Source organism: Chitinophaga eiseniae (genome assembly GCF_900167135.1).
Lineage (GTDB): Bacteria > Bacteroidota > Bacteroidia > Chitinophagales > Chitinophagaceae > Chitinophaga > Chitinophaga eiseniae.
Genome location: NZ_FUWZ01000002.1, coordinates 1,276,708 through 1,392,050 on the forward strand (window position 1 = coordinate 1,276,708; position 115,343 = coordinate 1,392,050).

Annotated in this window: 104 protein-coding genes, 1 tRNA gene, 2 pseudogenes and 1 riboswitch (2 of these 108 only partly in view); of the genes and pseudogenes, 67 read left to right on the top strand and 40 right to left on the bottom strand. The window is 50.7% G+C overall.

The genetic code is table 11. The features are described 5' to 3' along the window. From B5D63_RS14815 to B5D63_RS14830, 4 genes are all read right to left on the bottom strand, one after another. Positions 1-828 carry the 5' portion of a TolC family protein gene (locus B5D63_RS14815; RefSeq protein WP_078669556.1) on the bottom strand. Its footprint begins 537 nt before the window's first position, so 828 of the gene's 1,365 nt are visible here — the first part of the coding sequence; it begins with the start codon at positions 826-828; its stop codon lies off the left edge, out of view. A gap of 10 nt (positions 829-838) precedes the next feature. Next, complete coding sequence (locus B5D63_RS14820) at positions 839-1,453, bottom strand: TetR/AcrR family transcriptional regulator (protein ID WP_078669557.1); 615 nt, start codon at positions 1,451-1,453, stop codon at positions 839-841. Positions 1,454-1,465: 12 nt separating this feature from the next. Then, entirely contained in the window at positions 1,466-2,071 is a 606-nt protein-coding gene (locus B5D63_RS14825; RefSeq protein ID WP_159456030.1) for a TetR/AcrR family transcriptional regulator, read from the bottom strand. Between the two features lie 556 nt (positions 2,072-2,627). After that, the gene (locus B5D63_RS14830) at positions 2,628-3,887 is read right to left on the bottom strand and encodes a pyridoxal phosphate-dependent aminotransferase (protein WP_078669559.1); all 1,260 of its coding nucleotides are present in this window, start codon (positions 3,885-3,887) and stop codon (positions 2,628-2,630) included. Positions 3,888-4,274: 387 nt separating this feature from the next. Here B5D63_RS14830 and dnaN point away from each other — a divergent pair, with 387 nt between their 5' ends. The 3 genes from dnaN to B5D63_RS14845 all read left to right on the top strand — a co-directional run bounded on the left by dnaN (position 4,275) and on the right by B5D63_RS14845 (position 6,847). Next, on the top strand, positions 4,275-5,393 hold the full coding sequence (gene dnaN / locus B5D63_RS14835) for a DNA polymerase III subunit beta (protein WP_078669560.1): 1,119 nt from the start codon (positions 4,275-4,277) through the stop codon (positions 5,391-5,393). 321 nt (positions 5,394-5,714) lie between these two features. After that, the gene (locus B5D63_RS14840; protein ID WP_078670329.1) at positions 5,715-6,557 is read left to right on the top strand and encodes a sterol desaturase family protein; all 843 of its coding nucleotides are present in this window, start codon (positions 5,715-5,717) and stop codon (positions 6,555-6,557) included. A gap of 38 nt (positions 6,558-6,595) precedes the next feature. Next, positions 6,596-6,847 (top strand): hypothetical protein, encoded by a 252-nt coding sequence (locus tag B5D63_RS14845; RefSeq protein WP_143312915.1) that lies wholly within the window; start codon positions 6,596-6,598, stop codon positions 6,845-6,847. A gap of 8 nt (positions 6,848-6,855) precedes the next feature. Here the strand turns inward: B5D63_RS14845 and B5D63_RS14850 are convergent, their stop codons facing one another. Further along, on the bottom strand, positions 6,856-7,335 hold the full coding sequence (locus B5D63_RS14850; protein WP_200817007.1) for a lipocalin-like domain-containing protein: 480 nt from the start codon (positions 7,333-7,335) through the stop codon (positions 6,856-6,858). Positions 7,336-7,482: 147 nt separating this feature from the next. Next, positions 7,483-7,586: riboswitch (TPP riboswitch) on the top strand. A 52-nt stretch (positions 7,587-7,638) separates the two neighbouring features. On the opposite strand from B5D63_RS14850, the gene thiS reads away from it, so the two are divergent. The 7 genes from thiS to thiH all read left to right on the top strand — a co-directional run bounded on the left by thiS (position 7,639) and on the right by thiH (position 13,638). Further along, complete coding sequence (gene thiS, locus B5D63_RS14855; protein ID WP_078669563.1) at positions 7,639-7,842, top strand: sulfur carrier protein ThiS; 204 nt, start codon at positions 7,639-7,641, stop codon at positions 7,840-7,842. Positions 7,843-7,927: 85 nt separating this feature from the next. Next, positions 7,928-9,784: a phosphomethylpyrimidine synthase ThiC gene (thiC, locus tag B5D63_RS14860; RefSeq protein ID WP_143312916.1), complete on the top strand. Its 1,857-nt coding sequence runs from the start codon at positions 7,928-7,930 to the stop codon at positions 9,782-9,784. Positions 9,785-9,796: 12 nt separating this feature from the next. Next, positions 9,797-10,387, top strand: a complete 591-nt coding sequence (locus tag B5D63_RS14865) for a thiamine phosphate synthase (protein ID WP_078669565.1) — start codon at positions 9,797-9,799, stop codon at positions 10,385-10,387. After that, complete coding sequence (locus B5D63_RS14870; protein WP_078669566.1) at positions 10,363-11,115, top strand: hydroxymethylpyrimidine/phosphomethylpyrimidine kinase; 753 nt, start codon at positions 10,363-10,365, stop codon at positions 11,113-11,115. Before B5D63_RS14865 ends, B5D63_RS14870 begins: the two co-directional genes overlap by 25 nt. Further along, complete coding sequence (locus B5D63_RS14875; protein ID WP_078669567.1) at positions 11,112-11,741, top strand: thiamine phosphate synthase; 630 nt, start codon at positions 11,112-11,114, stop codon at positions 11,739-11,741. The genes B5D63_RS14870 and B5D63_RS14875 overlap by 4 nt, the downstream gene beginning before the upstream one ends. Then, on the top strand, positions 11,741-12,517 hold the full coding sequence (locus B5D63_RS14880; RefSeq protein ID WP_078669568.1) for a thiazole synthase: 777 nt from the start codon (positions 11,741-11,743) through the stop codon (positions 12,515-12,517). Before B5D63_RS14875 ends, B5D63_RS14880 begins: the two co-directional genes overlap by 1 nt. 14 nt (positions 12,518-12,531) lie before the next feature. Further along, positions 12,532-13,638, top strand: coding sequence for a 2-iminoacetate synthase ThiH (gene thiH / locus B5D63_RS14885; RefSeq protein ID WP_078669569.1), 1,107 nt, complete (start codon positions 12,532-12,534; stop codon positions 13,636-13,638). 428 nt (positions 13,639-14,066) lie between these two features. On the opposite strand, the gene B5D63_RS14895 is transcribed toward thiH, so the two are convergent. After that, on the bottom strand, positions 14,067-14,528 hold the full coding sequence (locus tag B5D63_RS14895; RefSeq protein ID WP_078670330.1) for a ferritin-like domain-containing protein: 462 nt from the start codon (positions 14,526-14,528) through the stop codon (positions 14,067-14,069). Between the two features lie 254 nt (positions 14,529-14,782). Between B5D63_RS14895 and B5D63_RS34660 the strand changes: the two genes are divergently transcribed. The 8 genes and pseudogenes from B5D63_RS34660 to B5D63_RS14925 all read left to right on the top strand — a co-directional run bounded on the left by B5D63_RS34660 (position 14,783) and on the right by B5D63_RS14925 (position 25,853). Beyond that, entirely contained in the window at positions 14,783-14,935 is a 153-nt protein-coding gene (locus B5D63_RS34660) for a lmo0937 family membrane protein (RefSeq protein WP_143312917.1), read from the top strand. A gap of 77 nt (positions 14,936-15,012) precedes the next feature. Next, a complete protein-coding gene (locus B5D63_RS14900) occupies positions 15,013-16,182 on the top strand; it encodes an esterase-like activity of phytase family protein (RefSeq protein ID WP_078669571.1) in 1,170 nt (389 codons plus the stop codon). Between the two features lie 41 nt (positions 16,183-16,223). Next, positions 16,224-16,673 carry a copper resistance protein NlpE gene (locus B5D63_RS14905; protein ID WP_078669572.1) on the top strand — a complete coding sequence of 150 codons (450 nt, stop codon included), beginning with the start codon at positions 16,224-16,226 and terminating at the stop codon, positions 16,671-16,673. Between the two features lie 63 nt (positions 16,674-16,736). Next, on the top strand, positions 16,737-18,338 hold the full coding sequence (locus B5D63_RS14910) for a DUF6377 domain-containing protein (RefSeq protein ID WP_078669573.1): 1,602 nt from the start codon (positions 16,737-16,739) through the stop codon (positions 18,336-18,338). A gap of 382 nt (positions 18,339-18,720) precedes the next feature. Next, entirely contained in the window at positions 18,721-21,675 is a 2,955-nt protein-coding gene (locus B5D63_RS14915) for a SusC/RagA family TonB-linked outer membrane protein (protein ID WP_235021544.1), read from the top strand. 24 nt (positions 21,676-21,699) lie between these two features. Then, positions 21,700-22,326, top strand: a pseudogene (locus B5D63_RS35765) (RagB/SusD family nutrient uptake outer membrane protein); the annotation flags it as partial. 273 nt (positions 22,327-22,599) lie between these two features. Next, a pseudogene (locus tag B5D63_RS35770) lies at positions 22,600-23,250 on the top strand (RagB/SusD family nutrient uptake outer membrane protein); the annotation flags it as partial. Positions 23,251-23,393: 143 nt separating this feature from the next. Then, on the top strand, positions 23,394-25,853 hold the full coding sequence (locus B5D63_RS14925; protein ID WP_078669575.1) for a glycoside hydrolase family 31 protein: 2,460 nt from the start codon (positions 23,394-23,396) through the stop codon (positions 25,851-25,853). A 235-nt stretch (positions 25,854-26,088) separates the two neighbouring features. Here B5D63_RS14925 and B5D63_RS14930 read toward each other — a convergent pair whose 3' ends face one another. After that, entirely contained in the window at positions 26,089-29,961 is a 3,873-nt protein-coding gene (locus tag B5D63_RS14930; protein ID WP_078669576.1) for a glycosyl hydrolase family 18 protein, read from the bottom strand. 512 nt (positions 29,962-30,473) lie between these two features. Between B5D63_RS14930 and B5D63_RS14935 the strand changes: the two genes are divergently transcribed. The 4 genes from B5D63_RS14935 (at position 30,474) to B5D63_RS14950 (ending at position 32,429) form a co-directional block, all read left to right on the top strand. Continuing rightward, entirely contained in the window at positions 30,474-30,710 is a 237-nt protein-coding gene (locus B5D63_RS14935) for a hypothetical protein (RefSeq protein WP_078669577.1), read from the top strand. A gap of 92 nt (positions 30,711-30,802) precedes the next feature. Then, the gene (locus B5D63_RS14940; protein WP_078669578.1) at positions 30,803-31,639 is read left to right on the top strand and encodes an AraC family transcriptional regulator; all 837 of its coding nucleotides are present in this window, start codon (positions 30,803-30,805) and stop codon (positions 31,637-31,639) included. A 74-nt stretch (positions 31,640-31,713) separates the two neighbouring features. Then, the gene (locus B5D63_RS14945; protein WP_159456031.1) at positions 31,714-32,121 is read left to right on the top strand and encodes a DinB family protein; all 408 of its coding nucleotides are present in this window, start codon (positions 31,714-31,716) and stop codon (positions 32,119-32,121) included. Positions 32,122-32,132: 11 nt separating this feature from the next. Next, complete coding sequence (locus tag B5D63_RS14950) at positions 32,133-32,429, top strand: DUF1330 domain-containing protein (RefSeq protein WP_159456032.1); 297 nt, start codon at positions 32,133-32,135, stop codon at positions 32,427-32,429. 59 nt (positions 32,430-32,488) lie between these two features. Here B5D63_RS14950 and B5D63_RS14955 read toward each other — a convergent pair whose 3' ends face one another. The 5 genes from B5D63_RS14955 to B5D63_RS14975 all read right to left on the bottom strand — a co-directional run bounded on the left by B5D63_RS14955 (position 32,489) and on the right by B5D63_RS14975 (position 41,095). Continuing rightward, positions 32,489-33,625, bottom strand: a complete 1,137-nt coding sequence (locus B5D63_RS14955; protein ID WP_078669581.1) for a family 20 glycosylhydrolase — start codon at positions 33,623-33,625, stop codon at positions 32,489-32,491. Further along, complete coding sequence (locus tag B5D63_RS14960; RefSeq protein WP_078670332.1) at positions 33,625-34,902, bottom strand: IPT/TIG domain-containing protein; 1,278 nt, start codon at positions 34,900-34,902, stop codon at positions 33,625-33,627. Before B5D63_RS14960 ends, B5D63_RS14955 begins: the two co-directional genes overlap by 1 nt. Before the next feature lie 30 nt (positions 34,903-34,932). Continuing rightward, on the bottom strand, positions 34,933-36,579 hold the full coding sequence (locus tag B5D63_RS14965; RefSeq protein WP_078669582.1) for a RagB/SusD family nutrient uptake outer membrane protein: 1,647 nt from the start codon (positions 36,577-36,579) through the stop codon (positions 34,933-34,935). Positions 36,580-36,588: 9 nt separating this feature from the next. Further along, complete coding sequence (locus B5D63_RS14970; RefSeq protein WP_235021545.1) at positions 36,589-39,924, bottom strand: SusC/RagA family TonB-linked outer membrane protein; 3,336 nt, start codon at positions 39,922-39,924, stop codon at positions 36,589-36,591. Positions 39,925-40,114: 190 nt separating this feature from the next. Then, positions 40,115-41,095, bottom strand: coding sequence for a FecR family protein (locus tag B5D63_RS14975; protein ID WP_078669584.1), 981 nt, complete (start codon positions 41,093-41,095; stop codon positions 40,115-40,117). Between the two features lie 104 nt (positions 41,096-41,199). On the opposite strand from B5D63_RS14975, the gene B5D63_RS14980 reads away from it, so the two are divergent. Beyond that, a complete protein-coding gene (locus B5D63_RS14980; RefSeq protein ID WP_078669585.1) occupies positions 41,200-41,787 on the top strand; it encodes a sigma-70 family RNA polymerase sigma factor in 588 nt (195 codons plus the stop codon). 109 nt (positions 41,788-41,896) lie between these two features. Here the strand turns inward: B5D63_RS14980 and B5D63_RS14985 are convergent, their stop codons facing one another. From B5D63_RS14985 to B5D63_RS14995, 3 genes are all read right to left on the bottom strand, one after another. Next, positions 41,897-43,198: a DUF3108 domain-containing protein gene (locus tag B5D63_RS14985; protein ID WP_143312918.1), complete on the bottom strand. Its 1,302-nt coding sequence runs from the start codon at positions 43,196-43,198 to the stop codon at positions 41,897-41,899. 74 nt (positions 43,199-43,272) lie between these two features. After that, the gene (locus tag B5D63_RS14990) at positions 43,273-43,512 is read right to left on the bottom strand and encodes a hypothetical protein (RefSeq protein WP_143312919.1); all 240 of its coding nucleotides are present in this window, start codon (positions 43,510-43,512) and stop codon (positions 43,273-43,275) included. A gap of 156 nt (positions 43,513-43,668) precedes the next feature. Continuing rightward, entirely contained in the window at positions 43,669-44,574 is a 906-nt protein-coding gene (locus B5D63_RS14995) for a DUF3108 domain-containing protein (RefSeq protein WP_078669588.1), read from the bottom strand. Between the two features lie 356 nt (positions 44,575-44,930). Between B5D63_RS14995 and B5D63_RS15000 the strand changes: the two genes are divergently transcribed. Next, positions 44,931-45,887 carry a hypothetical protein gene (locus tag B5D63_RS15000; protein WP_078669589.1) on the top strand — a complete coding sequence of 319 codons (957 nt, stop codon included), beginning with the start codon at positions 44,931-44,933 and terminating at the stop codon, positions 45,885-45,887. A gap of 54 nt (positions 45,888-45,941) precedes the next feature. Next, a complete protein-coding gene (locus B5D63_RS15005) occupies positions 45,942-46,883 on the top strand; it encodes a FimB/Mfa2 family fimbrial subunit (RefSeq protein ID WP_143312920.1) in 942 nt (313 codons plus the stop codon). 223 nt (positions 46,884-47,106) lie between these two features. Here B5D63_RS15005 and B5D63_RS15010 read toward each other — a convergent pair. Beyond that, positions 47,107-47,180: transfer RNA gene (locus B5D63_RS15010), tRNA-Ile, on the bottom strand. A gap of 132 nt (positions 47,181-47,312) precedes the next feature. On the opposite strand from B5D63_RS15010, the gene B5D63_RS15015 reads away from it, so the two are divergent. After that, a complete protein-coding gene (locus tag B5D63_RS15015) occupies positions 47,313-47,939 on the top strand; it encodes an HAD family hydrolase (RefSeq protein ID WP_078669591.1) in 627 nt (208 codons plus the stop codon). A gap of 45 nt (positions 47,940-47,984) precedes the next feature. On the opposite strand, the gene B5D63_RS15020 is transcribed toward B5D63_RS15015, so the two are convergent. From B5D63_RS15020 to B5D63_RS15030, 3 genes are all read right to left on the bottom strand, one after another. Further along, positions 47,985-48,218 carry a hypothetical protein gene (locus B5D63_RS15020; protein WP_078669592.1) on the bottom strand — a complete coding sequence of 78 codons (234 nt, stop codon included), beginning with the start codon at positions 48,216-48,218 and terminating at the stop codon, positions 47,985-47,987. A 97-nt stretch (positions 48,219-48,315) separates the two neighbouring features. After that, positions 48,316-48,666 carry a TM2 domain-containing protein gene (locus tag B5D63_RS15025; RefSeq protein WP_078669593.1) on the bottom strand — a complete coding sequence of 117 codons (351 nt, stop codon included), beginning with the start codon at positions 48,664-48,666 and terminating at the stop codon, positions 48,316-48,318. Positions 48,667-48,675: 9 nt separating this feature from the next. Continuing rightward, entirely contained in the window at positions 48,676-48,969 is a 294-nt protein-coding gene (locus B5D63_RS15030; protein WP_078669594.1) for a DUF2752 domain-containing protein, read from the bottom strand. Between the two features lie 159 nt (positions 48,970-49,128). Here B5D63_RS15030 and B5D63_RS15035 point away from each other — a divergent pair, with 159 nt between their 5' ends. The 6 genes from B5D63_RS15035 (at position 49,129) to B5D63_RS15060 (ending at position 58,917) form a co-directional block, all read left to right on the top strand. After that, positions 49,129-49,593 (top strand): ribosome maturation factor RimP, encoded by a 465-nt coding sequence (locus B5D63_RS15035; protein WP_235021546.1) that lies wholly within the window; start codon positions 49,129-49,131, stop codon positions 49,591-49,593. A gap of 16 nt (positions 49,594-49,609) precedes the next feature. Next, a complete protein-coding gene (nusA, locus tag B5D63_RS15040; protein ID WP_078669596.1) occupies positions 49,610-50,857 on the top strand; it encodes a transcription termination factor NusA in 1,248 nt (415 codons plus the stop codon). 91 nt (positions 50,858-50,948) lie between these two features. Continuing rightward, positions 50,949-54,554, top strand: a complete 3,606-nt coding sequence (gene infB / locus B5D63_RS15045) for a translation initiation factor IF-2 (protein ID WP_235021547.1) — start codon at positions 50,949-50,951, stop codon at positions 54,552-54,554. Between the two features lie 215 nt (positions 54,555-54,769). Next, the gene (locus B5D63_RS15050) at positions 54,770-56,149 is read left to right on the top strand and encodes a peptidylprolyl isomerase (protein ID WP_143312921.1); all 1,380 of its coding nucleotides are present in this window, start codon (positions 54,770-54,772) and stop codon (positions 56,147-56,149) included. Between the two features lie 362 nt (positions 56,150-56,511). Beyond that, the gene (locus tag B5D63_RS15055) at positions 56,512-58,239 is read left to right on the top strand and encodes an amidophosphoribosyltransferase (protein WP_235021548.1); all 1,728 of its coding nucleotides are present in this window, start codon (positions 56,512-56,514) and stop codon (positions 58,237-58,239) included. A gap of 183 nt (positions 58,240-58,422) precedes the next feature. Further along, entirely contained in the window at positions 58,423-58,917 is a 495-nt protein-coding gene (locus B5D63_RS15060; protein ID WP_078669599.1) for a SixA phosphatase family protein, read from the top strand. On the opposite strand, the gene proC is transcribed toward B5D63_RS15060, so the two are convergent. Further along, the gene (gene proC / locus B5D63_RS15065; RefSeq protein WP_078669600.1) at positions 58,914-59,711 is read right to left on the bottom strand and encodes a pyrroline-5-carboxylate reductase; all 798 of its coding nucleotides are present in this window, start codon (positions 59,709-59,711) and stop codon (positions 58,914-58,916) included. The two genes, B5D63_RS15060 and proC, sit on opposite strands and share 4 nt — an antisense overlap. 87 nt (positions 59,712-59,798) lie before the next feature. On the opposite strand from proC, the gene B5D63_RS15070 reads away from it, so the two are divergent. Beyond that, positions 59,799-63,089: a DEAD/DEAH box helicase gene (locus B5D63_RS15070; protein WP_159456034.1), complete on the top strand. Its 3,291-nt coding sequence runs from the start codon at positions 59,799-59,801 to the stop codon at positions 63,087-63,089. 100 nt (positions 63,090-63,189) lie between these two features. On the opposite strand, the gene B5D63_RS15075 is transcribed toward B5D63_RS15070, so the two are convergent. Beyond that, positions 63,190-63,759, bottom strand: a complete 570-nt coding sequence (locus B5D63_RS15075; RefSeq protein WP_078669602.1) for an NUMOD4 domain-containing protein — start codon at positions 63,757-63,759, stop codon at positions 63,190-63,192. A 43-nt stretch (positions 63,760-63,802) separates the two neighbouring features. Continuing rightward, positions 63,803-64,870, bottom strand: a complete 1,068-nt coding sequence (dusB, locus tag B5D63_RS15080) for a tRNA dihydrouridine synthase DusB (RefSeq protein ID WP_078669603.1) — start codon at positions 64,868-64,870, stop codon at positions 63,803-63,805. Between the two features lie 197 nt (positions 64,871-65,067). On the opposite strand from dusB, the gene B5D63_RS15085 reads away from it, so the two are divergent. The 5 genes from B5D63_RS15085 (at position 65,068) to B5D63_RS15105 (ending at position 68,290) form a co-directional block, all read left to right on the top strand. Beyond that, positions 65,068-66,018, top strand: coding sequence for a CPBP family intramembrane glutamic endopeptidase (locus B5D63_RS15085; protein ID WP_078669604.1), 951 nt, complete (start codon positions 65,068-65,070; stop codon positions 66,016-66,018). A gap of 27 nt (positions 66,019-66,045) precedes the next feature. Further along, positions 66,046-66,291 (top strand): putative signal transducing protein, encoded by a 246-nt coding sequence (locus B5D63_RS15090; RefSeq protein ID WP_078669605.1) that lies wholly within the window; start codon positions 66,046-66,048, stop codon positions 66,289-66,291. A gap of 66 nt (positions 66,292-66,357) precedes the next feature. Next, entirely contained in the window at positions 66,358-67,242 is an 885-nt protein-coding gene (locus B5D63_RS15095; RefSeq protein WP_078669606.1) for a phosphatidate cytidylyltransferase, read from the top strand. Positions 67,243-67,369: 127 nt separating this feature from the next. After that, positions 67,370-68,023, top strand: a complete 654-nt coding sequence (locus B5D63_RS15100) for a phosphatidylserine decarboxylase family protein (RefSeq protein WP_078669607.1) — start codon at positions 67,370-67,372, stop codon at positions 68,021-68,023. 27 nt (positions 68,024-68,050) lie between these two features. Next, a complete protein-coding gene (locus B5D63_RS15105; protein WP_143312922.1) occupies positions 68,051-68,290 on the top strand; it encodes a hypothetical protein in 240 nt (79 codons plus the stop codon). 146 nt (positions 68,291-68,436) lie between these two features. Here B5D63_RS15105 and B5D63_RS15110 read toward each other — a convergent pair whose 3' ends face one another. Further along, positions 68,437-69,132: a YjjG family noncanonical pyrimidine nucleotidase gene (locus B5D63_RS15110; RefSeq protein WP_078669609.1), complete on the bottom strand. Its 696-nt coding sequence runs from the start codon at positions 69,130-69,132 to the stop codon at positions 68,437-68,439. A gap of 98 nt (positions 69,133-69,230) precedes the next feature. On the opposite strand from B5D63_RS15110, the gene B5D63_RS15115 reads away from it, so the two are divergent. The 3 genes from B5D63_RS15115 (at position 69,231) to B5D63_RS15125 (ending at position 72,825) form a co-directional block, all read left to right on the top strand. Continuing rightward, entirely contained in the window at positions 69,231-69,932 is a 702-nt protein-coding gene (locus tag B5D63_RS15115) for an SDR family oxidoreductase (RefSeq protein ID WP_078669610.1), read from the top strand. A 157-nt stretch (positions 69,933-70,089) separates the two neighbouring features. Then, positions 70,090-72,030: a BatD family protein gene (locus tag B5D63_RS15120; RefSeq protein WP_078669611.1), complete on the top strand. Its 1,941-nt coding sequence runs from the start codon at positions 70,090-70,092 to the stop codon at positions 72,028-72,030. A gap of 3 nt (positions 72,031-72,033) precedes the next feature. Next, positions 72,034-72,825, top strand: a complete 792-nt coding sequence (locus tag B5D63_RS15125; protein ID WP_078669612.1) for a tetratricopeptide repeat protein — start codon at positions 72,034-72,036, stop codon at positions 72,823-72,825. Between the two features lies 1 nt (position 72,826). Here the strand turns inward: B5D63_RS15125 and B5D63_RS15130 are convergent, their stop codons facing one another. Then, on the bottom strand, positions 72,827-73,639 hold the full coding sequence (locus B5D63_RS15130) for a sensor histidine kinase (RefSeq protein WP_078669613.1): 813 nt from the start codon (positions 73,637-73,639) through the stop codon (positions 72,827-72,829). Here B5D63_RS15130 and B5D63_RS34665 point away from each other — a divergent pair. Next, positions 73,560-73,814 (top strand): hypothetical protein, encoded by a 255-nt coding sequence (locus tag B5D63_RS34665; RefSeq protein ID WP_143312924.1) that lies wholly within the window; start codon positions 73,560-73,562, stop codon positions 73,812-73,814. The two genes, B5D63_RS15130 and B5D63_RS34665, sit on opposite strands and share 80 nt — an antisense overlap. Before the next feature lie 48 nt (positions 73,815-73,862). On the opposite strand, the gene B5D63_RS15135 is transcribed toward B5D63_RS34665, so the two are convergent. The 5 genes from B5D63_RS15135 to B5D63_RS15155 form a co-directional block, all read right to left on the bottom strand. Further along, on the bottom strand, positions 73,863-74,573 hold the full coding sequence (locus B5D63_RS15135; protein WP_078669614.1) for a response regulator transcription factor: 711 nt from the start codon (positions 74,571-74,573) through the stop codon (positions 73,863-73,865). Between the two features lie 62 nt (positions 74,574-74,635). Further along, entirely contained in the window at positions 74,636-75,655 is a 1,020-nt protein-coding gene (locus B5D63_RS15140) for a sensor histidine kinase (protein WP_078669615.1), read from the bottom strand. Next, positions 75,652-76,140 (bottom strand): gliding motility lipoprotein GldH, encoded by a 489-nt coding sequence (locus B5D63_RS15145; RefSeq protein ID WP_078669616.1) that lies wholly within the window; start codon positions 76,138-76,140, stop codon positions 75,652-75,654. Before B5D63_RS15145 ends, B5D63_RS15140 begins: the two co-directional genes overlap by 4 nt. A gap of 15 nt (positions 76,141-76,155) precedes the next feature. Next, on the bottom strand, positions 76,156-77,031 hold the full coding sequence (locus tag B5D63_RS15150) for a YicC/YloC family endoribonuclease (RefSeq protein ID WP_078669617.1): 876 nt from the start codon (positions 77,029-77,031) through the stop codon (positions 76,156-76,158). 137 nt (positions 77,032-77,168) lie between these two features. Continuing rightward, a complete protein-coding gene (locus B5D63_RS15155; protein WP_078669618.1) occupies positions 77,169-77,765 on the bottom strand; it encodes a pseudouridine synthase in 597 nt (198 codons plus the stop codon). 170 nt (positions 77,766-77,935) lie between these two features. Here B5D63_RS15155 and B5D63_RS15160 point away from each other — a divergent pair, with 170 nt between their 5' ends. The 14 genes from B5D63_RS15160 (at position 77,936) to B5D63_RS15225 (ending at position 91,891) form a co-directional block, all read left to right on the top strand. Continuing rightward, positions 77,936-78,529 (top strand): Crp/Fnr family transcriptional regulator, encoded by a 594-nt coding sequence (locus tag B5D63_RS15160; RefSeq protein WP_235021550.1) that lies wholly within the window; start codon positions 77,936-77,938, stop codon positions 78,527-78,529. A gap of 109 nt (positions 78,530-78,638) precedes the next feature. After that, entirely contained in the window at positions 78,639-79,193 is a 555-nt protein-coding gene (locus B5D63_RS15165) for a hypothetical protein (RefSeq protein WP_078669620.1), read from the top strand. A gap of 2 nt (positions 79,194-79,195) precedes the next feature. Beyond that, positions 79,196-81,628, top strand: coding sequence for a heavy metal translocating P-type ATPase (locus B5D63_RS15170; RefSeq protein ID WP_078669621.1), 2,433 nt, complete (start codon positions 79,196-79,198; stop codon positions 81,626-81,628). 187 nt (positions 81,629-81,815) lie between these two features. After that, positions 81,816-82,112, top strand: a complete 297-nt coding sequence (locus B5D63_RS15175; RefSeq protein WP_078669622.1) for a cupin domain-containing protein — start codon at positions 81,816-81,818, stop codon at positions 82,110-82,112. 7 nt (positions 82,113-82,119) lie between these two features. Continuing rightward, positions 82,120-82,278, top strand: a complete 159-nt coding sequence (gene ccoS, locus B5D63_RS15180; protein ID WP_078669623.1) for a cbb3-type cytochrome oxidase assembly protein CcoS — start codon at positions 82,120-82,122, stop codon at positions 82,276-82,278. A 40-nt stretch (positions 82,279-82,318) separates the two neighbouring features. Continuing rightward, the gene (ccoN, locus tag B5D63_RS15185; RefSeq protein WP_078669624.1) at positions 82,319-84,487 is read left to right on the top strand and encodes a cytochrome-c oxidase, cbb3-type subunit I; all 2,169 of its coding nucleotides are present in this window, start codon (positions 82,319-82,321) and stop codon (positions 84,485-84,487) included. A 21-nt stretch (positions 84,488-84,508) separates the two neighbouring features. Beyond that, entirely contained in the window at positions 84,509-84,688 is a 180-nt protein-coding gene (locus tag B5D63_RS15190) for a cytochrome C oxidase Cbb3 (RefSeq protein ID WP_078669625.1), read from the top strand. A gap of 9 nt (positions 84,689-84,697) precedes the next feature. After that, positions 84,698-85,774, top strand: a complete 1,077-nt coding sequence (locus tag B5D63_RS15195; RefSeq protein ID WP_078669626.1) for a cbb3-type cytochrome c oxidase N-terminal domain-containing protein — start codon at positions 84,698-84,700, stop codon at positions 85,772-85,774. A gap of 4 nt (positions 85,775-85,778) precedes the next feature. Continuing rightward, positions 85,779-87,167 (top strand): cytochrome c oxidase accessory protein CcoG, encoded by a 1,389-nt coding sequence (gene ccoG / locus B5D63_RS15200; RefSeq protein ID WP_078669627.1) that lies wholly within the window; start codon positions 85,779-85,781, stop codon positions 87,165-87,167. Between the two features lie 27 nt (positions 87,168-87,194). Beyond that, positions 87,195-87,632: a FixH family protein gene (locus tag B5D63_RS15205; protein ID WP_078669628.1), complete on the top strand. Its 438-nt coding sequence runs from the start codon at positions 87,195-87,197 to the stop codon at positions 87,630-87,632. 6 nt (positions 87,633-87,638) lie between these two features. Further along, on the top strand, positions 87,639-88,349 hold the full coding sequence (locus tag B5D63_RS15210; protein WP_078669629.1) for a sulfite exporter TauE/SafE family protein: 711 nt from the start codon (positions 87,639-87,641) through the stop codon (positions 88,347-88,349). A 2-nt stretch (positions 88,350-88,351) separates the two neighbouring features. Further along, a complete protein-coding gene (hemN, locus tag B5D63_RS15215; RefSeq protein ID WP_078670334.1) occupies positions 88,352-89,710 on the top strand; it encodes an oxygen-independent coproporphyrinogen III oxidase in 1,359 nt (452 codons plus the stop codon). Positions 89,711-90,171: 461 nt separating this feature from the next. Then, the gene (locus B5D63_RS15220) at positions 90,172-91,116 is read left to right on the top strand and encodes a UDP-3-O-(3-hydroxymyristoyl)glucosamine N-acyltransferase (protein WP_078669630.1); all 945 of its coding nucleotides are present in this window, start codon (positions 90,172-90,174) and stop codon (positions 91,114-91,116) included. Between the two features lie 91 nt (positions 91,117-91,207). Further along, the gene (locus B5D63_RS15225; protein WP_078669631.1) at positions 91,208-91,891 is read left to right on the top strand and encodes a hypothetical protein; all 684 of its coding nucleotides are present in this window, start codon (positions 91,208-91,210) and stop codon (positions 91,889-91,891) included. 4 nt (positions 91,892-91,895) lie between these two features. Here the strand turns inward: B5D63_RS15225 and B5D63_RS15230 are convergent, their stop codons facing one another. The 5 genes from B5D63_RS15230 to B5D63_RS15250 form a co-directional block, all read right to left on the bottom strand. Continuing rightward, complete coding sequence (locus tag B5D63_RS15230; RefSeq protein WP_078669632.1) at positions 91,896-92,873, bottom strand: NAD-dependent epimerase/dehydratase family protein; 978 nt, start codon at positions 92,871-92,873, stop codon at positions 91,896-91,898. 90 nt (positions 92,874-92,963) lie between these two features. Beyond that, the gene (locus B5D63_RS15235) at positions 92,964-93,812 is read right to left on the bottom strand and encodes a 3-hydroxyacyl-CoA dehydrogenase family protein (RefSeq protein WP_078669633.1); all 849 of its coding nucleotides are present in this window, start codon (positions 93,810-93,812) and stop codon (positions 92,964-92,966) included. Between the two features lie 172 nt (positions 93,813-93,984). Beyond that, positions 93,985-95,013: a phenylalanine--tRNA ligase subunit alpha gene (pheS, locus tag B5D63_RS15240; RefSeq protein WP_078669634.1), complete on the bottom strand. Its 1,029-nt coding sequence runs from the start codon at positions 95,011-95,013 to the stop codon at positions 93,985-93,987. 24 nt (positions 95,014-95,037) lie between these two features. After that, entirely contained in the window at positions 95,038-95,724 is a 687-nt protein-coding gene (locus B5D63_RS15245) for a response regulator transcription factor (protein WP_078670335.1), read from the bottom strand. A gap of 146 nt (positions 95,725-95,870) precedes the next feature. Next, on the bottom strand, positions 95,871-97,298 hold the full coding sequence (locus B5D63_RS15250) for a sensor histidine kinase (protein ID WP_078669635.1): 1,428 nt from the start codon (positions 97,296-97,298) through the stop codon (positions 95,871-95,873). Between the two features lie 190 nt (positions 97,299-97,488). On the opposite strand from B5D63_RS15250, the gene B5D63_RS15255 reads away from it, so the two are divergent. Both B5D63_RS15255 and B5D63_RS15260 read left to right on the top strand, forming a co-directional pair. Next, positions 97,489-98,295 carry a GLPGLI family protein gene (locus B5D63_RS15255; RefSeq protein ID WP_078669636.1) on the top strand — a complete coding sequence of 269 codons (807 nt, stop codon included), beginning with the start codon at positions 97,489-97,491 and terminating at the stop codon, positions 98,293-98,295. 39 nt (positions 98,296-98,334) lie between these two features. Next, positions 98,335-101,202, top strand: coding sequence for an outer membrane beta-barrel protein (locus B5D63_RS15260; protein WP_078669637.1), 2,868 nt, complete (start codon positions 98,335-98,337; stop codon positions 101,200-101,202). 88 nt (positions 101,203-101,290) lie between these two features. On the opposite strand, the gene B5D63_RS15265 is transcribed toward B5D63_RS15260, so the two are convergent. Next, positions 101,291-101,575, bottom strand: coding sequence for a hypothetical protein (locus B5D63_RS15265; RefSeq protein ID WP_078669638.1), 285 nt, complete (start codon positions 101,573-101,575; stop codon positions 101,291-101,293). 200 nt (positions 101,576-101,775) lie between these two features. On the opposite strand from B5D63_RS15265, the gene B5D63_RS15270 reads away from it, so the two are divergent. Together B5D63_RS15270 and B5D63_RS15275 are read left to right on the top strand one after the other, a co-directional pair. Beyond that, positions 101,776-102,672, top strand: a complete 897-nt coding sequence (locus B5D63_RS15270; protein WP_078669639.1) for a hydroxypyruvate isomerase family protein — start codon at positions 101,776-101,778, stop codon at positions 102,670-102,672. Between the two features lie 258 nt (positions 102,673-102,930). Then, a complete protein-coding gene (locus B5D63_RS15275) occupies positions 102,931-104,391 on the top strand; it encodes an amino acid permease (RefSeq protein ID WP_078669640.1) in 1,461 nt (486 codons plus the stop codon). Here B5D63_RS15275 and B5D63_RS15280 read toward each other — a convergent pair. The 3 genes from B5D63_RS15280 to mqnC form a co-directional block, all read right to left on the bottom strand. Then, the gene (locus tag B5D63_RS15280; RefSeq protein ID WP_159456035.1) at positions 104,385-104,930 is read right to left on the bottom strand and encodes a GNAT family N-acetyltransferase; all 546 of its coding nucleotides are present in this window, start codon (positions 104,928-104,930) and stop codon (positions 104,385-104,387) included. The genes B5D63_RS15275 and B5D63_RS15280 overlap by 7 nt on opposite strands. Before the next feature lie 148 nt (positions 104,931-105,078). Further along, positions 105,079-105,705, bottom strand: coding sequence for a DUF4136 domain-containing protein (locus tag B5D63_RS15285; RefSeq protein ID WP_143312925.1), 627 nt, complete (start codon positions 105,703-105,705; stop codon positions 105,079-105,081). 300 nt (positions 105,706-106,005) lie between these two features. After that, a complete protein-coding gene (mqnC, locus tag B5D63_RS15290) occupies positions 106,006-107,130 on the bottom strand; it encodes a cyclic dehypoxanthinyl futalosine synthase (protein WP_078669643.1) in 1,125 nt (374 codons plus the stop codon). Between the two features lie 131 nt (positions 107,131-107,261). Between mqnC and B5D63_RS15295 the strand changes: the two genes are divergently transcribed. From B5D63_RS15295 to B5D63_RS15325, 7 genes are all read left to right on the top strand, one after another. Then, on the top strand, positions 107,262-108,494 hold the full coding sequence (locus B5D63_RS15295) for an aspartyl protease family protein (protein WP_078669644.1): 1,233 nt from the start codon (positions 107,262-107,264) through the stop codon (positions 108,492-108,494). Positions 108,495-108,636: 142 nt separating this feature from the next. Then, positions 108,637-109,422 (top strand): aspartyl protease family protein, encoded by a 786-nt coding sequence (locus tag B5D63_RS15300; RefSeq protein ID WP_159456036.1) that lies wholly within the window; start codon positions 108,637-108,639, stop codon positions 109,420-109,422. 136 nt (positions 109,423-109,558) lie between these two features. After that, positions 109,559-110,803: a M16 family metallopeptidase gene (locus B5D63_RS15305; RefSeq protein WP_078669646.1), complete on the top strand. Its 1,245-nt coding sequence runs from the start codon at positions 109,559-109,561 to the stop codon at positions 110,801-110,803. A 36-nt stretch (positions 110,804-110,839) separates the two neighbouring features. Beyond that, positions 110,840-112,120, top strand: a complete 1,281-nt coding sequence (locus B5D63_RS15310) for a M16 family metallopeptidase (RefSeq protein ID WP_078669647.1) — start codon at positions 110,840-110,842, stop codon at positions 112,118-112,120. Positions 112,121-112,130: 10 nt separating this feature from the next. Beyond that, positions 112,131-112,940 carry a class I SAM-dependent methyltransferase gene (locus tag B5D63_RS15315; RefSeq protein WP_078669648.1) on the top strand — a complete coding sequence of 270 codons (810 nt, stop codon included), beginning with the start codon at positions 112,131-112,133 and terminating at the stop codon, positions 112,938-112,940. Between the two features lie 3 nt (positions 112,941-112,943). Beyond that, entirely contained in the window at positions 112,944-113,339 is a 396-nt protein-coding gene (locus B5D63_RS15320; RefSeq protein WP_078669649.1) for a lysozyme inhibitor LprI family protein, read from the top strand. A 64-nt stretch (positions 113,340-113,403) separates the two neighbouring features. Continuing rightward, positions 113,404-113,811, top strand: coding sequence for a lysozyme inhibitor LprI family protein (locus B5D63_RS15325; RefSeq protein ID WP_078669650.1), 408 nt, complete (start codon positions 113,404-113,406; stop codon positions 113,809-113,811). Between the two features lie 116 nt (positions 113,812-113,927). Here B5D63_RS15325 and B5D63_RS15330 read toward each other — a convergent pair whose 3' ends face one another. Beyond that, positions 113,928-115,067 (bottom strand): formimidoylglutamase, encoded by a 1,140-nt coding sequence (locus B5D63_RS15330; protein ID WP_078669651.1) that lies wholly within the window; start codon positions 115,065-115,067, stop codon positions 113,928-113,930. Between the two features lie 116 nt (positions 115,068-115,183). After that, a protein-coding gene (locus B5D63_RS15335) for a hypothetical protein (RefSeq protein WP_078669652.1) crosses the window boundary here: on the bottom strand, positions 115,184-115,343 show its 3' portion. 89 nt of this gene lie beyond the right edge of the window; 160 of the gene's 249 nt are visible here — the last part of the coding sequence; the start codon falls outside the window, past its right edge — the gene reads right to left on this strand; it ends in the stop codon at positions 115,184-115,186.

Consider the following 115,343-nt stretch of genomic DNA (forward strand, 5'->3'; position numbering starts at 1 on the left):
CTCCTGCAGCTGTTCCTGTTTTTTGATGAGTTTGAATTCTGTTCTGTCTTCCAGGTTCATATCGTCGTATTGCAATACGCCGGCGGCTTTTGTTTCGATCTCTTTGAGCGAGGCGCGCGGGATGGTAAAGCTGGACTGCATCGGCATACCCAACTGGCGTTTCAGGTTGTTGGCCTGGGTAGCTGCGTTGTTGAGCAACTGGGTGCGTTGGGTTTTGTAGTTGGTCAGGTTCACCTTGATACGGTCCAGGTCAATTTTTTTGGCGAGGCCGTTCTCATATTGTGACTGTGTGGCGTTCACCAGCTGGGTCAGCTTTTCAATGTTGCTGTTCACCGTCACGATTTTTTCCTGTAATACCAGTAGCTGGTAGTAAAGACCGGAAACGTTGTAGATCACGTCTTCCGTGGATTTCTGCGTTTGCAGGGTATAATATTCTTCGCCGGCTTTAGCAGCTTTCAGGCCGGTGAACACTGCCTGGTTAAAGATTTGCTGGTTCAGTTCCGCACCTACACTGGCGGTATACTGGGTACCGAAGGTGATGGTCACAGAGCTGTCCGGTTTACCGATCACGGTTCCCGGAAGGAGGGACTGCGCCAGTTTAAGGTTATCTGTGTAGTTAGCGTTACCATTGATTTGGGGAAGGGCTTGTGAGCGTACTTCCTGTGTTTTGAACTTACCCATTTCCTCTTCCATTTTTGTTCTGGAGAGTTGCTGGTTGTTATTCAGTGCAAACTTCAGCGCTTCCTGAAGTGTCAGTGGCGCCTGAGCGTAGGCATGCAATCCCCCTATCCCCAGTAAGAGGATAAGCGTTAACTTTAATCGCTTCATACGTTAATAGTTATTCTTCTTCTTTGATTTGCAGGTACTGGTTTACCAGCTTATGTCCTTTGATAGTGGCAATACCCAGTATAAAATGTGCGGTGACTTGTTCCATCACAGCTGGCATATCGAATGTGTCCGGTGGGTACTGAAGTTGATCGAAGGCCGCGTCCAGCTGCAGCTGCCGCATGCGTGCTATCACATTCAGATCGAGATTGTGCCGGTACAGACCTTCCGTCATTCCTCTTTTCAGGTTTTCCGTAATGCCGTACAGGATACAGTCCCGCTGGAAATTCTCAATATTTTTCCAGGTGTCCGGATGATATTTTTGCAGTTCAAACAACATGACCGGGTTAAGCGATCTGGCCATATTGATCGTGTATTTCATGTTGCGGACCAGTTCATCGATGGCATTTTCCGCGGTGGTGTGTGTTTCCTTAAAAAAGGCGCTGTGCCCGTCCAGCAGCTGTTGCATGCCTTCGTCGATCAGCGATTGTTTATCGGAAAAGTGTTCATACACCGTTTTTTTTGACATACCGCAATCGCGGGCGATGTCAAACATGGTTACTCCTTTCACTCCGTATACACGGAACAGCTTTAACGCTACTTCTTTGATTCTTTCCCTCGCAGCCATGATCTTTTCTCTTTATCCCTTCATCCCTTTAATGAAAAAGTCTACCAACAATTTCTGTTTCTCTATCACCAGTTCAAATGTTTCTTCATCCAGTTCCTCATCGTTGGAAAAGTGGTCCGGTACGGAAAACCGGAGGCCAACAAGTGATTGTACCAGCAAATCCGCCGTTTGTGCCGGGTTATCCACCTTAAATTCACCGGAAGCAACGCCCGCTTTGATCACTTCTGTTGTCAGCCCTATTTCGATCTGTTTGGCCCGTTTCACCCCTTCCTGGAAAACGGAAGGACCATCTTTCTGTATTTTAAAGATCTCCAGCCGGCAGAATTTACTGATGAATCCTTTTTTAACATCGATGATGTTATGCAAAGCTGCTGCGGCAGAGGTAATGTTGGTGGTGACCTTCTCCATTTCTGCGAAATAGGCCTCCGCTATTTTCTCCAGCACTGCTAAGTGCATGGCTTTTTTATCCGGAAAATAATAATACAGGGACGCCTTGGAACAATGAAGATCATCAGCGATCTCATTCATCGTGGTCTTACCTGCGCCATAATGAGTAAAACGCTTCAGAGCCGCCTCAAGGATCTTATCCCTCATTTCGTCTTTGTTCTCTGTATGCATTAACTTTTTGACTTTTTTAGTTTCAAGGTCAAAATTAGGAAGTTTTTTCAATATAGTAGTGGCTGTTGACGTTTTAACAGGCATTTAACTTTTTGATGACAAAAGTCAAAAAGTCAACTTTGGCGGACAGGATTTTAACTGATGCACCTGATTCGGAGAGATGCGAGCGGAGAGAGGAGCTGTTTGCCAGCAGGCATCTGAAGGGATTTGAGGGCGTTTTAAAAAAGTCAAACTTATCATGTTTCAATGAATAGCCCCCGGCGATGACCGCCTGTTACCAGGCACTTATTCACAAGCTGTTTTTTTGCCCTTCGGGCGATGATCAGGTTTTGCCCCGACTATTACCGTACATGAAAACCCTGCGGTCTATTTAAGTTTTCCAGGCCAACACCTGTTATAATCAATCTTATTGCTGAAAAACAGGCTGAAACACACGGCAGTCCGGGGCTTTAGCCCCGAAAAAAAAGGGGGCCGGCCATTCCGGCCAGCCCCTTTAAGCTTATAAACAAAATAATTAAATGATAAAATAATCAAATAACCAAATAACCAAATGCTACTATTTCAGTTTTTCCAGTGCTGCTTTCAGTTTTTCAAACATCTCAGGGATTTCCTGTTTCACGCAGGTACCTACGCTGAGGCGGTACCATGGTGAGTTTTTAGCGGCGCCGAAGGCGTAGAAAGGCACCAGTGCCAGTTTCGCTTCGTTGAGGATGTAAGAGGTAACAGCTGCCTGGTCTTGCAGCACGGTGCCGTCGGCTGCCGTTTTGCCAGCGAGGTCCAGTTTAACGGTGAGGTAGATGGCCGCCTGCGGGGCGATGGCTTCTACCGGGTGACCGGCTTTTTTCAGGGCGTCGAAGCCTTCGTAGATTTTCACCAGTCGCTCTTCGATCTCTCCTTTGAAATGCTGGAGGTATTTATCCACATTCTCTTTCTGTACGAGGTAGCGGGCAGCTGCCTTTTGCTCTGCCATCGGGCTCCAGGCGCCAACGTGGGAGAGGATGGCTTTCATTTTGCCGATCACGTGGGCAGGACCAAGGGCCCAGCCAACTCTCACACCGGTAGCTGCAAAAGCCTTACTCATACCGTCGATGAAGATGGTGTATTCTTTCAGTTCAGGACGCAGCTGAACAGGGTTGTAGTGATGTGTTTCGCCGAAGGTAAGCACCCAGTACATCTGGTCAAACATGATATAGAGCGGCTTTTCGTTGGCACCCCTGCTTTTGTTTTCGGCGATTACCAGGTCGCAGATCTCTTCCAGCTGTTGCTTATGAAAGGCGGTACCGGTAGGGTTCTGCGGAGAGCACAGCGCCAGGAGGGTAGCCCCTTTCAGCAGCGGCTTCAGTTCAGCAGCAGTCGGCATAAAGTCGTTTTCCGCCTTGGTTTCCAGTACCACGTGTTCCGCTTCGAGGAAGTGGGTATAGTGGTTGTTGTTCCAGGAAGGAGTAGCATAGACTATTTTCTCGCCCCGGTCAACGATCGTGCGGAAAGTAGCATAGATAATGGGGCGGCCGCCGCAGGAGATCACGATTTCTTTGGCCGGATCGTAAGTCAGTCCCTCACGCTCTGCTATAAAATCACCTACCGCTTTTCTCAGCTCAGCGATACCGTCAGCCGGCGGATAGTTGGTCAGGTGTTCCTTATAGGCAGTTATGATTTCCTGTTCAAATTCAACCGGGATAGGGAACACCTTCGGGTCAAAATCGCCGATGGTGAAGTTGTAGATCTTCTCGCCCTTGGCCTGTTTCTCCTTGACTTCAGCTGCTAACTTGATGATTTCTGATCCAATCAATGTTTCGGCTAAATGAGACAGTTTCATAACCTGCTATTTTTTGTTGGTTTTAGAATATTTTTTCAGCGCGGCAAAAGTAACCGATTTGAAGACAATTTAAAAGAAAAGCAGTATTCTTTTTACAATCGTTAATAATAGTGCCAAATTATTATTTTCTGTCTAAGCAAACTGCCGTAATCCTGCTTTTTGTATAGTATTATGTTATTTTTAAATGTGATTTTCTTTCGCTTCAGCCTGTGTAAAACCGCTTATATTTAGTGTATAAGATGTGATCAATTTAAGGGGAATAACAAAACTTTCTATCTTTGTTTACAGTACATTTACACCTTTTATCAGGGATGTGCCATGTAAACGGACAGACAGGAGGGCATCACTCCCCGGCAACTAAGAATGACAAGCAAACTAATATAGACCATGAAATTTATTGTTTCTTCCTCTACTTTATTAAAACAATTACAACAGATCAGCGGTGTTATCAATTCCAATACAGTATTACCGATACTGGAGGATTTCCTGTTCCTGATTGATAAAAATGAGCTGACCGTAGTTGCAACTGATCTCGAAACCGTTATGCGGGTGAAGCTGGAGGTGGAAGCCAAAGAAAACGGACGGATCTGTATCCCGGCTAAAATTCTGATGGACTCCCTGAAAAATTTGCCCGACCAACCGCTGACTTTCCACATTGACCTGAACTCCTACGCGGTAGAAATCACTTCGGACAATGGTAAGTACAAGGTGATGGGAGAAAATCCGGAAAACTTCCCCAAAGAACCCGCTGCTGACGACACTACGTCCTTCACCATGAGCTCTACGGCGCTGGTGACAGCCATCAACAAAACGCTCTTTGCCGTTAGCAACGACGATCTCCGCCCGGCCATGACCGGCGTGTTCTTCGAACTCGGCACGGAAAGCCTCACCTTTGTGGCTACAGATGCCCACCGGCTGGTGAAGTATGTAAGAACAGACGCGAAATGTCCGCAGGCTGATACGTTCATCGTGCCTAAAAAACCGCTGAACCTGCTGAAATCCGCCCTGCCGGACAACGAGTCTGAAATCAAAGTGTCCTACAGCCAAAACCACTTTTTCGTGCAGCATGAAGGCGCCCAGATGATCTGCCGCCTCATCGATGCCCGTTTCCCTGACTATAAGGTGGTAATCCCTAAGGACAACCCTTACCGTCTCACGGTGGTAAAAAGCGATTTCCAGAACGCCCTGAAACGTGTAGGCGTATTCGCCAACAAAAGCACCAACCAGGTAGCACTCAATATCACCGGCAGCGAACTGCAGCTCTCCGCACAGGACGTTGATTTCTCCTTTGAAGGCAACGAACGTATGAGCTGCCAGTATACCGGCGACGATATGCAGATCGCGTTTAACGCTAAATTCCTCATCGAAATGCTGAACGCCGCCGAAGGGGATGAAGTCACCATCGAACTGGCCACCGCCACCAAAGCCGGTATCCTCAAACCTTCCGAAAAAGAGGAAAATGAAGACCTGCTCATGCTGGTGATGCCACTCATGCTGAACAACTAATACCCGCTAAAGCGAACGGCTATATTAAATTACACGCCGATGCTTATAGCTAAAAGTTTATATATAAAGCAATCTCTACCAAAGAGGTTGCTTTTTTCTTTGCCTGTGGCGGAAAAGAGCGCTTATTTATTCCCCAAAAAGTCGTAATTTTTGGCCGGAGTAACTGGAAAAAACAGCTTATAGGACAGTAGAAATCGTTTTCCGATTTAAATTGATTACTCCCCGATATCCACCCGTTTGACATTGTTGGCCTGGCCGGAAAACCTCGACATTTCAGAAAGCAGAGATCATACATTCCCGGATATATCTTATTGCCAGCCTATGGTAACATTTTTTGAAAATATTCCGTCATATTACCGCACCGCTATCCTGGTAGGCGGCCTGTTATTGCTGTGGATCATCGAAGGTTTCTTCCCCCGCTTCACCTTCCGTGGCAACAAATACCGGCACGCCGGCACCAACCTGTTTTTCACCCTCACCACCGTGATCGTGAACACCGGTTTCGCCTTCCTGATCGTGAAAGCTTCGCAATGGACCAGCAATACCCGTTTCGGGCTCCTGTACTGGCTGCATGTCCCGCTTTGGCTACATACCCTGCTGGCCATCCTGATGCTGGACCTGATCGGCGCTTACCTCATCCACCTGGTGCAACACAAAACCGCCTGGATGTGGCACTTCCATAAAATACACCACATCGATACGCAGATCGACGCCACCACCGCGCTACGCCACCATCCGGTGGAAAGCCTGTTCCGCGTAGGAGCGCTTCTGATCGCCATCCTTACCATGGGCGTTCCTTTCTGGATGGTGATGTTCTACCAGTCGCTCTCTGCGCTCATGTCGCAGTTTAATCATGCCAACATCCGGTTGCCTAAATGGCTTGACAACAGCCTTAGCTGGATCATCGTTTCGCCCGACATGCACAAGGTGCACCACAGCCATTACCAGCCGGAAACGGATTCCAATTATGCCAACATTTTCTCTATCTGGGACCGGATTTTCGGCACATTTACCTTTATCCCTGATACCACCTCCATCCGGTACGGGCTGGACGAATACCAGGACAACCGCTACCAGGAAGTAGGCCCTTTATTGAAAGTACCATGGGAACAAACCGCTGCAGCAAAAAATGATAAGATCAGTGGAGTGGGCAGTAACCTGTAGACTGTATTGATTTACCTGTTTCTTTAAATCCGAAATATATGCAACACTCAACAACACTCACAAAAACGGCCTGCATCGCAGCATTGGTAATCGGCGTTCTCTCAGCAGCACTGGCTTTTGCCACCAAAACACCGGCCTATGCTGTTACCGCAGGCGCTGTCGCAGGCCTGATCGGCCTCGTATCCCTGTATATCGGCAGAAAAAACATTGATGATATGCAACTTGCAGCAGCCGGCATCTTCATGGCTGTAGTAGCCTGCCTGGTAGGACTGTGGCAGATGTATAACTAAGGAGATGATTAGTGGCTCCGGCGATACCGGTCTGTATACCCTTCCGCTGCCTTCAATGGAAACAGTACCAGTGATGTGTCGGACAGCTCCCTGATAATGGTGGTGTCCACGACAGCGGAGGTATCTTTTACACCCTCCGAATGGCTCCATAAAAACAGCGTGTCATTGTTCAACGTCCATTTTTCATATACCAGCGTATACATGTTAATAGACCGTGCCGTTCCGTTCTTCCGCAGCTGAAACCCCTGCATCTCCTTATCCAGTCCCGCTACGGGCTGTATCCATTTCCCTATGAGCTTAGCTGTGTCCACCCGCAGCGTATCAGTTACAGCAGCGATGCTGTCGGTAACGCCGGCATTGCTGCTGTCTGTAACCGCCAGCAGACTACTGTCATGCTGCGCCGCTTCCTCCTGCACAGGCGCCTTCTTCGGCTTACACGCTGCCAATAACAATAATACGCACAGCAATAATGACGATAACTGTTTCATTAACATGAACCTAAATTACGAATTACCAGTATATGCGCCGGATATTTTTTGCCGCATACAGCTGCAACAGCCCCTTCCCCAGGCAAACAGCATTCAACTGCCCATAAAATTATCACGATGCAATTATTATTTTTTTCCTACTTTTACCCCTCACTTTAGGGGTGTTTATCCCGTACACGGGATAAGCTGAGATGATACCCTCAGTACCTGAAGCAGCTCATACTGCCGTAGGGAAAAGTAACTGAACTTTCTCATCTTCCACACATCCTTAAAGTTTATTGTTTCACTTAAATTCCAACACGCATGGAAGTGCTTGTAAACAATAAACTTTATGCGGTGCAGCAAGGAACGACTATTGCTGCGCTCTTACAGTTTATTCAACTCTCCGCCCAAAAAGGGATTGCCGTCGCGGTCAACAACCAGGTCGTTCCCAGGAACAGCTGGAATGACCAATCCCTGCAACCCTCAGACAACATAACGATTATCCGCGCCACACAGGGAGGATAATTCACCCGCATTGTCTATTCGTTTAGCCTTTATCGTTATATAGCTATAACGAAACGGTATTCTCATGTCCACAAAATCCTTTCTCATGCAAAAACAACCAGTGGCCATCAGCCGCACACCCTTTCCCGCCTCAGAAAAAATATATGTCAGCGGGACGCTTCATCCTGTAAAAGTCGCCATGCGTAAAATAACGCTCACGGATACACGTATTCATGGCCGCAAAGGCGATGCCGTTCCGAATGAACCGGTCGTTGTATACGACACCAGCGGCCCGTACACCGACCCGTCTGTTGACATCGACGTTACCCGCGGCCTGCCCAGACTGCGCGAAAGCTGGATCACCGGCAGGGGAGACGTAGAACAGCTGTCACAATACACCAGCCCCTACGTTCGCCAGCTCCAGCAGAAAGGCGATAACATGCCCGGCATGAGCATCACCGCCCGGCCACTGCGCGCGCTGCCCGGCAAAAATGTTACCCAGCTGTATTACGCGCAGCAAGGCATCATTACCCCGGAAATGGAATACATCGCCATCCGCGAAAATCAATACGCCGAAAAATATTACCAGGAAAACAGCCCCCTCTGGCATCAGCATCCCGGCAACAGTATGGGCGCCAATATCCCGAAAAAACATATCACCCCGGAATTCGTCAGACAGGAAATAGCCGCCGGACGCGCAATCATCCCCGCCAATATCAATCACCCGGAAAGCGAACCCATGATCATTGGCCGCAACTTCCTCGTAAAAATCAATGCCAACATCGGTAACTCCGCCATTACCTCCAGCATCGAAGAAGAAGTGGAAAAAGCCGTATGGTCCTGCCGCTGGGGCGCAGACACCATCATGGACCTCAGCACCGGCAAAAATATCCACGAAACAAGAGAATGGATCATCCGTAACGCACCCGTGCCCATCGGTACCGTGCCCATCTACCAGGCACTCGAAAAAGTAAACGGCAAAGCGGAAGACCTCACCTGGGAAATATTCCGGGACACCCTGATCGAACAGGCAGAACAAGGTGTAGACTACTTCACCATCCACGCAGGCGTACTGTTGCGCTATATACCGCTCACGGCTAAACGTACCACCGGCATCGTATCCCGCGGCGGCTCCATCATGGCCAAATGGTGCCTCGCTCACCACAAGGAAAACTTCCTCTACACCCATTTCGAAGATATCTGCGAGATCATGAAGGCCTACGACGTGTCCTTCTCCCTCGGCGACGGTCTCCGCCCCGGCAGCATCGCCGACGCCAACGACGCCGCACAGTTCGCAGAACTGGAAACACTGGGCGAACTCACCAAAATAGCCTGGAAACATCATATACAGGTGATGATAGAAGGCCCCGGCCACGTACCCATGCACCTCATCAAAGAAAACATGGACAAACAGCTGGAACACTGCCACGAAGCACCTTTCTACACCCTCGGCCCCCTCACTACCGACATCGCGCCAGGTTACGATCACATCACCTCCGGCATCGGTGCGGCGATGATCGGCTGGTTCGGCACCGCCATGCTCTGCTACGTTACACCGAAAGAACACCTCGGCCTGCCCAACAAAGAAGATGTACGCCAGGGCGTTATCACCTATAAAATCGCAGCACATGCCGCCGACCTGGCCAAAGGCCATCCGGGCGCACAACACCGCGACAACGCCCTCAGCAAGGCCCGCTTTGAATTCCGCTGGGAAGACCAGTTCAATCTCTCCCTCGATCCGGAAACGGCACGCTCCTATCACGACGAAACACTGCCGGCGGAAGGCGCTAAAATCGCCCACTTCTGCTCCATGTGCGGACCCAATTTCTGCTCCATGAAAATCACGCAGGAGGTACGCGACTTCGCCGCCCGGGAAGGACTGGACGAAGCCGCCGTGCTGGAAGCAGGCATGCAGGACAAAGCCCGTTCCTTCGCTGAACAGGGAGGCGAAATCTACCAATAAAAACAACTGCCGATGCTCTGGATCGTCACCTCACCTGAACGTATACACGAAGAAGCGAAGATAGTCACCGACCTGCTGCAGGCAGGCGCCAGCCATATCCTGCTGCGCAAACCCTCCTGGCAAACGGCCGACTATCTCGCCTTCCTCGACAATACAGACCCTGAATGGCTTCCGCGTTTCATCGTCCGCGACCAACCGGCAATAAACAGCCGGTTTCCGGTAGGAGGACTGCATCTTAGCGCCAACGCCCGCTGCAGTATCGACAACCGTGACCTGCAACACTTTCCGCTCTGCAGCACCGGCATACATGATACGGCGGCCATCGCCACGATACCGCCGCAATTCTCAGTACTGCTGCTCAGCCCCGTTTTCAACAGCATCTCCAAAGCCGGCTATCAGGGCCGCTTTGCACAACCGCTGCCCGGCAAACAAGGAAAACAGGTACTGGCGCTGGGAGGCGTGAACGCATCCAACATCCACCGGCTGAAAGCCTGGCATTTCGATGGCGCCGCCTTGTTAGGCGCCATCTGGCAACAACCAGACAAAGCAGTAACCACTTATCAGCGCATACAACAACGATGGAACAGCAACGACCAGTCGTGATGAGCTTCGCAGGCCTCGACCCCAGCGGGGGAGCAGGCCTGCTGGCAGACATCAAAACGTTTGAACAACACCGCGTATATGGCCTCGGCGTATGCACTGCCCTCACCATACAAACAGCCAGCGACTTCATCTCGGTGGACTGGCTGTCGTTGCCGCGCATCCTGGCGCAGGCCCAACCACTGCTGGCCACCGAAACAGTGCGCTACTGCAAAATAGGCATCATGGCAGATGTACAGTCCCTGCTGGAACTGGTACGTACTATCAAATGCCTGTCACCCGGTATCCGCATCATCCTTGACCCGGTGCTGAAAGCCTCCGCAGGACATGCTTTTCACAACAGCATCCCCCGGCAGGCATGGCAGGAGCTGCTGCCCGAGCTGTACCTCATTACGCCTAACTATCAAGAAGCCACGCTGCTGGCAGGCACCGACGATGGCGATGTGGCGGCCGAGCAACTCTCCGCACACTGCGCTGTATTGCTCAAAGGCGGCCACCATCAGGCCCGCCCTGGCGAAGACACCCTGTATACCGCCAACGGTACACAACGGTTTCCTCCCGGACAAAAACAGGTCTATCCCAAACATGGGTCAGGCTGCGTGCTGTCTGCCGCCATTACGGCCAATCTTGCCCTTAACCGCTCGCTGCCCGATGCCTGTGCCAACGCAAAAGCATATACGGAAAACCTGTTGGCCAGTCACCATTCATTAACCGGATATCATCACATATGATCAACAAACTGCATTATATCTCCCAGCAAACAGCACAGCGCAGCCACCTCGATAATATCCAGGCGGCCTGCGAAGCCGGCTGCCAGCTGATACAGCTGCGTATTAAAAACGAAATGCACGAAAATATACTACCCGTAGCTACCGCCGCCAAAGCCCTCTGCGACCGCTACAACGCGTTGCTGATCATCAACGATTATCCGCATATCGCGGCAGCCGTTGACGCCGCAGGCGTGCACGTAGGCCTGCAGGACATGACCGTGGCCGAAGCCAGGGCCATCGTGGGGCGACAGAAAATAGTCGGCGGCACCGCCAACACCCTCGCCGATATACTGACGCACGTTCGAAACGGCGCCAGCTACGTAGGGCTCGGACCATTCCGCTTCACCACCACCAAACAAAACCTGAGCCCTGTCCTGGGCCTCGAAGGGTACAGGACGATCATGACAGCGCTGCGCGAACAGCAGGTCCATACACCGGTAGTAGCCATCGGCGGCATCCTGGAAACAGATATTCCCGCCATTATCCAGACGGGTATTCACGGTATCGCTGTAAGCGGACTGATTACACAGTCCGCCGGACAGCAGCCGCTGGTACAACATATTTATGAACTCTTAAACAAGCAGTGATGACACAACCATTAACCATCGCGGGCCGGACATTCAGTTCCCGCCTGTTTACCGGCACCGGTAAATTCGCCTCCGCCGCACTGATGGAGGAAGCGCTGCTCGCCTCCGGCAGTGAACTGGTGACCGTGGCTTTGAAAAGGGTAGACCTGCAACATCAGGCCGACGACCTGCTGCGGCATCTCCACCACCCGCATATACAACTGCTGCCCAACACCTCCGGCGTACGTACCGCCAAAGAAGCCGTTTACGCCGCCCAGCTGGCACGGGAAGCACTCGACACCAACTGGATCAAACTGGAAATACATCCCGATCCCCGCTACCTCATGCCCGATCCGGTAGAAACGCTGCTGGCGGCCACCGAACTGGTGAAGCTGGGATTTGTAGTACTACCTTATATACATGCAGACCCGGTATTGTGCAAACGCCTGGAAGACGCCGGCGTAGCAGCCGTGATGCCCCTCGGCTCGCCCATCGGCAGCAATAAAGGCCTCCGCACCGCCGACTTCCTCGACATTATCATCGCACAAAGCAATGTGCCCGTAGTGGTAGACGCAGGCATCGGCGCCCCCTCCCACGCAGCACAAGCCATGGAAATGGGAGCCGACGCCGTCCTCGTCAATACCGCGCTGGCTGTCGCCAAAGACCCGGTGACAATGGCCGCCGCCTTCAAAGCCGGCGTAGCAGCCGGCCGCATGGCCTATGAAGCAGGACTGGCGCCCACCAGCGCACAGGCCATCGCCTCCAGCCCACTGGTGGCATTTTTGGACGAAGCTTAATCAAAACAGCGATCATGTTTAAAGAAATTTTTGAGCAATATCAATGGGATGATGTAAAAGCAAACATCTACTCCAAAACAGCGGCAGACGTGGAACAGGCACTGCATAACCAGCGCCGTACCCTCGACGATTTTGCCGCACTCATCTCTCCCGCCGCGGCGCCTTACTTACAGCCCATGGCGGAAATGAGCCACCAAAGGACACTGCAGCGTTTCGGCAACACCATGCAGTTATACATTCCCCTGTATCTCTCCAATGAATGCCAGAATATCTGCACCTACTGCGGGTTCAGCCTTGATAATAAAATCCGGCGCAAAACACTCAGCGCCGCAGAGATACTCCAGGAGACCGCCGTTATCAAAGAAATGGGCTACGACAACGTGCTGCTCGTTACCGGTGAAGCCCATCAACTGGTAGGACTGGAGTATTTCAAAAAAACACTGCAACTGCTGCGACCACATTTTTCCCATATCTCCATGGAAGTGCAACCGATGGACGAGGCGGATTACGCCACCCTTATTCCCCTGGGACTACACGCTGTACTCGTATATCAGGAAACCTACCATCAGGAAGATTACAAAAAACATCATCCCAAAGGAAGAAAGTCATCCTTCCAATACCGGCTGGAAACGCCCGACAGGCTGGGCCGCGCAGGAATTCATAAAATGGGGCTCGGGGTATTGATAGGCCTGGAAGACTGGCGGACAGACAGTTTTTTTACCGCACTTCACCTACAGTATCTCGAAAAAAAATACTGGCAAACGCGGTACAGCATCTCTTTTCCACGCCTGCGGCCATTCTCCGGCGGACTCCAGCCTAAAGTAGAGATGAATGACCGGGAGCTGGTACAGCTGATCTGTGCCTACCGTCTCTTCAACCAGGAAGTAGAGCTAAGTATTTCTACACGGGAACAGGAATCGTTCAGAGATCATATCATCCGGCTGGGCATCACCAGCATGAGCGCCGGATCGCGTACCAACCCCGGCGGTTACGCCGCCGACCAGCAATCGCTGGAACAGTTCGAAATATCCGACGAACGCAGCGCTGCCGCTATTGCTGACATGCTGAAAAAAAGCGGATACGAACCGGTATGGAAAGACTGGGACCAGGTGCTGGGCTAAATAAAAGAAGGTGGCGCTAACGGCCACCTTTGTTGTTTTTCATAGCTGGTTAAAAAGCAATATTACAAGGGGTAATAAACTTCTCTCAATCAGTTTTAAAGATAACATGCACACTGGTATAAAAAAGCAGTGAACTAAAAATGAACAAAATGAACAGATTCCGGGAATGGTGAACAAAATCACCGGCTTTGGACCCGTATAACCATGTACCTTATCCTAAAAACCTGTACACCTACAGGCATAAAAAAAGGCTGCTTCTTTGGAGAAGCAGCCTTGTACCGAAAAATCCCGTAGTTGCCATATTACTTATAAAAATAAGTATGATTGGAATACCGCTATCCAAAAATAAAAAGCTATTCCTGAACAACCGTATTTAGCTTTAGTTTGAACAAAATGAACAATGATCGTTTTCCTGCACGGAGAAAAGTCTAATACACGATCCGTTGTACGTCTCTGTACGTCTTGATGATGTCATGATCATTCCGTAGCGCCTTTTGCTGATTAGCGATCAGTTCCCTGATGCGGTATGACATAGGCGTATCTGATCGGAGAGCGGAGCTGTAAGCACGTTGCGCCGCGTCTTCCCCGTATTCACAAAAAGAAAGAATAGCGTGCCGGTCATGTCCGGTAAAAACAGTCTTTATGTCCATCCAGGTACGATATAGTTTGCCGGCCGCCGTTGTGCCGAAATGCCGCTGCTCACCCAGTGCTACTAATTCGTCGTACAACTGGGAAGCATACCGGCGGCCGTCATCGATCATACGTTGAAACAGTGCCTTCAGATCCACATCATCCGTCGCTTCTATTGACTGCTCGTATCCCTCCACTCTGTCGTTATTGATCCTGACGAGGTCGCTGAGTACGTCGGCGAGTAATTCCTGTTGTTGCATATTCCGGTAAATTTTAGGATTAAAGAATAGTATCTGTAAACAGAGAACCAAAAATGCGACCATTTCGCACAGCCTTTATTACCAGCCAGTTCAGCTACAGGTCATTATTGCATCCGTCCTTTTTTTTCTTCGTATGGTGGAAGCGATTCCACACCTTTCCGGCCTTCTTTTTTCCCGCTATATATTGTATATAAAGGGCTTATCAGCATTGGCATATATTTTTTAGGAGTATAGGGGAACCAAATCCTTAAAACATGAATAACCTGTTATATCTCATCGCCGTCATACTGATCATTGGATGGGTTCTTGGATTTTTTGTGTATTCTGCCGGCGCATTGATTCACGCCTTACTGGTACTTGCCATTATTGCCATCTTAATCAACATTATTAGAGGCAGAGCTGTCTAGTGCAATTAAACAATTACGAATTACGGGCGAAGTATTTACACTTCGTCCTTAATTAGTAATTGTCTTAAATTGCCGCCATGAAAATATCCCGGTTTTTGCCTGTCTTCATGATCATGGCGTTTTTCGCCGGCTGCATCAGCACGCGTCCCGCCACTCATTCCGTTACCGCACACTTCGGAAAGCTCCGCTTTATCGGAGTGCAAACCATCCCGCACAATATGCCTTTCGTGGGCGCCGTCACAGGCGGCCTTTCCGGTATAGACTACGATGCCTCGCGGCAACAGTATTATATGATCTGTGACGACCGCTCTGAACTGGCGCCAGCCCGCTTCTATACCGCTAAACTTTATTTTTCCGGTCAATCGTTCGATAGCGTTCGCTTCACCGGGATGACCACACTGTTGCAACAAAACGGCCATCCATATCCCGGCGCAAAAGCAAACGCTGCCCTCACACCCGATCCGGAAGCGCTGCGCTACAACGCTAAAAAAGACCGTTTCGTATGGAGCAGCGAAGGAGAGCGGATCGTAAACAGCAAAGACACCATCCTCACCCATCCCGGCGTATATGAAATTTCGCGCGACGGCCGTTATCTTGATTCTTTCTCCTTGCCGGCGCAGTTCCGTATGCAGGCCACAGACAATGGTCCCCGCCGCAACGGCGCTTTCGAAGGCCTGGGCTTCACCCCTGGCTACCGCTACACTTTCGTGAGCCTGGAAGAACCCCGCTATGAAGACGGTCCCCGCGCAGATGTAGGGGATACCACCGCCCTTACCCGGTTGATTAAATTTGATAACAAAACAATGCAGCCTGTTGCCCAATATGCCTACCGCCTGGAACCGGTGGCCCATCCGACCGTTCCCGCCAATGCCTTTAAAGTAAATGGCATCTCTGATATCCTGGTATTGTCTGATGACCGGCTGCTGTCGATAGAACGTTCCTTCTCCTCCGGCGTAAAAGACTGTACCATCAAAGTGTTCCTGACAGACCTCCGCGGCGCCACCGATATCAGCAGGGTGAATTCTCTGAAGACGGCCACCGGTGTGAAGACCGTTACCAAATCTTTACTTTTTGATTTTGCTTCCCTGGGGCAATACATTGATAACATTGAAGGGGTAACTTTCGGGCCCGTATTACCCAATGGCCATCAAAGCCTGGTGTTTGTGGCAGATAACAATTTCTCCGCTGCAGAGGAAAGCCAGTTCTTTGTCTTTGAGGTGGTTCCCTCTCCTGCAGGCATTAACTAAATGCCGGGCCTGGTTGTTATACGGGAAAACCATTCATCGTTATGAAATACCTCCTGTTATTACCTGCTATTGCCTTTTTTGCCTGTCAACATTCGCGTTCCGGCCAGCAAGCCGGCCATTCAGACAGCACAGCGGTTATCCCCGCCCGGATCACCTATACCGGCACGCTGCCCTGTGCAGATTGCAGCGGCATCCTGACCACCCTGGTACTGGAAGACAACGGGGCCGGCGGAGAGCCTACCTTCAAACTAAAGGAAACCTATCAGGGAGTAGGCGGGAAAGACCAGACTTTTAACAGCGAAGGCACGTATACCGTGCTGCATGGAGACAAAGAGGACAAAGACGCCGAAATTATTCAACTCAATCCCGATAAAGACCGGAATCTTCAGCGTTTTTACCGGAGGGCAGGAGATGTACTCCGTCAGCTGGACAAAGACAGGCAATCTATCCCCGGCTCCCTTAACTATAGCCTCAAACGCGTTGAGGAATGACCAATATATCAAAAAAGTCGCTTAAATTTAGCCCGGACCAGTGACTTTATCATTCCAAAATTTATGACGCGTATCTTAGGCTGCCTGATGGCTTTGCTGATGTTGCAGGTGTATGTGTTTGGAAAATCTCCACAGGATAGCTTGCTGAAGGAGTTAAACCGCAGCATCGAAAATGCACCTGTCTACGACGCCTTAAAAATAAAAGGCATTGACAGCATCCGGCGTACCCTTGCCACTACCGGCGCCGATCCGGGCGCCCGCTATCATATATACCAGCTCCTGTATGAACAATACAAGGTTTTCAATTTTGATTCCGCCTTTGTATATGCCCGGCTGATGGAAAAGCTCGCGGACGAGATGCAGGACCCGCTGCGGCTTACGTATGCCCGTACCAGGATAGGTTTTATCCTGTTGTCTTCCGGCATGTTCACAGAGACTTCCGCTTTTCTCAATAGCCTCGATGTAACCGGTATGCCCGACAGCATCCGTTCCCAATACTACCTGATGAAAAGCCGGTTCTACTACGACCTGGCCGATTACAACCAGGACCGGTATTATTCCCCGTCGTACATTCATCAGGGCAGCCTATATATGGACTCCGCCCTCCACCTGATGTCTCCCGCTTCCTTTGAATATCAGTACAACAAAGGACTACAATATTATAAGATGGGCAATCTTGCCGCCGCCCGTGGCAATTACCCCAACCTGAACCAGCCGGGCCTCAATTACCGGCAGCTGGCCGTTGCCGCCTGCACGCTGGGATATATCTACCTGCATGCCCATCAGTCAGATACCGCTATAGAACTGATGTACCGCTCCGCTATCGCGGATATCAAATCGTCAACCAAGGAGACCATGGCCATGTATACCCTGGCCACCTTGTTGTTTGAAAAGGGCGATATCAAAAATGCCTCCCATTTCATTGAAAAGGCCATTGCGGAAGCAGTGTTCTATGGCGCCAGGCAACGCAAGGTACAGGTTAGTAGTATTTTACCTATCATCGAGCAGGAAAGAATCAATACCGCCGAAGAAAGAACCAGGTCACTACTCATTTATGCCTCCATCGTTACATTATTGCTGGTAGCCGTAGTGATACTGGCTGTCACTGTTACCCGGCAGGTGCGCAAACTGAAGGTAGCACAGGAAATTATCACCGCCGCCCATCTCAAACAACAGGAAATCAATAACCAGTTGCTCGAAGCCAACAAAATAAAAGAAGAATATGTGGGTTACTGTTTTAACATCTATGCTTCTTATATCAGCAAGATTGAAAAACTAAAACATGCCCTTGAGCAAAAATTAACCGACAATAAACCCAACGAGGTAAAATATCTTGTAAATAATATCAATATACGGCAGGAGCGGGAAGACCTTTTCACCAATTTTGACAAGGTGTTTCTGAAGATATTCCCACATTTTGTAGAAGAATTTAATGCCCTGTTTGAACCCGCCAACCGGGTAGCCCTCCGGGAAGATGAATTATTAAATACCGATCTCCGGATTTTTGCCCTGATTCGTATAGGCATCACTGATAATGAAAAAATTGCCCGGATATTGGAGTACTCCGTTAACACGATTTACGCTTATAAAACCAAAATCAAAAAACGCTCTTTAGTGCCCAACGAGGAGTTTGAAAACCGGATTATGGCCATAAAAGCCCTTTGAAAAACAGGATAAAAGGGGTTAATACCGTCAATATATATAAAATTTATATTTGTTCACAACTTGTTGTTTTTCAAAATAATAGCATCAATATACTGTCAAAATAGCCTTTTATTTTCTATATTTATATTGTATTAGTTGTTCACCTGAACATTGCTTTCTTACTTTGGCTAAAAGGAAGCATAAACCAAAATTCTGAAACTTTTAAAAGCCAATAAACGAATCTAAGTCAAGGCATCATTGCCACCCACGTAAACCAGTTAATTTATTAAATCCACGTTGTTCAGCATGTCGAGCAGGTCTCCACATTCAGCAACCAATTTGAATCTAAGTTTTTAAATCCACGGTAAACAGATCAGTCATTCACTGCTCAAAAATCCACATTATGATGAAAACACGACTTTTCAGGCATCTTTTCCTGTGCACATGTTTCATGTTGTTACAGGGTCTGCTCATGGCCCAGAACAGGACCGTGACAGGTAAGGTTACAGATGACAAAGGCGCCCCTATCCCAGGTGCTTCCGTGCAGATCAAGGGCACTAAAAGCGGGACCACCACCGATCCTGATGGTAATTTCAAGGTATCCGTTGGCCCTGGCGCCAACACCCTGGTGATCTCCTTTATCGGTCAAACCGCACAGGAAGTCAGTATCGCCAACAAAACCCATGTAGACGTAAAACTGGTGGCCGAAAACACCACTCTCACCGACGTTGTGGTGGTGGGTTACGGTACCTCCCGTAAAAAAGATATCACCGGCGCCATCTCCCAGGTGAAAGCCGCAGACTTTAACCGGGGTATCACCTCCGCCCCCGATCAGCTGATCCAGGGTAAGGTGTCCGGCCTGATGGTGCTCAACAACAGCGGCGCTCCCGGCGCCTCTGCCACCGTGCGCATCAGGGGCGTATCGTCCGTAAGGTCCGGCAACCAGCCCCTGTATGTTATCGACGGGGTACCCCTCGACGGACGTGTAGCCCGGCCCGCCATCAATGTCAGCGGCCTTGGCCAGACACCGGACGCCAACCCGCTCAACTTCATCAACTCCAGCGATATCGCCTCCATGGATGTGCTGAAAGACGCCTCCGCCACCGCTATCTACGGCTCCCGCGGCGCCAACGGCGTCATCATCATCAGCACCAAAAAAGGCACGCCCGGCCCCACCCGTCTCGATGTAGCCTATTCTGTCGGCGCCAGCAATATCATGAAACAACTGGACGTACTTGATGCAGACGAATACCGCTCCGCCCTGAAAACTTACAACCTGTCAGGCGGCGACTACGGCAGCAGTTCCAACGGCATGAAATCCATTCTCCGCACCGGCATCACTCATAACATCAATGTGGCCATGAGCGGCGGCAACGAAACCAGCCGCTATCGCGCCTCCTTCGGCGTACAGGACCAGGAAGGCATCGTTAAAAAATCCGGCCTGAAAAAATATACCGCCACTCTCAACGGCCAGACCAAGTTCCTCGAAAGCAAAAAACTGGGCATCGATTACAACATCATGGCTGCCCAAACCACCGAACAACTGGCGCCCATCACCAACGACGCCGGCTTCACCGGCAGCCTTATCAGTATGGCCCTGCAGTGGAACCCGACGATGTCCCTCCGGAATGCCGACGGCACCCTGAACATCCTCGGCGAAGGTAGTGCGGTCAATCCGGAAGCTATGTCCCAGGCTTACGACGACAAAGTAAACATCAGCTATATATTGGCCAGCGTATCTCCCTATTATAAATTCAATGACAACTGGGAATACCGTGCGCTCTACAGCATCAACCACCAGGTGGGCAAAAGACAGACGCAGGTAGCTTCTTTTATCAATATCCCCGGTATCATGAAACAGGGGCTCGCTTATTATGGCAACGTTGAACTGACGACCCAGTTGCTGACCAACACCCTCAGCTTCAACAAACAATTTAATCCGGACTTCAGCCTGAACGCCGTAGTAGGCCACGAATACCAGAAATTTGACTATTTCGGTATGGGCCTCGGCGCTACCGGGTTCCCGACTTATGCCGTAAAATATACCGACATCCTCCAGGCCCCCGCACAGGCCAATACCAATATCAGCTCTTTCAGAAACCCCAGCTCCGAGCTGCAGTCTTTCTTCGGTAGAGCGACCTTCAACCTTTATGACAAATACATCATTACCGGTACCCTGAGGGCCGACGGCTCCAGTAAATTCGGTTCCAACAACAAATACGGCTACTTTCCGTCCTTTGCCGCCAAATGGAACATCACCGGCGAAGATTTTCTGAAAGGCAATAAAACCATTAACAATCTCGCACTGAGGTTAGGTTATGGCGCTACCGGCAACCAGGAATTCCCCGCCGGCGCAGCACAGGAACAATACGGTCTGGGAGCTTCCGGCTCCGCCGCTCTCACCAATGTGGCCAACCCCAACCTGAAATGGGAAAGTTCCAAACAGTTCAACGCCGGTATCGACTTCAGTCTGGTAGACAACCGCATCTACGGCAGCGTGGACTATTTCTATAAAAACACCAGCAATCTGCTGTTCAGCTTCCCTGCCATCCAGCCGGCGCCTGCATCTACCTACTGGATCAACCTGCCCGGCAATGTGATCAACAACGGGGTCGAGGTATCCCTCAAAGGCGATATCGTCCGGAAGAAAGAGCTGCGGTGGACATTAGGCGTAAACGGCACTGTGCTGCACAACGAACTGAAAAACTATGATGGTCCTCCGGTACTCACCGGCGCTATCAGCGGCCAGGGCGTATCCGGCGCCACCGCGCAAAGGCTTGCCAACGGTTATCCGCTGAATACCTTCTACGTGCGCAAGTTTGAAGGCTTCGATGACAAAGGCCAGGCACAATACGCCGACAACGGCAACACCCTGTATTATCTCACCAATCCCAATCCGAAAGTACTCCTCGGTATCAACACCGAACTGGTGTTCAAAAAATGGGTACTGGCAGCCAGCGGCCACGGCGCCTTTGGTCACGAAGTGTACAACAACACCGCTAATACCGTACTGCCTATCGGTAACCTCGGCTCCCGCAACATTGCGAAGTCTATCCTGGGCAACGGTGAAGCGCTTTCCAATCCCATCACCGTGTCTTCCCGTTATCTCGAAAAAGGCAACTTCTTCAAACTGGATAACGTGACGCTTACCTATAACATCGGTGACGTAGGCCGTGTCCTGAAAAACGCCGCAGTATATGCTACCGGCCAGAACCTCTTCGTGATCACCAAATACAGCGGCTTCGATCCTGAAGTGAATACCGACAAAAACGTGAATGGTGTGACCTCCTTCGGCATTGAATACGGTCCGTATCCAACTGCCAGAACGGTCATGCTCGGCATCCTGTTTTCTTTGTAAACCATTCACCTTAAACCTGTTATCATGACTAAACATATTTTCCGATCCGCTATCGCCATCGCTGCTATCGCAGGCTTCCAGGCCTGCGGGCTCAACGAGCAGCTCGGCTCCACCATTAACCGGAAAGATGCCGACTCGGTGATCAAAGTTCCGGCTCTCTTAAAAGGCGCCTACGACAACCTGCAGCTGCCTTACCAGGAATTTGACAACAGCTGGGGCCTCTCCCAGATGACAACCGACGAAACAGTAGGGCCCACCCGCGGCGGCGACTGGGACGATAACGGCGTATGGCGCTCCCTCCACGAACATACATGGAATGCAGACCACGCCCACATTCAGTCGGCATTCACCAACCTGCTCACGCTGCAGTTCAGTGCCAGCAACGTGCTCAATTTCAAACCGAGCAACAACCAGGCGGCGCAGGCCCGTTTCCTTCGCGCCCTTTCTATGTTCACCGTGCTGGACCTCTGGGGGCAAGTACCCTTCAGAAACCCTTCCGACACCCTCCTGAATGCACCTAAAGTGCTGAAAACACAGGAAGCGCTGGACTATATCATCTCCGAGCTCAACGCGATCATGCCGGACCTCGGCGCACGCCCTGCAACACCCGCCTACGTGGCCAATAAGGACGCCGCCCGTGCCCTGCTGATGAAGTGTTACCTCAACAAAGGCGCGTTCCTCAACAGGGCCGCACCCACTTTCGCTGCAGCTGACATGCAACAGGTCATCACCCTCGCAGATCAGATCAAAGGCACCGGCACTTACAGGCTGGCCACCGATTACTTCGACAATTTTGCCCGTGACAACGATTTAAAATCCACAGAAAATATCTTCACGCAGCAAAATGGTCCCGGCTTCAGCACCGTACGTAGCGGCAACGCCACCTACGCCCGCTGGAAATTCACCGTACACTACAACATGACGCCCAGCGGCTGGAACGGCTTCACCACCCTGTCCGATTTCTACGACAAATTCCAGGCTTCCGACAGAAGGAGAGGCGGCGCCTATGCCGGTCTGACAGATACCAGCGGCATGCTCGCAGGCTTCCTCATCGGTCAGCAATATGACGTGAACCATAACCCGCTGAAAGACCGTAAAGGCAATCCACTGGCTTTCACCCGTGATGTACAGCTCAAAGAATCCGGCGCCAACCTGGAAGTGACCGGTATCCGCGTTATCAAATATGTACCGGACTTTTTCACTTCCACAAATTCAAAGGATAACAACGAAGCCAGCAATGACTACGTTTTCTTCCGCTATGCCGACGTGCTGCTGATGAAAGCAGAAGCCCTGCTGCGTACCGGTAATGCCGCCGGCGCGCTCGCCATCGTGAACGAAATACGGTTAGCCCGTGGCGCTACAGCGCTGGGCGCCCTGGACGTAAATTCCCTGCTGGACGAAAGAGGACGCGAGCTTTACTGGGAAGGCTGGAGAAGACAAGACCTGATCCGCTTCGGTAAATTCCTGCAGCCATGGCAACTGAAACCCGCTGATAACCCAAGGAACCTGCTGTTCCCCATTCCCACCAGCGATCTTGCTGTTAACAAAAACCTGGTACAGAACCCGGGTTACTAAACCATATTTTTCTATTGCCGGGAACAGCGCCACGCCGGTGCTGTTCCCGGTAAATCCTCCGGCTTTTTTACCTGTTACCCGCTGCAACGCCCGGCCCTGCCAGGCGTACCGGGGGAGGATTGTCTCATCAAATCATCAGTATCATGAACAAAATTCCGCTGCCGGTCCTTTCGCTGTTGTTTTTCACGCTGATTCAACTTCCGCTCATTGCGCAGACGCCCGTGATGCCGGCAGGTAATGTCACCAGCGTCAGCATCTCCGGTCAACAGGTAAAAATAAAAACAGCCAACGCTTTTGCGGAGGTAACGGTATACAGTCCGTCTATCGTACGCGTGAGAATGGACAAACAGCCCCTAAAGGCCGATTTTTCTTATGCCGTTGTAAGCAAGCCGTTGCCTACCAAAGCACAGATCACCCAAAACAGCAACGAAATCAGTATTGTAACCGATTCCCTAAAAATGCGGATACAAAAAACACCTTTTGCTGTTGCTTTTTTCAGCCCTTCGGGCGATGTGATCAGCGAAGATGAACCGGGCCTCGGTACTTCCTGGATCGGCGATGAAGTAACGACCTACAAAAAGATGCAGGAGCACGAGCGGTTCATCGGGCTGGGCGAAAAAACAGGTAACCTGGACCGTAAAGGGGAAGGCTATACGAACTGGAATTCCGATGTATTCGGTTACGCCACGAACAGGGACCCTATCTACGCCACGATTCCCTTCTACATCGGTATCCACCACCGGCAGAACTACGGTATTTTCTTCGACAACAGCTATCAGAGCGATTTTAATTTCGGGGCCAGCAACAACCGCTTTTCATCGTTCGGCGCAAGGGGAGGAGAGATGAATTATTATTTCATTTATCATCCGCAGATGGCCAACATCATCCGGTCCTATACCAGCCTCACCGGCCGTATGCCCCTGCCGCCGTTATGGAGCCTCGGCTATCAGCAAAACCGCTACAGCTACTATCCAGACACGGAGGTATACCGGATCGCACAAACCCTGCGCGAAAAGAAAATCCCTGCAGACGGCATCACCCTCGATATCCACTATATGGACGCCTATAAGCTGTTCACCTGGAACAAAGAACGCTTCCCCAACCCGTCACAGCTTACCGGCAGGTTAAAAGACATGGGATTTCGTGTAACCGTCATCGTTGATCCGGGCATCAAAGTGGAAGATGGTTACCCTGCCTACGAAAATGGCAAAAGGGAAAACATCTTTATCAAATACAGCGACGGGCAAAACTATACCGGGCAGGTATGGCCCGGCTGGTGCCACTTTCCAGACTTCACAAGTGAGAAAGGCCGCAGCTGGTGGAAAGGCCAGGTGAAATCGTATATCCGCGACGGTGTGAGCGGCATATGGAACGATATGAACGAAATTGCCACCTGGGGACAGAAAATGCCCAACAATGTGCTCTTCGACTACGAAGGACATCCGGTCACCCACCAGCAGGCACATAACATCTACGGACTGCAAATGGTGCGTGCCAGCTATGAAGGCGCCCGCGAAGCCCTGCAAAAAAGGCCGTTCCTGTTAACACGCGCTGCCTACTCCGGCAGCCAGCGCTACAGCGCTATCTGGACCGGAGACAACCGGGCGGAAGAAGACCACATGCTGCTGGGCGTACGGTTACTGAACAGCCTGGGTGTGAGCGGCTTTCCTTTCTCCGGCATGGATGTAGGCGGCTTTACCGGCAACCCTTCTGTTAGTCTTTACACCCGCTGGATGCAGATCGGCGCTTTTATTCCCTACTTCAGGAATCATACCGGCGTCAATACGAAATCAGCAGAGCCATGGGCGTTCGGGGAAGAGGCGCTGGAGATCACCCGCAACTATGTAAACCTGCGGTACCACCTGCTGCCTTACCTCTACAGCACACTGTACACCGCCAGTCGTACGGGCATGCCCGTAATGCGCACACTGGCCCTTCAAAACACGTTCGATCCGCAGGTGTACGACACCCGCTTCCAAAACCAGTACCAGTTTGGCGACGCGTATATGATCGCTCCGTTTGAGAGCACAAAAGAATTCGGCAGTATTTATTTCCCCAAAGGGAAATGGTACAATCTCTATACAGACGCTGTCACCATGGGCGGCCAGGACGTCATTACTCCCCTCAATATCAAAACCTTACCGGTATATGTAAAAGAAAGCAGCATTGTGCCGATGCAATCACTGGTGCAGTCAACACGGGAAAAACCTGCAGACACGCTTTTCCTTCATCTCTATAAAGGCGATCAGCCTAATACATTCGTGTACTATGAGGATGATGGTGAAAGCTTCGCCAACGAAAAAGGTGATTACTATGAAAGGACCATCACCTATGATCCTGTACAGCGAACGCTGACACTGCAAAAGCCACAGGGCAGCTACAGCAGCCAGTTTCATCACATCAAGCTGATCCTTCACGGATTTGACAGCAAACAGCGTATAACCGTCAACGGTAATTCCACGAGTGCAGACTCAGGTCCTTTTTCTTTTTTGTCACCCATATCCCGGTTTGATCCGCAGGGATCATTTATACCGGCTGAAAGCTGTCCGGTACAAGTGGCCACCTTTGCCAACAGTAACGAGCTTCTTAACGTGGGTTTATGAGAAAAGAACGGCACCCCCGGATTTTCCGGGGGGCCTTTTTTCACGCGGGGGTTCTCGCAAAGTCGCAGAGCAGCAAAGAACGCAAAGAATAATTATAAGCGAGCTAAGAAAGCAAAGGGCGGAGATCAAATTTGATCTCCGCCCTTTGCTTTCTTATTTAATCTTAAAAATCTTTGCGTTCTTTGCTGCTCTGCGACTTTGCGAGAACACCGCGAGCCTGCGAGCAATTACGTGATTACAGTTTCACGACCTTGCTACGCCAGATTTTTCTGCTTTGCTGGCTGGTAACCCGGATGATCCAGGTACCATTCGGCACTTTAGACATATCTACGCGTAAAGGCATGGTGCCTTTGGCATTAGCGGTATGTATCTGTTGCAATACCGGTGCGCTGCCCTTCAGATCGATTACTTCTACCAGCAGCTTGTCGCCGGCAGGAGCATCTACCTGTATCTGCAGATCGGGGCCCACTACCGGGTTGGGGTAGGCGATCAGCTGTTCGGGCTGAGAAGCGGCCATAGCGGCTCCTGTACAATCACGAACATACTTCCACGGTTTACCGTCGCCCAGGCTGATATCAGGCTGTTCGCCCAGTGTCCACCATTTTGCGGAGTATACTTTACCGTTATACGATACCTGAGCACCACCGTTGTAAGCAGTGGTGGGAGACCAGGCCGGAATACCATTACAGCTATTGCCGCCGCTCACGGTAATGCTGACAGCCGAAGACGTCGTAGTGGCGCCGCCGTTATCAGTCGCTCTTGCAGTGAGGCTGTAAGTGCCTGCCGCCACGTTGCTCCAGGTCCAGGTGTACGGCGCCACGCTGTCTACGCCCAGCTGGGTGCTGCCCTGGTAGAAAACGACGCGTTTAATAACGCCGTCGCTGTCGGAAGCTGCCGCCTGTATGTTCACAGTAGCCGGAGCGGTGAAGGTGGCGTTGTTGGCCGGAGAGGTGATATTTACTACCGGTGGTTTGTTGCCGCCTGTTGTTACACTGATGTTCACCACAGCAGAAGTGGTAGTAGCTCCTTTGTTGTCGGTAGCTTTGGCAGTAAGACTGTAATTGCCCGCTGCCACATTGCTCCAGGCCCACGCATACGGCGCCACGCTGTCTACACCCAGCAGGGTGCTGCCCTGATAAAACGCTACGCGGGTCACCACGCCATCGCTGTCGGAAGCTGCCGCCTGTATGTTCACGGAAGCGGGGGCAGTGAAGTTCGCGTTATTGGCAGGAGAAGTAATGCTTACCACCGGCGGTTTGTTAACCGGTGAAGAACCGAAGAAATATTCGTAGTAATTGTTGGCGAATTCATCGCCATTGGATTTATCCCAGTTCACAGACCAGGTCATGATACCGCGCAGCCCGGGGTAGCCTGCTGCGTTGCGCAGCTGGTAAGTACCGCCGAAGGATTGTCCTTTCATCACATAGTCCAGTGCCTTTTTCACATTGGCAGGTGCGATATAACCGCCGCCAGCGGCACGGGAGGTAGCCGGAATACCAAAGGCCACCTGGTCCTGGCGCAATGCAGGGAAAGTTTGTGTAGTGCCCGCTACCGGGAATCCTTTCAGCAGCATTTCTGTCAGCGCCACGATAAAATCTGGCGTACCCTGGTTGTATACACCGTTATCGAGGCCCATGACGGAGCCGGTATTATAATATTGCGTCTGGATGAAAGTGAGTTCATTACGCAAAGCGTAAATAATAGGCAGATAAGCGCCTACCAGCGGTGAATAGGTAGAGCCATAGGCCGTCTGCACATAGTAGGTTTCGGGCGCCATGGTGAGCCAGCAGTTTTTGCCCTGGCCTTTGCGGTAGGCGATGACCTCTTTCACCCCGGCTATCAGGTTCTGTACTTTGGGGGTGGTGGGGTTGGTGAAGTCTTTGTCACCGTTGTCCAGCTGCAGGTTGGTACCTCCTTCAATGTCCAGGTCAAAGCCATCGAAGTTGTACTGGTCCAGCAATGCTTTCATAGACGTAACAAAAGCCTGTTTTTTCGCTGCGGTGGAAAGGTTCAGCGAACCGGTCTCACCACCGAGTGACAGGAGTACTTTTTTACCTTGTGACTGCAGGTATTGTACATCCGCCAGGAACTCGGCCGGTGTTACGTTTTCAGGTACAAAGGAAATAGTGGCCAGATCGGATCCGCTGACCGCAAACGCTACTTCGATGACGTTGTATTTCGGGTTGACATTACGGAGAGGGATATACGGAGAAGCGTCCGAAGGAGATCCCCAGTTCTGCCAGTAACCAACAATCACTTTACCGGAGTCTGGTGTACCGGGGCCGGAAGTGTTCACCACCAGGTTCACCACTGAGGAAGTAGTGGAGGCGCCTTTATTGTCTGTAGCAATGGCTTTAACTGCGTAGTTGCCGGCCGGCACGCCGTTCCATGCATAGCTGTAAGGAGCGGTGCTGTCTCTGCCCAGCAGGGTAGCGCCATTATAGAAATCTACCCTGATCACGGTGCCGTCGGTATCGCTGGCAGCAGCCTGCAAGGTGATATTGGCAGGCGCGGTGAAGGTAGCGTTGTTGGCCGGAGCAGTGATGCTAACGACGGGGGGCACATTGGTGCCGCTGCCGCCGGTGGCGAATACTTCATTGATTTTATTCACCAAAGGGGAACGGGTATTGGGGCAGTAGATGAGTTTACCTTTGGGGACGGTGCTGCTGGTCATGTTCACCATGTCAGCGTACACCTGCCAGATGATCACGCCTGCCAGGCTGTTATCTTTGATGTACTGGGCTTTGGCGGCAACGGAACGTTCGTTGTCATAGCTCAGGAAGAAATTGCCTTTTGTTTTATAAGGCACTTTGGCGACATCGTCCCAGTGGTCGGTCCAGCCGGAGCCGGAGCCAGTGGTGTTAACGATATAACTGTAGTTGGGCGTACCGTCCCATACATCCTTTGTCCAGTTGGTATAGTCGGCGCAGGTTTGAATAGGGCCGTCCGGCTGTACGGTTTCAGCGCGTTTCACGGTAGGCGTATGCAGATCTGCGGTACCGTTGGTGATAACGCCACGGCCGTAGAAAGGTGCGCCGAGATTGACTTTGCTCATGTTAACTCCCAGTGCGCGCAGCCCTTTGGTGGTGGCGTCGAGAGAGAAGCCGGCATATTCCTGGCCGGGGTATTCGTACAGCGGGGAGTTGTGACCGGCTTTGTTGGACCAGCCGCCGTTGTAGTCATACGTCATCATGTTGAAATAGTTCAGGACGTTGTTCAGGCGTGGCCAGTCAAAGCCCTGCAGTTTGTTGAGCGCAGGGGAGAAACAGCTGGTCATCAGTTTGTTGGGACCGATGGCTGCTCTCACTGCTTCCAGCAGTATCGCGAAGTTGGTATAGTCCGCGGTGCTGTAATGTTCAATGTTCATACCCGCATCGTTGGGGTATTCCCAGTCGAAGTCGATTCCATCAAAGCCCATGGCGATCAGCTGCTGGCAGCCTGCCACGAATTTGGCTCTTTTGGTGGCATCTGCCGCTACTTCGGGATAGTGCTTACACATGCTCCAGCCGCCGATGGAAGCCAGTACTTTTACCCCTTTCTGGTGGGCCAGGTCCAGTACGCCGGGAGCGCCGCCCTGTTTGGGCACAGACAGCGGGAAGGCGCCTGTTTTGCCGGTGTTCACGTTGGTCCATCCGCTACCGCCGTTGCGGTATCCGAGGGAGTAGGCGTAGCTGTTGTCCGGGATGTAATACAGCACTTCCAGTTCTCCGTACAGGAGGTACATGTCCCAGCTGCTGTAGATGTCTTCATTGACCATAGGGGCGGGAGCCTGTACGGCGCCAGCCTGGTAAATGTTTTTGTTGCGGTAGTCACCGCTGTGCAGCGATCCGTCATTCGCTACGCCAAAGAACGAAAAGTTCAGGATGGTGTACTGCGAGTAATCCACGTTCAGGTGGTTGTAACCACCTAAGGGAACAGTGCCTGCCACATTTTTCCAGGCGTCCCATTGGGTGATGTAACCGATCACCTGCTTGCTGTGTTGCTGCGTGGTGGCCGGAACAGTGGGGCTTACCTGGGCAAAGCTCCCGGGCGACAGCGACAGTAACAGCCAACAGACGAATGCGAGACAGCGGAGCGCTGCGCTACCATTGGTAGATTTTGGTGTCATAGTGATTGTTTGTTAAGATAATGGTTAATAAAAACTAGTGCTCAACTAAAAGGGAATTACATGTGCGTTCGGGTTATATGCTAGGCTATCGTATGTAAGGTTTTCAGATCTCCTGATAAGGGTTTCACGTAAAATACAGCACGATGGGGGAGTCGGTGCAATCTCGAAAAAGTACTACGTGAAAAAAAAGTTTTTTCGCGGGCCACTGCTGTATATTTACTGTCAGAAGGCTTATATACCGTACATTGTCAGGATTCCTTTTACTTATTTTCCGGAGGAAATAACAGCACGCAAATCCTTTGCGTATTGATGAATTATCTTGCTGTCAGCATCATGTGATCGTTGTTTCCGGTGTGCCGCTTCTTCTTTCCCTCACCCACAACAAAAACCAAATGACTTCAGATCCAAATTTGCTCAGAGATGTTTACGCTGTTTTCAACATTTTTTGCGGAAGGTTCCGGCAAATGGTATGTACTGCCTGTAACTGGAGTGAACCTACGTTTTATCGCAAAATGAGATGTCATCACCCTGCGGCCGGCAAAAGAGGCCGGAAGTCATTCCTCAGCCAGGCAGAAGAGGAGGCCATCCTGAAGGAGGCGCACATGGCCTCCGAGCATCTCACCCGGTTATTACAGCAACACTTTTCCACGCCGGAAAAATTTCCGCTGTGGCTGGAAGAGCCGGAGGAAAGGGAAGATGTTTATTTTCTGAGCGAGGTGACGATCCCGCTCGAAGAAATACCTTTTTAATCAGCTGCCTTTTTAATGATTCACCAACCAAAGTCTGCCGCAAAGGAAACGCCAATTGTTTACCTTTGCAGTAACAGGCTACCGATAACCATATGGAAGCTATCGTACAAAATATGTATCAGTCTCCTGTTGGCCATGTGCACAATTTTCTGTGTCAGTGCCAGCAGTGTAAGTTGTCTGCCTGGGAACATCAGGAAACCTTCTCCATTGCCTTTATCCGGCAGGGTAATTTTACTTTCAAAGTGTTCCGGAATGACCTCGACGCCTTCAACGGTTTGTTCCTGGTATGCAAACCCGGATACGAACACCGGGTGGGGCATGTGCATGAAATGCCGGACCAATGCACCATATTTTCTTTTCCCGCCGTACACGCGGAGCAACTGGAAGAACAAGGCAGGGAGCTGTCCTGGTTTCTGAAAAACCCGGACCTGCACGCCGTACTGGTAAAGGCCACCCCGGAAATGGAATACCTGCACCACCGTATCTTTCATTTACTGCAAAAACCACATTTTCCCCGCCTGTGGGTGGAGCAAATGATGCTTGAACTGTTCTCACTGGTACTCTCCCGCGGGCAAAATAAAAACATCTCTCCGCTGACAGAAAAACATAAGCGCCATCATCTTCCCCTGATAGCTGCTGTAAAAACATTTATCAGTGATCATTTTTCAGACGACCTCTCTCTTCCGCAACTAGCCACGGTAGGTCATCTCAGCCCATTTCATTTTAACAGGCTGTTCAAACAGATGACAGGCATCACCCCCTATAACTACCTGCTGCAGGTAAGATTGAAAGAAGCGCATCTTCAGCTGCGGCATAGCAACCAGCCGGTAACACATATTGCCTTTGATACGGGCTTCAACAGCCTCGAGCATTTCTCCGCTGCCTATAAAAAACAATTCGGACTATCCCCTTCCCATTCACGGCGATAAAAAACAGCAATTTTCCTTAAATCTCCCCCCACCCGGTGAGATAGTTTTGTGTCATCAAACAACTTATTATGTTTATGAAAACACAATTATTAAGCACACTGGAAAATGCCCGTCAGTATACACTGAGCGTGGCCGCCGCCATGCCGGCAGCCGACTATGCCTTTAAACCGGACACCGCCGTCTGGAGCTTTAATGACCTGCTGCATCATATAGGCTACGGCATTCTTTGGTGGAATGAAAACTACATCCGGCAGCAGCCGGCCGACTGGAACCCGCCCGCAGCTACCAAAACAGCCGCCGCCACACAGGCGTATCTGACCAAAAGCTTTGACATCTTACAAAAGAGCATAGAGAAAGCGGACACGGATGAAAAAGTCATTCACGGCGTGTACGCCACGCTGGACCATATTGCGCACCATCGTGGCCAGGCTACTACTTATCTGCGCTGTAAAGGCATCACACCTCCGGAATACACCTTTTAAATTTTATGCCCATGGCAGCAGCCTATTACATTAACAGTTACGACATTGTAGACATGGAGCTTTTCAGCCAATACCCACCGGCGGTAATGGCGTTGCTGGAAAAATACGGCGCTTCGGTAGTGGCCTCGGACCTGGCCGGTGTGGCCGTGGAAGGCAGTCCCCGCATGATGAACGCCATCATCCGGTTCCCTTCGCCCGAAGCAGCGCTTCAATGCTACCAGGACCCGGAATATCAGCCACTGAAAGCCATTCGTTTAAAAGCCGTTCGCAACTGCACCATGGTACTGGTGCAAGCCTTCACTTCTTAATACAAGCGGGGCGCCCTTAGAAAAGAGCGCCCCGTATTCAGAGAATTCCACGGTTATGGTTAACGTTTAGCGGCTTCCCGGATACTTTTAAACAACGCCTTAAAAGTGTCCGCATTATCTTTTGTGCCGGGCCGGAATTCACCCTTGCCATAATAAGCATTGATAAACTCTGCGGTATTAACCCACATCGTTTCAAAAACGCCCTTCATCCGCTCTGCCACAGGCAGCGCGAAATCCGCGCGGGTACCGTCTTTGCGGCCGGCCAGTATCTGATCCAGCTGTGCAAGCGCTACGTCTGTTTTGGCGCAGGCGCTGGCCAGCACATTAAACCCTTTCAGCGCAAAGTACGCCGGGGTAGGAGGCGCGCTTTCATATTTCCAGTCCGTGATCACAATATCTTTCGGGATATGATCGATAGCACGGTGTGTGTCGTTCATACTTGCCTGCCAGGCCAGCAGATTCGTGGTTTTACCATCTATCAGCCGGTCGCTCCACATCCACATTTCGCAACCTTTTTGCTTTAAGTGTGCGTGCAGCAAGCGAATGTATTCCGCTAATATTTCAGATTTGTCGCGGCCGCCACAACGGGGGCATTTATCATAACCGATGATCCAGGCTTCGTCCAGTCCCACATGCAGGGCGTCGGCGCCGCATACGTCAATCAGTTCGTCCATAACGGGGAACAGGATTTTCGGCAGATCGGGATGTGCGGGACAAAGGCATTTGCTGTAGAAATCAAACATGCCACCGTTTTTCCAGGGCACCGGTGGATTGTAATCCGGCGACTCGTCAAACTGCGGATAGTGTTTCAGCAAAGGGCCGATCTCCGTTTGCTCGCTCTGATGGGCGAGCAGGTTCATCATGGGAATGAAGCGGATTTTTGCATCGCGGCAGGCCTGTACAATCTGTAACAAGCCTTCTTTACTGATAGCGTTGGGTTCTGCCAGTTCGGGATGTGATTCGTACTGGTACCAGAATTCGATCCGCAGGGCCAGCGTATTCACTCCTTCTTTCGGCAGCGCTTTCCTGATAAAATCACACAGTAACGGTATGTCCTGTTTATTCGGCACACTCAGCATCAGGCCTCTTATTGGCAGCTCGTTCCATTTAAAAGAGCGATAGTCCTGCGCATGGAGTTGCATGGCGATCGCCATGCCTCCGCATAATAACATCCATTTTAAAAGTCTTTGTCTCATTATTCTGCGATTACTTTTCTGACGCGGTTGTTTCTTCTGTCTACTACGTATACGGTGCCGTCTTTTCCTACTGTTACGCCGGTAGGGGCGTAAAACAAGGCTGCTGCGCCGGTGCCGTCTGCAAAGCCGGCGGTGCTGCCACCGGTGTAAGTGCTCACCTGCCAGGTACCGGCGGCAACGAAGCGGATACACTGGTTGGTATTAACGGAAGACCCGTCCCAGGTGCCGTTGCCGGCTATAAAGAGGTTGTCATGCGCATCGGTGGCTATCATCCAGGGATATTCGAAGGTAGCGGCGCTGGCAGCGCCGTTTACCAGGCCGGTCACACCGGACTGACCGATGGTCACGCCTTTTTCCCAGGTACCGTATTTATATTCCTGGATAACGGAGTTGCCGTTTACCACCACGAAGAGGTTGCCCTTACTGTCCACTGCCACGTCGGAAGGATAGGAGAGCCCTGTAATGATCTGATCGGCGCTGCCATCGGGTTTCACCTTGAAAACGCTGCCATTGCTGCGGGCGTCGGTGTAGTAGATGGTGCCGTCTCTTTTATCGATGCCGATCCCCCAGGCTTCAAACCACCCTACGAGGGAAGTGGTGCCGTCGGGCGTTATTTTACGCAGCGTCCAGGCGGCGGGGTCGGAGGTGAAAATATTACCGTCTTTATCCACTACTACGTCCATCGGGAGGAAAAAAGAAGCCGCGGAGCCTTTGCCTTCTGCGTATTCGTTCCTGCCGCTGCCGGCGAGAGTGGTAACAGTGCCGTCGGGCGCTATTTTACGGATACGGCGGTTTTCCGCTTCCGCTACATAGAGGTTACCATCAGCGTCGATATCGAGGCCGCAACGGTTGCCGAAGTTAAAAGCGGCCGCAGTGCCTTTACCGTCGGCATATCCTGCAGAGCCGTTGCCCGCAAGAGTGCTTACCACGTAGGATGTCTGGTAGTTAAAATCCTCTTTGCTGGTGCCGGCTTTTCCGTCAATAGTAACCACTAGCTTACCCGTACCCGCTTTGCGGGGGATAACCACCAGGATACGGTCTTCCACCACACCTTCCACGAATGCCTTCACGCCATTAACGGTAACGGACACACGACTGGTGTCCAGGCTGAAGTTGCTGCCATAGATGAGCACTTCCGTGCCGGCTCCGCCGGAAGCGGGTGTAAATTTATCAATGACGATCGGCGACGAAGCATCATGTTCAAATGCTTTGTCTTTTTTACAGCTGTTGAATACCAGTACGCCCAGCAGCAACAGATAATATCGGATGTGTTTCATGTTGTCTTAGTTTTTGGGATGAAGCCTTTATCACCAGCCTGGGTTCTGAACAAACTCCGGATTACGGCCGCTCACTTTGTCCATTTCCGCTTGGGGAACGGGCAACCAGTAGGCGCGTTTAGGATCGAAGACCCGCTTTTCCACCACGGGGTAGCTGTAGGTCACGTTACCGCTGCCGGTGACCGTCACACCGTGTATTTCACGGTTGTCTGTCACTTCCGCTATTTTCCAGCGGCGTACGTCCCAGAAGCGATGGGCTTCCAGCGCCAGCTCTATCCTTCTTTCATGCCGGATACGTGCACGCAGGGATTCTTTCGTTCCGCTGTTGACTGCCGGGATGCCGGCACGCCCTCTGACAGCATTGAGGGCGTTGTATACGTCCGCCCCCGGCCCCGACACTTCATTCTGTGCTTCCGCATAGTTGAGGTACAGTTCCGCAGTGCGGATGAGCACCCATTTGCGGTCGGTGGCGCCGGTATTGGAGAAGAGATTCACTCCTTCCAGCAGATATTTGCGGGGCCAGTAGCCGGTAGCATTCTGGCCCGGACGGGGCACATCTTCACCGTTCGGGTTCAGCGGGCGGCCTTTCCACATACATCCCGGATACAGGATAGTAGCATAAAAGCGCTTATCGCGGCCATCGTAGGGGCGTTGCGGGTTGTAGCCGGAAGCAGGGTCGGTGATCGGCAGCCCCGTACTTTCCATCTCGTAGTCATCTACCAGCTCCTGTATGGGGTTTACGTTACCGTAGCCGTTGGCCCCGCGGGGGTTCATTTCCCGATCTATGCCGCCGTCGCCATAGGCGGAGGGCGCAGGTCTGCTCCAGATCACTTCTTTGTTGAAATACTGCGTAAAAATCTCGCCGTAGTTATCATTCAGCGCATAGCCATTGTTAAGCGCAGAGTCCAGCGCTGCTTTACAGGCGTTGGCCGCCTGCGTCCAGCGGTTCTGATCATTCGTTGGGTTGTACAATGGGCTGGCGAAGTACAGCAGGGCGCGGCCTTTCAGCGACAGTGCTATCACCCGGGAGGCCCTTCCCCAGTTGTTGGGGCGCTCCGCATAGGTAGGCGGCAGCAGGGTCATGGCTTCATCCAGGTCTTTAACAACCGCTCCCAGCACATCGGAGATACTGTTACGTTTAAAGTAGATGCCCTCCGGGTTATCGAATGGGTTTTCTACCTGTGCCAGCAGCGGCACGTCTCCCCAGCGGATGACCAGCTGGAAATAATAAAAAGCCCGCAGTACCAGTATTTCTCCTTTCAAACGGGAGCGGCGGTCGGGATAAGTAGGATCATTAGGAACCTTATCGTAATTCTTCAGGAAAATGTTACAAGCGCGTATTTTTCCGTAGTACTCGGTCCACTGCCCGGCGAGCGGGAAGTTGGACGGGCTCATGGAGCCAGTATTAAAACTTCCCGCGTCGGCGCTGGAATTGTCGATGGCCTGGTTGGTTTCATCCGTGGCGCTGCTCAGCGGCCATCCCCAGGGCTGAAACATATCGGGCAAGCTTTGGTAGGTGGTATTTACAAAGCGTTCCGCATTCTCAATATTTTTAAACACCTCTTCCTCCGTGATCAGGTCACTGGGTTTCCTGTCGAGGTAATTTTTCTTGCAGGCGCAGAAACATAGTATCAGCGCTGACAGTATACCTGTTCTAATTTTCACTGTTAGTTTCATGATCGTGGTTTAAAGGTTGATGGTAATACCGGCGTTATAGATGCGCATGATAGGGTAGGGCTGCCATCCCCAGCGGTCTGCCGTATTGGCCTCGGGGTCCACGCCCAGGTCCTTGACATTGTCCCAGCTGACCAGGTTCATACCGTTCACGTATATACGCGCACTTTTCAGCTTGACTCTCTTCACCCATTCACGCGGCAGCCGGTAGCCGATCTCCAGATTTTTCAGCTTGATATAATCGGTTTTCCTGATCCAGTAGGAAGAGCTGATGAAGTTGTTGGACATATTGCTTTCAACGAGGTGCAAGGCGGGGAAAGTAGCCTTGTCCGCTGTCTCCGGTGTCCAGCGGCCTTCGTGGATAGGACGGTAGCTTTCGCGGTAGTTGTACACCAGCTGCGCGGAGTACATCTGGCGGCCGCCCGTAGCGCCCTGGAACAGCACACTGACATCCAGGCCTTTGTAATCTACTCCCAATGTAACGCCGAAGTAGCCGGTAGGCACGTTCAGCATGGGCAGCATCACACGGTCTGCTTCATTAATGATACCGTTGTTATCGATGTCTTTATATTTAATATCTCCCGGTATCAGCGGGGCAAAGGTCTGTTTGGCGCTTTTAGCGATTTCGTCTTTGCTCTGGAAGAGGCCTTCTGCAATATATCCCAGGCCATAGCCGATAGGATTACCTACCTGGCTCTGGTAAGCGTAAGCCAGCTTGGGTTCATCCATTTCCAGTATTTTGTTTTTTACGTACTGATAGTTGGCTTTTGCGAAAACGCCCACCTGCCGGATATTGGTGTTTACGTTCAGTTCTACTTCCACGCCTCTGTTGACCACACGGCCCAGGTTACGGTTGAGCGCCGCCGTGATACCGAGGTAAGCAGGTATGGAGCCGGCCTGTGTAAGGATATCGCTGCGCAGCTCACGGAACACGTCCATGTTCAGTTTTATCTTGTCTTTGAGGAAGCCTGTTTCTATACCCAGATCTGTTTTAGAAGCTTTTTCCCAGGTGATGGCGGTATTCCCGATCCTGTTTTCCACATAGCCGCCTACGCCGGAGGCTACGCTGCCGAAAGTAAAGCCGCCGGTTTTCGCAAAATCGGAGATATAGAGCCAGCGGCCGTTGCCCACCAGGTCGTTACCCACATAACCGTGCGAGAAACGCAGCTTCAGGTAGCTGAGGGCGCCGTCTTTAGGCATGAAGCGCTCGTTGCTGACCATCCATGCCGCAGACACCGCGGGGAAGAAGCCATAACGGCGGCCGGGAGGGAAGTTCTCCGAGCCGTTGTAGCCGGCGTTGAATTCGAGATAGTATTTTTTATCGTAGTTGTAGGTTAAGCGGCCGACGTAGCCTTCGTATACCCTTGGCAGGTCGCCGGACTGGGAGCGGTAGTTGCGGTTGAACAGCAGCAGGCCGCCCAGTGAATGTTTGGCGAAGTCACGGTCGTACATCAGTTTCACATCGTAATAGTAGTAACGTTCGCCGCTGGTGGCGCCGGAGCGTTGCAGGCTGGTAGCAGCGCGGTGTTGCGAGTAGGTGCCGCCGCCGGTGCCGGGAACGGTTTTATAGCGGTAGGAATCAAATTCCTGGTCAAACGCCACGTTGATGCTGCCGTAGTTTTCGAAGGTAAAGAGACCTTTTACTTTCAGACCGGGTGTGATAAAATCCAGTTTACGGGTGAGCGCCACACTACCGTTGGTACTGTGCCAGTAAGCGTCCAGATAGCCGTTGCGGGTGAGCATGCCGTAAGGGTTGTAGAAATCTTCCCGCATATTGCCGGAGGCGATGCTGCCATCAGGATTTTTTACCGGCGTAAGGTTGTTGGTCATCTGTGACAGTACCACCCAGAGGAATTCAAAATCGGCCCTGTCAGAGGAGGGACCGGTGCGGTTTTCGAGGCGGGAGGCCAGGTCCACCTGCAGGTCCGTATTTTTATCCAGGGTGATGTCCACGTTGGAGCGGAAGTTAAAGCGATCGTATTTGTATTTGATACCGTAAATGTTTTCGTTGGCGTGTTTATAGAGAGGCTCCTGGCGGAGGTAAGAGCCGGACACGAAGTACCGTACATATTTGGAGCCGCCGCTGATATTCATATTCAGGGTTTTCTGCGGGGAGAAGTTCCTGATCAATTCGTTGTACCAGTCGGTATTGGGATAGTCATAGGGCTTGAGGCCGGTGCGGAAGTATTCCAGTTGCTGGTCGGACCATACCGGCAGCATTCCGTCGTTTTTGGCCGCTTCGTTTTGCAGGAGGCCGGAGCGGTAGGAGTCCAGGAAGCGGGGGAAAGTGGTCGGCTGTTGCAGGGCGTATTGTCCGTTGATCTGTATGTTGGGAGGGCCGTCCTGACCGCGTTTGGTGGTCACGAGCACAATACCGTTGGCCCCCTGGATACCGTATAGGGCGGTAGAGGAGGCGTCTTTCAGGATAGTCACGGATTCTATTTCGTTGGCGTCCAGCTGGCCGAGGTCGGCGTTACCGCGGGGGAGGCCGTCGATCACGATCAGCGGGTTGGTGGCGCCGGTGGTGTTGATACCGCGGATGAACAGCTGGGAGTAGTCGGAGCCGGGGCGGCCGGAGCGTTGGGCTGTGATGAGGCCGGGCAGGCGTCCTGCCAGCGCGTTGGTCAGGTTGGCTACCGGGCTTTGTTTCAGCTCTTTGGTCTGTATGCTGCTGATGGCGCCAGTAACGCTTTGCCGTATCTGTTTCTGGCCGTAACCCAGTACCACCACTTCATTAAGGCCAGCGTCGGAGGCTTTCAGGGTGATGGTGCTGAGTGTTGTTTTTCCGTTGACAGGCACTTCCTGGGAGGCATATCCCACGTAGGAGATGATCAGCACCCCGTTGGCGGGGGTGTTGATGGAGAAGTTACCGTGTTCGTCGGTGGCGGTGCCGCGGCTGGTCCCTTTGAGCTGGATGCTCACGCCTATCAGCTCTACACCGTTGTTGCCCACTACTTTCCCTTTTACGGTGATATCCTGTTGTTTTTCAGCGGGGGAGATGACCACGAGGTTGTCTTCCAGGATGCGGTAGGTATAGGATTTTTGCAGCACTCCATCGAGGATGGCCGGCAGCGTGGCGTTATCGAAGTTCACATCAACTTTATCCGTGGCCGGAAATGTTTTAAAGTTATATAGAAAGCGGTAGCTGCTTTTGGTTTCGATCCATTCGAGCAGCCGGCGCATTTCCATCTGTTTGCTGTTGATGGAAAAACGGGTTTGTGAATAAACTGCCGCACGCAATTGCAGGACAAAAGCAGTCATCAGTAACAGGCAAAGCTTCATACACAATAGTGTTTTTCTCAATAAAGACCGGGGAATGGCTGGTTGTGGACACAGCTTTTTTTTCATACATTTGATTTGAATGTTAGACAATTTGAAACACATGACTTCCCGCACGGAAAATGTTGTTTCATTCCATGTTTGACGGCAAAAGGGGGAGTGTAGCCGCACTTCCCTTTTCTATTGGTGTATAGGGGCCCTGTTAGCCCGGTTGTGGAATAGTCGTGGATATTGGCATTGTTCTGTTCTTTTTGGTTGATTATTTATAAATGATTACTGTATCTCCCTTGATTTTATAGTTAAAGTCGGCTGTCAGCTGCAGGGCTTTCAGTGCGCGGGTCACGTCTTCCCGGCGGAAGGTGCCGTTGAACCGGTTGCTGTTGAGCGATGCATTTTTTATCAGGATGGTTTTGCCGTACCATCTTTCCATAATCCGCGCCAGTTCGGAAAATGATTTATTGTGGAATTCCAGTTTGTCTTTCTGCCAGCCGGTCTCTGTTTCGCCTTCCCGCCGGATCGGCTGCACCTCCGCGATGAACTCGCCCCAGTCTTCCCCGGAAGCCTGTTCCGCGTCTGCTTTACGGGTCAGCGTCAGTTTCTGTTGCGGCGCCAGCTGCAGCGATTTTTCCGGCAGGCTGTTCAGGCTCACCGCCACTTTGCCCTGCAGGAGGGCTGTTTCCAGCGATTCCCCGTTATAGGCTTTCAGGTTGAACCGGGTGCCCAGCACCTTAACGGTAATATCTTTCGTATGGATGATAAAAGGGTGGAGGTCGTTAGTCGCCACATCGAAATAGCCTTCGCCTTCCAGGTACACGTCGCGTTGACCATTTTTCATACCGTTGCTGTATTTCAGGCTACTGCTCACATTGAGCCATACCTTCGTACCGTCGGGGAGGGTCACCTGCCGGTGATGCCCTGCCAGGGTGCGTACCTCCTGCATCCCGGAAGGCCATATCACCCACGCCAGCGTAGCGCCGGCGATCAATACCAGCACCGCGGCCGCGGCTTTCCACCAGGTACGCATCTTTTTAACCGGCGCCACCCACGTCTTTTCGGCCTGCAGCTGCGCTACCATACCGTCGTACAGCGCCGGCACCTCCGCCGGGCCGTCGCCCGCCAGCCGGGATTCATAGGCCTCGTACCAGGACTCCAGCAGCTGCCGTTCCTGTTCTGTACAGTCCCCCTTCAGGTATTTATCCAGCAGCTCCAACAGCTGCCGATCGGTTGTATCTGGTTGCATGCCTATATAAGACACATAACTTTTTACCCACCCTACCCCCTTCTTTTGTCTTTTTTAGGGAGATAGTATCAACATCGCCTTAATTTTTTTAACTTTTGCCCCGAATGATCGAGTATTCCACCTTATCCGACCACGAACTGATAGTCCTGCTGGCACACGACGATAACAACGCCTTTAAAACGTTGTACGACCGCCATGCCCGTGTACTATACCTGGCCGCCTTCAAAAAGCTGCCCGTGCCGCATTTGCTGGAAGACCTGCTACAGGAAGTATTCCTCACCCTGTACCGCAAACGCTCCTCCCTGAGCGAAATCATCAACCTGCGCGCCTACCTCCACAGCGCCCTGCGCAACCGCATCCTCAACGAACTGCGGAACTCCCTTATCCATGAACAGCACCATCAACAGTTATCCGTTCCTGAAGCCACCGAAAGCCCCTGCAACTACGACCTGCAGCTGCTGGAGAAACGTTTCGGCGAAGCGCTGGACAGGCTGTCGGAACGCAGCCGGGAGATATTTTTACTGAGCAGGAGAGATGAACTGTCCTATAAGGAAATAGCAGAGCGTTTAGGCATCTCCGTGAAAGCCGTGGAGAAGCATATGGGGAAAGCGCTGCAGGTGATGCGGAGCGAGTTTAAGGATTATGGCGTAATGGCGGTGGTAGGGTTGGCGATGGTGGAGAGATGGGTGTAGGTAGATGTTCAACTTACGAATCGATTGTTAGCATAAATCAGCAACTTTAAAAGTAAAAGGCTTTCAACATAAATGCTAAAAGCCTTTAAATATATAAGTAGCGTGTTATTTACGCCCTCGTCTTCTTCAATTTCACTTCCACTTTCTCTCCGGGTTTGCTCACGGTCACCACTTTCTTCACGGTGGCGCCGGCGCCGGTGCTATAGTTCCGGGTAACGGTGTTGGCGCTGGTGCCCTGGAACATGCCGTTGATATAGTGGTCTGTGTACCCAACCACTTCATTCTGGCTATAGGAGTGTGAATAGCCGAACTCTGTGTACAGCAGGTATTCTCCGGGCATCAGGTTCACAAATTCAAAGTGACCGGCATCGTCGTATACCTGGGTAGTTTTGATACATTCGGCCGCTTCATCGGAAAGCGCTATACCTTCCCGGCCTTTCTTCCGCTGGGATTCGTTGACCTTGATCCATTCTTTAAAGTAATCGTTGTACGGGATGAGGATCACCTGGGTGCCTTTAGGAGCAACCTGCTTGGCCTGGATATTCATCACCTGCATCTTGGCCCATATAGTTCCGTTATCATTGAAGTCACGGGCAAATACCTGTCCGGAGATGATGGCGTCGCCACCTTTCACCATTTTCATGGTGGCTACTTTATCGAAAGGCGCTTTGATAGAGTTGAAGTCTGTCTCCATATCTACCATCCGGATATGCTGACCGTTGGCCCATTCTTCCAGCTGCCAGAGGCGGCGGGTCTTTTTATCGATGAGGTAAACCATTTTATCACCGGTGGCTGGTTCTACCGCGGAGACCTCCCATACATCATGTTTACCGGTGAACTTACTAACGTACGTGTTGTTTCTCACCTCATCTACCACGATCTTTTTCATATTGTCGGTGTTGGTAGGCTTGTATTCAAACACCGACAGGTCAGTCTTATAACCGGAAGTCAGCGGCAGCGTTGACACCAGGAAAGGATAGGAGTAACTGTCTACGAAAGAGGGAACTCCTGCTTCTTTGATCACTTTTTTCTGACCTGTTTTTTTGTCGATATGATAGCCGGTGATGTTAGGGCCGAAGTTCACCACCATATCTTTCATAGTGTTGTGCGAAGCCAGATAGATCGGCTTGAAGGTATTCAGATCGGTTACCGCCGTGTCTTTCCACGCTTCCAGCCCTGCAAGGGCGGTGACAACTGTCAGCGACAGCTTATCGTTGGTGGCATTAACATTGAAGGTGAAAGTACCGATCGCCTGTTCACGCCCCTCGTTGGTCATAAAACAAGCCAAGGTGTATTTACCGTTCTTCAGCAGCTTGGCGTCGAACTTACTCTGGGCGTTGGCGCCTCCTGAAATAGCCGCAAGCAATGTAGTGGCGGCAATGAATATTGAGTTACGTAATGGAGAAAACATAGTCCTGATAATTTATCTGACAACACAAAAGTAGGCTTTTCGACGGTGGAATCTCTACTGGTAAACCAGTAGATTTACTGCCTCGTCTTCTTCAGTTTCACCTCCACTTTCTCACCAGGCTTGCTCACGGTCACTACTCTTTGAATGCTTGCCCCTGCACCGGTGCTATAGCTATTGTTGACAGTATTGGCAGAAGAATATTGGAACATGCCGTTGATATAGTGATCTGTGTACCCCACCACCTCGGTCTGGCTGTAGGTGTGTACAAAGCTGAACTCTGTGAATAGCAGGTACTCGCCGGGCATCAGGTTCACAAATTCAAAGTGGCCGACATTATCGTATACAATAGTGGTTTTGATACATTCCGCCGCTTCATCCGAAAGAGCGACACCTCCGCGGCCTTTCTTCCGCTGCGATTCGTTTACCTTGACCCATTCCTTAAAGTATTCAGTGTACGGGATAAGTAAAATCTAAGTCCCACGGCGCGCAACCTGCTTTGGGTCCCAATTCACCAACTGTACTTTGGCAATAATATGCTTGCTTTGCGAGTGGCTACGGGCAAACACCTGGCCGGAAATGGTGGCCTTACCACCATTGATCATTTGCAGGGTCACCGCTTTATCGAAAGGAACATTTACAGCAGCGAACGATGACTCAGTATCGACCATCTTCACCTGCAATCCTTTACTGAACACATCTACCTGCCAGAGGTGACGGGTCTTTTTGTCGCTATAGGAAACCGATTTCTCACCGGTGGAAGGTTCGTGTACGGTGACTTCCCATACATCATGATTCCCGGTGATCTTACTTACATAGACACTGTTCTTCACTTCCTTTACAACAGCTATTTTCACGCTATCGGTGTTCGAAGGCTTGTAGTCGTACACCGGAAAATCAGTCTGGTAACCGGAACTCAGCGGCAGCGTTGACAACAGGAATGGGTAGATGTAACTGTCAACGCAAAACCGGTCTCCTGCTTCATTGATCTCGCTCGTCCGGCTGGTTTTCTTATCTACATGATAACCGGTAACATCATTACCGAAGTGCAGTATCATGTCTCGCATACTGTTGTGCGACGAGCGGTAGACAGGCCTCAAAGATTTCAGGTCCGATACAACGGTATCTTTCCAGGCTTCCATTCCGGTAAAAGCGGTGACAGCGGTCACCGAAAGCTGGCCACCCGCAGCCTGCAGACCGACAGTCAAAGTACCGATAGGGGTTTCATGGCCGTTCTTCACCTTATAACACGCCAGTGAAAAACGATCGTTTTTCAGCAGCTTAGGGTCAAATGTTTCCTGCGCCTGTGCCTGTTGCCACAGGGCGGCAAATAATGTGGCTGCACTAATAAATATGGATTTAGAAAAGGGAGAAAACATAGTTCAAAAATTTTTTCTGCCTATGCAAATTAGATTTTTCCCAATAATGCGCCCTATACCCAAAAACCAGTAAACCCGCAAGGGGAAAAGCATTCATGTCAGGTTATCAGAAGGACGTGCCTGATTACACATGAATGACACAGACAAAGAAAAGGAAGAGGTTGATCGTCCCGGTGGCATCAAATAACACAAGATAAGATTAACTGTTAAAACATTTCTCTGCAGCCGGCCGGTATACATGGTTATCAATAAAGCAGCTTGCCTGTAAGTCAATTTATGTGTATCTTTCATGCCTATAATACACAATTTGATACATTGTTTGAAAATCTTATCTCAACATTTTTTACTCCCGATTCATGAAGATAAAATTGTCCATTCCCGTTTGTTGTATTACCCTTTGTACAGTACTGCTTTTTTTTTCCTGTAAAAAGAATAGCAGCAAAGAGGATATAGTCCCTCAACCGCCCGCTAAAAAGGTAGCCATTAAATTCCAGGTAGGCGACTTCACACAGGAAACAACAGGCTTCGGCAGGGCCACAAGTAACACAAATCTAAAAGATTACATTTCTTTCTTTTATTACATGGCATATGATAACAAAGGAAATATTGTCAGCAAAAAAATGCAAACAAAAGACTCATTAACTTTCGGCAGTATCCGTGATTCGTTAGCGTCAGGTGCCTATACGATCGTAATGATGGGGTCGGGAAACTTTGTTTCTGTGGATGGCTCAGGCATAGATCCCATCACGGGCTTCATGCCATTTTTACCATTAAACGAGGCATATATTGTCTTCTTGCCGGGCTTTAACCTTACACCTATGGGGGTAATAACAGGCCATGAAATTTTCTATAAAAAGTTTACCGTCGACGTTGGCCGGGACAGCATTGTTTCCAGTGTGTTCTTAGCAAGAATAGTTGGCAAAGTTGAGCTCAACATTCTCGACTCAACTTCTTTTTACCGCACGGAGGCAACGCTATCAATGGATTCCCAGGATTATTATATAGCCGGTGATTCTATTGCAGATCCATTTATCGATGTTAGAGGAGAACCTGTTTTTATCAGCCATGGGGTAGGGAGGTTGGAGACTTTTGTGCTTAATAACAAAAAAACATTCGACATCAAAATTAAAGGCTTTAATGCAAGCAATCAGCTGGTAGCATCCAAAACCATCACCAATATGCGGATTGAGTGGAATAAAAAACTAATCATGAAAGGTAACCTGGCTTCCCCGGCTCCGCCTGATGGCGCCAGGGTTTCAGCGGATGCCGGATCAAACGACTGGAAAACCAATAGTACAATTATCAATTTTTGACACCTCAAAGGTTATTTGAAAAATGCTATTATTTGACATATTAAACTCCCTTTTATGAACATTAAACTCTCCATTGGCACTTGTTGCATGACCCTTTTAATAACCATGTTACTTTTTTCCTGTAAGAAAAACAGTGGTGGTAATGACGTAACACCACCACCAGCAGCAGCAGAAAAGGTAGCTGTTAAATTTGGCGTGAGTGATTTCACCCGGGAAATAACAGACTTCGGCAGGTCCATGAATACGAATACAAGGGCGGGATCTCTGAAAGATTATATTTCTTTCTTTTATTACATGGCATATGATAATACGGGAAAGCTCGCCAGCTCTAAAATACAAACCCAGGATTCTTTGATATTTGGCAGCATCAGTGACTCTTTAAGACCGGGCTCATATACAATAGTGATGATCGGGGCCAAAAACCGGCCTTATATAGATGGCGGAGGAGTTGCCACCCCTACTGATCCCTCGTTACCACTAGACAGAGCATATATCTCCTTTATGCCTGGTGATATTGTAAAAGGCAATGAAGTTTTCCTGAAAAAATTTTCCATTAATATCAATGGCGACAGCATTGTTCCCAATGTATCCTTAACAAGAATTGTCGGTAAAATTGAGCTGACCATCCAGGATTCTACCTCTTTTCACCATACAACCGCAAATTTATCCATGGACTCTCAGGCCTACTACATAGGTTCCGGTACTATCGCCGATCCATATGTCACTGTCGGAGGAGATCCTTATGTCACTAGTCTTAGCGTTGGAAGCCTGGAAGCTTTCGTACTCAATAACAAAAACCCATTTGATATCAGAATCAAAGGCTATAACGCAAGTAATCAGCTATTAGCATCCAAAACAATTACCAATGTGCAAATTCAATGGAATAAAAAACTGATTCTGAAAGGAAAACTGTTCTCCCCAGATATTGATCCCAATTTTTCAATAGACGCTTCATTAAATGACTGGAGCGCAGATAGTACAATTATCAACTTCTGATGAATCAAAAGTAATCTGAAAAAATACCACCTACTTAAAGGCTTTCCGTCCCCAACAGCGGAAAGCCTTTTTACAATAGGCATTCCCGAATTACCAGGCAAAAATGCCTTATCGCTTTTCGGTGCCCTCCTAATGTATCAATTCCTAAAATTATGTATCAAAAACATGTATCAAATGAAAAAAGGCTCCCAACGCATCCGCGCTGAAAGCCTTTAGTGTAGTGTGCTCCCACCAGGGCATGATCCTGGGACCCCCTGATTATGAGTCAGGTGCTCTAACCAACTGAGCTATAGGAGCCGTTCCGAAGAACTAAAATCCCCTTTTTCAAGGGACGGCAAAGTTAATTATTTCCCCGAATTATCCTAAATTTTTTTTACTTATAGGCACGTATACGCCTATACTGTAAAAAATCTGCTTTCTTTGTATCCCATGAAAAATATCAAAAACATCATCTTCGATCTGGGAGGGGTGATCCTCAATATAGACCACCAGTTGACCAGTGAGGCTTTTACAGCGCTGGGGGTGCAGCATTTTGAACAGTTATACAACCAGTTCAAAGGTTCCCGGTTGTTCGACAACCTGGAAACGGGGCATATCACTCCGGAGGGGTTTCTGGCGGAAATGAAAAAGCATGTAGCCGAAGGCGTAACGGACGAACAGATCGTCGCGGCCTGGAATGCCATGCTGCTGGATTTTCCCCTGCAACGTTTACAGTTGCTGCAGCAGCTAAGGCAGCATTATAGCATGTACCTGCTGAGTAATACCAATGCGCTCCATCTGGAAACGTTTAACAAGATCCTGCAGGAGACGCGGGGCATCCCGTCACTGTCGGTGTTTTTTGACAAAGCGTACTATTCCCACCTGATGGGTTACCGGAAACCGGACCGGGAATCTTACCAGATGGTGCTGGACGAGAACGGGCTGAAAGCGGAAGAGACCTTATTTATTGATGATACGTTGCCCAATATCGAAGGGGCGAAGGTGGTAGGGTTACAAACGCTTCACCTGCAGGCGCCGAAAACGATCCTGGACATTTTCCGGCCGCAGAACAGCTGATGGGCATATAAGACAATAAAAAAGGCCGCGGTGCGCGGCCTTTTTCTATTTTACTTCTTCAAAGTCGATGTAATCGTCTCTTTTGGGCGGCTGCGGACCTGGCCGCTGGGAGGACTGCTGCTGGGAATTATATCCCTGCTGGGCAGCCTGCTGCTCTTCATACTGTTGACGCATGTGTTGCTGAATGTCGCTCATCTGCTTACGAACCGCCTTGGTGGACCTGTAAACCGGTATGATAAAATCAAATACCAGCTTGTACAGCAGCCACGCAAAAAACATGTATAGTAAAAATTTCAACATAGTGCGACAAAGGTAGCAGATTATCTTTCCGTTAACCGGATAATCCGCTGATTTTAAGGTTTCTTTAACGTTGCTGTTACAGGCCCAGCAGTGCAGCGCAGGACAGGGCTTCCTTTTTATTGAATTCCCATGCTAACCTGCGATGGTTCACCGCGTCGATAATGGTGCCGATCATACAGAAGCCGAAAGTCACGAAGTAAAGGATGCCCATGGCGATCTGGTTGAGCAGGAAACGCTGAATCCCCGCGGCCCCTACCAGCCCGATCAGGCAGCAGATCAGGATCATCTGGGGATCTTTCCGGCGGGACTGGTACAATGCCAGAAAGCGTTGCTTGTTTTCAGCACTGTAGCCTTTTGTCAGTTCCTGCAGCCACAGCATTTCTTCCTGTTCGATGCCCGGTAACATGGCATATGAAAAATCAGACATAATTATTTATTATAATTTAAGTTTAACGAATTGAAGCCGGGCCAGTTGCACGGTCCGGTAAATCAGCACCCCCACCGCGGCGGGTGCCAGCCAGTGGTGATGTATGGCTTCCAGCCACCGGCCGTGCAGAAAAAAATGGATTCCGTGTCCCAGCCCGCAGCCGGGGCAAAAAGGAATACCGATATTTTTAAACAGGCACAGGGACGGTTGGCCGGCGACCGGGTCCAGAAAAAACAAACCTGTCAGACCTGCCGGCCAAACCAGCAGTTCCGGGTGAAGTTTCTTCAGGAATGTAAATATCATTAAAAAAAATTAAATATGTTCTGTCGATGGGGCTGTCTGCGGTCTGAATTCACTCCAAGTTAAAGATTTTGTTTTTCAATCAAAATAATTTGTAGATTTGCATCAGGAAAAATGATTCAAACGAAGGGGACGAGAGAACGTCCCCTTCTCGTTTTTTGTATGGCAAACGAACAAGTGATAAAAGCTATCCGGGAATTGGCAGAAGGACTGCTGGCAAATAATCCCGACGATTTTTTGGTAGAAATCAGGATAAAACCCACTAATAACATTAAACTCTTTATTGATGGGGATAAGGGGATACCAGTGGACAAACTGGTGTCTTTCAACCGCAAACTCTACGCATTGCTGGAAACCAGCGAGATCTTTCCGGACAACGATTTCTCCCTGGAAGTTTCTTCCCCCGGGCTCGACGAGCCGCTGAAACTGCACAGACAATACCTGAAAAACATTGGCCGCAAGGTGGAAGTCACCCTCCTTGACGGCGCAGTGAAAGAAGGTACATTGCTGACGGTAACGGATGACTCCATCACCATCGAGGAAACAATCGGCAAAAAGAAAGAAACCAAACAAACGGAATTAAAACTAAATGAAATAAAGCACACCAAAGTGTGCATCGTGTTTTAAAATATAATACATAAACATGGCTAGTATTAACCTGATTGAGTCATTCACCGAGTTCAAGGAGGCGGAAAACATTGACCGCCCTACGTTGATGAAGGTATTGGAAGATGTGTTCAAAACACTGCTGCGGAAAAAGTATGGCTCTGATGAGAATTTTGACGTGATCGTAAATACAGAGAAAGGTGACCTTGAAATATTACGCCGCCGCACTATCGTGTCTGACGGCGAAGTGGAAGACGAAAATGCACAGATCGCCTATTCCGACGCCATTAAAGTAGAACCGGACTACCAGATTGGGGAAGATCTCTATGAAGAAGTAGAGATCCTCGACTTCGGCCGCAGGGCTATCCTCGCCGCCAAACAAACCCTCTCCGCACGTATCGGCGACCTTAAAAAGAACATCCTGGTAAAGAAATACGCCGACAAAGCCGGCGAAATTGTTACCGGGGAAGTATACCAGGTTTGGAAAAAAGAAGTTTTATTGCTTGATGATGAAGGGAATGAGTTAATTTTGCCCAAATCTGAGCAGATTCCGACGGATTATTTCAAAAAAGGAGAAAATGTAAGAGCGGTAGTAAAGAAAGTGGAAATGAAGAACAACGCGCCACTCATCATTCTTTCCCGCACACATCCATCCTTCCTGGCTAAATTGCTGGAAATTGAAGTACCCGAGATCTTTGACGGCCTGATTGTGATCAAGAAAATCGTCCGCGAACCCGGCGAAAGAGCGAAAGTGGCCGTTGAATCCTACGATGACCGTATCGACCCGGTAGGGGCCTGCGTAGGGATGAAAGGTAGCCGCATCCACGGCATCGTGCGCGAGCTCAGAAACGAAAATATCGATATCATCAACTATACTACCAACATCCAGCTGTTGATTCAGCGCTCCCTCACACCCGCCCGGATCAGCCGCATGGAAGTAGATAGCGAAAACAAATACGCTTCCGTTTACCTCAACCCTGACCAGGTATCACTGGCCATCGGTAAAAAAGGCGTTAACATCAAACTCGCCTGCGAACTCACAGGCTTTGAAATTGATGTCTTCCGCGACGAAGCCCAGGAACAGGCTGAATTTGATATCGATCTGGAAGAATTCTCAGATGAAATCGAAGAATGGATCATTGACGAGCTGAAAAGAATAGGTTGTGACACTGCCCGCAGCGTATTGGAGCTGACCACTGAAGAACTGGTTCGCCGTTCGGATCTGGAAGAAGAGACAGTGCAGGATGTAAGAAGAATATTACAGGAAGAGTTTGACAAAGAATAAAGCCCAGCCAGAAACCTTCCCAGGTAAAGGGCTTATTAGAAGGGGAATTGATTTTTTCGAGTTATTGTTTAAACGTAAAAAAACATCCCGTTTGGAAAAAACGGGAAACAGGGGAGGCCCGAAATACGATATGCCTGAAACAACAAACAACACACCACGATTGCTGGCTGCAGCCAAAGAGTTTAATATTGGTAAGGAAACGCTCATCGATTTCCTTAGCAATAAAGGCTTCGATATGGGCGGCTTTGGATCTCCAAATGCCCGCCTTACGGCTGTCATGTACACAGCTCTGCAGTCGGAATTCCAGCAGGACAAGGCTAACAAACGCAAAAGCGACCAGATAGCCCTGCCCAAAGGAAGCGTGTTAGAAACAAAGATGAAGAAGGAGAAAGAGGAAGCAGAGGCTGCGGCAAAAAAGAACCTGAAAGATAAAGATGAGGCTGCACCCGTAGCGGAAGCTCCCAAAGCTGAACAAGCCCCCGAACCTAAACAGGAACCCGTAAAGGAAACGCCTAAAAAGGAACCTCAGGCGGCTGCTCCGGCTCAACCCACACCTCCTCCGGTAAAAGAAAAAGAGGAAGCCAAGCCCAAACAAGAACCTCCGGCTGTTACAGCTCCCCCTGTTGCGGAAGTTCCCAAAGCACCAGCTACTCCCGCTGAACCGGAAGTCGTGAAAACAGAATCTCCTAAGATTAACGGCCCGAAAGTCATCACCACGATCGACCTCGACGCCCTTAACCGTAATAAAAAACCCGCTGCCAAAAAAGAACCGGAAGAAAAACCGGCTCCACAACCGGCAGCTCCTGCTCCCAAAGAGGAAAAACCACAACCGGTTACCCCTCCCGTAGCAGCTAAACCGGAAGAAAAACCGGAACCCACGCCGGCTCCAACTGCCCCCGTTGCAAAACAGGAAGACGTGGAAAAAGCAGCACCAAAAGCGGAAAAAGCTGAAACAGCACCCGCTCCGCAAGCAGAGAAAGTAGCGCAAACAGTTAAAACCGATACGACAGAAAAAACGGAAAAAGCCGCACCGGTTGAAGATAAACCTGTAGTTAACAAAGTGGAAGAAGTATTACAAGAGGCAAAACCGGCTGCAATCAAAGAACCGGCTAACATTCCTGTTAAACAGCCCGTAAAGGAAGAACAACGCAATATTCCGCCTGCCCCTGCTGCTGAAAACACACCAACTCCTCCCCAACAACCGGAAGAGCCCACCGTGATCAGTAACATCCAGGCCGAAAAACTGACCGGCCCGAAAGTCATCGGGAAAATCGAACTGCCCGTTCAGTCCGACAGACGCGATAACAATAAAGGCAACTTCAACCGCGATGAAAAACGTAAACGCAAACGTATCATCGTGGAGAAAAAACCTGAACCCATCCAGCCGAAAGACTTCAAAGAAGGCGGCCAGCAAGGACAAGGCGGCGGTAACCGTCCCCACCACGAAAACCGCGACAACCGCGGCGATAACCGTGGCGGCAATCGCCCGCACGGCGACAACCGTAACCAGGGTGATAACCGCAACCAGGGCGGCGGCCAGGGCCATAACAGACCCGGCGGCCAGCAAGGCCAGGGCGGCGGCTTCAACAGAGGCGGCCAGCAAGGCGGCGGATTTAACAGAGGCCAGGGCGGCGGCCAGGGTGGCAACCGACAAGGCGGCCAGCAAGGCGGTAACTTCAACAGACAAGGCGGCGGCCAGGGTGGTAACAGACCCGGCTTCAACAGACCCGGCCAGGGCGGCAACTTCCGTCCGGGTGGTCGAGGCGCTGATGATAAACGCACTGTGGAAGAAAAGGAAATCGATAAAAACGAAATCCAGAATAAAATCAAGGAAACCATGGCCAAACTCGGTGGCGGCGGTCGCGGTAAAAACGTGAAAGCCAAACACCGTAGGGAAAAACGCGAGGAAAGAGCCAGCCAGAAAGCCAAAGAGGGCGTTGAAGACAACAAACTCCAGGTAACGGAATTCGTTTCCGTAAGCGAACTCGCCAACCTCATGGACGTTAGCTTCGCCGAAGTTATCTCCAAATGTATGGGCCTCGGTATCATGGTGTCCATCAACCAACGCCTCGACGCGGAAGTAATCGAACTGGTAGCCGGCGAATTCGGCTATGAAGTGGAATTCATCGGCCTCGACGCGGTGGAAGACTCCGAAGAAGAAGAAGATGTAGACGCTCCGGAAGATCTGCTGCCACGCGCACCGATCGTTACCATCATGGGTCACGTCGACCACGGTAAAACATCGTTGCTCGACTATATCCGCAGCGCCAACGTAGTAGCCGGTGAAGCCGGAGGTATCACCCAGCACATCGGTGCCTACCAGGTAACGACCGCCAACGGTAAAAAAATCACCTTCCTCGATACACCAGGCCACGAAGCCTTTACGGCCATGCGTGCCCGCGGTGCCAAAGCAGCGGATATCGCTGTCATCGTAGTGGCTGCCGACGACGCCATCATGCCTCAGACAAGAGAAGCCATCTCCCACTCCCAGGCTGCCGGCCTCCCAATGGTATTCGCTATCAACAAAATTGATAAGGAAGGCGCCAACCCGGAAAAAATTAAAGAACAACTGGCTCAACTGAACCTCCTCGTGGAAGACTGGGGCGGTAAATACCAAAGCCAGGAAATATCCGCTAAAAGCGGCCTCAATATCGACGTCCTGCTGGAAAAAATCCTGCTGGAAGCAGAACTCCTCGAACTGAAAGCCAACCCGAACCGCGAAGGCTCCGGTAGCATCGTGGAAGCTTCCCTCGATAAAGGCCGCGGATACGTAGCCTCCCTGCTGGTACAAAACGGTACCCTCCGCCAGGGCGACACCATCGTGTCCGGCTCCTTCTACGGTAAAATCAAAGCCATGTTCAACGAACGCGGCCAACGAATGGAAGAAGCAGGACCATCCATGCCGGTACAGGTGCTCGGCCTCAACGGCGCACCACAAGCCGGTGAGAAATTCAAAATGTACGAAGACGAATCTGAAGCTAAAGAAACGGCTAACCGCAGAGCTCAGATCGTTCGCGAACAAGGTATCCGCACCAAGAAACATATCACCCTCGATGAAATCGGCCGCAGGCTGGCACTGGGTAACTTTAAACAGCTCAACCTCATCATCAAGGCCGACTTCGACGGCTCTGTGGAAGCATTGAGCGACTCCCTCCAGAAACTGTCTACCGAAGAAATCGTCATCAGTATCGTACACAAAGCAGTAGGCCAGATCACCGAATCCGACGTATTGCTCGCTACTGCCTCCGACGCCATCATCCTCGGTTTCCAGGTACGACCCTCTTCTCAGGCCGCCAAACTTGCAGAAAAGGAAAACATCGAAATCCGCAACTACTCCATCATCTACGATGCGATCGACGAGATCAAAAGCGCGATGGAAGGGATGCTGGAACCCAAAATCGAGAAAAAAGTGGTGTGCAACGTACAAGTACGCGAAACCTACAAATTCGACAAGGTTACCGTGGCCGGTTGCTTCGTACTCGATGGCAAGCTGACCAGAAACACCCGCATCAACGTAGTACGCGACGGTATCGTAGTCCACACCGGCGAACTCGGCTCCCTCAAACGTTATAAAGACGACGTGAAGGAAGTGGCCGCCAACATGGAATGCGGTCTCAGTATCCGCAACTACAGCGACCTCCGACCCGACGATATCATCGAAGGCTTCGAAGAGGTGGAAGTAAAAAGAACACTCTAATACCCGCTTCCCGGCCCCCAAAGGCCGGGAAGACATAAAAAAAGCTGTCAGAAATGGAGATACCCTCAATATCCCCGCTTTTTGACAGCTTTTTCTTTTAATATCCCTGCCCGTCGGCGCAAAACCAAAGGCTTATCTAAACTTTTGTTAAATCCGTCGATATTAAATACAGTCCTGATCTTTAATTGGTTATTTTTGGATTTTACCGCTATAATATGAAGAAACTTTTGGCTTTATCTGCAGGAGCTTTGCTGTTATGGCAAGCTGCTGCCGCTCAGCAAAAACTCGTGGCAGACAAAATTATCGGCATAGTAGGGGATAAGATTATCCTCAAATCCGATATGGACGGCGCCCTGGCAGACCAGGCTCGGAACTCCCCCGACGGCACCGTCAGCCCCCAGGCTGCCTGCACTACCATGGAAATGCTGATCTCCCAAAAGGTGATGGTGCTCCAGGCAGAAAGGGACAGCTTGCCCGTTTCTGACGGAGACGTGGAAGCACAAATGGAAAACCGTATCCGCTACTTCGAACAGCTCTACGGCACCAAAGAAAAAATGAAAGAAATTACCGGCTATAGCGTATACCAGCTCCGCGAACGGTTCCGCCAACCCATCAAGGAAGGCCTGCTCGCTCAAGCCATGCGCAATAAAGTGGTGGAAAACGTAAAAGTGACCCCCTCCGAAGTAAAACGCTACTTCGACGCCATCCCGAAAGACAGCCTCCATTTCTATGAGTCCGAACTGGAAATAGGACAACTCGTCCTCATCCCCAAGGCCACCCGCGAAATGGACAACTACGCCGTCGAACGCCTCCAGGGCTTCAAAAAAAGAGTACTCAACAAGGAATCCGACTTCGGGTCCCTCGCCATCCTCTACTCTGAAGACCCCGGCGTGAAAGAAAACAAAGGCATCTACGTGATGAACCGCAGCGATAAACAATGGGACGCCGACTTCATGGCGGCAGCTTTCCGTCTGAAAGAAGGCGAAATATCCTCCCCGGTGAAATCACAGTTCGGCTACCACCTCATCCAGATGATCAAACGCTCCGGCGATAACGTGACCGTACAACATATCCTGCTCAAAGCAGCAGTCACCAAATCCGACCTCGCCGGCGCCACCACCAAACTGGACTCCATCCGCACCCTGATCGTGAACAACAAACTCACCTTCTCCGAAGCGGTTGCCAAATACAGCGACGCACCCAGCGCCAAATTCGACGGCGGTATGCTCCAGTCCAAAACAGGAGAAGGTACCCTGCTCACTATCGACCAGCTGGACGATCCCTCTGAAAGAGATATCGTACTCATGCTCGATACTCTTAAACCCGGAAAAATATCCGCCCCCGTCTCATTTACCGACGAAACAGGCCGCGCCGGCGTAAGGATCGTGTACCTCAAAACACGCACCCAGCCACACCGCGAAAACCTGAATGACGACTACTCCCGCATTCAGCAACGCACCCTGGATATCAAAAGGGCTGAAGCCATCAATAAATGGCTCATCGAAAAAATACCCACCTTCTACGTACACGTAGATGATGACTATAAAAACTGCTCCCACATCAGCCAATGGATGGCCTCCCTGGCTAAACAGTAACGGTGAGGAACAGGATGTAAACTAATTCTCCTGAAGGGCGAAGACAACAGCGAACAGCTCCTGTCTTCGCCCTTCTTCTTTTCTACCCCCTTATGACCCTTTCCTGCTTCCCCCATTGACACCGTTTCAGATAGACGCCTGCCTTTTTCCCCTCGCTCCGCCGGCCAGCTTTCCACCACTCAACACGCACAATTCGTAATTCGCATTTTTTTGGCGTAACTTTGCGTCTTCAAATTTCAGCGATGAGTGATGCGATCAAACATGAATGCGGCCTGGCATTTATAAGATTAAGAAAACCATTCTCTTATTACCAGCAAAAATATGGGACTGTGTTCTATGGGTTGAACAAACTGTACCTGCTCATGGAAAAACAACACAACAGAGGCCAGGACGGCGCTGGGGTGGCCGCGGTAAAACTCAATACAGAACCGGGGGTTCCTTTCATGCACAGAATTCGCAGCGCCGCCCCACAGGCTATCGGCGATGTTTTCAGTAAAATCCGGGAAGAAATCCAGGAAATCGAAAAATACCAGCCTGAAATCACCAAATATCCCGGCCTCCTCAAAGGACATATCCGGTTTTTAGGTGAAAACCTGATGGGACACCTCCGCTACGCTACACAGGGCAAAAACAACGTGGAACTCTGCCACCCCTTTGTACGCTACAACACCATTCCCGCCCGTAACCTCGCCATGGCAGGTAACTTTAACCTGGTAAACGCCGATGAACTCTTCAAATTCGTTCAGGTAAACCCCGGGGAAGTACATAAAAACTCCGACCTCGCCGCCATGCTGGAAACCGTTCATCACTTCCTCTGCAAAGAAGATGAAGAACGCCGCAACGGCCTCGACGTCAAAAATATCCTGCAACAGGCTTTCTCCTTGTTCGACGGTGGCTACCACGCCTGCGGCCTTATCGGCACCGGCGACGCCTTCGTGATCCGAGACCCGCACGGTATCCGCCCGTCTTACTATTACATCAACGACGATGTGATCGTTGCCGCCTCCGAAAGAGCCGCCATCCGCACTACCTTCAACGTAGGCGAAAATGAAGTGCTCGAACTCATGCCCGGTAACGCCCTCATCGTAAAAGAAAACGGCGACTACGCTATCGAACAGATCCTCGAAGCAAAAGAACGCAAAGCCTGCTCCTTCGAAAGGATCTACTTCTCCCGCGGTAACGACGAAAAAATATACAAGGAACGGACCTCCCTCGGCCGTAACCTGTCCGCTACCGTGCTCAAAGCTATCGACAACGACCTGAGAAATACCATCTTCTCCTTCATCCCCAACACCGCTGAAGTAGCCTTCTACGGCCTGTTAAAAGGACTGGAAGACTATCTCAACAAAATCAAGGTGGAGAGAATCCTCTCCTGGGGCAAAGATTTCGATGAGGAAAAACTCAACGAAATGGTCAACCGCCGCATCCGCATCGATAAAATCGCTATTAAAGACGTGAAAATGCGCACCTTCATCACGGAAGATTCCAGCCGTAATGAAATGGTGCAACACGTATACGATATCACCTACGGTACGGTAAGGCCCGGCGTAGACTCCCTCGTAGTCATCGACGACTCCATCGTTCGCGGTACCACCCTCCGCGAAAGCATCATCAAAATGCTGGACCGCCTCGGCCCCAAACGCATCATCGTAGTGTCTTCTGCCCCGCAGATCCGCTACCCCGACTGCTACGGCATCGATATGAGCAAAATGGGCGACTTCGTAGCCTTCCAGGCCGCCATCGCCCTGCTGAAAGACCACGGCAAAGAACACATCCTGCAGGAAGCCTACGGCCTCTGCAAAGAATTACAACGCACCAACACCCTCCACGCACAAAACGTGGTGAAAAACATCTATAAACCGTTCACACCGGAACAGATCTCCGCTAAAATCGCGGAAATCCTCACCCCGGAAGGCATCGGCGCGCAAGTGGAAGTCATCTACCAGTCCATCGAAAGCCTCCACGAAGCATGCCCCAACAACCTGGGCGACTGGTATTTCACCGGCGATTACCCTACCCCCGGCGGCAACCGCGTAGTGAACAAAGCCTTCATGAACTTCATGGAAGGCAAAAATGAAAGAGGCTACTAAAAAAGAAAACTCCCCTCATCATAAAAAAAGCGAAGATCAGTAACTGATCTTCGCTTTTTTAGTAGTATCCGGCCGTGTTAATTTTGTCTTAAATCAGGCCGCCCCTTCCCGCTTTATTCTCCTAACACATTAACTTCCTGTAAATTCTTTATTTTCGTTCCGGTAAATCACCGTTTTCAGCCCATGAAAACACTCTTACTCATCCGTCATGCAAAATCCAGCTGGAACAATCCGGACATGGACGATTTTGACAGACCGCTCAATAAGCGGGGAAAACAGAATGCGCCGGAAATGGCCCAACGCCTCGTTGCCAGAGGCATGGTCCCGGAGCTGATCATCGCCAGCCCCGCCAAACGCGCCCGCACCACCGCCAAAATCATGGCCGAAGAGTGGCACTACCCCAAACAGGCCATCCTGCTGGAAGAAGAACTCTATCTCTGCTACGCCTCTACCTTCCTCAAGGTAATCACCCGGATAGACGACGACTTCAACGCGGTAGCCATCTTCGCTCATAACCCCGGTATCACGGACTTTGCCAACTACCTCACCGAAGAAATCCGCATCGATAACGTGCCCACCACCGGCATCTTCGCCATACAGGCGGATACCGACAGCTGGAAAGACTTCGACCTGGCCCGTAAAAAATTCCTTTTCTTCGACTATCCCCGCAATAACTAACCCTTCACAATTTTATTGTAGGAAGTACTAATGCCTTTTATCAGGGACGAACTGAATCCCTGGTGCTCCATTTCATTCAAACCGGCAATGGTACAGCCCTTCGGCGTAGTTACCTTGTCTATCTCCTCCTCCGGGTGACGGTTCTCCCGGATCAGCAGCTCCGCAGCCCCCTTCACGGTCTGCGCGGCGATCAGGCTGGCCGTCCGCACGTCAAACCCGATTTCAATCCCCCCCTGGATATTGGCCCGGATAAACCGCAACGCAAAAGCAATACCACAAGCGCCCAATACCGTGGCGGCATCCATCAGCTTCTCGTCAATGCTCACCGTTGCGCCCAGCTGGTCGAACATCGTCTTCACATACCGCAACTGCTCTTCGCTGGCATTGGCGGCACAGATACAGGTAATAGATTCCTGTATGGCAATAGCCGTATTAGGCATGGCCCGCACCACCGGCATGTCCGGTACGATATGCGACAAATCAGCAATGCTGACGCCCGTCACCACGCTGATCAAAATATGTTTCGCAGGGTCCAGGTCAGTCTTCAACTGCTGCAACACCTCCCGCACGTTGTACGGCTTCAGCGCCACCACAATCACCTCCGATTGCCGGATAGCTTTTCCATTGTCTGTCTCCACCTGTACGCCGGCGGCCTTCAGATCGGCCAGCGTGCTGGTGTTACGTTTGGTAACAGTAATATCGGAAGGCTGGGAAAAACCACTTTTTACCAATCCCTGGGCGATGGCCGAACCCAGATTTCCCCCGCCAATAATGGCTATTTTTTTGGCTGACATAAAAATTATTTTTTCAGATAAAATCCTACGGAAGGTATAACAATTGCGCCACTGATGCAAACCACGCGTATTCCTTATCTTGCAGCTATGCAGGCATCACACAAGGCAGCCGCTTTTTTCGCCAGGATAAAAGAAGCGCATCATTCAACCAGCCCCGAAGAAAAAATCCGCCAGTACCGGCAGATACTGGAAACCTTGTTCCGCGACCTTACCCGCGAAGAGACCCGGTCATTCGGAAACCTGTTTGCGCGCATGCAGTTTTATTTTGATAAACAGGTGGTGCCCCCCGAGGTACGGCAACCACTGTCTGCGCTCCGCCTTCTCACCAATAAGGCCACCAGCGGCATGTTCCCGTTGCACGAACAAGAACACCGCTGTTGTATTAAAGCACTCTCCGAAGCGGTAGCCTGGGCCTACCAGGAGCCGGAACCGGAAGACCTGCGCCTGCTGCTCCGCTCCGTGAGCGACATGCGCCTGTCGTTGTCCTACCAGCATCATCCTTCCGATATCCCGCTGCTGAAGTGCATGGTCACCGGTACCAGTACGCTGAGGCTCAACGATAAAGGCGCCCACACGTTTACCATCTCCGCCAAAAACGATGAACAGGGCGACTTTGAGCTGTCCCTGGACCAACTGGACGACCTCACCGTGGTAGCCCTGTATCCCTTGCTACGCCCTTACGACACCATCCTGGTGCATCACTGCCGGCAGGGAGACAGCCCTCAGCATTACCTCACAGCACCGGAAAGCCAGATCATCCTGGAGCCGGACCTCCTCATCGATATCAGTGAACTGGCAGAATGTTTCACGCACAAAGGCGCCAACCACCTGCTGTACCTCGTTCGCAAACTAACGCCGCAGCAACCGTCGCCCGCAGCGTTCAAGGGAAACCTCGTCAACGCCCTGCTGGACGAGATGCTGCGTAACGGCGAAGTGGACGTGAAAACCTCTTTCGTGGAAGCCGTGGCCGAAAACGCACTACAGGCCGCCGCTTACGGCCGGGAACAACTAAATGAAATGTTCCGCGATATCCGGCAGCATCACTGGGGCAACCTCCACGCCACCGTTCGTGACCTGCGCGACAAACCGGTGCAGATAGAGCCCACTTTCTTCTCCGCCCGCTACGGCCTGCAGGGGAGGCTGGACCTCATGACAGAAGACCACGAGGACCCGCACCGTAAAGAGATCTTCGAATTAAAAAGCGGTAAAGCGCCCGATTTCAATACCTGGAAAAATCATGAGATGCAGGTAGTGGGCTACAACCTGTTGCTAAGGTCCACTTTCGGCCGGCAACGCAAAGGCAGTTCCGCTATTTTGTATTCAGCCGCTGCGGCTAATCCGCTCCGCAACGTCAGCAGTACGCACCGTACCGAAAATGAGCTGATGCTGCTGCGCAACCAGGTGGTGGCCATGCTGCTGCGGCTGGCAGGAGAGGAGTACGGCGTACTGTCTGCCATCACCGGCACTGCGGCAACAGGCCTGCCATCCTTCAGTGCAGCGCATTTCACTGCCTTCGAAAAAGCCTGGTATTCCGCCGCAGAAGAAGCGAAGGTTTATTACAAACAATACCTGTCCTTCGTGCTGCGGGAGTACCTGCAGGCCAAATGCGGCATGTATTCCGAAGTGGACCGGGAAGAAGATGCCGATGGCTTTTCCGCCCTGTGGCTGCAAAGCGCCGAAGAGAAAGCTGCGCGTTTCAATATTATCCCCGGCCTGCGCTTCCGGGAATTTGACCCGATGAACAGCGCGGTCATTTTTGATATAGCCGGCCCCGTTAGCCATAATTTCCGCACGGGCGATACCGCTATCATCTATCCCCGTACCGGCGCAGGGCTGCAGCCGCTACAACAACAGCTGCTCAAGGGCCGCATCGACGACCTCGCCAAAGACACCCTCACTTTCTCCCTGAACAACCGGCAGATGACGCTGGATTTTTTCCGTCAGTTTGAAGAGTGGGTGATTGAGCATGATATTTATGAGTCCAACTACTGGATGGCGGCGTCTGCGCTGTTTCATGTCCTCTCGCCGGCAAATGCGCAGCGGGTGCGTCTTCTGCTGGGACTGGACATACCCCGTTGGCAGCCCTTACCATTTCCGGCGCCGGCCATGTTTAACGTCAACCAGGAAAAAATTGTGCAGCAGGCGCTGGAAGCGCAGGACTACTACCTGTTGCAGGGGCCGCCGGGCACCGGCAAAACATCTTCCCTGCTCACCACCATCGTGGGAGAGATGATCAAACAGCAGCGTCATGTGGTGATTGTGGCCTTTACCAACAAAGCGGTAGAGGAGATCTGCAGCAAGTTGGAAGCACGTCAGATACGGCACTTACGCCTCGGCGGCCGCAATACCGCACCGGCACAGGAGCTGCGGCAGCTATGCCTTCGGGGCTCGCTGGACGATGCCCGTGCCTATGTCACCGGTCACCGTGTGTTTGTGGCTACCGTTGCCACCATGGCCACCCGGCTGGACCAGCTGGTGATGATGGGCATCCCTACGGACACGCTGATCGTGGACGAAGCATCGCAGCTCACAGAGCCACAACTGCTGGGCCTACTGATGCCCTTCCGTAAATTTATCCTGATAGGTGACCAGAACCAGCTGCCGCCGGTAGTCACGCAGGAAGCCACGTTCTGCCGGGTGAAAGACCCGCTGCTGCTGGAGCTGGGCATGCGGGACCTGCGGTCTTCCATCTTCGAAAGACTGATGCACTGTTGTAAGAAGTGGCAGTGGCGCCATGCATGGGGTATGCTGAACACCCATTTCCGGATGCACGAAAGTATTGCCAGCCTGGTCAATCACTACTATGCCGGGCAACTGGCATCTGGAGGGGAGCAGCAACGGGCTGACTTTGATCCGGGGCCATGCCCCGAAACGCAGCCATGGCGGCACATACTGGCCCTGGGCAGGAAAATATTCATTCCCAGCCCTTATGAGGCCACTTCCAAGATGAACCAGACGGAAGCCCAAAGGGTCGTTTCCCTGCTGCAATACCTCAGGGCGCAACATGGCGCCTCCTTTACCCGCGATACGGTAGGAGTGGTCACACCCTGGCGCACCCAGATCAGCCTGATCCGGGAGCTGCTGGCGGGAGACAAGGCCCTGCAGCAGGTGAACATAGACACGGTAGAGCGTTTTCAGGGATCGGAGAACGATATTATCATCGTGTCCCTGGCGGTTTATCATGCCGCGCAGGTGGATACCCTGCAATGCCTGGGCAGTTTCACATGGGATGAAGCAGATATAGAGGTAGACCGTAAGTTGCTGGTAACGTTATCGCGTGCACGAAAACAGGTGGTCCTGCTGGGCTATGAGCCGGCTTTGGGCCGGAGCCCGCACTACCGGAAGGTACTGGGTGAGATGGTCAGGGGCAGCCTGTAAAACAGCTAAATCGAAAAAGTAACCAAACAACTATGGCCACACGCAAGTATGGCCATAGTCAGACAACATCATATATGATCATTCCTGGTAAAACCAGGCATTAATCCAGTGTTACGTGCGCCCAGTTCTCACCGCTTTTAATACGGTACAGCTGCATTTCGCTGATGTCGAACTGTTCAGCGATCTGCTTCATGGTTTTTTTACCGGGTTTGTTCAGTAAGCGCTTGATGCTCTTTACTTTGGTCACATTCAGCTTCAGCCCTTTGAGGCGGTTGCGCTGCTTTTCCTTGTAGGCCAGTTTCGCCGGGCTGTTCTGCTGGTGCTCTTCCATTTCCTCCTTGGTTGCCCATTTGAGGTTGCTGGCCTTGTTGTTTTTCTTGTCATAATCCAGGTGGATCACGTACCGGTGGGCACGTCCTGGTTTTTTGTTGAAAAGCTTGGCCACTTCCCGGTGCAGGTAGAGTGACTGGTAGCTGTCCGCCGGTTTTACATTCAAAACCGTATAGCCTTCCACGGTAGAACCCGTGAGCAGCTTACCATCTTCTGTACTTTCATGATAACTGATCACTCTCCCCATGTTTGATACCGCGTATCGTTTACGCAGGGCAGATTTGTTTTTAATCTGTAAGTCTTTCCAGACTTCATTTCTCAGATTTTTAATTGTGGTCATGTGAAAGTAATTTATAATTTTTGTTTTGATGGGGTTAGTCCGTTTAGACGTAAACGTTACAACCAGCCGTTTCATTATCCGCTGGTAGAAAATTCTGTTCAGCTAGTGGGGGAGAAGTCCTTTCGAATATGTGGTCCTTGTATTGTGTAACAATCGCGTCTAATACGTCTTCTATTTCAGCTAATGTTTTGTAAGTTACTAATTGTTGCCTGAATTCTTTAATATGGGGCAGCCCTTTGAGGTAATTTGCGTAATGGCGGCGCATTTCAAGGATTCCCACAATGTCTCCCTTCCAGGACACGGACTGGCGGAGATGTTTTTTGCAGACTTCTACTCTTTCCAAAACAGTCGGAGGCGGCAAATGTTCACCCGTCTTCATAAAATGCTTGATCTCCCGGAATATCCAGGGGTAGCCGATGGCGGCGCGGCCTATCATGACCCCGTCCACGCCAAATTTCTCCCGGGCTGCGATCGTCTGTTCCGGCGTACATATGTCACCGTTACCAAAAATCGGAATTTTGATACGGGGATTATTCTTCACTTTACCGATCAGCGTCCAGTCTGCATGACCTTTATACAGCTGCGTACGGGTGCGGCCATGGATGGTGAGCGCTTGTATGCCTACATCCTGCAGTCTTTCCGCCACCTCTTCAATATTCCTGGTGTTATCATCCCAGCCCAGCCGGGTTTTTACCGTCACCGGCAGCCGGGTGGCTTTTACCACAGCAGCTGTCAGTTTTACCATCTTAGGGATATCTTTGAGAATACCGGCGCCGGCGCCCTTGCATACCACCTTTTTCACCGGACAACCAAAGTTGATGTCCAGCAGATCGGGGTTGGTTGTTTCCACGATCTGGGCGGCCATGGCCATAGGCTCCTCATCTCCGCCGAAGATCTGGATGCCTACCGGTCTCTCATAAGGGAAAATATCCAGCTTCTGCCGGCTTTTGATGGCATCACGGATAAGCCCCTCCGAAGAAATGAACTCCGTATACATCAGATCAGCCCCGTTATCCTTACAGACCGCACGGAAGGGCGGATCACTCACGTCCTCCATAGGCGCGAGCAACAGGGGAAATTCACCCAATTCTATATTTCCTATCTTCACCATAAGTTAAATACCACAGCGCCAGGCTGTAGTTATTATTTTTATACTTTATATTATTTTTTTTCACAGCGGGAAGTGACAGTTCCTGACTTCCGAAAAGAAGCAGGCAGGATACAAAAAAGATGATGGAGATCACCAGGTATCACTGCAAACTGGATTTCGCGATGTAAATTTACGCAAAATTAATACAGTAAGTATTTATGACCGGTTATCTGAAACAGTCCCCACCCGCTTTACAGTTTATTACCTTTTTCGGCTTTTTCATTGGCTTCCTGCTGATATACAACACAGCACTGATGTTGCTGATGGAACCCATGACCGGTCATTCGCTGATGGACCTTCAAAGCGGGGATATAACAGACCCTAACCTTATCGGCTATCTGAAAATTACACAGTTTTTATATTCTATCGTGGTTTATCTGGTCCCGGCGGCCCTTTTTGCCTACCTGTGGCAGCCCTATCCCGGCCGCTACCTGGGCCTGAAGCCTGCTCCGGCCGCTATCCAGGTGCTGCTGGCCCTGATGGCCATGTACTCCATTACCTGGTTTGGCGGTTTCCTGAACAACTGGAACCAGACCTGGCAGGTACCGCAGGCGGCCCGTGAGCTGCAGGAACAAACCGAAAAACTGATCACGGTCATGCTGCGCATGCCCTCCATTAAAGACTTATTCATCAACCTGGTGCTGATGGCCATCGTCCCTGCCATCGCGGAAGAAGTGTTTTTCCGCGGGGTATTCCAGCGCCTGCTCATCCAGAGCACCCGCAAGGTGTGGCTCAGCGTATTCCTGACCGCCGTTTTCTTCAGCTTTATCCATTTTGAAATGCTGGGCTTTATGGTACGTGTGGTACTGGGCTTTATACTGGGCGCCATCTATGTGCTGAGCGGCAACCTCTGGTTAAGCATCTTCGCCCATATACTCAACAACGGTTCGCTGGTGATACTCATATACCTGTTCCAGCAGGGCATCATTAAAACAGATCCTACCAAAGACACGCAGGTGGAATGGTATATCGCCCTGCTCAGCCTTGCGGTAACTATCGGCCTCCTGTGGGCGCTGCGCCAGAAATCCACGCCCATGGTGATGACAGCTCCTGTCCGAAAGGCGGACGATGACCAAATAGACAACATCGGTGTGGATGAAAATCAGTAATTTACCGCTGAGACAAATGTTATTACTATGGAAAAAGGTTGGGTTAAAATCTTCTCAAGTGACCGTCCCTTCGAGGCGGAGATCGTAAAAGGAATGCTGGCAGACAATGGTATCACCGCAGTGCTGATCAACCGTCAGTCATCTTCCTACAATATCACCCTCCCCGGTCAGGCAGAGTTATACGTACACGAAAAAGATGAACAAACAGCAAAGGACCTCGTACACAATCACAACAACCTTCCCACCGGCGACCCCAACGAGCTGCCGGAATAGCAATTTGCTCCGCAGGGTAATTTTGTACACTTTTGCGGTTCAGAATCTTTAACAGAACTACGCATAATGAAGACTTTTTTTACCCGCACTGCCTCAGCGCTGGTGTTTGTGGCAGTGATGCTGGGAGGTATCTTATGGAGTCCCTTCACCTTTTTTCTGCTCTTTTTCCTGGTCAGCACCTTCGCCCTGCAGGAATTTTTTAAACTGATGCGCCTGATCGATACCGGTTACAACAATATCCCATCCTGGCACAAATGGGGGGCAACCATCGCCGGCGCCGCGATCATGCTGGCTTTTACCGGAGAATATTTCCAGCTGGGCGACATCTCCACAGGCTTCATTGGCTGGTGGATCGCCATTATTTTCCTGCTGGTACTGCCACTCGGTGAAATACTGCTTGATAAGGATTTCTCGCCCCGCAATGTCGGCTACTCCTGTATGGGCCTGCTGTATGTGGTGATCCCCTTCAGCCTGCTGGTCAATATCCGCCTCAACGCCATCGATATTCACTATACCCCGGAAAATGTAGGCACCGCCCCCGGCTGGCTCATTCCCTTACTGCTCATTATTTTTATCTGGATCAACGATACCATGGCCTATATAGTAGGCTCCCTCATTGGCAAAACGCCTTTCTTCCCCTCCATTTCCCCTAAAAAAACCATCGAAGGCTCCGTGGGAGGGATGATACTGGCCGTTGTTGCCGCCGGCGTATATGGCTATTACTGGGGGCAGCAATACCTGTCACTCCAGCACTGGCTGGCCCTGGCCGGCATCGCCGCCGTATTCGGCACCACCGGCGATCTGCTGGAATCCAGGCTCAAACGTATGGCCGGCGTCAAAGACTCCGGTAACATCATGCCCGGCCATGGCGGCTTCCTCGATCGCTTCGATTCCCTGCTGCTCGCCACCCCCTTCGCCTGGATTTATGTGCACGCCTTTATGATGGCCTAGCATACACATAATAAATATTTTATATTCATCTGACAGAAAAAAGTATTTCTGAAGTAACTTTGCACTTTGCTTAACCATCCCGGCGAAAGCCGGGATATACATAAAAATCTAACAAACAAGAAAACAAATGAAGATCCATCGTGAAGGATTTGCTACCATTTCCCTTGTATTCCTGGTACTGGCGCTGATTAACGGGGCCGTATTTTACTGGCTGGGCGCCATTCCGGCAGTAGGCTACGCCATCCTGATCTTTTCCATCCTGTTCTTCCTTTTTATCGTATCGTTTTTCCGCGTACCCGCCAGACAGTATACGACCGGAGACAACCTGGTCATCTCTCCCTGCGATGGTAAAGTGGTGGTGATAGAAGAAGTTTTTGAGCCGGAGTATTTCCAGGACAAACGCCTGCAGGTGTCCATCTTTATGAGCCCTGCCAACGTACACGTAAACCGCAACCCTATCAGCGGCACCGTGAAACTGTCCCAATACCACGCCGGTAAATACCTCGTGGCCTGGCATCCGAAATCATCTACGGAAAATGAAAGACACTCTGTAGTGATCGGCAACCAAAAAACAGACATCCTGGTAAGACAGATCGCCGGCGCCCTCGCCCGCAGGATCGTTAACTACCTGAAACCCGGTATGCAGGTAAATCAGAATGAAGAAATGGGCTTTATCAAATTCGGCTCCCGCGTGGACCTCTACCTGCCGCTGGGCACAGAAGTGACCGTTCAGCTGGAGCAGGTGGTAAAAGGCGGCCAGACAGTGATCGCAAAAATCTAGTATATTAGTATGCTCAAACAGGACTGTATGAAAAATGTTTTGACTGCACTGACGCTGTTACTCCTTACGGGAGCAGCCACCGCCCAGGATAAACCCGGCCGCAAAGCACCCGCCAAACAAACCACTGCCACGGCCCATAAGCCGTTGCCCTGCGGGACGCCTAAGCTGGCGCAGTATCGGCACGATTCTACCGCCCGTAAAAACACGAAAAAAAGCTGCTGTTTACAACCCTCCCGCACGGCCAGTCTCAGAACGAAAAAGATGTAGAGATTTTTTGATGTACGGATTTTTTGATTTCGTAAATTGATAAAACATTGATATACAGGAAGACCGAAGCAGTTTTAGGACTCGCTTCGGTCTTCCTGTTTTATACACGAAATCAAAAAATTTGTACCTCAAAAAATCACCCAATATTAGAGTATATTTCTGAGCTCCTTTAAATGCCCGATGGTATACGTCGGCGTAAAGTCCACCGGCGGTTTGGCAGGATTAAAATACACCTGGTCCATCCCCACGCCATGCGCCCCTTTAATATCCAGCTCCATGGCGTCGCCCACCATAATGCTCTCTGCCGCGCTGGTGCCGGCTTTGCCGATGGCGTATTCAAATATCCCGGGATACGGCTTCAGACTGCCCGCCACCTCAGAAGTAACGATATGGGTGAAATAATGGTCAATGCCCGCATTCCTCATCTTCAGCAGCTGCGTTTCTTCGAATCCGTTGGTAATCATGTGCATCGGGTAGTTTTTGGCAGCCAGATAGTCCAGCGTTTCCTTTGTTTCGGGAAAGAGCGCCTTTTTGTTGGGCAATATCTCCAGAAACTGCGTGCTCATTGCCTGGCACAGCTTCTCATCACCGATTTTGAAGTCCAGCAGCGCAAGCCGGAAACGTTTGTCCCGCAACTCGGCCCTGTTGATGAATCCCTTCCGGAAACGCTCCCATAAACGTTCGTTGTGCCCGACATAAGAAACTGAAAATGCTTCGAAAGTTGGTACTCCGCGGTTGGCCAGCCCATGGGTGTCGAAAAGCTCCAGCAAGGTCTCCTGTTCGTTGGTTTCAAAGTCCCAGAGCGTATGGTCCAGGTCAAAGAAAAGATGCTTATATCTCATAACGCGGCAAAGGTACAAAATACCAGACAGATGGGGTTTCCAGACTAAGGTCATTCAACTAAAATTCATTATTTTAACGCTTTAATCGACAGAAATTTATGAACGCAGTTATAACAGGTGCCAGCAAAGGCATCGGAAAGGCTATTGCAGAGAGACTGGCGGCAGAAGGGTTCAACGTGATCATCTGTGCCCGCAATACAGACGCGTTGGCCGCTGCAAAGGCAGCTATCCGGGAGAAAAATCCCGCAGTAACGGTCATCGCCGAATCAGTGGATATGGGAGACAAGGCACAGGTGATGGCTTTTGCACAGAAAATCAAAGACACCTGGTCCACCGTGGACATACTGGTCAACAACGCCGGTATCTTCATCCCCGGCGCCCTGCACGACGAAGCGGACGGCCTGCTGGAAAAGCTGATGGCCGTCAACGTATACAGCGCCTACCACCTCACCCGCGAACTGCTACCCCTCATGATAGCCCAACGTAACGGCCATATCTTCAATATGTGCTCCACCGCCAGCCATCATGCCTATCCTAACGGCGGCTCCTACAGCATCACCAAATACGCCCTGCTCGGATTCTCCAAAAACCTGCGCCGGGAGCTGATGCCCCACAACGTGAGGGTCACCTCCGTGAGCCCCGGCCCTACGCTCACCGCCTCCTGGGACGGCTTCGAAGGCCCGCCGGACAGGATGATGCCCCCCGAAGACATCGCCAGCGTGGTGTGGAACGCCTTTACCCTGGCCAAACAAACTGTTGTAGAGGAAATACAGCTCAGACCTATGTTGGGAGATATTTAACATCATGAAAACAAGACGCCGGACCCAGGGAAAACCCGCGCCGGGCCACCATCCGCCAGCGTTAGTGTTTAATTGACATATATGATCTTTTAACTAAGTTTTAACGGCAGTTGACACCGCTTCCGGAGCGGGTTTGGTTAAATTTGTTGACATAACTATGAAGGACAGATTTAGTATAAGGAAGTACATTTTCTCTGTTTTGTGTTGTTTAGGGCTGGTTGTTGGCGCCAGCGCACAAGATCTCCGCTTTACCACCAGCGTGAGCAGTAACTCCGTTACGCTGGATGAACCTTTCCAGATCCAGTTCATGCTGGAAAACGGGACCAACATCACCAGCTTTACACCGCCCAGCTTCAAAGACTTTGAGGTGTTGCAGGGCCCTTCACAAATGCAGGGTCAATCCATCTTCAACGGACGCCGCTCTGAATATTTTGCGCTGAATTATGTGCTGCAGCCCAAACATGTGGGCAACTTCACCATCCCCGGCGCCCAGGCCCGGGTAAACGGCAACGTTATCAAGTCCAACCCCGTGCTCATAGAAGTACGCAAAGGCAATGCACAGGCGCAACAACAGCAGCCTCAACAGGTAATTCCGCAACACCGCGGACAAAGCGGCGGCGGCATCAGCGAAGACCTGTCGGACGGCATCCTCAAAAAAGGAGAGGACATCACCGAAAAACTCCGGAAAAATATCTTCCTGAAAGTAGATGTTGATAAAACCAACCTGTACGAAGGCGACCAGCTAACGGCCACGTATAAACTCTATACACGGCTGCCGACAAACTCCAGCGTCACCAAAGTACCAGCATTCAAAGGGTTCTCCGCGAAAGACATAGAACTCCCCAACCCGCCGCAGGCCACCGAAGAACGGATCAACGGCATTCCCTATAAGGTGTTCACCATCCGCAAAACACTGCTGTTCCCGCTGCAGTCAGGCACCCTGGAGCTGGACCCGGTGGAAGTGGACAACCAGGTCCGCCTGGTGAAACTGGTGGGCAAGCGCAACCGGGGCGCCCGCGACCCGTTGGACGACTTCTTCAATGACCCGGCCTTCAAAGACCCGTTCTTCGACGATTTCTTCAACCGCCCCGAGGTGGAGTACCAGGACGTACCATATAAGATCCAGAGCAACCCGATAAAGATCAACGTAAAACCATTGCCGGTAGAAGGCCGCCCGCTCAGCTATAACGGTGCTGTAGGCAGCTTCAGAATGACCGCCGCCGTGGATAAAACCACGCTCAGCACAGACGACGCCCTTACGCTGAAAGTCACCATCAGCGGCCGTGGTAATGTCAACCTGCTCAATTCACCCAAAGTGGACGTACCCTCCGGATTTGAGAAGTACGACCCTAAAATGACTGACGATATTGAGAAAAACAGCAACCCGCTGTCCGGCAGCCGAACGTTTGAATACGTACTGATGCCGCAGGAAGCTGGTAAACATACTGTTCCCGCCGTCGAGTTTTCCTACTTCGATCCCGAAGCCAACAGCTACAAGACGCTCCGCTCTGAAGCATTTGTTATTGATATCACCCAGGGCAAGCGCATCAAGGAAGACAAACACGATTTCAGCGTAGGCAAAAATGAACTGGTGAAAATAGATGGTGGCCTCCAGCGATGGTCCAAACACAGCAGCTGGTTCATCCTCAGCCCCTGGTTCTACGCACTGCTGATGCTGCCGCTGCTGATCGCCGGCGCTGTTATTTTCTACAAACGCAGAAAAGACTACAACACCACCAATGCAGCGTTGCTGAAGCATCGCTACGCCAATAAAGTAGCCCTGAAAAGGCTGGAACTGGCCGCCCGGTATCTCAAAGAAGGCAAAGACAAAGCTTTCTATGAAGAAACATCCCGCGCCGTATGGGGGTATCTCAGCCATAAACTGAAAATACCTTTCGCAGACCTGAGCAAGCAGCTGATCCAGGACAAACTGGCCGCCCGCCATATCAACGGCACCAATACCAGCGACCTGTTTGAACTGATCGACAACTGCGAAGTGGCCTTGTATGCACCGGGCCACAACGACGATAAGATGCAGGGCACCTACTCCAAAGCGGTGACCATCATCACCAACCTGGAAGATGCTTTGAAAAACTAATCCATGAGAAAAGGTAGTATGCCCGGATATAAACATATTAAAACCGCCCTGTTACTGGCTTTCCTGCTGCTCACCGGCAGTATGCTCAGGGCACAGCAGGCACTCCCGCAACAACGTTTTGATGCGGCCAACAGCCTCTATCAGCAAAGTAAATTCACCGAAGCAGCAGCAGCCTATCAGCAACTGATAGACGATGGCTATAACATAAAGGCGCTGTATTTCAACGCTGGCAACGCTTACTACAAAGCCGGCAAAACAGGGCAGGCCGTTTTTAACTACGAAAAAGCGCTGCAACTGGCTCCGCGCGACGAAGCCGCCAAGCACAACCTGGCCCTTGCCAATCAAAAGGTGACCGGTTTCGTTGATGAATTACCGTTAGTCTTTTTCCAGCAATGGTGGCGGCAGTTACAACAGATACACAGGCCCAATGGCTGGGCCGTGGGATGCGTTCTCTTTTTCTGGCTGGCGATTGCCGGCATTATGCTCAATACGTTTCTGCCCGGCTGGAAAAACAAATTCCTCCGCTGGGGCAATTATGCACTGGGAGCGCTGTTTGCGCTGTACCTGGTGATGGCAATAGATACTTATGCGTTGGCCAACAATCATCAGACAGGCATCATCACACAGAGTAACATCAAAGTAAAAACAGCCCCGGACGATAACAGCAAAGACGCTTTTGAAGTGCAGGAAGGCATGAAGGTGCATATCGCGGATGCCACGAAAGATTACTGCAAAATATCGCTGGCCGATGGTAAAACCGGGTGGATCAGCTGCGCGTGGATCAGGCGGTTATAGCTTATACCGCTACCGGCATGTGCCGTGATGGCATTTGTTCCATACTAATGGTGAGGCGGTTCCCGTTGGGCCGGTGCGTTTCATCGAACAGCTGCTGCGCCTGAATGCCTGCTTTCATCTGATATTTCTCACTCATCATATACAGCCGCTCAGCGGCGATGTCAATACCGGCCGCCTGCCGTTCGCCGGTGTCGTCCAGCAGTTCGCTGGCCTGCACACCATTGTCTTCCAACTGGATATAGAGCCTGTTGTGGTCTTTACCGATATGGACCACCAGCCGGCCACCGGTTTTCTCCGGGCGCATCAGCAAGCGGTGCCAGATCACGTATTGCACATAGGGCTGGATGATGAGCGGAGGGATGAGGGTGTCATGGGAATTAACGTCCTGAGCGATGCGTACCTGATAAGAAAACTGGTGGTCAAACCGGAGCTGCTCCAGTTGTATGTATAGTTCCAGCGCTTCAAGGTCTTCCTGCAGCGTTACCCATTCTTTGTTGAAGTTACCGATCATGAGGCGCATCAGGCGCGCGAAGCGGGTAAGGTACAGGGAGGCCATGTCCGTACTGGTGGTAAGGATGTAATGATGGATAGCGTTGAGGCTGTTAAATATAAAATGCGGGTCCATATGTGCCTGAAAAGCATGGAGTTCCAGGTTAATTAAGGTGTGTTGTATGGTTATTTTTTTCGCTGAGGCTCTTTTAATCTTTTTTTCCCGGTGGATAAAAAATGCTACAATGGCAAGAAGACTTAACAAAAAAAACAGCCAGTACGGCCATCCCGCAGCAAAAACTATTTCATTGAAATGTTGTACCACGTCTAAGGTTTACAGGAAAGTTGAACGTCTTTCTGATCAGTCCAATAAATATCGGTCAAATCACTCCTTTGGGGAAGCGGTAATTATCCGGAGGCGGGTTTTTACAGGCAAGCGGGGAGAAATTGCGGAAAAGTGGTTTTCCATGCAGGAAATTACTGATTTTGGAATTTTTTGATTTGTTGCAGCCATCAATAAATCCCAAAATCAATCAATCTCAACATATTCAGGCTTCGGTAAACTTGTACCCGACGCCTCTTACAGAATGGAAGTACTTGGAGTTGCGGCTGTCTTCCTCAAAATACTTGCGGAAGTTGAGGATAAAGTTGTCGATGGTGCGCGTGGTAGGGTATACGTTATATCCCCATACCACCTGCAGTATTTTCTCACGGGTCACCACTTCTCCTTTGTTTTCGATCAGCAGTTTCAGCAGCATGGCTTCTTTCTTGCTCAGTTCATAGTGTTTCCCGTCTTTGCCTACGCATTCCTGGGCGGCAAAGTCGATCATATTGTTGCCAAAGCGGTAAACATTGGGCACGCTGTCTTTATCCTGTATCTTTTTGTTTTTGACGATCAGCTTCTCTACGCGGAGCAGCAGTTCTTCGAGGTTGAAGGGTTTGGTCATGTAATCATCACCGCCTTTTTTGAGGCCCAGCACGCGGTCGGCGCTGCTGTTTTTGGCGCTGAGGAAGAGGATGGGCACTTCATTGTTCTGGATGCGGATATTTTCGCATACAGCAATGCCGTCCATTTCCGGCAGCATGATATCCAGTATGATGAGATCGAAATATTCGTTTTTTACTGCTTTCAGGGCAGCGGTACCGTTGTCTACGGCGGTCACCTCATAACCTTCCAGTTCCAGGTTGAGCTTAAGCGCTTCCTGGAGGTTCTCTTCATCCTCCACCAGTAATATGGATGCTTTGGTCGCTTCCTTCATGTGTTATCGTTTGATGTAACTATAAATCACGGACTTGCCGAAGCATGAATCCGTCAACTAATTTACGCTCTTTGCACGGAATATTGCTGCCAGATTATCTCGAAGCAGGCGCCTGCAGGCTCATTGTCTTTCACCCAGATAAGGCCGTCGTGTTGTTCCACGATTTTGGCGGTGAGAAACAATCCTAGTCCGGAGCCCTTTGCTTTTCTGGTGTTCTCGTTGCCAAGGCGGTAGAATTTCATGAAGATGCGTTCTTTTTCCTCATCGGGCACCCCGGGGCCTTCGTCGGACACCTGTAATTTCAGGCGATGACCGGCTTCAAAGAGGCGGACGGTGATCGTGGAGTTGCGGGGAGCATATTTTACCGCATTCTCTACGAGGTTGCTGAGGATGATCTGTAACATCAGCTTGTCACCCTCCAGCCACACATGTGGCAGAATGTCTGCATTTATGACATGTGTCCCGATGCGGTTACGCAGTTCCCGGATATTCGCCTCCAGCAGGGCGGAGAAGTCGAGCGGTTCCTTAAACAGCTTATAGTTGTGGGTTTCCAGCTGTGCTGCCAGCAAAATGTTGTTACAGAGCTGGTCGAGCCGGTTGGTTTCCCGGATGGTATTGTCTATCAGCTTGGCCTGCTTTTCCTCATCCAGCTTGTGTCTACGGATGGTTTCCAGGTTCAGTTTGGCGACAGCGATGGGTGATTTCAGTTCATGTGTCACGGCCATCATAAAGTTTTGCTGTTGCCGGCTGAGCTTCATGTATTTCCAGACCGCTCTATATACAAAGAGCGCGCCGAGCAGAATGATTCCTAAAAAAATGGCGCCTTCTCCTACATATTTAAAAGATCGCATATGAGCGTCTTTTTCTATCCGTTGGAACTCCAGCTGATGTTCTACCGGCTGGGCGAGGCTATCGATACGGAGGGAAAGGTTTTGTTTCTCGAACTGGCTGATCTGTTCGCTTTGCCTGAACAGCAGCACGCCCCACCAGATGAGGGCTACGATCGTATAAGCCAGTACGAGCAGGTAAATGAAGGAAACGGACTTTCCTTCCTGCATTTTATTAAAAAATTTTCTCATCATGGCCGATTGCCGGCTTTCTCTATCCGCAAACCTATATTCATTACATGGGGGAGCGGGTTTTGCCGCATGTTTTGTTCGAAAGTAAACTGATAGGTGCCTGGTTTGTTGAAGAGGGCTTTTTGCTGGATGAGGACCCGGTGTTCAAAAATATCATCGATACCGTTGCCATGCCATTTGCCGTTGATATCTGCCAGCGGCAGTTCCACCCTTTGTTCTTTGGGGATACTGTCACCCGGATATTTGGTGCCTATCAGCAGCCACATATTACTGTAAGGGTAGGCGTCGGTATGCCGTACATTCACATAAATATCAAAGAGAGTAGCCGTATCTTCCGGCTGGATGGTCACATCAAAAGAGGGTTTATAGCCGTAAGCCCAGTCGTGTTCCGGGATTTCCCGGTTTTTCTCGTAGGCATCCATCTTGATCGGCTTGCAGGCTGCAGCCAGTAAAAATAAGCCTGCGGTTACCCCAAATAGTCTTTTCATACGGTATACGCCTTGCTATAAAACGTTTAATACTTGTTCTTTGGCTTTTTCCAGTTCGTCTTTCATGAGCACTACCCACTGCTGGATACCGGCGTCGTTGGCTTTGGAACCGGTGGTATTGATTTCGCGGCCGATTTCCTGCAGCACAAAGCCCAGTTTCTTTCCTTTGGCCGGGTCTTCATCTTTCAGGATCTCGCGGAAATAACGGAGATGGTTTTCCAGGCGGGACAGTTCTTCAGAGATATCCAGTTTTTCCAGATAAAAGATCAGCTCCTGTTCCAGCCGGTTACCGTCCACATTGTCTTTTCCTACATGTTCGGCCAGCAGGCCTTCGAGGCGCTGACGGATACGGTCTTTCCGGAGCGGGTCCAGTTCACGGACCTTACCGGAGTATTGTTCGATGTTATCTATCCGTTGTTGCAGGTCTGCTTTGAGCATCTGGCCTTCGTCCTGACGGTGCAGGTCCAGATCGGTGAGCGCTTCCCTCAGTGTGTCTTCCACATCTTTCCACTCATCTTTGGTGAGCTGTTCGGTACCAGGCGTTACCACTTCCGGCAGTTTCATCAGCACATTCAGCAAATCGCCCTGCGGCAATTCCAGCTGGTTGGCCAGCATTGTAATGGACTGGTAATAGTATTTCGCCAGGTCTGTATTAATCACGACCGGTCTTGTAGCACCATTCTGGCGAATATTGATGCTGACATCCAGTGTCCCGCGTTGCAGGGTTTGTTGCATCAGCGAACGGATGTCAAATTCGTAGGGTTTTAACAGGGGCGATATTTTCAGGTTCACCTCAAATTGCTTTCCATTCAGCGATTTGATTTCCACCACGATACTTGTTTCGCCTCTCGCGCTTTCTGCCCTTCCGAAGCCAGTCATTGATTTCAGCATAATAAATATTTGTAGGCAACAAACCTAGTTAAAATTTGTGGATTTGCTAATGTTGACAGGTGGTTATTTGATGTCAACTGCCGGATTTATACAGTGAATCCGGCAATTAAGTATCAAAATAGTTAAAACCTTCCACATCAGGATGATTGCAGGCGGAGTTTTTTATAAACGGTATTGCGGCTCAGTTGCACCATGTCGCCCGGCTGCATACCTGCTATCGTTATTTCCTCCATGCGGTAACGGACAAGCCTCAACGTAGGAAAGCCGGTGGCCGCCGTCATTTTACGCACCTGCCTGTTTTTTCCTTCCTGAAGCACCAGCCGTAGCCAGGGCGCCGGGATGTTCTTCCGGAAACGGATAGGAGGGTTGCGCTCCGGCAGGAAAGGTTCTTCCCGAAAGATCTCCGCCAGGCAGGGCTTTGTATGATAAAGCTTACCGTCTACCGTGATGTCCACCCCTTCCTGCAACTGACGCACCGCCGCGTTGGTCACCGCCCCGTCTACCTGCACCCAGTATTCCCTTTCATGGGCGTATTGCGGCATCAGCAGCCTGTTATTCAATGACTTGTCATTCGTGAGCAACAACAAGCCCTCGCTGTCATAGTCCAACCGCCCCACAGGATACACATCCCGGGGCACTTTAAAGTAATCTGCCAGGCAGGATTTATTCCCTTCCGGCGTAAACCGGGACAGCACCTCATATGGTTTATAAATTACATAATAATTTAACGACACGACAGCATTTGCTTTGGTTAAGGAGCTGTAAATTAGTACTTTTGCAGATTGATATGGGTAGCACAATTCAAAATCCTGCCTGCCAACATTGCAGGGACCGTTTTTCCTCCATTTTCTGCAAGGCGGAACAGTGCAATCTGGAACAGATTGACCAGGCCAAAGTATGCTCTGTGTACAAAAAAGGCCAGGTGATCTTCCATGAAGGCGCATACCCCTTTGGTGTCTACTGTATCAACGACGGTAAAATAAAGCTGTCCCACAGCGGCGACGATGGCCGCGAACAGATTATCCGCCTGGTAAAAGCCGGCGATATCATGGGATACAAAGCGCTGCTCAGCAACGAACGTTATACCGCCACCGCTACCGCCCTCGAAGATTCTTCCATCTGCTTCGTACCAAAAGACCTGTTTATGAGCATCCTGCAGAAAGACGCCTCCCTGTCTTTCGAAATGATGCGCATCCTCTCCAGCGAACTGCGGAAAGCGGAACTGAAGATTACCCACCTCGCCCAGAAACCGGTGCGGGAAAGACTCGCAGAAACCCTGCTGTTCATCAAAGAAACCTATGGCGTAGAAGCCGACGGCCATACCCTCAGCGTCCGCCTCTCCCGCGAAGAAATCGCCAACCTCGTAGGCACCGCCACCGAATCCGCCATCCGCCTGCTCTCCGAATTCAAAAAAGACGGTATGATAGAACTGGAAGGTAAAAAAATACGCCTGCTCGATCTCCAGCAAATCGTAAAAACCGCTAACCTGCAGGACTAGCCGCCGCTTCGGCCCACTACTGACAAATATCATACTTCACCTTGATACATATCATTCCCAGGGGATGGGTGTACTGGTACTTTTGTAACATCAAAAATACCATCCATTCATGCATCCATATGCTATCATCAACTTTCACGAACTGACACCCGCCGCACTCTGCGACGTGATCGTGAACAAGTTCCATCAACCGATAGAACGTACCGCGGAGGAAGTAATGGCCTGGTTTAACCTGGAAAGGCAGGACGACCCAACTGCCCCGGCCACCGCAGATCTGCAGCAACTGCTGTTTGCTAAAATGCTGACCGAAATAGCACAACTGATGCGCAAGGAAACCACGCTCATCTTTCCGGTCATCCGCAACGCCGCCATTCACAAAAAAGGCCGTAAAAGCCTCAAACCCACGGCGTACGACGGCATCCGGCCTTCGTTCGATAAAATTATGCTGCTGCTCCAGAAACTCCGCCAGGTAACCGGCAACTACCTGCTGCAAGGCCACTGGAGCCCCGCTTATAAAATATGCCTCAGCGATATGTACACCGTTGAACAACTGCTGCAACAGTGGCACTATATCGCTCAAAACATCCTGTACCCGGCCGTACTGCCCGCCAACACCATCATTATCCGACAGGATGAAATTTTTAACACCGTAAGCATCGACTAATCATGGCTACCTATTCTGACGTACAAGTAACCTGCTACCACTGCGGGGAAGATTGCCACAACCGCGACATCATCATTCAGGAAAAAACTTTTTGCTGCGAAGGGTGTAAACTGGTCTACGAAATACTCAACCAGCATGACCTCTGCGAATATTATGACCTGAACAACAAACCGGGTGTAAATCAACGCATTACCGTCAGAAAAGATAAATTCGCTTTCCTGGAAGATGAAAAAATACAGCAACAGCTGGTACAGTTCAGGGATGAAAGCCAGACCCATGTCAATTTCTATATTCCGCATATCCACTGCAGCTCCTGCCTTTGGCTGCTGGAGAACCTGCACCGGCTCGATAAAGGCATTCAACGTGTAACCGTCAACTTTAGCAAGAAAGAAGCGGTCATCATTTTTTCTGAAACACAAACTTCGCTACGGCGCGTAGCGGAAGTACTGACCGCCATCGGCTATGAACCTTACATCAGCCTGCAGGACCTGCAGCATAAGAAACCGGGCATTAAACGCCATCTTATCTACCAGCTGGGCGTCGCGGGCTTCTGCTTCGGTAATATCATGCTGCTCAGCTTCCCGGAATATTTTACCGGCAGCGGTCATACCGACGCCGGCATGAACCGTCTCTTCCGGTACTTGAACCTCGTACTGGCGTTACCGGTATTTTTTTACAGCGCACAGGTGTTCTTTAAGTCCGCCTGGAGCGGACTTAAACACGGCTTTCTGAATATCGACGTTCCCATTGTGCTCGCCGTTGTGGTGACTTTCATCCGCAGCGTGGTGGATGTTACGCAAGGCCAGGCCGGCTATTTCGATTCCATGTCCGGTATCGTATTTTTTATGCTGATAGGGCGCATCCTGCAGGACAAAACTTACCAGGGCCTATCCTTCGACCGTGACTACACGGCCTATTTCCCTATAGCCGTCAGCGTTATACGCGAAGAAAAAGAAGTACCCACCGCCTTACCGGATATCAAAACCGGTGATACCCTGCTCATACATAACAATGAACTGGTACCGGCAGACGGCATCATTGTCCGGGGAAAAGCGCTGATCGATTACAGCTTTGTGACCGGTGAAGCCACGCCTGTCAACAAATCCGTAGGGGAGATCATCTACGCCGGCGGCCGGCAGCTGGAAGGCAACATCGAAATACTCACCATCAAAGAAGTGGCGCAGAGTTATCTGACCAGCCTCTGGAACCGCGACGAGCTGAAAAACAAAGAAGAAAAACACGTGTCTTTTGTGCACCTGCTGGGCCGCAACTTCACCTGGGTGGTATTACTCATCGCCGCACTCAGCGCCACCTACTGGGGATTTCATGATCCGTCCCGTATATGGCCGGCCGTGACCGCCATCCTGATCATCGCCTGTCCCTGCGCACTGCTGCTGGCATCTTCTTTCACCAACGGGCATATCCTGCGCATCCTGAGCCGGCACCACCTGTACCTCCGCAATGCGCAGGCGATAGAAAATCTCGCCAACACCACGCATATTGTCTTCGACAAAACCGGTACGCTCACCGGCAAAACCGGCAGCGACGTTAAATATTACGGTGACACGCTCAGCCCTTTCCAGGAGAGCCTGATCGCCAGCCTCGCCAAACAGTCCACCCACCCCCTCAGCAAGGCCATCGCCGCCTATTGCAACACAACTACGCTAACGCCTGTACGCGATTTCCGCGATGTCACCGGCAAAGGCGTATGCGGATGGGTAGAGGGTAATTTCATCCGGATGGGCAATGCCGAATTTACCGGCGCACACAATAAAGAAGAAGCCGATGGCAGTATTGTATACCTGTCTTTCAACGACAAGCTGACCGGCCTCTTCACCATTCATAACAACTACCGCAGCGGTATCCGGCCGCTGCTGAAACAGCTGCAGCAGCAATATCCGTTGTCAGTGCTCTCCGGTGACAATGACCGGGAAGCGATGAACCTGCGCCGGCTCATGGGCCATGAAACCGCCTTGCTGTTTGAACAGCAACCGGCGGATAAACTGGCGTATATCATCTCCCTGCAACAACAGGGTAAAAAAGTAATGATGATAGGAGACGGGCTGAATGACGCCGGTGCGCTGAAACAAAGCGATATCGGCATTTCGCTCACAGAAGACAGCAATAACTTCACGCCTGCCAGCGACGGCATCCTCGAAGCCGGGCAACTGCCGTTATTACTTTCTTTCGTACAACTGTGCAAAGCCAACAAACGTATTATCCTGGCCAGTTTCATTCTTTCCCTCGCCTACAATATTACCGGCCTTTACTTCGCTGTACAGGGACAACTTTCTCCGCTGGTAGCGGCTATATTAATGCCCGCCAGCTCCATCAGCATCGTGCTGATGACTTACCTGCTGAGTGAATGGCAGGGCAAAAAGCTTGCTGGCAAAGTATTGGGAGAAATGTCTGACAAAAATCATATTCCCGATTGAGCAATGTCATTGCAGTGCCATGTAGTTGCTGTTACCTTTGCTATCAACACAACATACACACCGTGAAATCTTAAAAGCGCCAGTATTAAAACCCGATTGAAATGGATGTGCAGGCAGCCTGAAAAACAAGGCTGCCTGTGCATAACGGGCGATCTATGCTTATCTGATTTGCACATATCATGATTTTATGCTGATGAAAACCATGAACGTATTACAGGAAGAGGGAACCGGAAAAGTAACAAGCCGGTTGGTGCTGAAAAGCAGGAGAACAGAGGCAACCCTCATCATCATGCAACAGGGACATCAGATTCCGCCGCATGTATCCCCTGTAGATGCGATGGTGCTGATACTGGAAGGGAAAGTGGCCTTTATGCTGAAAGATGAAGTGACGGTGCTGGAAACCGGCGACGTGCTGACATTCGGCGCCAACGAAAAACATGCCTTGCAGGCTTTGGAAACAACCCGGTTTTTACTGGTTAAATAATACTGTTATGAGCGTAATTATTCTTTTACTTGGCGCCAGCCTCTTAGTAGCAGCAGGCTTTCTGGCCGCCTTCATCTGGTCGGTAAAGAACGGACAGTTTGAAGATGATTTCTCTCCCGCACACCGTATTCTCTTCGAAGATAAAAAGGACAACACCAACGAATAAACGCAAATAAGCCATCTATTAAGCAACAATAAACAGCACTATGTCTCTCGAAAAATTTTATTACGACAACCGCACGGTAAAATGGTTTGCCTACGCTTGTGTGTTCTGGGGGCTGATCGGCATGCTGGCAGGGCTCTGGGCAGCCCTCACGCTGGTAATGCCGGAGCTTAACCTGGGCTTCGCGCCAACTACCTTCGGGCGTCTCAGGCCCGTACACACCAATGCCGTGATCTTCGCCTTCGTGGGTAACGGTATTTTCATGGGTGTTTACTACTCGCTGCAACGGCTGTGTAAAGCCCGTATGTTCAGCGACCTGCTGAGTAAGGTCCACTTCTGGGGATGGCAGGCGATCATCGCCGGCGGCGCACTGACGCTTTTCCTGGGATATACTACCGGCAAGGAATACGCCGAACTGGAATGGCCTTTCGACATCGCCATCACCCTGATATGGGTAGTGTTTGGCGCCAACATGCTGGGCACGATCCTGCGGCGGCGCGAGTCCCACCTGTACGTGGCCATCTGGTTTTACATCGGTACCTGGGTAGCCATCGCCATGCTGCACATTATCAACTCCTTCGAGTACCCATTGTCGCTGTTTAAAAGCTATAGCTGGTACGCCGGCGTACAGGACGCACTGGTACAATGGTGGTATGGCCACAATGCGGTAGCGTTCTTCCTGACCACGCCTTACCTCGGCCTCATGTACTACTTTGTGCCCAAAGCCGCCAACAGACCGGTATATTCCTACCGCTGGTCTATCATCCACTTCTGGTCACTGATATTCATCTATATATGGGCAGGTCCTCACCACCTGCTGTATACCGCTTTGCCTGAATGGGCACAGTCTCTCGGCACCGTGTTCAGCATCATGCTGATTGCGCCTTCCTGGGGCGGTATGCTCAACGGTCTGCTTACCCTTCGTGGCGCATGGGACCGTGTAAGGGAAGACGCCATCCTGAAATTCTTCGTGGTAGCGCTCACCTGCTACGGTATGGCCACCTTCGAAGGACCGATGCTGTCCCTTAAAAATGTGAACGCTATCAGTCACTATACCGACTGGACCATCGCCCACGTACACGTAGGCGCACTGGGCTGGAACGGATTCCTGACCTTCGGCATCCTCTACTGGATGATCCCGCGCATTTTCTCCACACAGCTGTACTCCCGCAAATGGGCCAACACCCACTTCTGGATCGGTACCCTCGGCATTATCTTTTACGTTATTCCGCTGTACTGGGCCGCCTTCACCCAGAGCATGATGTGGAAACAGTTCACCGAAGAAGGACAACTGAAATACCAGTTCCTGGAAACGGTGACCACCATCGTTCCCATGTACGCCCTGCGCGCCTTCGGCGGTCTGCTGTATGTAAGCGGCCTGGCGCTGATGATCGTGAATCTCTGGAAAACGATCCGCCGCGGCGCTTTCGTGGCCAATGAAGCTGCCGAAGCAGCTCCGCTGCCAAAAGTGATCCCTACACACGGCAAAGCGCACTGGCACAACTGGATCGAGCGCCGCCCTATCCAGCTGGTAGTGTTCAGCCTCGTGATCGTAGCCATCGGCGGTATCCTGGAAATGGTGCCCACCTTCCTCATCCGCAGCAATATCCCGACCATCAGCAGCGTACAGCCATATACGCCGCTGGAACTGCACGGCCGCGACATCTACATCCGTGAAGGCTGTTATACCTGTCACTCCCAGATGATCCGTCCTTTCCGCGACGAGGTAGCCCGCTACGGCGAGTACTCCAAAGCCGGTGAATTCGTCTACGACCACCCCTTCCAGTGGGGCTCCAAACGTACCGGTCCGGACCTGGCCAGGATAGGCGGTAAATACCCCGACAGCTGGCACTACAACCACATGCTGGACCCTACCTCCATGTCTCCCGGCTCTATCATGCCGCCGTATCCCTGGCTGTTTGAAGAACGTATCGACAGAGGCAAAACACCCGCGATGATCAACGTGATGCGGAAACTGGGCGTACCATATGCAGACGGCTACGAAAAACAGGCGCTCGCTGATCTTGACAAGCAGGCTGCCAGCATCGCCGCCACCCTGGAGAAAGACAAACTGCCTGTTAAAGCAGACCGTGAAATTGTAGCGCTGATCGCCTACCTGCAACGGATGGGCAAGGATATCAAAATGGCTCCGGCACCCAAGCCCGCCACCGCGGACGCCAGCACCGGCAGCAACGACAAAAACGATTTTTAGTCAACATAAAAACACAGGACCATGAAGTTCATTAATTATCTGGAATCAATTGCCGGTATCAGCATCTACCCGATGGCTTCCCTGCTGATCTTCTCCATTTTTTTTGTCTTCGCCGCCTTCTGGGCGTTCCGGGCAGACCGTAACATGGTAGACCAGATCAGCCGCATCCCCTTAGATAATGATGAAACCCAAAGCCTATAAACGATACATATGAAAAGGAAGCTATTATATACACTCAGCGGCAGCCTGTTATGCAGCCTGTCCGCACTGGCCAACGGCCCCAAGCCGCCGTCTGAGCTGAAAGATCCGGTAGCACTGGTGCTGCTGACGGTCATCATCGGGCTGGTACTGGTGATCGCCATCCTTGGCAACGCGGTGGTGGGCGCAATGGACCTTTATCGTGAAAGAATGAAAAGAGAAGCCGCCAAACTGCCGGCCATCCTCATGCTGGTAACGCTCTCCCTGGCAGCAAGCCTGCCGGCAAGCGCTACCACCGCGGCCACCGAAGCATCCTCTTATTATACGCCACTATCCCGGTCCTCCCTATACCTGTTAGTTACCATTGTTGTCCTGGAAATCGCGGTGATCATCTCCCTGCTTTTTGTACTGCGCTTCCTGGCCGGTATCAAAAGCAAGCGCAAACGCCTGGCGGCCGCTGATGCGGCTACGCCTGCCAAACCACGCATCTCCTGGCTGGAAAAAATCAACAAAACCAGGACCCTGGATGCTACGTCCGAAACAGAAGAAGACATGGGCCACGACTTCGATGGTATCCGTGAGCTGAACAACCCCACGCCTCCCTGGTGGAAGTGGGGTTTCATCTTCAGCATCTGTTTCGGCGTAGTCTATTTCTGGCGTACCGAAATATCCCATTCCGCCCCCAATCAGCTACAGGAGCTGGCCATGGCGGAAGAAAAAGCAGCCGTCGCCAAAGCGGAATACCTGAAGAACGCCGCCAACAACATCGACGAAAACAATGTGAAAATGATGGACAACGCGGACGATCTCGCGGCAGGAGGCAAAATTTTCGTCGCCAGCTGCGCACCGTGCCACGGGCCACAGGGACAGGGCGTAGTAGGCCCCAACCTCACCGACGACTACTGGATGCACGGCGGTAAAATCAACGAGGTGTTTAAAACCATCAAATACGGCGTGCCCGACAAAGGGATGAAAGCATGGCAGGAAGATTTTTCACCGAAACAACTGGCCCAGCTGGCCAGCTACGTGAAATCTATTCATGGCAGCAACCCTCCCAATCCAAAAGAACCACAAGGTGTAAAAGAATAAAGTCATGGCCGATAGCAACACGTTCAGAGACAGTTTAGCCACAGTTGATAAGCAGGGAAAGCGCAACTGGATATTTGCCCAGCAACCGAAAGGACGCTACTATAACATCCGGAGCTTCCTCAGCATCTTTTATTTTAGTGTTTTTTTCAGCCTGCCGTTTATCTCCATAAATGGCAGGCCCTTATTGCTGCTCAATGTAGTGGAAGGCAAATTCATCCTGTTCGGTGCTATTTTCTGGCCTCAGGACTTCTTCATCTTCGGCCTGGCCATGCTGGCCTTTATCCTTTTTATCGTTTTGTTTACCATGGCCTTCGGCCGGCTTTTCTGCGGATGGATGTGCCCGCAGACCATCTTTATGGAGATGCTCTTCCGCCGGATAGAATATTGGATAGAAGGAGACGCCGCCGCACAGCGCATGCTGGCCAAACAACCATGGAACACTGAAAAGATTATCCGTAAAACCGCCAAACACATCGTTTTCTACGCACTGTCTTTCCTTATCGCCAATATATTCCTCGCTTACATCATCAGCGCCAAAACACTCGGCCAAATTATCACAGCGCCTTTGTCTGAACATACCGGCGGCTTTATCGCTATCCTGGTATTCTCCGGCGTGTTCTACGGCGTATTCGCCTTCATGCGCGAACAGATATGCACCATCGTTTGTCCTTACGGCCGCTTACAGGGCGTATTACTGGATAAAAACTCCATCCTCGTGGCCTATGACTACGAAAGGGGAGAACCCCGCGGAAAATTCCGTAAAGACGATGCCCGGGCCATCGGCGACTGCATCGATTGCGCCCAGTGCGTGAAAGTTTGTCCCACCGGTATCGATATCCGCAACGGCACCCAGCTGGAATGCGTGAACTGCACCGCCTGCATCGATGCCTGCGACCATATGATGGATAAAACCGGCCGCGCCCGCGGACTGATACGTTATGCTTCCGAAAACGGCATCGCCCGGAAAGCACCCCTGCGTTTTACACCGCGGCTGCGTATCTACACCGGTATCCTTACCCTGCTGCTCGGCGCCATCGTGTTTATGCTCGCCAGCCGCAAACCCGTCAGCGGTACCATTATGCGCACCGCCGGCATGCTGTACCAGGAAAGAGGCGCTGACAGCATCTCTAACCTCTACCGTATCAAACTCATTAACAAAACAACTGGTGAAATACCCCTGCAACTGAAACTGGAAGACGAACCGGGACACGTGGAAGTAGTGGGTAAAAGCACCATCACCGTAAAAGCAGAAGGACAGGGAGAGGGCACGTTTTTTATCATCGTACCCAAAACAGCGTTGCGTAACCGGAAATCTTCCCTTTACATCGGCCTGTATGAAGGCGATAAACGGATCATACGCATGCGCACCACCTTCCTCGGGCCCGTACAATAAACTTTATATCATTTAAATCATACCATCATGAACTGGGGACATAAAATCATCATCGTGTTTGTTGTTTTTGCTGCCGGCATCCTCACGCTGGTCACCAAAAGCATGCGCACTAAAATAGACATGGTCACCAAGGATTACTACGCGGAAGAGCTCAAATACCAGCAGGTAATAGACGGTAAAAAGAATGCCGGCGCCCTCTCTGCTCCCGTGCTGATCGCGCAGCAGTCAGAAGGTATCGCCGTTACGTTCCCGCAGGAACTGCACGGCACCAATATCACCGGTAAGATAAAATTCTACCGCCCTTCCGATGCCGGTTTGGACGTGGAAATGCCGCTGCATCTCAGCAGCGGGGGTATGCTGATGATCAACCGCCAGCTGTTCCACAAAGGCAATTACCTCGTAAAGGTGCAATGGGAAAACAGCGGTAAACCATTTTATCAGGAAGAAAGTTTACACATTAACTGATCTGTCATGATAGGCGCATTTATTCTCGGCTTCCTGGGCAGCTTCCACTGCATCGGCATGTGTGGTCCGATAGCGCTCACGCTGCCGGTCCGGCATCTCGACGGGGTGAAGAAACTGGCGGGTATCCTGCTGTACAATGCCGGCCGTATCACCACCTATGCCTTGCTGGGAATGATTTTTGGCTGGGTGGGCCGGCAGTTGTATCTCGGCGGCCTGCAACAATGGCTGTCTATCGGCATCGGTGTCTTCCTGCTGCTGATCGTATTACTGCAGTACACCGGCATATACCGGCTAAAAGGCGGTCAGCTCCCCGGTATTTATCTCTCTAAAATAAAATCAGCGCTGGGTGCACTATTACGTCAGCAGCGCTTTGGCACCCTCTATGGCATCGGTGTGCTGAACGGCCTGCTTCCCTGCGGACTGGTATACCTGGCGGTTGCCGGAGCCGTTGCCACCGGCGCCACCTGGAAAGGCAGTCTCTTTATGGCCGCTTTTGGCGCAGGCACTATGCCGGCCATGATGACCGTCACCTGGTTCAGCCACCTGGTGAGCATCGGTGTGCGTAACCGCATACGCGCCCTCATACCGGTAGCCGTCGGCGTCATGGGCGTTCTGCTTATTCTGCGGGGCCTCAACCTCGGCATACCGTATATCAGTCCTGTGATGTCTGCCCACAGCGAAAAAGTGGCAGAACGTTGTTGTCATAAACCTTCATGATCATGGAACTTATCCGCAAATACAATATCGCAGCTCCCCGGTACACCAGTTATCCAACCGTACCTTACTGGGATGAAAATACTTTTAACCTGCAGGCATGGAAGGTGTTGCTGAAAAAAGCATTTCAGGCCACCAACCATCAGGACGGTATCAGTATTTACATCCACCTGCCTTTCTGCGAAAAACTCTGCACCTATTGCGGCTGCAATAAACACATTACGGTCAACCACGCCGTGGAAATACCCTACATACAAACTGTGCTGAAAGAATGGGAACTGTATGTGGCCGCTTTTGAAGGGAAGCCCCGTATCCGGGAGATACATCTCGGCGGCGGCACTCCTACTTTTTTCAGTCCGGAAAACCTCACCATGCTGCTGCAGGGTATTTATCAGCATGCAACATTGCTGCCGGACGCCTCCCTCGGATTTGAAGGTCATCCCGGCAACACTACGCCCGAACATCTGCAGACATTATACCACCTCGGCTTCCGTCGCGTAAGCCTCGGCATCCAGGACTTTGATCCAAGGGTACAGGAAATCATCAACCGGTTACAACCTTTCGAAATGGTGGAGAAGGTAGTGGAACACGCCAGAAAGATCGGCTTCACTGCCATCAACTTTGACCTGATATACGGGCTGCCGTTGCAGACTGCCTGCGGTATGCAGGACACTGTTGACAAGGTGATGTTGCTGAGGCCGGACAGGATCTCTTTCTACAGCTATGCACATGTGCCCTGGATCAAAGGCGTGGGACAACGCCGTTACGCTGAAGCCGATTTACCCAAAGACGAAGAGAAAAGACGGTTGTATGAACTGGGCAAAATGCTCTTCGCGCGGAATGGTTACACCGAGATCGGGATGGACCATTTTGCACTGCCGGGAGATGAACTGTTTATCGCCGCAGAGAAGGGAGAACTGCATCGTAACTTCATGGGTTATACCGTTTCACACACCTCGCTGCTGGTAGGACTGGGTGCTTCTTCCATCGGTGATAACGGCTATGGCTATGTACAAAATGAGAAGCAGGTGACGGCCTATCAGGAGCGGGTAGCCGGCGGAGAATTTCCCATCGTTCGCGGACATATCCTCAGCGATGAAGACCAGCTGCTGAAAGGACATATCCGCGACCTGATGTGTACTTTTGAAACGAGCTGGCGCAAGGCCGATACCCAATGCGATGCGGTGATAGAAGGCCTTCAGCGCCTGCAGGAACTGGAGAAGGACGGGCTGGTGGAAGTAGTGAAGAACAGCGTGAAAGTTACTGCGCAGGGACGGCCGTTTATCCGCAATATCTGCATGGCATTTGATGCCCGGTTATGGAGAAAACTGCCCGAAAGCCAGTTGTTCAGCAAAGCCATATAACTTCATCGGGAAAAAATGGGGAGCAAGGGATACTTCAACGTGTTTTTGCTCCCTTTTGCCTTTTTCCGGAGATGGGGGAGCAGGAGATAAAATACCCCTTCAACAGATAAAACGATGTATGCCATGTGAGGAAGAAAAAAATAGCAGTCGGCTGTAACGCTCGCCAACAAAGGATTTCAGCGGCAATAAAAAAAGTCTGACCGTTGGAACAATCAGACTTTCTTATTATGTGAATGGGTTAGTAAGTACAGGGAAACAAAATTCCCTACACAATATTAAAAAGAATTTCATGACAAAAGAAAAATTTTACAAAAAATTTTATTCACACTACTAAAATAATTGTGGATAACAGCAGTCTGAAACTTCCCGGTTATCGTTATACCCCCCTCCATATTTTGCTTATTGCTTTCCCCGATTTACTACCTTTGTTGCACTTAATATTATTCAACAACTCAGATCATATGAAGTTTGAAGCACCCGTTGCAGTAACGGAAATCGCTGCATTCATAGGCGCAGAGCTGGTAGGCAACAGCCAGCTGATGGCTACCGGCCTCAATGAAATACACAAGGTTACTCCAGGGGATATATCTTTTGTAGACTTTGAAAAATACTACAACGCCAGTCTGCAATCTGCCGCAACTATCATCATCATCAACAAGAAAGTGGAATGTCCCGAAGGCAAGGCGCTGTTAGTACTGGAAGATCCCTTCAGCGCTTATGTAAAACTGGTGAACCGCTTCCGTCCATTTGAACCGGCCAGCAAAGCGGTCAGTGATTCCGCAGTGATCGGAGAAGGTACGATCGTACAGCCTAACGTATTCATTGGCAATCATGTGCGCATCGGCCGCAACTGTCTGATACATCCTAACGTAACGATTTATGACCACGCTGTCATAGGTGACAACGTGATCATTCACGCAGGTACCGTACTCGGTGCAGATGCATTTTACTTTAAGAAAAGAGCCGACAGAGAGGTGATATACGACAAGCTCGCAAGCTGTGGCCGGGTGATCATCGAAGACGATGTAGAGATAGGCGCAGGCTGTACGATCGACAAAGGCGTAAGTGGTGATACCATCATCGGCCGTGGCACTAAACTGGACAACATGATCCATATCGGTCACGGCACCGTGATCGGCAAAAACTGTCTCATTGCCGCCCAGGTTGGTATAGCCGGCAAAGCCCATATCGAAGATAACGTGATCCTCTGGGGACAGGTAGGCGTGAACAAAGACCTTACCATCGGTAAAGGTGCGGTGGTGCTGGCACAAAGCGGCGTACCCGGCAGCCTCGAAGGCGGTAAAGTATATTTCGGTTACCCGGCAGAAGTGGCCAGCGAAAAAAAGAGAGAACTCGGCTGGGTAAAACGTATCCCCGAAATCTGGGAGAAAGTAAAATCCCTTTAACCAATTACGAATTACGGATTACGAATTACGAATGGGGGTTTTTCCCGTCGTAACCGTCAATTCGTAATTCGTAATCCGTAATTCGTAATTCATGAAAAAACTACTGTTTCCCTTTCTCTTCCTCCTGTCCTGTACCACTGCCAAACAATCCACTACCTCGCCGACGGTCAACAACCTGTACAGTCAGGCCCAGGAATGGCCGGTGAAGGTGAACGACGGCTGGCTGACCGCCAAAACCATCTCCTTCGGACTGTATAGCACCTCCTCCCGGAAAAACGGCGTGGCGGAAACCATGGGCAGCTTCATCAAAGACCCCAAAACACCCTTCAACTTCTACGTAAACGGCAACGATGAACATATCCTGGTGCAAACGATGAACACCACCCGGATCGCTTTCAGTAATCGCGATTTACCGGCCGTTTTAAAAGACCTTGACGGTAGTGCGGCCCTCTCGTACACCCTGATCAACGGGACCAAAAATGAGCCGCTGAAACGCTGGGAAATGATATTAAAATCACCCGGGTACCTGGAATTGAACAATAACAAACCTACGGGCATCCTCCGTTGTGCAGACACGGATATCCGCATTACGGCACATAACCGTTACGGTAAGGTCAATTCCTACGAGAAAGTGTGTTATGAGTTTCAGTATCGCGGTCAGCCGGTAGCGGCAGTTATCGCCGGCGATAAGCCACGTGTGTGGGTCAGCAAGGATGCGCCGGCGGAAACCATCAAAACCCTGGCAGCGGCTATCGGCGCGTTGTTGTTGAGGTAAAATATCAGTTGCGGGAAGCCAGGAAAGCGGCGGATATTTCCCGGATGGTTTCTTCCAGTGGGCGGAAGTCAAATTCCGGCAGCGCCTTACGTATCTTCTGATTGTCGTAGTACACCTTCAGCTGTGCCGTACGCGCCGTTTCCTTCGTCACAACGGGCTGTTTGCCGGTGAACAGCCCCTTTACTTTTTCGAGCCGCCACACCACTTCCGCCATCCACGGTTTAGCCGCGATATGGGGGGGCTTTTTACCCAATGCATGGGCCATGGAGGTAAACAGCTGCCGGTATCCCCAGTTGCCGGCCGACAGGATAAACCTTTCGCCGCTTACAGGGCTGTCCATGAGCAGGACCATGGCTTTTACCACATCCAGCACATCTACAAAACCGTTGACACCTTCTGTATAATAAGGGAACTCTTTCCAGGCATTTTTCAGCAGGGTACCGGAACCTTCGTCCCAGAAGCCGGCGCCCAATATGATAGAAGGGTTGACGATCACGGCTTCCAGTCCTTCGGCAATACCTCTCCACACTTCCATCTCCCCCTGGTATTTGCTCACGCTGTACCGGGAATTGTTAGGACTTTCTTCCCATTCACAATCTTCATCGATGGCGGCCTGCTCCCTCGCTCTGCCGATAGCGGCAACAGAGCTCACATACACCAGTTTTTTTACGCCGGCGTCGAGCGCCATGTTCACCACGTTGGCCGTTCCTTCCACATTGATCTTCATGAGACTGGCGGCGTGTCCCGGTTGAAAAGATACCACTGCGGCACAGTGATACACCTGGGTAACACCCTGCATGGCGTCTTCCAGTGCGCATACGTCGAGGATATCCCCCTGCACCCATTCTATCTTTCCGGAGAGGTCCTGTAACCGGGGAGACGGGGCTTTCCGGTAAAGGGCTCTCACAGGCTTGCCTGCCGCGACCAATGACCGAATCAAATAACTGCCTAAAAAACCTGTACCACCGGTTACTAAAATCATGAAGACTAATTCATTTACTTAAGGAGGCCCAAAAATAACTAATGATTTTCGTGATTTGATCGGTCCTCCTGATTTATAACTGTTAAAAGTTTACTGCTCGTACCGGTAGAAACCGAGGCCTGTTTTACGGCCCAGCCTTCCGTCTTTCACCCGCTGTTCCTGCAGCGCGTTGGGCTTAAACCGGGGCGCCTGCTGAAAAGCGTCGTATAGTGACTGTGTGACAGCCAGATTGATATCATTGCCGATGAGGTCCATCAGGGCAAAAGGCCCCATCCGGAAACCGGCATTTTCCAGCAGCTGATCAATGGTGCTGAAGTCGGCCATCCGCTGTTCGGCCAGCAACATCGCTTCCAGGTAGTAATGTCGCGCTACGCGGTTAACGATGAATCCCGGTGCGTCTTTCACCCTTACCGGCACTTTCCCCATCGCTTTGGCCAGTTCATAAACACGGTCTGCCGTTTCCGGCGATGTTTGTTCACCGCTGACTACCTCGACCAGTTTCATCAGATGGGCAGGATTAAAGAAGTGCATGCCGGCCACCCGTTGCGGATGAGGAAGGGTAGCCGCCAGTTGGGAAACCGACAGGGAAGAGGTATTGGAAGCAAAGATGGCGTCTTCGCGATTGATAGGCGCCAGCTGGCTGAACAAGGCTGTTTTAGCCGCCATATCCTCCACAATGGCTTCAATGATCACCTCCGCCACACATAGGTTGATATCGCTGGTAAAAGTAAGCCGCTCCAGGACAGCGTCTTTCTCTTCCGCTTTCAGCCGTCCTTTTTCCACTGCTGTGGCCAGGCTTTTGGTGATTTGCGCCTGCGCTCTTTCCAGGCCTTCAGGGCGAATGTCAAACAGGACCGTCTTATAACCACCGGAAGCCGCTACCTGGGCTATGCCGGCACCCATGGTACCAGCGCCGCATACAGCAATAGAATGTATCATCTTGATTTGGGAGTTTTTTGATTTACGATTTTTTGATTTGAAGGTCGCCCGGCTTACCCTAAATCAACGATAAATCATTTGTCGGAGGCTGTTTTGCAGTTTACGATTTTCTGACTTCGGCCAACCGGGCCTTAACATCAAAAAATCGTAAATCACAAAATCGTTGCATATCTTAAACCGTTCCCTCAAACTGTTCGAGGAAGCGGGTATCATTTTCAGAAAACAGGCGCAGGTCTTTGATCTGGTATTTCAACATGGTAATACGTTCAATACCCATACCGAAAGCGAAACCGGTATATTTTTCCGGATCGATGCCACAGTTGGCCAGTACTTTAGGGTGTACCATGCCGCAACCCAGGATCTCTACCCAACCGGTTTGTTTGCACACGGAACATCCGGTACCACCGCAGATAAAGCAGGAAATATCCATCTCAGCGCTGGGCTCTGTGAACGGGAAGTAGGAAGGACGGAAACGGATACCGGTGTTTTCGCCGAAGAACTCTTTCACGAAGTGATAAAGGGTCTGTTTCAGATCGGCAAAAGAAACGTTTTCGTCGATGTACAACCCTTCTACCTGGTGGAAGAAGCAGTGTGCACGGGCGGAAATGGTTTCATTGCGGTATACCCTTCCCGGGCTGATGATGCGGATAGGCAGTTTGCCCTGCTCCATCACCCTTACCTGGGCGGAAGAAGTTTGGGTACGCAGCAGCCAGTCAGGATTTTTGCTAACGAAAAAAGTATCCTGCATATCGCGTGCAGGGTGGTTTTCCGGGAGGTTCAGCGCAGTGAAGTTGTGCCAGTCATCTTCAATTTCCGGGCCTTCTGCAATGGTAAAGCCCAGCCGTTCGAAGATGCGGATGATTTTATTCCTTACCAGGCTGATAGGATGACGGGTACCCAGCCGGTGAGGGGCTTCGGGCATCGTATAGTCTATCTCCTGGTGATTGTCGCCGGCAGCTTCTTTCAGCGCTGTAAACGCTTCATAGCGCTCTTCTGCCAGTTGCTTAAACTCGTTCAGGATCTGTCCGAACTCCTTTTTGCGATCGTTGGGGACCTGTTTCATTTCGCCGAAAAGGGCCTTCACGATACCTTTGGTACCGAGGAATTTTATCCGGTATTGCTCCAGATCGGCCGCATTGGCGGGCGTAAAAGCCGCTATTTCCTGTTTATAGGCTGCTATTTGCTGTACTAACTGTTCCATAAAGAACAAAGATAAGCGATAATGCTAAAATATCAGCTTATAACCAACCCCACGGATATTAACGATCTGGACCCGGCTGTCATCCTTGAGATAACGCCTCAATTTGGTAATAAAAACATCCATACTGCGGGCGTTGAAGAAGTTGTCGTCGCCCCAGAGGTCCATCAGTACAGCCTTCCGTTCCATCACCTCATTTTTATTGTCATACAGCCGGCGCAGGATCTCGGCTTCGCGGTGGGAGAGAAACTCGGTGGTATTATTGCGGGTAAGGGTTTGCTTGGCATAGTTGAAGATATACTGGCCGATCACCACGGACCCCTCTTCCATCTCCTTCACCGCCGGATGATCGCTGAAACGCTTCAGCAACGCCTTGATACGCACAATCAGCTCGTCCATGCTGAACGGCTTCTTGAGATAATCGTTGCCCCCCAGCTCAAACCCTTTCACCACGTCCGCCGTCTGCGATTTGGCCGTCAGGAAGATGATGGGCGTGAATTTGTCCTGCTTCCGGATTTCGGCCGTCACCGTAAAGCCGTCCATATTAGGCATCATGATATCCAGTACCACCACATCAGGCCGCTCCTGCTGGTACAGCCGCAGTCCTTCCTTACCGTCTTCTGCGTACAGCATCTCAAACCCGCGGGTTTCCAGGCTGTCTTTGACAATCTGCCCCAGCTGCCATTCATCTTCTATTAATAATATTTTTGCCATATCTTTTTTTTCGTTCCCGTATCCCAGGGCTAAAGCCCTGAGCCACGTTGTGAAACAGGTAATGTATTTGGAGCTGCTTCCTATGGAAGCCTGGTGTACCCATGAACCCATCTTCATGGCGCCTCCTCTGATTGTCGCCCGGGGCTTCAGCCCCGGGACAGCGGAATATTAATGGTAAATTCCGTCCCCTTGTCCGGCTCACTATGCACCCGGATGGTGCCGCCGTGCATCTCCACGATCTTCTTCACATAACTCAGCCCCAGCCCGAAGCCTTTCACGTTATGAAGGTCGCCGGTGGGCACCCGGAAAAATTTATCGAAAATATTCTCCTGGTACGCCCGCGGGATACCAATACCATTGTCCTTCACCCTGATCTTCAGTACGCCGTTCTCTTCGCTGCAGCTGATATACAACTGTACCTGCTCACCGGAATACTTGATGGCATTGTCCACGAGGTTGTTGATAGCGTTGGACAGGTGGGTTTTATCTACATAAACAGTGGGACGGGTCAACTTGTTGTCATACCGCACCTGCAGCACTTTGGTCGCTTTCAGCTGATGGTTCGTCAGGATATTATCGATCACTTCATTCAGGTCTGTTTCCTCCCTGAACAACTCAAAGTCTTCTTTCTCTTCAGCGGCAATATGCAATACTTTTTCCACCAGGTCAGACAGCCGTTGCAGTTCATTTTTGGAGATGTCCAGGTAGGTCTGCGTTTTACGCTGATCGTTCAGCGCATTGAAGTTCTGCAGCGCTTCCACCGCCGCAGACACAGTGGCTATAGGCGTTTTCAGCTCGTGGGTCATGTTATTGATAAAATCGTTCTTCACCTCCGACAGTTTTTTCTGTTTGAGGATCGTACGCAGCATATATACAAAACACAGCACCGTCAGCACCAGCAGCGCTACGGAGCTTACCAGCGTCCAGAGCATCTTCTGCAGGATGAACTGCAGCGGAGACTCAAAGCTGGCCCGCACAAACAGGTTGCTGGCAGGATTAAAAGGTATTTTGGACGTTTGCCGGGGCTCTCTTTTCCGGATACTGTCGCGGAAGCTTTCCCTTTCAAAGCCGCTGTAACTCATGTGGAAGGTGTCCAGTTGATACGGGGTGGCTATCTGGCGGTTGTGGAGTTCAGCGCGGAAAACGGAGTCCAGTTTTTTAAGATTGGCGCTGTCGTTACGGTTGTTGCCGGCGATCAGGAATTCGGAAATCTGACGGGCGAGGGTATCGACATAAATGCGGGCGGTAACATCTCCCCGGATACTGTCAGGTGGCGGGGGGCCCGGTGGCCTGTCGCCGGGGCCATGCCGGTGCCGGTTTATCCGCAGCATCACCATGCGGGCGCTATCCTTGGCCCTGTTATAATAACGGTAACTGCGCATATCCGGGAACTTACGGTGCACATCTGAGAACTGCTTATTGAATACCGCTGTCCGCAAGGCATCATTGATCTCCTTGCTGAACTGCTCCTGCCGGATGCGATAGGAATTGTACACCCAATACCCCTGGAAGAGAAAGATCCCAAGGATACAGCTGCACATGAGGATAAGGATGTTTCGGATTCGTTGCCGCATCAATCATATTTATATCGTTACAAAACTATCTATTCCGGCGCTAAAGGGGCGAAATCCTTAACAATAATTAACAGTAGATAAGCCTATTTAACGCTGGCAGATAATCTTTAACAGTAAATAACAGTAAATAAAGGTTTTTAACGCAAAAAGAAGCGGGGAAGCGGGACTTTTGTCTGTAAAATCAGCAACCATGAAAGGTATATCCCGGATCATTATGAGCGCAGCCCTGGCGCTGCCTTTTTCACAGCCGCTGCTCGCGCAGCAGTCAGGCACGATTGTTTACGAGGTGACTGCTAAAACAGATCCCGAGCGGATGCGCGGGTTCCAGCGCGGCGGTGGCAACGGTGATGACGCCCCGCAGGTCCCCGATGTGATCACCTTCAAACAAACCCTCACTTTTAGTAACGGCCATGCCAAACTGGCCACCGAAAGGCCCAACTTTGGCAATGGCGGCGGCCGCTGGGGCGGCAGAGCCCGCAGAGACACCAGCAACGCGCCCGCACAAGGGCCAGGCATGGGTCAGCGCAGAATGGGAGGCATGATGGGCCGCAACAATGCACAGTACTTCGATCTCACCAATAAAAAGGTGCTGCATGTATTCAGCACCTTCGGCGAAGACCGCAAAACCTATTACAGCGAAGAAGACTTTATTGTTGCCGCTGATACCAAAACCAGCGAAAAGACAAAAAAAATAGCAGGCTATACCTGCAAAAAGGCCACCGTCAAACTGAAGGATGATACCTACACAGTATGGTACACTACAGAACTGCCGTTCAGTTTCTCTCCCATCAACGGATTATTGCCGGAAGCCAACGCCGTGGTACTGGTAGCCGAAGGCGGCAAACGTGCCTTCAACGCCACCAGCGTAAACCTGCAGGCCGTTACAGATACGGACCTCAGCATCCCGGCGGGAGCGGAGAAAATCAGCCAGGAACAAATGAAGGATATCAGGCAACAGGAGATGGAGAAATTACGTAAGCGGCAACCCCAAATGTAAAAATTCATCCTATCTTACCTTTTTGCGCGAACCTCCATTATGAAAAAATTTATACAGCTCTTGCTGGTACTGAGTTTGGGAGTTATCTGCTCCCAGGCTCAGGCACAGCAAGGAAAGATTAAGGGACAGTTAACAGATCAGAGCACCAGGGAAGCCATGCCCGCGGCCACTGTGGTATTATTGCACGCCAAAGACTCTACCGTGGCCAATACGGCCATCACCGACAACAAAGGCAATTTCGAGATCACCCATATTGCTAACGGCGACTATCGCCTCTTTATCAGCTTTCTTGGCTATAAAGCCATCAATAAATCCGTAAAAATCACGGAAGAAACACCATCGCTCACCCTGGGCACCCTGGGCATGGAACTCAAAGGCGTAAACCTCAACGCCGTAGAAATCAAAGATGAAAAACCACCCATCGTGGTGAAAAAAGATACGCTCGAATTTAATGCAGACGCCTTCAAAACCCGCGATAACGCCGTAGTAGAGGACCTGCTCAAAAAACTGCCCGGCGTTACCGTGGATAAAGACGGCGCCATCACCGCACAAGGGGAAACCGTTACCAAAGTGTACGTGGACGGTAAGCCATTCTTCGGCACAGACCCCAAGATGGCTACCAAAAACCTGCCCGCCAACATCATCGATAAAGTACAGATCATCGATAAAAAATCAGATCAGGCTGAATTCACTAAAATCGATGACGGACAGACAGAAAAAGCGATCAACATCACCATTAAAAAAGATAAAAAGAAAGGCCTGTTTGGCCGCGCCTCTGCAGGCTACGGTACAGACGACCGCTTTTCCACCGCTTTTAACATTAACCGCTTCCGTGAGAACCAGCAAATGAGCCTTATCGGCGGCGGCAACAACATTAACAGTACCGGCTACTCCATCCGCGACCAAATGAGCTTCAGCCCCGCCGGCGGCGGCGGTGGCGGCGGACGTGGAAGAGGAGGCCGCGGCGGCGGTATGCTCGTCACACAGGGCGGCGGTCGCGGTGGCGGCAACGCCAACCCCGGCATTACCCGCAACTGGAACGCAGGCCTCAACTTCAGCGAAGACTTCAGCAAAAAAGTACAGTTCAGCGGCAGCTACTTCTTCAACGATACCAAGACCAACCTGGCACAACAAACATCCAGGCAGACTTTTGCCGGCAACAGCACCACCTTCTATAACGAAAACTCCACCTCGCAGACAGACAACAGCAACAACCGCCTGGATGCCCGTGTGGAATACGAAATAGACTCCATGCACTCCCTGGTGTTTTCACCTTCGTACTCCCTTACAAATGGCAACAGCTTCAGCTCCCGCGACTACCAGACGCTGAACAACAACAAGGACACGATCAACAAAGGTACCACCACCAACGACGGCCAGGGAAACAATCAGAACATCGGCGGATCGCTGCTGTTCAGAAAACGGTTCAAAACACCCGGCCGCTCCCTCAGCCTCAACCTGACATACAATACCAGCATTAATGATCAGCAGAACTTCAACAAGTCCAGCGTTTATTATTTTGCCAACGATAGCCTGTCAACGTTCAATCAGAACAACCAGATCAACACCACCAGCAAAAATGCCGGCGCCAACCTCACGTACACCGAGCCCCTGGGCCGGGATAAATACCTGGAGGCCAACTACGGCTTTACCAACTACAAAAGCGATAGCAAAAAATATACGTACGACTACGACGAAAGCAAAGGCATATACGATCAACTCAACGATTCATTGAGCAACGCTTTCACCAACAATACGCTCAATCAGCAGGCTGGCATAGCTTTCCGTACCACCAAACTGAAATACGATTATTCCATCGGGCTGAATGTGCTGTTTAATAATCTCGATAACAACACTTATTCTTTCCGGACAAAGAGAGACAGCCTCATACATCAGCGCACTGTTAACTTCGCGCCCAACGCCAGTTTTAACTACACGTTCGCAAAGAACAAACGGTTACGCATAAACTATAACGGCAACACCCAGCAACCGACCGTCCAACAGTTGCAGCCCGTGCCGGACAACAGTAATGCATTGTATGTACAGGAAGGTAATCCCGACCTGAAACCTTCTTTCAACAATACCCTGCGTATTAACTATAATCAGTTCAACAATACAACCTTCCGGGGCATGTTCGCCATGCTGAGAGGATCTTTCGGCTCCAATAAGATTATCAACTCCACCCGGCTGGATACCGCTACAGGAAAGACCTTCAGCAAACCGGTAAACGTGAATGGCTATTACAGCCTCAATGGCATGTTGCACAACTCCATCCCGCTGTCACGCACGCCCGGCCAGAACCTGAATACCGGCACGATGGTAGGCTACAGCCGCGATGTAAATATGACGCAGGGTGTAATGAACTATAAAAACACGTTTCAACTGACACAATCCGTGAACGTGAGCTATATGTACAAGGAACTGTTTGATGCCGCTTTGGGAGGCAGCGTCAATTATAACGCCACCTCCTATACGTTGCCGTCTACACCCAACACACAATACTTTGATTATAACTTCAACGCGGATGTGAATTTTAATCTGCCGCTGGGCTTCATGGTAGGCTCAGACATCACCTGCACGCTCAGCAGAGGCCGTACCGCGGGCTACAACCTGACTTCCACCATGTGGAACGCCAACATATCCAAATACGTGTTCCCGAAGAAACAGGGTATGATCAAGATACAGGGCTTCGACCTGCTGCGGCAGTATGTGGCGGTTTCCCGCGACGTAAGCGATAACTATATCGAAGACGTTCGTTCCAATGTACTGCAGCAGTACTTTATGATCAGCTTCACTTATTTCCTCAATAAGTTCGGCGGTAATAACAAAGGGAACAATGCAGAGAGAGGTATGCGGATGATGGGGCCTCGTGGAGGACAGGGAGGATTCCGTGTGAACCACTTTTAAAATTTTTTGATTTTCGATTTTTTGATTTGGGAATTTTTGTACACCCACCATCTCAAAATCAAAAAATCGAAAATCAAAAAATTTAAAGTTACCGCATAGAAACGGTCCTTCTGCCCGCCCAGATACGTTTTACAATCCATGCCACAGTGAACGTGGGAATAAAATCCGTTCCGGGGAACAGTTCTTCCAAAAAGTTAAAGGCACTACCAAAAGTACCAACGGGGCCACCAAACATGCGGTAAAAGATAATTGCTGAAATCGGGGCCCAGATCACATCGCTGACATCACCCAAAACAGGTACGGCATAACTGGCACAACCAATCAGGTCCATCAGGATACAGAGCCATAAACTTGGGGTATATTTTTTTTCCATTTCAACCTCCGCTTTTCAATACATAAACAAAATGCTTACCAAAATAGCTTGCTGATATAAAGGTAAGATTTTCAGGCCGTTTGCCTCCAAAAAATCCTATGACAACCTGTCGGAAGCCTTTCCTGTTGCGAAGTTGCAGTAAGTGTTGCAAATACGCTTATTTTCAATTAAATTGATGCCACTTAAAGCACACTGAAATTATGCACGAGGAAAACTCCCGCCGCGACATGATCAAAAAAGTAGCGACTATGGCACTGGCATCTACCGCCTTATCTTCCCTTTCAGAAAGGGTATCGGCTCACGACAAAGCCGTTGGAGAACCGCTGAAAGGAAAAATCAACCACTCCGTATGTGCGTGGTGTTATGATGATATTCCGTTGGCCGACCTTTGCGTGGCCGCCAAAAAAATCGGCATTCCGTCGATTGACCTGGTAGACCCGAAGGATTTTGCCATTCTGAAAAAACACGATATGACCTGCGCCATGGTGGCCAGCAACGGACCGGAATGGGGCATCACCCGGGGATTCAACAACCCGGCCCATCACGATAAACTGGAAACCTATTTCCGGCATTATATCGATGAAACAGCCAAAGCCGGTTTTTCCAATCTTATCTGCTTCTCCGGCAACCGCAATGGCCTCAGCGACGAGCAGGGGATCACGAACTGCACGAAAGGGCTGCAGCGCATTATCAGCTATGCAGAAAAGAAAAAGGTGACCCTCGTAATGGAGCTGCTGAACAGCAAAGTAAATCACCACGACTATCAGTGCGATCATACCGCCTGGGGCGTAGCACTCTGTAAATCAGTAGGTTCCGAAAACTTTAAACTACTGTACGATATCTACCACATGCAGATCATGGAAGGAGACGTTATCCGCAACATCCGTGATCATCATCAGTACATCGCGCACTATCATACCGGCGGCGTTCCCGGGCGTCACGAAATAGACGAAACACAGGAGCTGTATTACCCCGCCATCATGAAAGCCATCTACGAAACAGGCTTCAAAGGATACGTGGCGCAGGAGTTCATTCCGTCCCGCCCCGATAAACTGGCTTCCCTGAACAATGCCGTTCATATCTGCGATATTGCATAAAAGATTTAGGGATTTGGGAATTTTTTGATGTTGGAATTTCGGGAAACATTTACGCGAAGATCAGCAAATAACATTAGTTATTTTTATAATTCATAAAGCACTGTCTTTGAATATCCGCGTTTATCTAATCTCCCCGAAATCTCAACATCAAAAAATTCCCAAATCCCCAAATCAAATAAAAAAATGTCTCCAATGATCAAATAACTAAATATTGGCTACTTTTGCGCCCAATTAGTCCACTAAACAAGTAGGGTATTAATGAAACAATACTACAAAAAGCCACTGGGATGGCTCTTACAGGAGTCCGGAGAAGAGGCCAGCCATGGCCTGAAACGTACGCTGAGCGGCTTTCAGCTGGTCATGCTGGGTCTCGGGGTTATTATCGGGGCCGGCCTGTTTTCTTTGACAGGTCTGGCAGCAGGCAACAACGCCGGTCCGGCGGTCACCATCTCCTTTGTGGTAGCAGCGGTAGGCTGTGCCTTCGCAGGCTTGTGTTATGCTGAATTTGCCGCCATGATCCCCGTCGCAGGCAGCGCCTATACCTACGCTTATACCACCATGGGAGAGATGCTGGCCTGGATTATCGGCTGGGACCTGGTGCTGGAGTTTTCCGTAGGCGCGGCCACCGTATCCATCAGCTGGTCCAACTACCTGGTGGAGTTCCTTGCCGGCTACGGTATTTACCTGCCGCCCCGGCTGGTGCATTCGCCTTTTGAAACGATTACGCTTCCCGGCGGGGAAGTAGTGCACGGCCTGTTTAACCTGCCGGCGGCGCTGGTCGTCATCCTCATGTCCTACATCCTGATGCGCGGCACCAAAGGTTCCGCTATGTGGAACGCAGTGGTGGTATCGCTTAAAGTGGGCGTTGTACTGGTGTTTATAGCCCTTGGGTGGAAATATATACAACCGGCCAACCTGGTACCTTATATCCCGAAGAATACAGGAGAACTGGGTCATTTCGGCTGGTCGGGCATCCTGCGGGGGGCAGGAGTGGTTTTCTTTGTCTTTCTCGGCTTCGACATTGTGAGCACGGCGGCACAGGAAACCAAAAACCCGAAGCGCAACATGCCGATCGGTATCCTCGGTTCACTGGCCATCTGTACAGTGCTGTTTATATTGTTTTCTCACGTGATGACCGGCCTCGCGCCCTATACCGAATTTAAAAACAGCGGCGCTCCGGTGGCCATCGCCATATCCCACACCCCTTTCAAGTGGCTGGGGCAACTGGTGGTACTGGCGATCATCATCGGTTACACTTCCGTGATCATGGTAGACCTCTGGGGTCAGTCGCGCGTATTCTATTCGATGTCTAAAGACGGACTGCTGCCTAAAATATTCTCTGAAATACATCCCCGCTTCCGCACGCCGTGGAAGTCGAATATCCTCTTCTGTGTTTTTATCAGCTTATTTGCCGCGCTGGTACCTATCAAGGTGGTAGGGGAGATGACCAGTATCGGCACGTTGCTGGCCTTTGTGATCGTCTGCGCCGGCGTATGGATACTGCGTTATACCATGCCCGATGCGCCACGGCCGTTCAAAACGCCATGGGTGCCTTTTGTTCCGATCATGGGTATGCTGACCTGCGTGGGCATGATGGTGTTCCTTCCGCTGGATACCTGGTTAAGACTCATTATCTGGATGGCAATAGGGATGGTGATCTATTTCTGCTACGGTAAAAAACACAGCCGGGTAAGGCGGGAACTCAACGCCAATCAGTAATGCTTCCAGTCCTGCCGCAGCACGCCCATTACGACCATGTCCACGAACTGGCCATGCAGCTTGGCGTTGTGCCGCAGGATACCTTCGCGGGTGAATCCCAGCTTAATCGGGATTTGCCCGCTACGCTCGTTCTGTAACACAAACCGGATCTCAATTTTATTCAACCGCAATTTTTTAAACGCATAGGAGATCAGTGCCCGGCAGGCCGCTGTGGCTATCCCTTTCCCCTGAAAAGTTTCTCCGACCCAATATCCGATTTCTGCTTTTTGTACCTGGTGGTCCCACCCGTGAAGGTCCATCACCCCGCATAAATGATGCTGGTACCAAATGCCCAGCGCAATCGCTTCCTGTTCTTCCGCTTTGCGCTGCATCATCTGGATGAAACGGGCGCTGTGTTCTTCATTAGTATTGTAATCTACCCAGGGCAGGAACTTTCGCAGGCTTTTCCGGGAAGCATCCAGCTGTTTGTATACCAGTGGGGCATCCTGCATGGTGAGCTGCCGCAGGTAAATATCTTCATTGACAGGTATATCTAACATAACCGGAATTAAAGTGGGGGATAAACCTACGAATAAAATTATGATTTGCGAATTTATTGATGATGAACCGTTGACAAAATAAAAGGCAGACCAATAATGATCTGCCGTCATTTTATCACACTTAAAATCTGTCTTTTATCTGCTGTTGTTAGTTTTGCGCCAGCAGGTTTCTCTTCGCCATATCTTTCACTACCTGCTGTGCATACAATACCGCCATTCTTGCTGTAGACGGCGGGTCAAAAGATTGTGATTGTACAGAGTACAGCAACTGACCGCTCTTCAGATCGTACAGATTACCTTCCCACTGATACCTGGTGCTGTAGGTGACATACCCCGGACCATAGTAGTTATTGTACCAACGGGAATAGTAAGGCCAGAATCCCCAATAACCATAAGGAGAATAAGCATACCCCGGCGTATAACTTTTTTCTCTGCCTTTATCTACCATGACGATGGTCAGGACCTGACCGACATCGCTACCCTGAAGCTTTCTGATGGCCTGCTTTTCTCCCATCTTCATAAACTCGCCGGGACCGAATTCCTGCAATGCGGAAACGGCATTATAGCCCTTGCGCCTGAATTCTGCCACGGTGAAATCTTCCATCTGGCTTCTGAGTGCTCGGTCCTTCTGAGGAACCAGCGCCATCACCATTATTTTCTGATCTTTCTGTAACTGCTGCGCGTTATTGGCCCGCCAGGAAGACGTAACTTTCGTACTGCACGCAGCCAAAGCCATTATCGCTAATCCCGATAATATTAAACCCAGCTTTTTCATGGTTCCCTCCTTGTTTTTGTGTTATACCTGTTAGACGTGGCAAGGAGGAAAATGTAACAGCAACAAGATAGTTTTAACATTCCCATAACTATGATGGCCATGATGAACTGTGATAGCCATGATTACTACTGATTTCCCCGACTCGGGGGAGACCGGTACAACGATAAAGCGGATAACCCGGCTGATAAAACATAAATAAAAAAGGTATGTCTTTGCAGACATACCTTTAAAAAATAATATTTCTGTTATGCTACGATCTTCGTGAATCAGATGAATCAGCGATCATCATGGCCGTCATAGTTAGTAGTTGATCACCTGCTCTTCAATAGCGGCCGGCAATTCGCGGAACTGGTACAGTTGCGTGCGCAGCTGTGGTTCAAAACCAGCTTCACGGATAGCGTCCTGCATGGTACGGTATGTGAAGCGGTGCGGTGCCCCGGCGGCGCTCACCACGTTCTCTTCAATCATAATGGAGCCAAAATCGTTGGCGCCGGCATGGAGGCACAATTGCGCCACCTGTTTACCAACAGTGAGCCAGGATGCCTGTATGTTTTTAACATTGGGCAGCATAATACGGCTCATCGCGATCATGCGGATATATTCTTCGGCGGTGGTCATGTTATGTACACCACGGATCCTGGCCAGCAGTGTGTCCACATCCTGGAATGTCCAGGGGATGAAGGCGGTAAAACCGTAGTGTCCTTCCGGCTTTTCGCTTTGTACCTGGCGGATGTCTACCAGGTGTTCGAAGCGTTCCAGCACCGTTTCCACATGACCGAACATCATGGTGGCAGAAGAGGCAATATTCAGCTTATGCGCGGCACGCATCACGTCCAGCCACTCCTGTGCGCCACATTTGCCTTTGGAGATCAGGCGGCGTACGCGGTCATTCAGGATTTCCGCGCCGGCGCCGGGAAGGCTGTCCATACCTGCTTCCTGCAGTGCCCGCAGCACTTCGATATGGGTGCTTTTCTCCAGTTTGGTGATGTGCGCCACTTCCGGGGGGCCCAGCGTATGCAGACGCAGGGCAGGGTACAGCTTCTTCAGTTCCCTGAAAAGGTTAGTATAGAAGCTCAGCCCCAGTTCCGGGTGATGCCCGCCCTGTAACAGCAGCTGGTCGCCGCCGTATTTCAGGGTCTCTTCTATCTTGCGTTTATATTCCTCAATGTCGGTAATATAGGCTTCGGCGTGGCCGGGTATGCGGTAAAAGTTGCAAAACTTACAGTTGGCCGTGCACACGTTGGTCGTGTTCACATTCCTGTCTATCTGCCAAGTCACCTTCCCATGCGGCACCTGCTGCTTACGTAACTCGTTGGCAATGTGCATCAGTTCTGCCAGCGGTGCATTTTCAAACATGTACACCCCTTCTTCTGCTGTCAGAAACTCAAACTGCTGCGCCTTTTGATATAAATCCTGAAGTACCATATGCTATTTTCTAATCGCTGAATAACCTGGCAAAGGTAGTATATCGCACAATAACAGCGGGTAATAAAAATATTTTATATGTAGCGTATTAAACATTAAATTTAGGCAAATGATCCTCTTGCATCACCTGTATGCCTAAACCAAATCTGTTACTCGCCGTGCTGCTCGCCTTGACAGCCATAGCCGGTCTTTATCAACCAGTATCTGCCGGAAATGCCATCCAGGAGAAGGATACCACACAGCAATCTGTGTTCATCACCCGCTTTAAATTCAAACAATACTACGGAGGCGTAGTGGTTATCTCGGCCACGCTCGACAACATCCCCGACACCCTTCAATTTATCCTTGACACCGGTAGCGCCGGTATTTCGCTGGACACCGCTACCTGCGTGAGACTGGGCATTCAACTGACGCCCACCGACAAGGTGGTGAAAGGACTGGGGGCCGCCAAAACCGTCTCCTTTGCGATGAACCACTCCCTGAAACTACCAGGGCTCTCCGTAGACAGCCTTAACTTCCATGTTAATGATTATGAGTTGATTAGCCAGGTATATGGCATTCAGGTGGATGGTATCATCGGCTACAGCTTCCTGAGCCGCTACATCGTAACGGTAGACTATGACACGGAAGAGATCATCGTCAACAGCAAAGGCCGTTATGCCTACCCCAGAGGCGGACTGCTCCTGCGCCCTTCGCTCACCCAGATACCGCTGATCACGGCTCCGCTGCGTAATGAGCGGAAAACAGTCACCAACCGCTACTACTTTGATACCGGCGCCGGCATGTGCCTGCTGCTTTCCACGCAGTTTGTGAAAGACAGCGCGCTGATCACCAGGCGACGCAGAGCCCGGAAAATTATTCAGACGGAAGCCCAGGGCCTGGGCGGTAAAATGCAGATGTCACTTACCACCGTGCAGGAGTTCCGTATCGGCAACTACTCCTTCCGGAACGTGCCGACCTACATCTTCGACGACCGGACCAACATCACCGCCTATCCGTTCCTCGGCGGCATGATCGGTAACGACCTGCTGCGCCGCTTCAACATTACGCTTAACTACAGCAAAAAAGAAATATACCTGATGCCCAATACCCACTACAAAGACATGTTCGACTACTCTTATACCGGCCTTATCATCTACCTGATAGACGGCCGGGTAGAAGTAACGGACATCATCAAAGGGTCCCCGGCCGAAAAAGCCGGTATACATAAGGGCGATATCATCATGGCTGTCAATAATAATCTTGGCTCCAACCTCCAGGTGTTCCGTGAACTGCTCAAAAATGTAGGCACCAAGGCCACCCTGCTGATCGCCAGAGATAACGAGCTGTTAATTAAAAAGTTGCCAATAAAAAGCATTCTTTAACGTTATTTGCAGCATGTGGCGTACTCTGGTGACTGTAATATGCTTATGCTGTAATTTATTCCTGCCTGCTTTCGCACAACGAAAAAAAGTTGCCTCCGCAGCGGCAGACAACAGCAAACCGTTAGCCGTAATCCCGTTCCGCATGATCGGCAAACAGGTGGTGATACCGGTCGTCCTCTCCGGGAGCACAGACACCCTGCGTTTTGTTTTTGACTCAGGCGCGGAGATCACCGTACTCCATAAACGCATCGCTGAAAAAATGAAGATCAACAGCGGCCGCCAGGCTTTTATGAGCGGCACCAACAACGCCATGGTAAAAACGCCCGTAGTAACAATCAATGCGCTGTACCTGAATGAATTACGCCTTCCTTACGTTAACGCCTATCTCGAAAACCTGGACAATCTCGGCGATATCGATGGCGTTATCGGCGTAGCCCTCATGAAACTGTACATCGTAAAAATCGACTACCGGCAACAACAGCTGGTGTTATACCGCAACGGCAAAACACCGGTCGGTAATACCGGGCGGCGGCTGCATTTCCAGCTCAATTACTCCACACCGGTGATAGACGCCGCCATCACCATGCCTGACGGCCGCTACCTCCCCGGGCATTATCACATCACCACCGGCGGCGATTACGGCATCCTGTTCAACTGGCCTTACGTGGACTCCAACCGCATCAACAGTCTCCCTACGATCAATACCGACAGGGTACAGGACATGGTCAGGATACTGTATTATATCAACAGCAATATCCCCTCGCTGCAACTGGGCGGAAAAACAATGGCCAATGTGCCCGTCAGCTATTGTAAAGACATCAACGATGTGGGCGTGTTCACCCAGATTGCCGGCGCTGTCGGTTATGAAGTATGGAAACAGTTTACCGTCACCATCAACTATGGAAAGAAGGAACTGTACCTGGAATGACCGCTGCCATTGCATTACAGCCTGTATGTATCCCCAAAATCCATCCTGATAACAGAAAACCCGCACCCTAATTCCTAATTCCTAATACGTAATTAGTCCTTTTACCCTATTTTTACTCTTATACGAATATTACATTATGATTCATTATAATAAATTTACATTAGCTAATGGGTTGCGGGTAGTGGTACATGAAGACCATACTACGCCCATGGCTGTATTAAACGTACTGTACGACGTAGGCGCAAGAGATGAAAATCCCGGGCAGACCGGTTTTGCCCACTTATTTGAACATCTCATGTTTGGGGGGTCCGTGAACATCCCTGAATATGACGAGCCGTTGCAGATGGCAGGAGGGGAGAACAACGCCTACACCACCAGCGACCTCACCAACTACTACATACAACTGCCGGCAGAAAACATCGAAACCGCTTTCTGGCTGGAAAGCGACCGGATGCTGTCGCTCGCCTTCAGTGAAAAAAGCCTGGACGTGCAGCGCAAGGTAGTATCAGAAGAGTTCAAGGAACATTATATCAACAAACCTTACGGCGACGTATGGCATAAGATGCGGGAGCTCGCATACAACACGCACCCGTACCGCTGGATGACCATCGGTAAAGAACTGTCGCATATCGAAAATGCGCAGCTGGAAGACGTGAAAGCCTTCTTCTTTAAGTTTTACCGCCCCGTAAACGCCATCCTCTCTGTAGCGGGCAATGTGACCGTGGAACAGGTGAAAACGCTGGCCGAAAAATGGTTTGGCGACATCCCTTCCGGCGAAAAATATACCCGCAGCCTGCCGGTGGAACCACCACAGGACGCATCGCACAAGCTGGAGGTGAAAGCCAATGTACCGCTGGACGCATTGTACAAATGTTATCATATGTACCCCCGCTCCGACAAACGGTATTACGCAGCCGACCTTATCTCCGATATCCTCGGCGGCGGCAGCTCTTCCCGTTTGCACCAGGTACTGGTAAAAGAGAAAAAACTCTTCAGTAATATCGACTGCTATCATTTCGGCAGCCTCGACGCCGGTTTGCTCACCATCGAAGGCAAACTGGTAAAAGGCGTGAAAATGAAAGACGCCGAAAAAGCCATACAAACAGAACTGGAAAAATTACAGGGCGAAATTATTGCAGACCGTGAATTGCAAAAGGTGAAAAACCGTGTGGAAAGCCTGCTCGCCTTTGAAGACATGAGCCTGCTCAACAGGGCCAACAACCTGGCTTTTTATGAGCTCCTCGGTGATGCCGGCCTGATGAACAAAGAATTTGAAAACTATGAAGTGGTGACAGCCGAAGATATTCACCGGGAAGCACAACTGCTCTTCGATGAAAAAAATGCCAACACCATTTATTATTACGCCGAAAACCAGGGATAATCAACCTCTTTGTCACACGGTATAAATGAGCTATTTATGAACAGAACGATTCCTCCTCCCATTAAAGACGCTGTGGAGTTTGATATAAAGCTGAAGCCTTACGAGAAGTTCACGCTGGACAATGGTATTCCTGTTTACGTGATTAAATCGGAAGAACAGGACACGCTCCAGCTGGAACTGATATTTCCGGCCGGATCATGGTACGAAAGCGAAAGCCTGGAAGCCGCCGCGACCAACTTTCTCATGAAAAACGGGACCAGCAAGCGGACCGCACTGGAAATCAACGAAGCCATCGATTATCATGGCGCCTATCTCAACCGGAACGCCTATCACGAAAACGCCACCTTCACCCTGCACTGCCTTACCAAACACACGGAAGTGCTGCTGCCGGTGCTGCAGGACGTGATCCTCGATCCGGTGTTCCCGGAAGAAGAGCTGCAGCTTTACAAACAAAACCAGAAACAGAAACTGGCCGTCAATCTTCAGAAATGTGATTTTGTGGCCAACCGCTTTATCGATAAATACCTGTTTGGCGAGTTCCATCCCTATGGACGCGTGAGCAGCATGATGGCCTATGATGCTTTACAGACAGAAACGCTGCACGCCTTCTATCAAAAGCATTATACGTACAACAACTGCCGCATTTTCGTGGCCGGCAACATGCCCGCCAACATGCTGGAGCTGCTGAATAAACATTTCGGCAGCACCCGATGGAACGGCGAGACCAGCCATACCAGGCTGGATCTTCCTGTACAACCCGCAGAAGAAAAGAAATTCCGCATCTTTAATGATGAAAACGGGGTACAGGGCGCTATCCGTATCGCCCGGCCTTTCCCGAACCGCTACCATCCCGACTTCCCTAAAATGCTGGTGCTCAACACCATCCTGGGCGGATACTTCGGCTCCCGGCTAATGAGTAATATCCGGGAAGAAAAAGGATATACCTACGGCATCTATTCCCAGCTGTACAATTTCCGGCAGGTGAGCGCGATTAACATCCAAACCGAAGCCGGTCGCGACGTGTGCGAAGCCACCATCGAAGAAGTATACAAGGAACTGCAACGCCTGCAGAACGAAGCCGTGCCGCAGGAAGAACTGGACCTGGTACGCAACTATATGATCGGTTCCATTCTCGGCGACCTGGACGGAGCGTTCCAACTGATACAACGCTGGAAAAACCTGATCCTCAACGACCTGGACGAAAACTATTTTTACAACAATATTCAGACGATCAAAAGCGTCACCGCAGAAGAATTACAGCATCTCGCCAAACAATACCTCACACCCGGCGATTTCTATGAACTGGTGGTGATCTGATGTGATAATCATGCACGACGAACAACATTACCTGGCAGCCAATAAAGCGCTGTGGAACAAACGTACAGCCGTGCACGTTAATTCCTCCTTTTACGATGTGCCGGCTTTCCTGGAAGGGCGTAGTTCGCTCAACAGTATTGAGCTGGCATTGCTGGGCGATGTCCGGGGGAAACGTATCCTGCACCTGCAATGCCATTTCGGGCAGGACACGCTTTCCCTGGCGCGCATGGGCGCCGAAGTAACCGGAGCAGACCTCTCCGATGCAGCCATTCACCAGGCCAACGCACTGGCCGCACAATTGAATCTTTCCGGGCAGGCGAAGTTTATCTGCTGCGATATTTACACCCTTCCAGCGCAACTGCAGGACAGCTTCGATATTGTATTCACCTCTTACGGTACGATCGGCTGGCTACCGGACCTGGACAAATGGGCCGGGGTAGTGCAGCATTTCCTGAAGCCTGGCGGCACCTTCGTCATGGCAGAGTTTCACCCGGTCGTGTGGATGTTTGACGATCAGTTCACCCGCGTGCAATACGATTATTTCAACACGGAAACGATTGTGGAAAACAATACCGATACCTATACCGATGCAGAGACTGCTGCGGACGTGCAAGGAGTTTCCTATTCCTGGAACCATCCGCTGAGCGAAGTCCTTGGCTCCCTGCTTGCACAGGGACTGCAGCTACAGGTGTTGCAGGAGTTTGACTATTCCCCGTACAACTGTTTCCAAAATACTACGGGTGAAAACGGGCGCTTCCAGATCAAAGGCATGGAAGGTAAGCTGCCTATGGTATATGCATTCACGTTCCTTAAACCTTAACATATGAAGTCACTTCTCATTACATTGTTATTCGTGGCGGGCAGTCTCACCGGGATGGCCCAAACCCAGTCAGAGATGAACAAACAGGCCGGACAGGAATACAAAGAGGCCGATAAGAAGCTGAATACCATATACCAGGAGATCCTGAAAAAATACGCGGCCAATAAAACGTTTATTACCAATTTCCGGGAAGCGCAACGGTTGTGGGTACAATTGCGCGATGCTCAGCTGAAAGCCATGTATCCCGGGTCCGCCAAAAATTACGGCAGCATGTTCCCGATGTGTAAAGCCAATTACCTCACTGAACTGACCAATCAGCGTACAGAAGCTATCCGGGTGTGGCTCAACGGCCTGCCTCCCGGCGAAACCTGCACCGGCTCTGTCGGTGCTACGGAATAACCAACCTCCATATAATATAAATTACATATTATTTTTTGTATATTTGGCGAACAACACAGCGCCTATGAGACTCCCTATCCTAATCCTGGCGGTATTTCTGTGTGGTGACGCCTATTGCCAGTCCCGCCAGACAGCACTGGACACACTCGAAAACCGTTATCAGCGTTGCCTGTCAGCCGGCAGCAACAGTTATGGCTGCGCCCTTGTATATTACAAGCAGCTCGACAGCCTTCTTCACAGCACCTTACAGCGCCTTTACAGCCAGATCGACCCTAACAGGCTGCACACCCTCCAGATAGAACAGGGAGCGTGGGAAGAGAAAAAAGATGCATATTTCCGTAAGATAGACGAGCGGGTGGAGAAAATGCACAAAAGCACGATGAACGGGCTGGACGACGATATGATCTCGACAGACAATAAGGCGGCTTATGTAAAAGACCGCGTTACTGCTCTTTTGGATTTTGATATTTAGGAATTTACGGATTTAGGAATTTAAGACTTGTTATGCCGGTTTTCTGTTAACGGCATTGTCACATTCTTCAGCTCCCGATATCCTCAGATTCAGAAATCCGTAAATCCCAAAATGATTTAAAGTCGTTCCTGATGGCGTAGCCAGCGTTCCGGTATTTCATTATTGCTGGCCAGCAGGTAATCATTATAGGCACAGGGCACAAACTCCTGATCGGGGAGCTGCATCCACCAGCGGCCGGTGCGTTTGCTTTTCAGGAAAACGGTTTCTATATCGGAGAAGGCTATATGAAATTCCCAAAAAGCATCCCTGTCATCCAGCAGGGCTTCTTTATTTTTGACAGAGCGGCCGTCCATAAAATACCACATCATTTGCGCAATCTGACGGGCCGTGAGTTGTTCCTTATCTTTTTCAGGCCGGTAGCCATAAATACCGAAGGAAGACAAGCGGCTGCTCATTCCCGCATAACGGGCCAGCGAGCAGGCTTCTTCACCGCTGAAGCCATTAGGGGAGAGGCTGTTGGCCGGCGCATCCGTATGCCGGATGATATTGATGTCCAGGCTGAACAAATCAGCGTGCCGCAATACCGGCTCCGCTTCTTCCATATTCTCACGGATACGGCCCAGACGAAAACAGTCGAAACGCAGCTTGTCCAGCGTCTCTAACATGCGCGGATGTACGAAATAACTCTGGAACCCGAGGTGGTTGTAATGACGGAGATAATTGGGTTGTTCTGTGAGGATATCCATCAGGTATCTTTCACTGCGATGGGCGGATTCTTCCTGCAGGTCAATCAGTGCATCTGCCACGGTGGCCTCAATGATCAGCTGATGCGCAGCATATGCTTTGTATTGCGGATAGGTAAGGTCATGAGAGCCGCCCAGTATCAATACGGTTTTGTTGGCCTGTATCAGTTCACCCACCACTGTTTTCATGGCGGCATAGGCATCGGCCAGGAAAGCGCCGGAGCGCAGGTTGCCCACATCGGCCAGGCGGATATCGCGGTGCCAGTTGTAGAGTTTAAAGAACTCGCGCCGGATGGCATCGGGGCCGCTGCTGCCGGTTTTACCACTGGCGCTGCCTCTTTCTTCTCCCACACCAAGCAATACAATATCAGCAGCATCCAGGTCCGGATGATGCTCTTCCTCATAAGCATCTATCACACCTCCGATCTGGAAGGCGTCATATTCCTGATCATCGTTCAGAAAAGCTTTGGAAACAGGCTGCAAAAAATCCTGCAGGTGCAAAAAATCTGCCATCACTTAGTTGGGTTTGTTTGACGGCAAACGTACAACAAGAATTTAAAAAAAATACATCATGATGCAGATAAGCAGCGGGTTATGCTACTGTAACGGGAATACCGAAGGCACGACTCTTAGTTGCGGTGAATAATAAACTCAAAAGGCTTATGTGCTTTACGCGAAATTGCTTTCTCCAGCACCGATCGTTTGCTGGTGATTCTGCTTTTGTTGCAATCTACTACTTCCATTACTGCGCACAGATAATCCATTGTTTCAATTAAAGACAACATCTCG

Coding starts and splice junctions, on each gene's coding strand:
- B5D63_RS14820 (WP_078669557.1), bottom strand. CDS start 1,453: ATGGCTGCGAGGGAAAGAATCAAAGAAGTAGCGTTAAAGCTGTTCCGT.
- B5D63_RS14825 (WP_159456030.1), bottom strand. CDS start 2,071: ATGCATACAGAGAACAAAGACGAAATGAGGGATAAGATCCTTGAGGCG.
- B5D63_RS14830 (WP_078669559.1), bottom strand. CDS start 3,887: ATGAAACTGTCTCATTTAGCCGAAACATTGATTGGATCAGAAATCATC.
- dnaN (WP_078669560.1), top strand. CDS start 4,275: ATGAAATTTATTGTTTCTTCCTCTACTTTATTAAAACAATTACAACAG.
- B5D63_RS14840 (WP_078670329.1), top strand. CDS start 5,715: ATGGTAACATTTTTTGAAAATATTCCGTCATATTACCGCACCGCTATC.
- B5D63_RS14845 (WP_143312915.1), top strand. CDS start 6,596: ATGCAACACTCAACAACACTCACAAAAACGGCCTGCATCGCAGCATTG.
- B5D63_RS14850 (WP_200817007.1), bottom strand. CDS start 7,335: ATGAAACAGTTATCGTCATTATTGCTGTGCGTATTATTGTTATTGGCA.
- thiS (WP_078669563.1), top strand. CDS start 7,639: ATGGAAGTGCTTGTAAACAATAAACTTTATGCGGTGCAGCAAGGAACG.
- thiC (WP_143312916.1), top strand. CDS start 7,928: ATGCAAAAACAACCAGTGGCCATCAGCCGCACACCCTTTCCCGCCTCA.
- B5D63_RS14865 (WP_078669565.1), top strand. CDS start 9,797: ATGCTCTGGATCGTCACCTCACCTGAACGTATACACGAAGAAGCGAAG.
- B5D63_RS14870 (WP_078669566.1), top strand. CDS start 10,363: ATGGAACAGCAACGACCAGTCGTGATGAGCTTCGCAGGCCTCGACCCC.
- B5D63_RS14875 (WP_078669567.1), top strand. CDS start 11,112: ATGATCAACAAACTGCATTATATCTCCCAGCAAACAGCACAGCGCAGC.
- B5D63_RS14880 (WP_078669568.1), top strand. CDS start 11,741: ATGACACAACCATTAACCATCGCGGGCCGGACATTCAGTTCCCGCCTG.
- thiH (WP_078669569.1), top strand. CDS start 12,532: ATGTTTAAAGAAATTTTTGAGCAATATCAATGGGATGATGTAAAAGCA.
- B5D63_RS14895 (WP_078670330.1), bottom strand. CDS start 14,528: ATGCAACAACAGGAATTACTCGCCGACGTACTCAGCGACCTCGTCAGG.
- B5D63_RS34660 (WP_143312917.1), top strand. CDS start 14,783: ATGAATAACCTGTTATATCTCATCGCCGTCATACTGATCATTGGATGG.
- B5D63_RS14900 (WP_078669571.1), top strand. CDS start 15,013: ATGAAAATATCCCGGTTTTTGCCTGTCTTCATGATCATGGCGTTTTTC.
- B5D63_RS14905 (WP_078669572.1), top strand. CDS start 16,224: ATGAAATACCTCCTGTTATTACCTGCTATTGCCTTTTTTGCCTGTCAA.
- B5D63_RS14910 (WP_078669573.1), top strand. CDS start 16,737: ATGACGCGTATCTTAGGCTGCCTGATGGCTTTGCTGATGTTGCAGGTG.
- B5D63_RS14915 (WP_235021544.1), top strand. CDS start 18,721: ATGATGAAAACACGACTTTTCAGGCATCTTTTCCTGTGCACATGTTTC.
- B5D63_RS14925 (WP_078669575.1), top strand. CDS start 23,394: ATGAACAAAATTCCGCTGCCGGTCCTTTCGCTGTTGTTTTTCACGCTG.
- B5D63_RS14930 (WP_078669576.1), bottom strand. CDS start 29,961: ATGACACCAAAATCTACCAATGGTAGCGCAGCGCTCCGCTGTCTCGCA.
- B5D63_RS14935 (WP_078669577.1), top strand. CDS start 30,474: ATGAGATGTCATCACCCTGCGGCCGGCAAAAGAGGCCGGAAGTCATTC.
- B5D63_RS14940 (WP_078669578.1), top strand. CDS start 30,803: ATGGAAGCTATCGTACAAAATATGTATCAGTCTCCTGTTGGCCATGTG.
- B5D63_RS14945 (WP_159456031.1), top strand. CDS start 31,714: ATGAAAACACAATTATTAAGCACACTGGAAAATGCCCGTCAGTATACA.
- B5D63_RS14950 (WP_159456032.1), top strand. CDS start 32,133: ATGGCAGCAGCCTATTACATTAACAGTTACGACATTGTAGACATGGAG.
- B5D63_RS14955 (WP_078669581.1), bottom strand. CDS start 33,625: ATGAGACAAAGACTTTTAAAATGGATGTTATTATGCGGAGGCATGGCG.
- B5D63_RS14960 (WP_078670332.1), bottom strand. CDS start 34,902: ATGAAACACATCCGATATTATCTGTTGCTGCTGGGCGTACTGGTATTC.
- B5D63_RS14965 (WP_078669582.1), bottom strand. CDS start 36,579: ATGAAACTAACAGTGAAAATTAGAACAGGTATACTGTCAGCGCTGATA.
- B5D63_RS14970 (WP_235021545.1), bottom strand. CDS start 39,924: ATGAAAAAAAAGCTGTGTCCACAACCAGCCATTCCCCGGTCTTTATTG.
- B5D63_RS14975 (WP_078669584.1), bottom strand. CDS start 41,095: ATGCAACCAGATACAACCGATCGGCAGCTGTTGGAGCTGCTGGATAAA.
- B5D63_RS14980 (WP_078669585.1), top strand. CDS start 41,200: ATGATCGAGTATTCCACCTTATCCGACCACGAACTGATAGTCCTGCTG.
- B5D63_RS14985 (WP_143312918.1), bottom strand. CDS start 43,198: ATGTTTTCTCCATTACGTAACTCAATATTCATTGCCGCCACTACATTG.
- B5D63_RS14995 (WP_078669588.1), bottom strand. CDS start 44,574: ATGTTTTCTCCCTTTTCTAAATCCATATTTATTAGTGCAGCCACATTA.
- B5D63_RS15000 (WP_078669589.1), top strand. CDS start 44,931: ATGAAGATAAAATTGTCCATTCCCGTTTGTTGTATTACCCTTTGTACA.
- B5D63_RS15005 (WP_143312920.1), top strand. CDS start 45,942: ATGAACATTAAACTCTCCATTGGCACTTGTTGCATGACCCTTTTAATA.
- B5D63_RS15015 (WP_078669591.1), top strand. CDS start 47,313: ATGAAAAATATCAAAAACATCATCTTCGATCTGGGAGGGGTGATCCTC.
- B5D63_RS15020 (WP_078669592.1), bottom strand. CDS start 48,218: ATGTTTTTTGCGTGGCTGCTGTACAAGCTGGTATTTGATTTTATCATA.
- B5D63_RS15025 (WP_078669593.1), bottom strand. CDS start 48,666: ATGTCTGATTTTTCATATGCCATGTTACCGGGCATCGAACAGGAAGAA.
- B5D63_RS15030 (WP_078669594.1), bottom strand. CDS start 48,969: ATGATATTTACATTCCTGAAGAAACTTCACCCGGAACTGCTGGTTTGG.
- B5D63_RS15035 (WP_235021546.1), top strand. CDS start 49,129: ATGGCAAACGAACAAGTGATAAAAGCTATCCGGGAATTGGCAGAAGGA.
- nusA (WP_078669596.1), top strand. CDS start 49,610: ATGGCTAGTATTAACCTGATTGAGTCATTCACCGAGTTCAAGGAGGCG.
- B5D63_RS15050 (WP_143312921.1), top strand. CDS start 54,770: ATGAAGAAACTTTTGGCTTTATCTGCAGGAGCTTTGCTGTTATGGCAA.
- B5D63_RS15055 (WP_235021548.1), top strand. CDS start 56,512: ATGGAAAAACAACACAACAGAGGCCAGGACGGCGCTGGGGTGGCCGCG.
- B5D63_RS15060 (WP_078669599.1), top strand. CDS start 58,423: ATGAAAACACTCTTACTCATCCGTCATGCAAAATCCAGCTGGAACAAT.
- proC (WP_078669600.1), bottom strand. CDS start 59,711: ATGTCAGCCAAAAAAATAGCCATTATTGGCGGGGGAAATCTGGGTTCG.
- B5D63_RS15070 (WP_159456034.1), top strand. CDS start 59,799: ATGCAGGCATCACACAAGGCAGCCGCTTTTTTCGCCAGGATAAAAGAA.
- B5D63_RS15075 (WP_078669602.1), bottom strand. CDS start 63,759: ATGACCACAATTAAAAATCTGAGAAATGAAGTCTGGAAAGACTTACAG.
- dusB (WP_078669603.1), bottom strand. CDS start 64,870: ATGGTGAAGATAGGAAATATAGAATTGGGTGAATTTCCCCTGTTGCTC.
- B5D63_RS15085 (WP_078669604.1), top strand. CDS start 65,068: ATGACCGGTTATCTGAAACAGTCCCCACCCGCTTTACAGTTTATTACC.
- B5D63_RS15090 (WP_078669605.1), top strand. CDS start 66,046: ATGGAAAAAGGTTGGGTTAAAATCTTCTCAAGTGACCGTCCCTTCGAG.
- B5D63_RS15095 (WP_078669606.1), top strand. CDS start 66,358: ATGAAGACTTTTTTTACCCGCACTGCCTCAGCGCTGGTGTTTGTGGCA.
- B5D63_RS15100 (WP_078669607.1), top strand. CDS start 67,370: ATGAAGATCCATCGTGAAGGATTTGCTACCATTTCCCTTGTATTCCTG.
- B5D63_RS15105 (WP_143312922.1), top strand. CDS start 68,051: ATGAAAAATGTTTTGACTGCACTGACGCTGTTACTCCTTACGGGAGCA.
- B5D63_RS15110 (WP_078669609.1), bottom strand. CDS start 69,132: ATGAGATATAAGCATCTTTTCTTTGACCTGGACCATACGCTCTGGGAC.
- B5D63_RS15115 (WP_078669610.1), top strand. CDS start 69,231: ATGAACGCAGTTATAACAGGTGCCAGCAAAGGCATCGGAAAGGCTATT.
- B5D63_RS15120 (WP_078669611.1), top strand. CDS start 70,090: ATGAAGGACAGATTTAGTATAAGGAAGTACATTTTCTCTGTTTTGTGT.
- B5D63_RS15125 (WP_078669612.1), top strand. CDS start 72,034: ATGAGAAAAGGTAGTATGCCCGGATATAAACATATTAAAACCGCCCTG.
- B5D63_RS34665 (WP_143312924.1), top strand. CDS start 73,560: ATGGCAAGAAGACTTAACAAAAAAAACAGCCAGTACGGCCATCCCGCA.
- B5D63_RS15135 (WP_078669614.1), bottom strand. CDS start 74,573: ATGAAGGAAGCGACCAAAGCATCCATATTACTGGTGGAGGATGAAGAG.
- B5D63_RS15140 (WP_078669615.1), bottom strand. CDS start 75,655: ATGATGAGAAAATTTTTTAATAAAATGCAGGAAGGAAAGTCCGTTTCC.
- B5D63_RS15145 (WP_078669616.1), bottom strand. CDS start 76,140: ATGAAAAGACTATTTGGGGTAACCGCAGGCTTATTTTTACTGGCTGCA.
- B5D63_RS15150 (WP_078669617.1), bottom strand. CDS start 77,031: ATGCTGAAATCAATGACTGGCTTCGGAAGGGCAGAAAGCGCGAGAGGC.
- B5D63_RS15165 (WP_078669620.1), top strand. CDS start 78,639: ATGCATCCATATGCTATCATCAACTTTCACGAACTGACACCCGCCGCA.
- B5D63_RS15170 (WP_078669621.1), top strand. CDS start 79,196: ATGGCTACCTATTCTGACGTACAAGTAACCTGCTACCACTGCGGGGAA.
- B5D63_RS15175 (WP_078669622.1), top strand. CDS start 81,816: ATGCTGATGAAAACCATGAACGTATTACAGGAAGAGGGAACCGGAAAA.
- ccoS (WP_078669623.1), top strand. CDS start 82,120: ATGAGCGTAATTATTCTTTTACTTGGCGCCAGCCTCTTAGTAGCAGCA.
- ccoN (WP_078669624.1), top strand. CDS start 82,319: ATGTCTCTCGAAAAATTTTATTACGACAACCGCACGGTAAAATGGTTT.
- B5D63_RS15190 (WP_078669625.1), top strand. CDS start 84,509: ATGAAGTTCATTAATTATCTGGAATCAATTGCCGGTATCAGCATCTAC.
- B5D63_RS15195 (WP_078669626.1), top strand. CDS start 84,698: ATGAAAAGGAAGCTATTATATACACTCAGCGGCAGCCTGTTATGCAGC.
- ccoG (WP_078669627.1), top strand. CDS start 85,779: ATGGCCGATAGCAACACGTTCAGAGACAGTTTAGCCACAGTTGATAAG.
- B5D63_RS15205 (WP_078669628.1), top strand. CDS start 87,195: ATGAACTGGGGACATAAAATCATCATCGTGTTTGTTGTTTTTGCTGCC.
- B5D63_RS15210 (WP_078669629.1), top strand. CDS start 87,639: ATGATAGGCGCATTTATTCTCGGCTTCCTGGGCAGCTTCCACTGCATC.
- hemN (WP_078670334.1), top strand. CDS start 88,352: ATGGAACTTATCCGCAAATACAATATCGCAGCTCCCCGGTACACCAGT.
- B5D63_RS15220 (WP_078669630.1), top strand. CDS start 90,172: ATGAAGTTTGAAGCACCCGTTGCAGTAACGGAAATCGCTGCATTCATA.
- B5D63_RS15225 (WP_078669631.1), top strand. CDS start 91,208: ATGAAAAAACTACTGTTTCCCTTTCTCTTCCTCCTGTCCTGTACCACT.
- B5D63_RS15230 (WP_078669632.1), bottom strand. CDS start 92,873: ATGATTTTAGTAACCGGTGGTACAGGTTTTTTAGGCAGTTATTTGATT.
- B5D63_RS15235 (WP_078669633.1), bottom strand. CDS start 93,812: ATGATACATTCTATTGCTGTATGCGGCGCTGGTACCATGGGTGCCGGC.
- pheS (WP_078669634.1), bottom strand. CDS start 95,013: ATGGAACAGTTAGTACAGCAAATAGCAGCCTATAAACAGGAAATAGCG.
- B5D63_RS15245 (WP_078670335.1), bottom strand. CDS start 95,724: ATGGCAAAAATATTATTAATAGAAGATGAATGGCAGCTGGGGCAGATT.
- B5D63_RS15250 (WP_078669635.1), bottom strand. CDS start 97,298: ATGCGGCAACGAATCCGAAACATCCTTATCCTCATGTGCAGCTGTATC.
- B5D63_RS15255 (WP_078669636.1), top strand. CDS start 97,489: ATGAAAGGTATATCCCGGATCATTATGAGCGCAGCCCTGGCGCTGCCT.
- B5D63_RS15260 (WP_078669637.1), top strand. CDS start 98,335: ATGAAAAAATTTATACAGCTCTTGCTGGTACTGAGTTTGGGAGTTATC.
- B5D63_RS15265 (WP_078669638.1), bottom strand. CDS start 101,575: ATGGAAAAAAAATATACCCCAAGTTTATGGCTCTGTATCCTGATGGAC.
- B5D63_RS15270 (WP_078669639.1), top strand. CDS start 101,776: ATGCACGAGGAAAACTCCCGCCGCGACATGATCAAAAAAGTAGCGACT.
- B5D63_RS15275 (WP_078669640.1), top strand. CDS start 102,931: ATGAAACAATACTACAAAAAGCCACTGGGATGGCTCTTACAGGAGTCC.
- B5D63_RS15280 (WP_159456035.1), bottom strand. CDS start 104,930: ATGTTAGATATACCTGTCAATGAAGATATTTACCTGCGGCAGCTCACC.
- B5D63_RS15285 (WP_143312925.1), bottom strand. CDS start 105,705: ATGAAAAAGCTGGGTTTAATATTATCGGGATTAGCGATAATGGCTTTG.
- mqnC (WP_078669643.1), bottom strand. CDS start 107,130: ATGGTACTTCAGGATTTATATCAAAAGGCGCAGCAGTTTGAGTTTCTG.
- B5D63_RS15295 (WP_078669644.1), top strand. CDS start 107,262: ATGCCTAAACCAAATCTGTTACTCGCCGTGCTGCTCGCCTTGACAGCC.
- B5D63_RS15300 (WP_159456036.1), top strand. CDS start 108,637: ATGATCGGCAAACAGGTGGTGATACCGGTCGTCCTCTCCGGGAGCACA.
- B5D63_RS15305 (WP_078669646.1), top strand. CDS start 109,559: ATGATTCATTATAATAAATTTACATTAGCTAATGGGTTGCGGGTAGTG.
- B5D63_RS15310 (WP_078669647.1), top strand. CDS start 110,840: ATGAACAGAACGATTCCTCCTCCCATTAAAGACGCTGTGGAGTTTGAT.
- B5D63_RS15315 (WP_078669648.1), top strand. CDS start 112,131: ATGCACGACGAACAACATTACCTGGCAGCCAATAAAGCGCTGTGGAAC.
- B5D63_RS15320 (WP_078669649.1), top strand. CDS start 112,944: ATGAAGTCACTTCTCATTACATTGTTATTCGTGGCGGGCAGTCTCACC.
- B5D63_RS15325 (WP_078669650.1), top strand. CDS start 113,404: ATGAGACTCCCTATCCTAATCCTGGCGGTATTTCTGTGTGGTGACGCC.
- B5D63_RS15330 (WP_078669651.1), bottom strand. CDS start 115,067: ATGGCAGATTTTTTGCACCTGCAGGATTTTTTGCAGCCTGTTTCCAAA.